The organism is Pantoea cypripedii, assembly GCF_011395035.1.
GTDB classification, from domain to species: Bacteria; Pseudomonadota; Gammaproteobacteria; order Enterobacterales; family Enterobacteriaceae; genus Pantoea; species Pantoea cypripedii_A.
This window is the reverse complement of record NZ_CP024768.1, coordinates 3,916,902-4,032,244: the sequence shown is the minus strand read 5'-3', so window position 1 is coordinate 4,032,244 and position 115,343 is coordinate 3,916,902. Positions and strand designations below refer to the sequence as shown.

The 115,343-nt window shown below is 55.4% G+C and carries 110 protein-coding genes (1 of these 110 only partly in view); 62 read left to right on the top strand and 48 right to left on the bottom strand.

Annotated elements, in window-relative coordinates; genetic code table 11:
• The 3 genes in view from CUN67_RS18865 to CUN67_RS18855 are tightly spaced (at most 20 nt apart) and all read left to right on the top strand, a layout consistent with a single transcriptional unit that may run on beyond the window.
• On the top strand, positions 1-961 hold the 3' portion of the coding sequence (locus CUN67_RS18865) for a tyramine oxidase subunit B (protein ID WP_208716799.1). It extends 179 nt beyond the left edge of the window; only the last 961 of its 1,140 coding nucleotides appear in the window; the start codon falls outside the window, past its left edge; its stop codon occupies positions 959-961.
• Between the two features lie 14 nt (positions 962-975).
• On the top strand, positions 976-1,398 hold the full coding sequence (locus CUN67_RS18860; protein ID WP_208716798.1) for a RidA family protein: 423 nt from the start codon (positions 976-978) through the stop codon (positions 1,396-1,398).
• A 20-nt stretch (positions 1,399-1,418) separates the two neighbouring features.
• Entirely contained in the window at positions 1,419-2,711 is a 1,293-nt protein-coding gene (locus tag CUN67_RS18855; protein WP_208716797.1) for an NAD(P)/FAD-dependent oxidoreductase, read from the top strand.
• 83 nt (positions 2,712-2,794) lie between these two features.
• Here CUN67_RS18855 and CUN67_RS18850 read toward each other — a convergent pair whose 3' ends face one another.
• Complete coding sequence (locus CUN67_RS18850) at positions 2,795-3,070, bottom strand: metal/formaldehyde-sensitive transcriptional repressor (protein WP_084877614.1); 276 nt, start codon at positions 3,068-3,070, stop codon at positions 2,795-2,797.
• 100 nt (positions 3,071-3,170) lie between these two features.
• On the opposite strand from CUN67_RS18850, the gene CUN67_RS18845 reads away from it, so the two are divergent.
• The 3 genes from CUN67_RS18845 (at position 3,171) to CUN67_RS18835 (ending at position 5,102) form a co-directional block, all read left to right on the top strand.
• Entirely contained in the window at positions 3,171-4,247 is a 1,077-nt protein-coding gene (locus CUN67_RS18845) for a nickel/cobalt efflux protein RcnA (RefSeq protein ID WP_208716796.1), read from the top strand.
• 61 nt (positions 4,248-4,308) lie between these two features.
• Entirely contained in the window at positions 4,309-4,659 is a 351-nt protein-coding gene (locus CUN67_RS18840; RefSeq protein WP_208716795.1) for a hypothetical protein, read from the top strand.
• A gap of 167 nt (positions 4,660-4,826) precedes the next feature.
• The gene (locus CUN67_RS18835; protein ID WP_299448254.1) at positions 4,827-5,102 is read left to right on the top strand and encodes a DUF1471 domain-containing protein; all 276 of its coding nucleotides are present in this window, start codon (positions 4,827-4,829) and stop codon (positions 5,100-5,102) included.
• A 75-nt stretch (positions 5,103-5,177) separates the two neighbouring features.
• Here the strand turns inward: CUN67_RS18835 and CUN67_RS18830 are convergent, their stop codons facing one another.
• Positions 5,178-5,669, bottom strand: coding sequence for a helix-turn-helix domain-containing protein (locus tag CUN67_RS18830; RefSeq protein ID WP_208716794.1), 492 nt, complete (start codon positions 5,667-5,669; stop codon positions 5,178-5,180).
• A gap of 243 nt (positions 5,670-5,912) precedes the next feature.
• Between CUN67_RS18830 and CUN67_RS18825 the strand changes: the two genes are divergently transcribed.
• Positions 5,913-6,935: an alpha/beta fold hydrolase gene (locus CUN67_RS18825; RefSeq protein WP_208716793.1), complete on the top strand. Its 1,023-nt coding sequence runs from the start codon at positions 5,913-5,915 to the stop codon at positions 6,933-6,935.
• 45 nt (positions 6,936-6,980) lie between these two features.
• On the opposite strand, the gene CUN67_RS18820 is transcribed toward CUN67_RS18825, so the two are convergent.
• The 8 genes from CUN67_RS18820 to CUN67_RS18785 all read right to left on the bottom strand — a co-directional run bounded on the left by CUN67_RS18820 (position 6,981) and on the right by CUN67_RS18785 (position 17,177).
• Positions 6,981-7,949: a GGDEF domain-containing protein gene (locus CUN67_RS18820; protein WP_208716792.1), complete on the bottom strand. Its 969-nt coding sequence runs from the start codon at positions 7,947-7,949 to the stop codon at positions 6,981-6,983.
• Positions 7,950-8,061: 112 nt separating this feature from the next.
• Entirely contained in the window at positions 8,062-9,039 is a 978-nt protein-coding gene (hemB, locus tag CUN67_RS18815) for a porphobilinogen synthase (protein ID WP_208716791.1), read from the bottom strand.
• Between the two features lie 121 nt (positions 9,040-9,160).
• A complete protein-coding gene (proP, locus tag CUN67_RS18810) occupies positions 9,161-10,666 on the bottom strand; it encodes a glycine betaine/L-proline transporter ProP (RefSeq protein WP_208716790.1) in 1,506 nt (501 codons plus the stop codon).
• 311 nt (positions 10,667-10,977) lie between these two features.
• Entirely contained in the window at positions 10,978-11,937 is a 960-nt protein-coding gene (locus CUN67_RS18805; protein ID WP_208716789.1) for a D-2-hydroxyacid dehydrogenase family protein, read from the bottom strand.
• On the bottom strand, positions 11,912-13,516 hold the full coding sequence (locus tag CUN67_RS18800) for an EAL domain-containing protein (protein WP_208717268.1): 1,605 nt from the start codon (positions 13,514-13,516) through the stop codon (positions 11,912-11,914). The genes CUN67_RS18805 and CUN67_RS18800 overlap by 26 nt, the downstream gene beginning before the upstream one ends.
• A 339-nt stretch (positions 13,517-13,855) precedes the next feature.
• Positions 13,856-15,508, bottom strand: coding sequence for an ABC transporter permease (locus tag CUN67_RS18795; RefSeq protein WP_208716788.1), 1,653 nt, complete (start codon positions 15,506-15,508; stop codon positions 13,856-13,858).
• Positions 15,509-15,511: 3 nt separating this feature from the next.
• A complete protein-coding gene (locus CUN67_RS18790; protein WP_208716787.1) occupies positions 15,512-16,486 on the bottom strand; it encodes an ABC transporter substrate-binding protein in 975 nt (324 codons plus the stop codon).
• Positions 16,464-17,177, bottom strand: coding sequence for an ABC transporter ATP-binding protein (locus CUN67_RS18785; RefSeq protein ID WP_208716786.1), 714 nt, complete (start codon positions 17,175-17,177; stop codon positions 16,464-16,466). Before CUN67_RS18785 ends, CUN67_RS18790 begins: the two co-directional genes overlap by 23 nt.
• 234 nt (positions 17,178-17,411) lie before the next feature.
• Here CUN67_RS18785 and CUN67_RS18780 point away from each other — a divergent pair, with 234 nt between their 5' ends.
• Positions 17,412-18,632: an MFS transporter gene (locus CUN67_RS18780; protein ID WP_208716785.1), complete on the top strand. Its 1,221-nt coding sequence runs from the start codon at positions 17,412-17,414 to the stop codon at positions 18,630-18,632.
• A 102-nt stretch (positions 18,633-18,734) separates the two neighbouring features.
• Here the strand turns inward: CUN67_RS18780 and CUN67_RS18775 are convergent, their stop codons facing one another.
• Complete coding sequence (locus tag CUN67_RS18775; RefSeq protein ID WP_208716784.1) at positions 18,735-19,550, bottom strand: TIM barrel protein; 816 nt, start codon at positions 19,548-19,550, stop codon at positions 18,735-18,737.
• 294 nt (positions 19,551-19,844) lie between these two features.
• Between CUN67_RS18775 and CUN67_RS18770 the strand changes: the two genes are divergently transcribed.
• Both CUN67_RS18770 and iolB read left to right on the top strand, forming a co-directional pair.
• Positions 19,845-21,350 carry a CoA-acylating methylmalonate-semialdehyde dehydrogenase gene (locus CUN67_RS18770; protein WP_208716783.1) on the top strand — a complete coding sequence of 502 codons (1,506 nt, stop codon included), beginning with the start codon at positions 19,845-19,847 and terminating at the stop codon, positions 21,348-21,350.
• 11 nt (positions 21,351-21,361) lie between these two features.
• Entirely contained in the window at positions 21,362-22,177 is an 816-nt protein-coding gene (gene iolB, locus CUN67_RS18765) for a 5-deoxy-glucuronate isomerase (protein WP_208716782.1), read from the top strand.
• 70 nt (positions 22,178-22,247) lie between these two features.
• Here iolB and CUN67_RS18760 read toward each other — a convergent pair whose 3' ends face one another.
• From CUN67_RS18760 to CUN67_RS18740, 5 genes are read right to left on the bottom strand one after another with little or no spacing between them, the layout of a single operon-like run.
• Positions 22,248-24,269 (bottom strand): CocE/NonD family hydrolase, encoded by a 2,022-nt coding sequence (locus CUN67_RS18760; RefSeq protein WP_208716781.1) that lies wholly within the window; start codon positions 24,267-24,269, stop codon positions 22,248-22,250.
• Positions 24,266-25,888 carry an ABC transporter ATP-binding protein gene (locus tag CUN67_RS18755; RefSeq protein WP_208716780.1) on the bottom strand — a complete coding sequence of 541 codons (1,623 nt, stop codon included), beginning with the start codon at positions 25,886-25,888 and terminating at the stop codon, positions 24,266-24,268. Before CUN67_RS18755 ends, CUN67_RS18760 begins: the two co-directional genes overlap by 4 nt.
• Positions 25,885-26,715: an ABC transporter permease gene (locus CUN67_RS18750; protein WP_208716779.1), complete on the bottom strand. Its 831-nt coding sequence runs from the start codon at positions 26,713-26,715 to the stop codon at positions 25,885-25,887. The genes CUN67_RS18755 and CUN67_RS18750 overlap by 4 nt, the downstream gene beginning before the upstream one ends.
• 3 nt (positions 26,716-26,718) lie before the next feature.
• Positions 26,719-27,666: an ABC transporter permease gene (locus tag CUN67_RS18745; RefSeq protein WP_084877555.1), complete on the bottom strand. Its 948-nt coding sequence runs from the start codon at positions 27,664-27,666 to the stop codon at positions 26,719-26,721.
• Entirely contained in the window at positions 27,666-29,255 is a 1,590-nt protein-coding gene (locus CUN67_RS18740; RefSeq protein ID WP_208716778.1) for an ABC transporter substrate-binding protein, read from the bottom strand. Before CUN67_RS18740 ends, CUN67_RS18745 begins: the two co-directional genes overlap by 1 nt.
• A 196-nt stretch (positions 29,256-29,451) precedes the next feature.
• Here CUN67_RS18740 and CUN67_RS18735 point away from each other — a divergent pair, with 196 nt between their 5' ends.
• Positions 29,452-29,733, top strand: a complete 282-nt coding sequence (locus tag CUN67_RS18735) for a CBU_0592 family membrane protein (protein ID WP_208716777.1) — start codon at positions 29,452-29,454, stop codon at positions 29,731-29,733.
• Between the two features lie 135 nt (positions 29,734-29,868).
• Here CUN67_RS18735 and CUN67_RS18730 read toward each other — a convergent pair whose 3' ends face one another.
• The 3 genes from CUN67_RS18730 to CUN67_RS18720 all read right to left on the bottom strand — a co-directional run bounded on the left by CUN67_RS18730 (position 29,869) and on the right by CUN67_RS18720 (position 33,878).
• Positions 29,869-30,780, bottom strand: a complete 912-nt coding sequence (locus tag CUN67_RS18730; protein ID WP_208716776.1) for a LysR substrate-binding domain-containing protein — start codon at positions 30,778-30,780, stop codon at positions 29,869-29,871.
• A 24-nt stretch (positions 30,781-30,804) separates the two neighbouring features.
• A complete protein-coding gene (locus CUN67_RS18725) occupies positions 30,805-31,647 on the bottom strand; it encodes a MurR/RpiR family transcriptional regulator (protein ID WP_084877544.1) in 843 nt (280 codons plus the stop codon).
• 317 nt (positions 31,648-31,964) lie between these two features.
• A complete protein-coding gene (locus CUN67_RS18720; protein ID WP_208716775.1) occupies positions 31,965-33,878 on the bottom strand; it encodes a bifunctional 5-dehydro-2-deoxygluconokinase/5-dehydro-2-deoxyphosphogluconate aldolase in 1,914 nt (637 codons plus the stop codon).
• Between the two features lie 548 nt (positions 33,879-34,426).
• On the opposite strand from CUN67_RS18720, the gene iolD reads away from it, so the two are divergent.
• From iolD to iolE, 3 genes are read left to right on the top strand one after another with little or no spacing between them, the layout of a single operon-like run.
• The gene (gene iolD, locus CUN67_RS18715) at positions 34,427-36,361 is read left to right on the top strand and encodes a 3D-(3,5/4)-trihydroxycyclohexane-1,2-dione acylhydrolase (decyclizing) (protein WP_208716774.1); all 1,935 of its coding nucleotides are present in this window, start codon (positions 34,427-34,429) and stop codon (positions 36,359-36,361) included.
• A 59-nt stretch (positions 36,362-36,420) separates the two neighbouring features.
• Positions 36,421-37,434 carry a Gfo/Idh/MocA family protein gene (locus tag CUN67_RS18710; protein WP_208716773.1) on the top strand — a complete coding sequence of 338 codons (1,014 nt, stop codon included), beginning with the start codon at positions 36,421-36,423 and terminating at the stop codon, positions 37,432-37,434.
• Between the two features lie 12 nt (positions 37,435-37,446).
• Positions 37,447-38,343 carry a myo-inosose-2 dehydratase gene (iolE, locus tag CUN67_RS18705; protein WP_208716772.1) on the top strand — a complete coding sequence of 299 codons (897 nt, stop codon included), beginning with the start codon at positions 37,447-37,449 and terminating at the stop codon, positions 38,341-38,343.
• A 94-nt stretch (positions 38,344-38,437) separates the two neighbouring features.
• Here the strand turns inward: iolE and CUN67_RS18700 are convergent, their stop codons facing one another.
• The 4 genes from CUN67_RS18700 to glpD all read right to left on the bottom strand — a co-directional run bounded on the left by CUN67_RS18700 (position 38,438) and on the right by glpD (position 42,518).
• On the bottom strand, positions 38,438-38,875 hold the full coding sequence (locus tag CUN67_RS18700; protein ID WP_208716771.1) for a DUF943 family protein: 438 nt from the start codon (positions 38,873-38,875) through the stop codon (positions 38,438-38,440).
• Positions 38,872-39,717 (bottom strand): DUF3289 family protein, encoded by an 846-nt coding sequence (locus tag CUN67_RS18695; RefSeq protein WP_208716770.1) that lies wholly within the window; start codon positions 39,715-39,717, stop codon positions 38,872-38,874. The genes CUN67_RS18700 and CUN67_RS18695 overlap by 4 nt, the downstream gene beginning before the upstream one ends.
• A 265-nt stretch (positions 39,718-39,982) precedes the next feature.
• Positions 39,983-40,822 carry a DUF817 domain-containing protein gene (locus CUN67_RS18690; protein ID WP_208716769.1) on the bottom strand — a complete coding sequence of 280 codons (840 nt, stop codon included), beginning with the start codon at positions 40,820-40,822 and terminating at the stop codon, positions 39,983-39,985.
• A 187-nt stretch (positions 40,823-41,009) separates the two neighbouring features.
• Complete coding sequence (gene glpD / locus CUN67_RS18685) at positions 41,010-42,518, bottom strand: glycerol-3-phosphate dehydrogenase (protein WP_208716768.1); 1,509 nt, start codon at positions 42,516-42,518, stop codon at positions 41,010-41,012.
• A 228-nt stretch (positions 42,519-42,746) separates the two neighbouring features.
• On the opposite strand from glpD, the gene glpE reads away from it, so the two are divergent.
• The 5 genes from glpE (at position 42,747) to malQ (ending at position 49,393) form a co-directional block, all read left to right on the top strand.
• Entirely contained in the window at positions 42,747-43,073 is a 327-nt protein-coding gene (gene glpE, locus CUN67_RS18680) for a thiosulfate sulfurtransferase GlpE (RefSeq protein WP_208716767.1), read from the top strand.
• A gap of 32 nt (positions 43,074-43,105) precedes the next feature.
• Positions 43,106-43,933, top strand: a complete 828-nt coding sequence (glpG, locus tag CUN67_RS18675; protein ID WP_208717267.1) for a rhomboid family intramembrane serine protease GlpG — start codon at positions 43,106-43,108, stop codon at positions 43,931-43,933.
• A 50-nt stretch (positions 43,934-43,983) separates the two neighbouring features.
• A complete protein-coding gene (locus tag CUN67_RS18670) occupies positions 43,984-44,742 on the top strand; it encodes a DeoR/GlpR family transcriptional regulator (RefSeq protein WP_208716766.1) in 759 nt (252 codons plus the stop codon).
• A 150-nt stretch (positions 44,743-44,892) separates the two neighbouring features.
• On the top strand, positions 44,893-47,298 hold the full coding sequence (gene malP, locus CUN67_RS18665; RefSeq protein ID WP_208716765.1) for a maltodextrin phosphorylase: 2,406 nt from the start codon (positions 44,893-44,895) through the stop codon (positions 47,296-47,298).
• A 40-nt stretch (positions 47,299-47,338) separates the two neighbouring features.
• Positions 47,339-49,393, top strand: a complete 2,055-nt coding sequence (gene malQ / locus CUN67_RS18660) for a 4-alpha-glucanotransferase (RefSeq protein ID WP_208716764.1) — start codon at positions 47,339-47,341, stop codon at positions 49,391-49,393.
• Between the two features lie 39 nt (positions 49,394-49,432).
• Here the strand turns inward: malQ and nfuA are convergent, their stop codons facing one another.
• Both nfuA and gntX read right to left on the bottom strand, forming a co-directional pair.
• Positions 49,433-50,008, bottom strand: a complete 576-nt coding sequence (nfuA, locus tag CUN67_RS18655) for a Fe-S biogenesis protein NfuA (RefSeq protein WP_084877517.1) — start codon at positions 50,006-50,008, stop codon at positions 49,433-49,435.
• A gap of 58 nt (positions 50,009-50,066) precedes the next feature.
• A complete protein-coding gene (gene gntX / locus CUN67_RS18650) occupies positions 50,067-50,744 on the bottom strand; it encodes a DNA utilization protein GntX (RefSeq protein WP_208716763.1) in 678 nt (225 codons plus the stop codon).
• Positions 50,745-50,778: 34 nt separating this feature from the next.
• Between gntX and bioH the strand changes: the two genes are divergently transcribed.
• Both bioH and CUN67_RS18640 read left to right on the top strand, forming a co-directional pair.
• Positions 50,779-51,555 (top strand): pimeloyl-ACP methyl ester esterase BioH, encoded by a 777-nt coding sequence (gene bioH / locus CUN67_RS18645; RefSeq protein ID WP_208716762.1) that lies wholly within the window; start codon positions 50,779-50,781, stop codon positions 51,553-51,555.
• A 132-nt stretch (positions 51,556-51,687) separates the two neighbouring features.
• Entirely contained in the window at positions 51,688-51,957 is a 270-nt protein-coding gene (locus tag CUN67_RS18640) for a DUF1471 domain-containing protein (RefSeq protein WP_208716761.1), read from the top strand.
• On the opposite strand, the gene CUN67_RS18635 is transcribed toward CUN67_RS18640, so the two are convergent.
• A complete protein-coding gene (locus tag CUN67_RS18635) occupies positions 51,958-53,646 on the bottom strand; it encodes an alpha-amylase family glycosyl hydrolase (protein WP_208716760.1) in 1,689 nt (562 codons plus the stop codon). It lies immediately after the preceding gene.
• A gap of 126 nt (positions 53,647-53,772) precedes the next feature.
• Positions 53,773-56,103 carry a Tex family protein gene (locus CUN67_RS18630; protein ID WP_439332283.1) on the bottom strand — a complete coding sequence of 777 codons (2,331 nt, stop codon included), beginning with the start codon at positions 56,101-56,103 and terminating at the stop codon, positions 53,773-53,775.
• Between the two features lie 208 nt (positions 56,104-56,311).
• On the opposite strand from CUN67_RS18630, the gene greB reads away from it, so the two are divergent.
• Complete coding sequence (gene greB, locus CUN67_RS18625) at positions 56,312-56,815, top strand: transcription elongation factor GreB (protein WP_208716758.1); 504 nt, start codon at positions 56,312-56,314, stop codon at positions 56,813-56,815.
• 99 nt (positions 56,816-56,914) lie between these two features.
• Here the strand turns inward: greB and yjbE are convergent, their stop codons facing one another.
• The gene (gene yjbE / locus CUN67_RS18620) at positions 56,915-57,160 is read right to left on the bottom strand and encodes an exopolysaccharide production protein YjbE (RefSeq protein ID WP_208716757.1); all 246 of its coding nucleotides are present in this window, start codon (positions 57,158-57,160) and stop codon (positions 56,915-56,917) included.
• Between the two features lie 513 nt (positions 57,161-57,673).
• Between yjbE and ompR the strand changes: the two genes are divergently transcribed.
• Together ompR and envZ are read left to right on the top strand one after the other, a co-directional pair.
• Positions 57,674-58,393 carry an osmolarity response regulator transcription factor OmpR gene (gene ompR / locus CUN67_RS18615; RefSeq protein ID WP_001157751.1) on the top strand — a complete coding sequence of 240 codons (720 nt, stop codon included), beginning with the start codon at positions 57,674-57,676 and terminating at the stop codon, positions 58,391-58,393.
• On the top strand, positions 58,390-59,748 hold the full coding sequence (envZ, locus tag CUN67_RS18610) for a two-component system sensor histidine kinase EnvZ (RefSeq protein WP_208716756.1): 1,359 nt from the start codon (positions 58,390-58,392) through the stop codon (positions 59,746-59,748). The genes ompR and envZ overlap by 4 nt, the downstream gene beginning before the upstream one ends.
• 63 nt (positions 59,749-59,811) lie before the next feature.
• Here envZ and pckA read toward each other — a convergent pair whose 3' ends face one another.
• From pckA to CUN67_RS18585, 5 genes are all read right to left on the bottom strand, one after another.
• Positions 59,812-61,434, bottom strand: a complete 1,623-nt coding sequence (pckA, locus tag CUN67_RS18605) for a phosphoenolpyruvate carboxykinase (ATP) (protein WP_208716755.1) — start codon at positions 61,432-61,434, stop codon at positions 59,812-59,814.
• 248 nt (positions 61,435-61,682) lie between these two features.
• Positions 61,683-62,549: an Hsp33 family molecular chaperone HslO gene (gene hslO, locus CUN67_RS18600; RefSeq protein WP_208716754.1), complete on the bottom strand. Its 867-nt coding sequence runs from the start codon at positions 62,547-62,549 to the stop codon at positions 61,683-61,685.
• A gap of 25 nt (positions 62,550-62,574) precedes the next feature.
• Positions 62,575-62,976, bottom strand: a complete 402-nt coding sequence (hslR, locus tag CUN67_RS18595; RefSeq protein WP_208716753.1) for a ribosome-associated heat shock protein Hsp15 — start codon at positions 62,974-62,976, stop codon at positions 62,575-62,577.
• Between the two features lie 13 nt (positions 62,977-62,989).
• Positions 62,990-63,658 (bottom strand): GMP/IMP nucleotidase, encoded by a 669-nt coding sequence (yrfG, locus tag CUN67_RS18590; protein WP_208716752.1) that lies wholly within the window; start codon positions 63,656-63,658, stop codon positions 62,990-62,992.
• A 52-nt stretch (positions 63,659-63,710) separates the two neighbouring features.
• Positions 63,711-65,852: an intracellular growth attenuator family protein gene (locus CUN67_RS18585; protein WP_208716751.1), complete on the bottom strand. Its 2,142-nt coding sequence runs from the start codon at positions 65,850-65,852 to the stop codon at positions 63,711-63,713.
• 405 nt (positions 65,853-66,257) lie between these two features.
• Here CUN67_RS18585 and nudE point away from each other — a divergent pair, with 405 nt between their 5' ends.
• Complete coding sequence (gene nudE, locus CUN67_RS18580) at positions 66,258-66,824, top strand: ADP compounds hydrolase NudE (RefSeq protein ID WP_084877477.1); 567 nt, start codon at positions 66,258-66,260, stop codon at positions 66,822-66,824.
• Between the two features lie 68 nt (positions 66,825-66,892).
• On the opposite strand, the gene CUN67_RS18575 is transcribed toward nudE, so the two are convergent.
• From CUN67_RS18575 to mrcA, 3 genes are all read right to left on the bottom strand, one after another.
• Complete coding sequence (locus CUN67_RS18575) at positions 66,893-67,249, bottom strand: helix-turn-helix domain-containing transcriptional regulator (RefSeq protein ID WP_439332265.1); 357 nt, start codon at positions 67,247-67,249, stop codon at positions 66,893-66,895.
• Positions 67,246-67,578 (bottom strand): type II toxin-antitoxin system RelE/ParE family toxin, encoded by a 333-nt coding sequence (locus tag CUN67_RS18570; RefSeq protein WP_208716750.1) that lies wholly within the window; start codon positions 67,576-67,578, stop codon positions 67,246-67,248. Before CUN67_RS18570 ends, CUN67_RS18575 begins: the two co-directional genes overlap by 4 nt.
• Before the next feature lie 152 nt (positions 67,579-67,730).
• Positions 67,731-70,280, bottom strand: coding sequence for a peptidoglycan glycosyltransferase/peptidoglycan DD-transpeptidase MrcA (gene mrcA / locus CUN67_RS18565; protein WP_208716749.1), 2,550 nt, complete (start codon positions 70,278-70,280; stop codon positions 67,731-67,733).
• Between the two features lie 222 nt (positions 70,281-70,502).
• Between mrcA and pilM the strand changes: the two genes are divergently transcribed.
• The 12 genes from pilM to trpS all read left to right on the top strand — a co-directional run bounded on the left by pilM (position 70,503) and on the right by trpS (position 80,574).
• Positions 70,503-71,297, top strand: a complete 795-nt coding sequence (gene pilM, locus CUN67_RS18560) for a type IV pilus biogenesis protein PilM (protein ID WP_208716748.1) — start codon at positions 70,503-70,505, stop codon at positions 71,295-71,297.
• Positions 71,297-71,839, top strand: a complete 543-nt coding sequence (locus tag CUN67_RS18555; RefSeq protein ID WP_208716747.1) for a PilN domain-containing protein — start codon at positions 71,297-71,299, stop codon at positions 71,837-71,839. The genes pilM and CUN67_RS18555 overlap by 1 nt, the downstream gene beginning before the upstream one ends.
• Positions 71,832-72,326 (top strand): HofO family protein, encoded by a 495-nt coding sequence (locus CUN67_RS18550; protein WP_208716746.1) that lies wholly within the window; start codon positions 71,832-71,834, stop codon positions 72,324-72,326. The genes CUN67_RS18555 and CUN67_RS18550 overlap by 8 nt, the downstream gene beginning before the upstream one ends.
• The gene (locus tag CUN67_RS18545; RefSeq protein ID WP_208716745.1) at positions 72,316-72,705 is read left to right on the top strand and encodes a HofP DNA utilization family protein; all 390 of its coding nucleotides are present in this window, start codon (positions 72,316-72,318) and stop codon (positions 72,703-72,705) included. The genes CUN67_RS18550 and CUN67_RS18545 overlap by 11 nt, the downstream gene beginning before the upstream one ends.
• A complete protein-coding gene (hofQ, locus tag CUN67_RS18540; protein WP_208717265.1) occupies positions 72,650-73,906 on the top strand; it encodes a DNA uptake porin HofQ in 1,257 nt (418 codons plus the stop codon). Before CUN67_RS18545 ends, hofQ begins: the two co-directional genes overlap by 56 nt.
• Before the next feature lie 477 nt (positions 73,907-74,383).
• Positions 74,384-74,905, top strand: coding sequence for a shikimate kinase AroK (aroK, locus tag CUN67_RS18535; protein ID WP_041525861.1), 522 nt, complete (start codon positions 74,384-74,386; stop codon positions 74,903-74,905).
• A gap of 38 nt (positions 74,906-74,943) precedes the next feature.
• Entirely contained in the window at positions 74,944-76,035 is a 1,092-nt protein-coding gene (gene aroB / locus CUN67_RS18530; protein WP_208716744.1) for a 3-dehydroquinate synthase, read from the top strand.
• A 170-nt stretch (positions 76,036-76,205) separates the two neighbouring features.
• On the top strand, positions 76,206-77,234 hold the full coding sequence (locus tag CUN67_RS18525; RefSeq protein WP_208716743.1) for an SPOR domain-containing protein: 1,029 nt from the start codon (positions 76,206-76,208) through the stop codon (positions 77,232-77,234).
• A gap of 96 nt (positions 77,235-77,330) precedes the next feature.
• Positions 77,331-78,143 carry an adenine-specific DNA-methyltransferase gene (gene dam / locus CUN67_RS18520; RefSeq protein ID WP_208716742.1) on the top strand — a complete coding sequence of 271 codons (813 nt, stop codon included), beginning with the start codon at positions 77,331-77,333 and terminating at the stop codon, positions 78,141-78,143.
• 65 nt (positions 78,144-78,208) lie between these two features.
• A complete protein-coding gene (gene rpe, locus CUN67_RS18515) occupies positions 78,209-78,892 on the top strand; it encodes a ribulose-phosphate 3-epimerase (RefSeq protein ID WP_208716741.1) in 684 nt (227 codons plus the stop codon).
• A complete protein-coding gene (locus CUN67_RS18510) occupies positions 78,876-79,553 on the top strand; it encodes a phosphoglycolate phosphatase (RefSeq protein WP_208716740.1) in 678 nt (225 codons plus the stop codon). The genes rpe and CUN67_RS18510 overlap by 17 nt, the downstream gene beginning before the upstream one ends.
• A 16-nt stretch (positions 79,554-79,569) precedes the next feature.
• The gene (gene trpS / locus CUN67_RS18505; protein WP_208716739.1) at positions 79,570-80,574 is read left to right on the top strand and encodes a tryptophan--tRNA ligase; all 1,005 of its coding nucleotides are present in this window, start codon (positions 79,570-79,572) and stop codon (positions 80,572-80,574) included.
• 54 nt (positions 80,575-80,628) lie between these two features.
• On the opposite strand, the gene cysG is transcribed toward trpS, so the two are convergent.
• The 4 genes from cysG to nirB all read right to left on the bottom strand — a co-directional run bounded on the left by cysG (position 80,629) and on the right by nirB (position 85,805).
• Entirely contained in the window at positions 80,629-81,993 is a 1,365-nt protein-coding gene (cysG, locus tag CUN67_RS18500; protein ID WP_208716738.1) for a siroheme synthase CysG, read from the bottom strand.
• A gap of 116 nt (positions 81,994-82,109) precedes the next feature.
• Positions 82,110-82,913 carry a nitrite transporter NirC gene (gene nirC, locus CUN67_RS18495; RefSeq protein ID WP_208716737.1) on the bottom strand — a complete coding sequence of 268 codons (804 nt, stop codon included), beginning with the start codon at positions 82,911-82,913 and terminating at the stop codon, positions 82,110-82,112.
• 28 nt (positions 82,914-82,941) lie between these two features.
• Positions 82,942-83,268, bottom strand: a complete 327-nt coding sequence (nirD, locus tag CUN67_RS18490; protein WP_208716736.1) for a nitrite reductase small subunit NirD — start codon at positions 83,266-83,268, stop codon at positions 82,942-82,944.
• Entirely contained in the window at positions 83,265-85,805 is a 2,541-nt protein-coding gene (gene nirB / locus CUN67_RS18485) for a nitrite reductase large subunit NirB (protein WP_208716735.1), read from the bottom strand. Before nirB ends, nirD begins: the two co-directional genes overlap by 4 nt.
• Positions 85,806-85,984: 179 nt before the next feature.
• Between nirB and CUN67_RS18480 the strand changes: the two genes are divergently transcribed.
• Positions 85,985-87,265 carry a cytosine deaminase gene (locus CUN67_RS18480; RefSeq protein WP_208716734.1) on the top strand — a complete coding sequence of 427 codons (1,281 nt, stop codon included), beginning with the start codon at positions 85,985-85,987 and terminating at the stop codon, positions 87,263-87,265.
• Positions 87,266-87,298: 33 nt separating this feature from the next.
• On the opposite strand, the gene tsgA is transcribed toward CUN67_RS18480, so the two are convergent.
• Positions 87,299-88,477, bottom strand: coding sequence for an MFS transporter TsgA (gene tsgA, locus CUN67_RS18475; protein ID WP_208716733.1), 1,179 nt, complete (start codon positions 88,475-88,477; stop codon positions 87,299-87,301).
• Positions 88,478-88,741: 264 nt separating this feature from the next.
• Here tsgA and ppiA point away from each other — a divergent pair, with 264 nt between their 5' ends.
• The 5 genes from ppiA (at position 88,742) to argD (ending at position 92,092) form a co-directional block, all read left to right on the top strand.
• Positions 88,742-89,314, top strand: coding sequence for a peptidylprolyl isomerase A (gene ppiA / locus CUN67_RS18470; RefSeq protein WP_208716732.1), 573 nt, complete (start codon positions 88,742-88,744; stop codon positions 89,312-89,314).
• Between the two features lie 99 nt (positions 89,315-89,413).
• Positions 89,414-89,584, top strand: a complete 171-nt coding sequence (locus CUN67_RS18465) for a YhfG family protein (protein WP_208716731.1) — start codon at positions 89,414-89,416, stop codon at positions 89,582-89,584.
• Positions 89,574-90,167 carry a putative adenosine monophosphate-protein transferase Fic gene (locus tag CUN67_RS18460; RefSeq protein WP_208716730.1) on the top strand — a complete coding sequence of 198 codons (594 nt, stop codon included), beginning with the start codon at positions 89,574-89,576 and terminating at the stop codon, positions 90,165-90,167. The genes CUN67_RS18465 and CUN67_RS18460 overlap by 11 nt, the downstream gene beginning before the upstream one ends.
• Before the next feature lie 41 nt (positions 90,168-90,208).
• A complete protein-coding gene (locus tag CUN67_RS18455; RefSeq protein WP_208716729.1) occupies positions 90,209-90,784 on the top strand; it encodes an aminodeoxychorismate synthase component II in 576 nt (191 codons plus the stop codon).
• An 87-nt stretch (positions 90,785-90,871) separates the two neighbouring features.
• Positions 90,872-92,092: a bifunctional acetylornithine/succinyldiaminopimelate transaminase gene (argD, locus tag CUN67_RS18450; RefSeq protein WP_208716728.1), complete on the top strand. Its 1,221-nt coding sequence runs from the start codon at positions 90,872-90,874 to the stop codon at positions 92,090-92,092.
• Between the two features lies 1 nt (position 92,093).
• Here argD and CUN67_RS18445 read toward each other — a convergent pair whose 3' ends face one another.
• On the bottom strand, positions 92,094-94,169 hold the full coding sequence (locus CUN67_RS18445) for a YccS/YhfK family putative transporter (protein ID WP_208716727.1): 2,076 nt from the start codon (positions 94,167-94,169) through the stop codon (positions 92,094-92,096).
• A 58-nt stretch (positions 94,170-94,227) separates the two neighbouring features.
• Positions 94,228-94,860, bottom strand: a complete 633-nt coding sequence (crp, locus tag CUN67_RS18440) for a cAMP-activated global transcriptional regulator CRP (RefSeq protein ID WP_013510795.1) — start codon at positions 94,858-94,860, stop codon at positions 94,228-94,230.
• A gap of 301 nt (positions 94,861-95,161) precedes the next feature.
• Here crp and CUN67_RS18435 point away from each other — a divergent pair, with 301 nt between their 5' ends.
• Positions 95,162-95,566 (top strand): OsmC family protein, encoded by a 405-nt coding sequence (locus tag CUN67_RS18435; RefSeq protein WP_208716726.1) that lies wholly within the window; start codon positions 95,162-95,164, stop codon positions 95,564-95,566.
• A 122-nt stretch (positions 95,567-95,688) separates the two neighbouring features.
• Here CUN67_RS18435 and CUN67_RS18430 read toward each other — a convergent pair whose 3' ends face one another.
• The 3 genes from CUN67_RS18430 to CUN67_RS18420 all read right to left on the bottom strand — a co-directional run bounded on the left by CUN67_RS18430 (position 95,689) and on the right by CUN67_RS18420 (position 97,857).
• Positions 95,689-96,558: a phosphoribulokinase gene (locus CUN67_RS18430; protein WP_208716725.1), complete on the bottom strand. Its 870-nt coding sequence runs from the start codon at positions 96,556-96,558 to the stop codon at positions 95,689-95,691.
• Between the two features lie 61 nt (positions 96,559-96,619).
• Positions 96,620-96,838, bottom strand: coding sequence for a YheU family protein (locus CUN67_RS18425; RefSeq protein ID WP_208716724.1), 219 nt, complete (start codon positions 96,836-96,838; stop codon positions 96,620-96,622).
• A 2-nt stretch (positions 96,839-96,840) separates the two neighbouring features.
• Positions 96,841-97,857 carry a hydrolase gene (locus CUN67_RS18420; protein ID WP_208716723.1) on the bottom strand — a complete coding sequence of 339 codons (1,017 nt, stop codon included), beginning with the start codon at positions 97,855-97,857 and terminating at the stop codon, positions 96,841-96,843.
• A gap of 60 nt (positions 97,858-97,917) precedes the next feature.
• Between CUN67_RS18420 and CUN67_RS18415 the strand changes: the two genes are divergently transcribed.
• The 5 genes from CUN67_RS18415 to tauD all read left to right on the top strand — a co-directional run bounded on the left by CUN67_RS18415 (position 97,918) and on the right by tauD (position 102,103).
• Positions 97,918-98,520: a LysE family translocator gene (locus CUN67_RS18415; RefSeq protein WP_084877391.1), complete on the top strand. Its 603-nt coding sequence runs from the start codon at positions 97,918-97,920 to the stop codon at positions 98,518-98,520.
• A gap of 160 nt (positions 98,521-98,680) precedes the next feature.
• Positions 98,681-99,661 carry a taurine ABC transporter substrate-binding protein gene (gene tauA / locus CUN67_RS18410; protein WP_439332264.1) on the top strand — a complete coding sequence of 327 codons (981 nt, stop codon included), beginning with the start codon at positions 98,681-98,683 and terminating at the stop codon, positions 99,659-99,661.
• Between the two features lie 11 nt (positions 99,662-99,672).
• Positions 99,673-100,440: a taurine ABC transporter ATP-binding subunit gene (tauB, locus tag CUN67_RS18405; protein ID WP_208716722.1), complete on the top strand. Its 768-nt coding sequence runs from the start codon at positions 99,673-99,675 to the stop codon at positions 100,438-100,440.
• Positions 100,437-101,267, top strand: coding sequence for a taurine ABC transporter permease TauC (gene tauC, locus CUN67_RS18400; protein ID WP_208716721.1), 831 nt, complete (start codon positions 100,437-100,439; stop codon positions 101,265-101,267). The genes tauB and tauC overlap by 4 nt, the downstream gene beginning before the upstream one ends.
• Positions 101,264-102,103: a taurine dioxygenase gene (gene tauD / locus CUN67_RS18395; RefSeq protein WP_208716720.1), complete on the top strand. Its 840-nt coding sequence runs from the start codon at positions 101,264-101,266 to the stop codon at positions 102,101-102,103. Before tauC ends, tauD begins: the two co-directional genes overlap by 4 nt.
• Positions 102,104-102,315: 212 nt before the next feature.
• Here the strand turns inward: tauD and CUN67_RS18390 are convergent, their stop codons facing one another.
• The gene (locus CUN67_RS18390) at positions 102,316-104,223 is read right to left on the bottom strand and encodes an ABC transporter ATP-binding protein (RefSeq protein WP_208716719.1); all 1,908 of its coding nucleotides are present in this window, start codon (positions 104,221-104,223) and stop codon (positions 102,316-102,318) included.
• A gap of 122 nt (positions 104,224-104,345) precedes the next feature.
• Between CUN67_RS18390 and kefG the strand changes: the two genes are divergently transcribed.
• From kefG to slyD, 4 genes are all read left to right on the top strand, one after another.
• The gene (gene kefG / locus CUN67_RS18385) at positions 104,346-104,897 is read left to right on the top strand and encodes a glutathione-regulated potassium-efflux system ancillary protein KefG (protein ID WP_208716718.1); all 552 of its coding nucleotides are present in this window, start codon (positions 104,346-104,348) and stop codon (positions 104,895-104,897) included.
• Entirely contained in the window at positions 104,897-106,702 is a 1,806-nt protein-coding gene (kefB, locus tag CUN67_RS18380; protein WP_208716717.1) for a glutathione-regulated potassium-efflux system protein KefB, read from the top strand. The genes kefG and kefB overlap by 1 nt, the downstream gene beginning before the upstream one ends.
• Positions 106,703-106,742: 40 nt before the next feature.
• Positions 106,743-106,937 (top strand): YheV family putative zinc ribbon protein, encoded by a 195-nt coding sequence (locus CUN67_RS18375; RefSeq protein ID WP_013510782.1) that lies wholly within the window; start codon positions 106,743-106,745, stop codon positions 106,935-106,937.
• 196 nt (positions 106,938-107,133) lie between these two features.
• Positions 107,134-107,697 (top strand): peptidylprolyl isomerase, encoded by a 564-nt coding sequence (slyD, locus tag CUN67_RS18370; protein WP_084877369.1) that lies wholly within the window; start codon positions 107,134-107,136, stop codon positions 107,695-107,697.
• Positions 107,698-107,732: 35 nt separating this feature from the next.
• Here slyD and CUN67_RS18365 read toward each other — a convergent pair whose 3' ends face one another.
• Entirely contained in the window at positions 107,733-107,951 is a 219-nt protein-coding gene (locus CUN67_RS18365; RefSeq protein WP_208716716.1) for a protein SlyX, read from the bottom strand.
• 272 nt (positions 107,952-108,223) lie between these two features.
• On the opposite strand from CUN67_RS18365, the gene fkpA reads away from it, so the two are divergent.
• The 9 genes from fkpA to CUN67_RS18320 all read left to right on the top strand — a co-directional run.
• Positions 108,224-109,054, top strand: a complete 831-nt coding sequence (gene fkpA, locus CUN67_RS18360) for an FKBP-type peptidyl-prolyl cis-trans isomerase (RefSeq protein ID WP_208716715.1) — start codon at positions 108,224-108,226, stop codon at positions 109,052-109,054.
• A 170-nt stretch (positions 109,055-109,224) separates the two neighbouring features.
• Complete coding sequence (locus CUN67_RS18355) at positions 109,225-109,947, top strand: helix-turn-helix transcriptional regulator (protein WP_084877361.1); 723 nt, start codon at positions 109,225-109,227, stop codon at positions 109,945-109,947.
• Positions 109,947-110,333 (top strand): sulfurtransferase complex subunit TusD, encoded by a 387-nt coding sequence (tusD, locus tag CUN67_RS18350; RefSeq protein ID WP_208716714.1) that lies wholly within the window; start codon positions 109,947-109,949, stop codon positions 110,331-110,333. The genes CUN67_RS18355 and tusD overlap by 1 nt, the downstream gene beginning before the upstream one ends.
• A complete protein-coding gene (gene tusC, locus CUN67_RS18345; protein WP_208716713.1) occupies positions 110,333-110,692 on the top strand; it encodes a sulfurtransferase complex subunit TusC in 360 nt (119 codons plus the stop codon). The genes tusD and tusC overlap by 1 nt, the downstream gene beginning before the upstream one ends.
• 9 nt (positions 110,693-110,701) lie before the next feature.
• Positions 110,702-110,989, top strand: coding sequence for a sulfurtransferase complex subunit TusB (tusB, locus tag CUN67_RS18340; protein WP_208716712.1), 288 nt, complete (start codon positions 110,702-110,704; stop codon positions 110,987-110,989).
• A gap of 130 nt (positions 110,990-111,119) precedes the next feature.
• The gene (rpsL, locus tag CUN67_RS18335) at positions 111,120-111,494 is read left to right on the top strand and encodes a 30S ribosomal protein S12 (protein WP_003852912.1); all 375 of its coding nucleotides are present in this window, start codon (positions 111,120-111,122) and stop codon (positions 111,492-111,494) included.
• Between the two features lie 96 nt (positions 111,495-111,590).
• Positions 111,591-112,061, top strand: coding sequence for a 30S ribosomal protein S7 (rpsG, locus tag CUN67_RS18330; RefSeq protein WP_084877349.1), 471 nt, complete (start codon positions 111,591-111,593; stop codon positions 112,059-112,061).
• Positions 112,062-112,154: 93 nt separating this feature from the next.
• Entirely contained in the window at positions 112,155-114,269 is a 2,115-nt protein-coding gene (gene fusA / locus CUN67_RS18325; RefSeq protein ID WP_208716711.1) for an elongation factor G, read from the top strand.
• A 70-nt stretch (positions 114,270-114,339) separates the two neighbouring features.
• The coding region (locus tag CUN67_RS18320; protein ID WP_208717263.1) for an elongation factor Tu at positions 114,340-115,343 on the top strand (1,004 nt) is incomplete at its 3' end.

Below are 115,343 nucleotides of genomic sequence, written 5' to 3'. Positions count from 1 at the left end.
CCCGGAAAACTCGCCGTTTCCCACCATGCCGAAACCGACCGCTGATCGCCGCCTGATGGCGATGCCTGCTTACCTCGGCGGCAGCTTTGGCACCGCAGGGGTGAAATGGTATGGCTCGAATATCGCCAATCGCGAAAAGGGGCTGCCGCGTTCGATTCTGATGTTCACCCTCAACGATGCCGATACCGGCGCACCGCTGGCGCATATGTCGGCCAACCTGCTGTCGGCTTACCGCACCGGTGCGGTGCCTGGCGTGGGTGCGCGTCATCTGGCGCGTAAAGATTCCCGTGTCATTGGCCTGCTGGGACCGGGCGTGATGGGCAAAACCGCGGTGGCAGCATTTATCGCGGTGTGCCCGCAGATTGACACCATCAAAGTGAAAGGGCGTGGTCAGCGTAGCCTGGATAACTTCATCACCTGGGTGCAGGAAACGTATCCACAAATCAAACACATCGAAATCGTCGATACGCTGGAAGCGGTAGTGCGCGATGCCGATATCGTGACCTATTGCAGCTCCGGCGAAGTGGGTGACCCCGACAGCTATCCGCTGGTGAGGCGTGAATGGGTTAAGCCGGGCACCTTCCTGGCGATGCCTGCGCTGTGCAACATCGACGCCGGTATGGAACAGGCCGACGTGCGCAAAGTGCTGGATAACACCGGCCTTTATCACGCGTGGTTTGAGGAAGTCCCCAAACCCGCACACAAAACCATCCCCGTTATCGGCGTGCGTTTTATGGACATGATTGCCGAAGGCAAGCTGGCGGCAGAACAACTGGAAGACATCGGCAAAATCGTCGCCGGTGATGCCCCCGGCCGCCAGAACGATGAAGAGATCATCATCATGTCAGTCGGCGGTATGCCGGTGGAAGACGTTGCCTGGGGCACGGTGGTGTATCGCAACGCCATCGACAAAGGCATCGGCGTGAAATTAAACCTGTGGGAAACCCCGGTACTGAGCTAATCAAGGAAACCAGCATGACCAACATTATTAAAGTGAAAACCGGTTCGAAATTTGAAGAGATGGGCAGCTATTCGCGCATTGTCGCGGTGGATAACTGGATTTATGTCTCCAACACCGCGGGCCGTCATCCGGTCAGCAAAGAAATTCCGGCGGATGTCAGCGAGCAAACGTTGCAGGTGTTCGCCAATATCGAGGCGGCACTGGCCGCGATTGATGCCTCGCTCAGAGACGTGGTGTTCTCGCGGGTGTTTATTCAGGACCCGGACGATGTGCCGACGGTGATGGGCATCATCGGCGACAAGTTTCGCGGCATCAATCCGGCGACCACGGTCACCTGTCCGCCGCTGGGTTCCACGGTGTATAAGGTGGAGCTGGAAGTCACGGCGTATCGCGGGGCCGGTCAGGCCACGGTGCAGGAAATTACCGTTGCGCTGTAAGGCGTAACAGGAGGCGCGTTATGTCACCGAAAATTACCCCTGTCACCACGTCTACTGACTTTCCCACCGCCACGACGGTGGTGATTATTGGTGGCGGCATTGTCGGGTTGACTGCCGCCCTGACGCTGGCGGAGCGCAACATCCCGGTGGTGATGCTGGAAAAAGGCCGCATCGCGGGAGAGCAATCGTCACGCAATCTGGGCTGGATCCGCAAAACCAGCCGCGCCGCCGATGATATCCCGCTGGCACAGGCTGCCGATCGCCTGTGGTCCGGGATGGCGGAACGCGTCGGCAGCGACGTGGGTTATCGTCAGGCGGGCATTATGTTTATTGGCCGCAACGAGGCGCAGATGGCTCTGCACGAAAGCTGGATGAAGGCGGTGCAGCCGCTGAATCTGGATGCGAAGCTACTCAGCCATGCGGAAATTGCCGCCCGGGTGCCAGGGGGGCAGGGCCGCTGGGCGGGGGGAATTTATACCGCCTCTGATGGCCGGGCCGAACCGACGCTGGCTGCCAGCGCCATTGCCAAAGCGGCGATCGCCAGAGGCGCAATTATCGTGGAGCAATGCGCGGTACGCACGCTGGAGACCAGCGATGGGAAGGTCAGCGGCGTGATTACCGAACGTGGTGAAATTCGCTGCGATCAGGTGCTGCTGGCAGCGGGAGCCTGGTCACGACGTTTTCTCGGCAACCTCGGCATTGCGCTGCCCACCTTGCCGCTGATTTGCTCAGTGCTACGCACAAAGCCGCTGGAAGGACCCACCAATATTGCGGTAGGTGCGCCGGATTTCTCGTTCCGTAAGCATAAAGATGGCGGGTTTATTATTACTCAGCGCGGGGCGCTGGATGCGCCGTTGACGCTCGACCATTTGCTGCTGGGGACACGTTATCTGCCGCAGTTGCGCCATGCCCGTGACAATCTGCGTATCTCGCTCGGCACGTATTTTGTCAAAGATCTGGCGCTGGCCCGACGCTGGCGTGGTGATCGCCGCACGCCGTTCGAACGTATTCGTACTCTCGATCCGGCGGCTAATCCGGCGCTGAATCAGGAGGCGATGCGTAACCTGCGCGCAGCATGGCCGGTGTTTGAGCAAGCGGAGCTGGCGCAGGCGTGGGCCGGGGTGATTGATGTGACGCCGGATTCCAATCCGGTGATCGGCCCGGTGGCGGCGATGCCAGGCCTGACGCTGGCGACAGGCTTTTCCGGCCACGGCTTTGGCACTTCACCCGCTGCCGGGCAACTGGCTGCCGATCTGGTTTCCGGCCAGACACCGTTAATCGATCCGACCCCGTATCGGTTTGAACGATTTTGATTAAAACGCGCGATAAATCGCGCCGCTACAGCCTCTGCACCTGTTTGTAGCGGCGCGATTTATCGCGCGATGTCGTAGAGACGTTATTTCATATAGCTGCGAATCACCGTAATAATTTCGTCCATATCGCTTGCGCGCTCCTGCTCGCTGGCATTCGGGTTCATCAGATGTTCACGGATATGGCCTTCCAGCAATTCACTCATCAGCCCGTTAATCGCGCCACGTACTGCGGCCACCTGCTGCAACACCTTCAGACACTCTTCTTCGGCGATCAGCGCCTTTTCCAGCGATTCAGCCTGGCCTTTGATGCGACGCACGCGCGCCAGCAATTTCTTTTGATCTTTATGGGTATGTGACATGGCGTGAAGTCCGTTGATCATTACTATACTGGGGTATAGTATATTCGGGTTGTCCGGCAATTGCATCTGCTGTGCCGTTTTTTAATCCGATGAGAACATCATGACCGATTTTGCTGCACTGCTCAGTCAGGGCACATCCAGTGCCTGGCTGTTTATTCCCAGCGCGATTTTACTCGGCGCGTTACACGGACTGGAGCCGGGCCATTCCAAAACCATGATGGCGGCGTTTATCGTGGCCATTCGCGGTACGGTGAAACAGGCGGTGATGCTGGGGCTGGCTGCCACCTTGTCGCATACGCTGATTGTCTGGCTGATCGCCCTCGGGGGCATGTACGTCAGTCGTAAACTGACCGCCGATACTGCGGAACCCTGGTTCCAGCTGATTTCTGCCATCATCATTCTGGCAACCGCGTTGTGGATGATTTGGCGCACCTGGCAAAGCGAGCAGCAACGTAAGCAGCATCAGCAGACAGAACGCCCGGATGCGCAGGTGATCGATACCGGTCACGGCCACATCGAACTGGCTCTGCATCAGGGACACTGGCAGCTGCGCACCCTGGACGGTACGGCGTGGCAGGCCAATGAAGTGAGTGTCGCTACCCGGCGGGGGATGGGGTTCTCGCAAATATTCACCTTTGCCACTCAGGATGGTGTGCTGCAATCCACGCTGGCGGTGCCGCAGCCCCATACCTTCAATGCGCGTTTGTCGCTCGGCCATCGCGGCCACTCCCATGATTATGACGTTGCGTGGCAGCAGGGGGAGGTGCAGCGTGCGCCGGGCGAGAATGATGGCAGTTTCCAGGATGCGCATGAGCGCGCCCATGCCAGTGACATCAAAAAACGTTTCGCCAGCCGTGAAGTGACCAATGGGCAGATCATTTTGTTTGGCTTAACCGGTGGGTTGATCCCCTGTCCGGCGGCAATCACTGTGCTGCTGCTGTGTATCCAGGTGAAAGCCCTTAGTCTGGGGGCTGCACTGGTACTGTGCTTCAGTATCGGATTGGCCATGACGCTGGTCGGTGTGGGCGCGGCTGCCGCGTTAAGCGTACAGAAGGCTACCCAGCGCTGGCAGGGGCTGGATACGCTGGCACGCCGCGCACCCTGGTTTTCCGGCACGCTGATTGCGCTGGTGGCTATTTATATGGGGTATCACGGGTTAAGTGGCATCCTGCGCTGAGCCGCAACGCCGCGAATCTGGTAAGATCGCGGCGTTTTTCTTCCACCTGGTAATTATCCCCATGTTAAAACTCAAGTTTCTCCTGCCGCTGCTGATCGTGATCAGTGCCTTAGTCTGGTGGTTCACCCCCCATTACAGCGATGAAGACAAAGCGTATTACATCGCCATGTTTTGTACGCTAACGCATGATGGGCGCGGCAACACGCCACAGGATATGCAGCAAATTATTGAAGGCAGCAATTCTGATTACGCGTTGCAGAAAATCCACTTCCTGCGTGGCCTGGGCGAGCATCTGCAAACGGTGTGGCAGGATCTGTCACCGGCACAGCAGCAGCAGGCGCATCAGGATCGCAACAGCTGCCTTCGTCTGATGTCAGAAAAATTGTTACCAGGCCAGGCATTGCAGAACTAATTGCCGCAGGCCAGTCGATACTGGCCTGTTATTTAAATAACGTCGCTCAATATCAGGTAAAAACGAAATATTAAGTCTGGCTGATTTAAACTCAAAATGATCAATGTTGGGTGGCGATAAATCAGACAATGGCTTCAGAAAATTACCACGACAATTGAAGAGGACAAATGATGAAAAAATTAATTCTGTCTGCGTTGCTGTTGGGTGCGAGCGTTCCGGTACTGGCTGCCAATAATATCTCTGCCCAGGAAGCTGACCATTTTAAACTGGAATCGCTGGGGAATATTAGCGTATCCGATACGGGTGGCGCGATTAGCTCTCCGATGGACCTGCACCAGCGCCTGTCAGAGATGGCTGATGCGAAAGGCGGAAAATATTATGTGGTGGAAGCCGCCCGCCAGCACGGCAATAATTTTGACGCTGTAGCCCAGGTTTATAAGTAATAAAAAATGCCCCGTAAGGGGCTTTTTTTATGGGCATATTCAGACGAAAAAAAAGCGCGATTATCGCGCTTTTTTTTATACCATTGCACAGCTAATGCGGGCGGGGAACTTGCCGGGATGCCTTGCTGGCGGGCGTATCTCCTCGACACATTCACTGGCATCAAGACCTTCCTGGCGGCACAGTGCGCAGGGATCGTCACTGGAGGCCAGTTGATTTTTTCTCTCACCGCTTAATTGCTGTTTACGGCAATAAAGTGGTGTGCAACCCATCATTTGTTTAAATGAACGTGTGAAAGACTGCTGGCTTTCAAAATGATATTTCACGGCCAGGCTGATAATCGTAGTATCACTATTTTTCAGCTCAACAACACAGGCGGCCAGTTTCTTTTTGCGAATGTAACGTGCCAGGGTTTCATTGTGGCAACGAGCGAAAAGTTTCTGCAAATACCATTTTGAATACCCAGACTTTTGCGCAATGTCATCAATGCTCAGGCGCTGATCTAAGTTTTCTTCAATCCAGTTAGTGACTGAGTAAATTACACCTTCATTGTACTTTCTCTCTTGCATTTTGCACCTCCAGTTTCAATAGGCACAGTGTAATTTAACTTATCTTTCCCTGTGCCTTGTTACGTAAAGATTTATCAGGAAATCGGTTTTTATTTTTCCGCTATCAGATCTTTCCCGTAATTCGTAAGAATTGACTGCGATATGTTGGTTATTTGTTGAGGAAAAAGATGGCACAGCACATCAATACGCTGCAACGCGTAACATGTCACACTCGCTGTTTTGTCCTGATCTGGAGATGTTCTGATGGCGTTACGTTTTCCCGTGAAATCTTCACTGGCGATATTACTCGCCTCCGTGGCGCTGATGAGCAGCGCATCGGCTCTGGCAGCGAATGTCTATGGTGAGCAACTGGAAGGCTTCCAGTATCCTTATCCATTACAGCACTTTACCTTCTCCTCCCAGCAGCAGCCGCTCAGCATGGGGTATATGGATGTCAAACCGGCGCAGCATGCCAACGGCCAGACGGTGGTGCTGATGCATGGCAAAAACTTCTGCGGTGCCACCTGGGAAGACACCATTAAGGCGCTGAGTCAGCAGGGATACCGGGTAGTGGCACCGGACCAGATTGGTTTTTGCAGTTCCAGCAAACCGGCTAATTATCAGTACAGCTTCCAGCAGCTGGCGCAGAATACCCATCAATTGCTGCAACAGCTTGGGATAGAGAAAGCGGTGATTGTCGGCCACTCCACCGGTGGCATGCTGGCGACGCGTTATGCGCTGATGTATCCGCAGCAGACGCAAAAGCTGGTGCTGGTGAACCCGATTGGCCTGGAAGACTGGAAAGCGAAAGGTGCGCCGTGGCGCTCGGTGGATCAGTGGTATCAGCGCGAGCTGAAGCTGAACGCCGCAGGTATCAAAAAGTATGAGCAGCAAACCTATTATGTCGGCCAGTGGAAGCCGGAATATGACAAATGGGTGGATATGCTGGCCGGTTTGAATAGCGGGCCCGGTCATAACCGGGTGGCGTGGAACTCGGCGTTAATCTACGACATGATTTTTACCCAGCCGGTGTACTACGAATTTAAAGATCTGCAAGTACCGACCACGTTGATGATTGGCACCTCAGATACCACTGCCATCGGCAGCGATATCGCGCCGCCAGCGGTCAAAGCGCAGCTGGGTCATTACAATGTGTTGGGGAAACAGGTGGCGAAACTGATCCCTGGTGCGCGCCTGATCGAGTTCCCGGGCATGGGGCATGCGCCACAGATGGAGGAGCCGCAGAAGTTTAATCAGACATTGATTGACGATTTGGCGCGCGGTTAACAAAGAACCGCGCGATAAATCGCGCCTCGACAAACTATGCGGGCGCTACTGCGCCTGCTTTTTCCCTTTCTTGGCGGCGTACATGCGTTCGTCGCTGCCTTCCAGCAATTGCTCCAGCGACAGCGGCTGCTGGGGGTCGAATTCCACAATACCGGATGAGAAATGCAGTTGATAGAGGCGGCTCAGATCAAGGGTCTGTCTCTGCAGCTGCCGGTCAAACCGCGCCAGCACCCCTTCGGCATCCGACTGTTGCAGGCCGTTAAACAGCACCACAAACTCATCGCCTCCCAGTCGGGCAAAGATATCCGCATGGCGGAAACTGACCTTCATGGCATCGGCAAAATCCATCAGGGCGCGATCGCCCTGGCGGTGGCCGAGGGTATCGTTGATCTCTTTGAAGCGGTCGAGGTCGAGAAACGTCAGACAGGCCGGAAGCTGTTTTACCAGGCACTCGTTCAGTGCCAGCTGTCCCAGCGTCATAAAACCACGCCGGTTGGTAATTTGCGTCAGTTCGTCAGAGGTGGCGGTTTGAAACGCAACCAATTCGGCTTCCGCCATCGCCGCCAGATCGCGCAGCGTGTGGTAGTCATCGTCATCAAACGAACGGGCATGATGATCAACGATACACAGGGTACCCACTTTGGCCCCTGCTGGCGTCCGTAATGGGCAACCCGCATAGAAGCGCACCGGGTTTTCACCGGTGACCAGCGGATTATCGTAAAAGCGATCATCTTCCAGCGCGTTCTCCACCACCATCACGTCATCCTGCAGGATGGCATGACCGCAAAAGGAGGTGTTGCGTGGTGCGGTTTCCCCGGATTTACCTGCAATGGATTTGAACCATTGGTGGTCCTCTTCCAGCAGGCTTACCAGCGCGACCGGCACACTAAACAGGCGGCGGGCGAGACGGGTCAGACGGTCAAAACGCTCTTCTGCCGGGGTATGCAGAATGTTGAGCGCACGTAACTGAGCCAGACGATTCGATTCGTCTGCGGGCAGTGCAGGTGCTTTCATCGCGTTACTCTTCTTATTAGATGCAGGTGTTACAGAACTGGTGTTGTGCCAAAAAGGATGGCGTTAACAATTATCAGCCGCCAGCAAAGACGGCTGATAAGCGTAACGGTGATCAGAGCATTTTTTGCTCGGCGAGATCAAGGGCAAAGTAACTGAAAATCAGATCGGCACCGGCGCGTTTAATCGCACCGAGGCTTTCCAGCACCACATTGCGTTCATCAATGGCACCGGCCTGCGCCGCGAATTTGATCATGGCGTATTCACCGCTGACCTGGTAGGCAGCCAATGGCAGCGTAGTGCGCTCGCGGATATCACGCAGGATATCGAGGTAGGCACCTGCCGGTTTCACCATCAGGGAATCGGCACCTTCCGCTTCGTCGATCAGCGACTCGCGAATGGCTTCACGGCGATTCATCGGGTTCATCTGATAGGTTTTACGGTCACCCTTCAGCGCGGTGCCTGCGGCTTCACGGAACGGGCCGTAGTATGAGGACGCGAACTTGGTGGAGTAAGACATAATCGCGGTATCGGTGAATCCGGCCGCATCGAGCGCCTGACGAATCGCTTTTACCTGGCCATCCATTGCGGCGGAAGGTGCGATAAAATCAGCCCCGGCCTGAGCGGCAACCACGGCCTGCTTACCGAGATTGATCAGGGTTGCGTCATTATCGACACCGTGATCGCACAGCACGCCACAATGGCCGTGGCTGGTGTATTCACAGAAACAGGTATCGGACATGACGATCATTTCCGGCACGGTGTCTTTGCAGATACGCGACATACGCGCCACCAGACCGTTTTCATTCCAGGCATCGCTGCCGGTGGCATCGGTGTGGTGCGAAATACCGAAGGTCATCACCGAACGGATACCCGCTTTGGCGATACGTTCAATTTCATACGCCAGACGCTTTTCCGGGATACGCATAACGCCCGGCATGGCGGTGATTGGTTTGTAGTCGTCCACCCCTTCTTCAACGAAAATTGGCAATGCCAGATCGCTGAGGCTCAGGCTGGTTTCCTGGAACATTTCACGCATCGCGGCGCTTTTACGCAGCCTTCTTGGACGCTGGATAAGAGAAAAATCAGACATGCTCATTCTTACTTACAGGTGAAAAAAGTAGCGACAGTTTACTCCCTTTTGCCCGGGGCGATGAAGGTTTGTGTGCTGCGGGGAAAATGAAAACTCCCACTGACGTGGGAGTTGAGGGGAATTATTCGTTGATATCCGGATGTTGCTGCACCAGATTTTTGCGCTTCGCTTCCAGCTTCGCGATCTCGGCATCGATATCTTCGATTTTCTGCTCGATGTTGTCGTGATGCTCCTGCAGGATCTCACGCGCTTCTGCGAGGTCAGAGGCCGCCGGGGTCGCACCGATCAGCGGTTTGTTGGCGGTCTCTTTCATGTACAGGCCGGTAATTAAACCAATCACCGCAATCACCATCAGATAATAAGCGGGCATATACAGATTGTTGGTGGCTTCCACCAGCCAGGCGGCAGCAGTCGGCGTCAGACCGGCAACCAGCACCGAAATGTTGAAGGCACTGGCCAGCGCGCTGTAGCGGATATGGGTCGGGAACATCGCGGGCAGCGACGAAGCCATTACGCCGGTGAAGGCATTCAGGATCACCGCCAGCAGCAGCAGGCCAGCAAAAATCAGCCCAATTACGCCGCTGTTAATCAGCATAAACGCCGGGATGGAGCAAATGAACAACGCGATGCTGCCAATAATGACAAACGGGCGACGACCAAAACGGTCACTCAGCATCCCCATTACCGGCTGCACAAACAGCATCCCGATCATAATGGCGATGATAATCAGCACACCATGGTCTTCCGAGTAGTGCAGGTTATGCGACAGGTAGCTCGGCATATAGGTCAGCAGCATGTAATAGGTGACGTTGGTGGCAATCACCAGACCAATACAGGCCAGCAGGCTTTTCCAGTGTTTGGTGGCGATCTCTTTGAACGAGATTTTCGGGCCGTCACGCAGACCTTCGCGATCGCCTTGTTCCAGCTTCTCTACGTGTTGCTGGAATGCCGGGGTTTCTTCCAGCGCGTGGCGCAGATAGAGACCAATAATCCCTAACGGCAGGGCGACGAAGAACGGCAGACGCCAGCCCCATTCGAGGAAACGGTCTTCCCCGATGATGGTGGAGATCAGTACCACCAGACCGGCACCCAGCACAAAACCGGCAATGGAGCCGAAATCCAGCCAGCTGCCCATAAAGCCACGTTTGCGGTCGGGTGAGTATTCGGCGACGAAGATCGACGCGCCGGTATATTCCCCACCCACTGAGAAGCCCTGCGCCATTTTGGCGATCAGCAGCAGCACCGGTGCCCAAATCCCAATCGAGTCATAAGAGGGTATCAGGCCGATACAGAAGGTACTGATCGACATGATGACGATGGTGATAGAAAGAATTTTCTGGCGACCGTATTTGTCACCGAGCATGCCAAAGAACAGACCGCCGAGCGGACGGATCAGGAAGGGCACGGAGAAGGTCGCCAGTGCGGCGATCATCTGGATACCGGGCGAAGCACCGGGGAAAAACACTTTACCCAGCGCATAAGCCACAAAGCCATACACACCGAAATCGAACCATTCCATCGCGTTGCCCAGAGAAGCCGCGGTGATGGCCTTACGTAAACGGGAGTCGTCGATGATAGTGACATCATCCAGCCCGATCGGTTTTACACGTTTCCTACGAATTTTCATGAGGTTACCCTGTCCTGGAATCAGAAAGTCCTCAACGGCGCGGACCGATTCACTGTTTTCAGGCCGCGGCGTTGAGAAAATTAAAGCATAGCCATAAAGATGAGATTTCTCTGGCCTGCCATAGCGATAATTACGTGGGTAATTATCGCCTCCCGCGACAGAGTATACCGTTTTTGAGTGATATTTGTCATGTTTACGCCAGTAACTGGCTATTTTGTGGCTAAAACTGTGGCATTGATTTTACCTGGTCGGCATAAATGTCGCCCCTGCAGCCGCAGGGGGCGCATTCATGCGCACCTGGAGATTGGCGTTCAGAGCAGTGAACGTAGCGGCGCGCCTGTTAGCCAACCGGCGATATCTTCCACGGCTTCGGTAAAATACGTGTGGTAGTTACTGTCGGCAACATAGCCCAGATGTGGCGTCGCCAGCACGTTCGGCAGCTGGCGTAATGGACTTCCGGCGGGCAGTGGTTCCTGTTCGAACACATCCAGACCGGCCCCGGCTAATTGCCCGGATTGTAAGGCGGCAATCATCGCCGCCTGGTCGACAAGACCCGCTCTTGAGGTATTGATCAGCAATGCGCCGGGTTTCATCTGCGCCAGGGTGGCGGCGTCGAGCAGATGATGGGTGCGCTCACTCAGCACCAGATGAAGGGATACCACATCACTCGCCTGTAATAAGTCATGGAGCGATGCCATCTTTTTTACGCCACAGGCAGCTGCGCGCTCATCGGTCAGATTCTGGCTCCAGGCACAAACCTCCATGCCAAACGCCTGCGCTACCGATGCCATCGCGCCACCAATTTTCCCCAGCCCCACCAGCCCCAGCGTTTTGCCCTGCAGCCCCATGCCCAGCGTCTGTTGCCACGGGCCATTGCTGCGCAGCGCCTGATTTTCACTGGCGATATGACGTGCCAGTCCAAGCAGCAGCCCCCATGTCAGTTCCAGCGGTGGCGCGCTGCTGCTATTGGTGCCGCAAACCGCGATATAGCGCTCACGGCAGGCGTCGAGATCAATCGAGGCATTGCGCATACCGGAGGTGACAATCAGTTTCAGCTTAGGCAGGCGACCAATCAGTTCGGCGCTGAGCGGGGTGCGTTCCCGCATCACCACCAGGATATCGGCGTGCTGAATCTGGCTGACCAGCGCATCCTGGTTATCAATATGGGTGGTCAGCGCGCGGGTGTGAACCAGCGGTTGCAGCGTGGTCCAGTCGGCAAGTTTCAGAGCGACGTTCTGGTAATCATCAAGAATGATGCAGTTCAGGCTCATGGCGTTCCTCAGCGAGTAACGGCCGCGCCCCCTGCTCGTTGAGCCACGCACGCAGCCGGTCATTATCCATTGGGTAGGCGTAATAATAGCCCTGAATAAATACCACACCACGCCGTTGCAGGTACTGGAATTGTAACGAAGTCTCCACCCCTTCACCCAGCACCTCAAGCTGTAACTTGTGGCTGAGATTGATGATGGCGTCCAGCACCGGTGTTTCGCCGTCCAGCCGCTCAATCGCGTTGATAAAGCCGCGATCAATTTTCAGATAATCAAGCGGGAAGGTTTGCAAATAGCTGAGCGAACAATGGCCGGTGCCAAAATCGTCAATCGCCACTTTCATCCCCTGTGACTGCAACAGGCGCAGCTTGCGCGCCACGTCTTCACCGTCGTGAATCAGGCTGCGCTCGGTCAGTTCCAGCGTAATCTGCAATTGTTTGTCTTTGATGCGTCGGGCGAACAGCTGAATATCATTAACAAATTCAGAGTGTTGCAGATGCTCTGCCGCCAGGTTCAGACCGATATGGAAGCCGGGTTCCACATGCCAGCTCTGAATATCCTCCGCCATCAGCTCCAGCAAATGGCGCGTCAGGGGGACGATCATGCCTTCTTCTTCCGCCGCGCTGATAAAGATGTCAGGACGAATGGTATCGCCATTCGGCAATTGCCAGCGCAGCAACGCTTCGGCACCGGCGCAGCGTTGCTGCGCTACGCTGTAGACCGGCTGATAATGAACGGAGAACTGGCGGTTGCGCATGGCCCGGCGAATTTCATCGCGCCACGAGATGCGACGGCGCAGCCAGTTGGCGGTGAGGATCATCAGCAGGATGGAGAAAATGGCCGCCATTGGCAGGAAAATAAACAGCGCCTGCCGCCAGGCTTTCAACAGCTCGCTGGGGGGGACGATAACCTCCACGCTGATGGGATAGCGGCTGGATTGTGCCGACCAGGGTTCGCTTTTCAGCCAGGTTTCCGGCAGCTGTTCGCGCGGCCCGTAGCTAATGGCGGCCCCATCATCAAACCGCAAACTCATGCGATAGCCACGCGATTCGCCAATCGCCTGCATAAAATCCATCAGATATTGGCCATCAATCACCGCCCAAAACCCTTCACCATCGGGCAACTGACGGACAAAAACCACCGCCGGGCGATTTGGCACACCCGAGGTGCCACTGATGGAAATGCTCCACCAGGCTTTGCCGGTAACCGGCGGTTGCCGCATGATCATTTCGCTCAGGGTGCCAGGATTCAGGCCATACGCAGAGGAACAGGTGACATTCTCGCCTTCCAGCTTACCAATGGAACGAAAATAGGCGTTCAGGTTGCCGGCACGTTGCAGCTTGTCTTCAATCGCCGAACAGGGTTGATAGTGGTACTGGCGCAACTGGGTAATCATATCCCAGGCGCTGTCACTCATTTTTTCGGCCTGAGCCAGCAGGGAGTTAGCGGTGCTGATTTGTTGCTGATGCACGGTATGGCGCGCTTCAATCGCCGTGCAAAGAATACCGAGCACCAGGGGCAGCAGCCCGGCACAGACGATCAACAGCCAGCCAAAATCGCGATGTTTTCTCTGCGGTGGCACCAGGCGTCCCTCGGTAGGTTTAAGCAGCAGGAAGACGGCATGCTGCGGCTTTCGCAGCATACCATTTTCCCAGGGCCGTGCATGTTAGCGTTTTGATTCGCGACAAAATTGACCAGGATCAATTATTGGCTATGGTTTGCGCTTATTGACATAGTTTTGCCATTGCTGGCATTTCCTTGCATAAAAAGCGTGACCCGGCGAAATTGTGGATGTGGTGTGCATTCTTTAACTGGAACTGTCCGGGCTAATCATCAGGCAAGAGGTGTTGCGGCGCGATTTATCGCGCGCCTTTTGGCCGGGGCTGCGTTGTGAATAGCGCGATAAACGGACCGGGTAGGTTTAAGTCGATTGCCGCCGCAGCAGACCCAGCGCCGCCAGCATCAGGCTGAGGCTGGCGAACAACGTTAGCGTCGCCATTGCCATCCCCTGTCCCACAGAACCCTGTTCAAACTGTCGCCAGATAAAAATCGCCACGGTTTGTACCCCCGCAGGAGCCAGCAGCAGGGAGGTGACCAGCTCGCGTGAGGCGACAGCGAACACCATCATCATCGCCGCCAGCAGGCTCGGGGTGACCAGCGGCAACACAATCAGCCGCAGCGCCTGCAAGCGCGAGGCACCGTGCACCCGCGCCGCCGGTTCCAGTGTTGGCCCCAGCTGACGCAGCGCGCTGCTGACATAACGCACCGGCCAGGGCAGCAGCAGACAGCTGTAGGAGAGCAGCAAAATCGCCAGCGTGTTGTAGGGAGAAACCGGCCAGAAGCCGCGATTCCACAGCAAAATCAGCCCGACGCCAATCACCACCCCCGGCATCGCCGCAGGCAGCAAAGCCAGGCCATCCATCAGCGCCAGCAAGCGCGTTTTACCCTCGGCCACGCGCCAGGCAATCAAAAATCCGAGCAAGCCGGTGAGCAACGCTGCGCCGAGCGCCAGGCCAATACTGGTGGAGAAGGCTGCCAGCGCATCACCTTGCTGACTGAACAACGCGGTGAAATGACGCAGCGTCAGGTTGCCGGGATGAATGCCGCCCGACAACGTGTTAAGCAGGCCACTCAGCGTCATCGCCCCGAGCGGCAGCGCCACCGCCAGCAGGGCGGTGAACACGAACAGCAGCAACATCGGCAGTTGCCAGCGACCGGGGCTGGCGGCTTCCTGGGCCACCGGTTTACCGCTCACCGCCGTGACATCGCTGCTCCCCGTCAGCTTGCGCTGGCAAAACCACGCCAGCAGCGCCACCAGGCTTAACATCAGCGAGAGCGAGGCGGCCCCCGGCAGATCGATCGGCCAGTCAGCCAGTTTTTGTTCAATGCCGACCGTCATCAGCGTTAACCCGGCGCGTGCGCCGAGCGCCGCAGGTACGCCGTACTCCTCAATCGCCAGCGTGAACGCCAGCAGCACGCCACCGGCCAGGGCCGGTAACGTCAGCGGCAGGGTGATCTGCGCAAAGGCGCGCCATGCCGGAGCGCCATGCACCCGCGCCACCCAGGCCAGACGCTGTCCGCTCGCCATCAGCGAGCGCGACACCGCGAAATAAACCACCGGGAAGATATTGAGCGTCATCACCAGCATCATGCCGCTGCTGCTGAACAACAGGCTATCGAAATTCAGGCCGGTGAGTTGTTCGACATAACCATTGCGTTGCAGTGCCAGCGTCCAGGCCAGCGCGACGATGTAGGGTGGCGTCAGGAAGGGGATCAGAAACAACAAATCCCACAGCGCCGCCCCCGGCAGACGAAACAAGCCACGCAGCGCACCGAGCGGCAGACCCAATAACAGGCTGCCCATCGCCACGCCGAGACCAATTTTCAGCGTGCCCAGCCACATCGGTACCAGCTGCGGATCTTCCAGCAACGCGGGCAGCGCACTGAAGGCGCCCTGCCATTGTCCCTCGCTCAGATGCGGAAACAACGCCTGTAGCACGATAAACAGCAGTGGCAGCGCCACCAGTACCAGCAGCGCCAGCAGGATCAGGCCGTTAAACAGGGCACGCGACATGGTTTATTGCCCAAACAAGGTGGCAAAGCGCTTCAGCACCGCCGCACGTTCGCTGCCGCCGTCCTGATTCACCGGCAACAGTTTGATCTCGGTGATTAACGGACGTTGCGCTTTGATATCGGTACGGGCAGGCATCAGCCAGGCTTTTGCCACCTGCTGCTGACCTTCATCCGACAGCACATAATCGATAAAGGCTTTGGCATCGGCGGCATGCTGGCTGCTTTTCAGGATCATCATCGGACGCGGGGCCACCACGGTACCGTTTTCCGGGAAAATCACCTTAACCGCTTCACCCTGGGCGATGTTGTTGTAAGTCACGTAATCCACCGCGCCAAACACCGCCGCTTTCGCCCCCTGCAACACCGGCGTCACCGCCTGCGCGTTCGGGCCGCTGATCACCATGCCATTGGCTTTCAGTTGATCAAACAGCTGCCAGGCTTTCTCGCCTTCGCCATTCTGCAAACCAATCAGCAGATCGAGCGAGGCACCCGACAGCGCCGGATCGGGGGTGGTGATTTTGTCTTTGAACGCCGGACCGGTGAGGTCCTGCCAGGTTTTCGGTTCTGGCGTGTTGCTGTTGGTGTTCCACACAATGCCGAGCGCGGAGATACCCTGTGCGACGTAAGCATCGGTTTTAAATGCTGCCGGTACGTTCGCGGCGTTCGGGCTTTGATACGGCAGCAGCCAGCCACGCTGTTGCAGGTCTTCAGCGGTGTCCCAGGAGGCAGAAATCAGCACATCCGCCTGCGGGTTAGCCTGTTCCGCTTCCAGACGCGCCATCACTTTGCCGGTGGTGGCCTGGAAGATATTCACCTTAACCCCGGTCTGTTTTTCAAACCCGGTGGCGAGGCTTTTCGCCAGTGAGCCAGGACCGGCGGTGTACACCGTCAGCGCTTCGGCATCGTTCATCATCATCATGGCGGAGGTCAAAATCATCGCGCTGATGGCTCCTGTTTTAACAGATTTGAGAGATGGCATTGGTTTCCCCTGAGAGGTCAGTCACTGAAACAATCTGGCCCTGCGCCAGATGGATAATGCGGTCGGCCAGGGTGTTGGCTTCTTCGCGGTCATGCGTTACGTAAACGGCGGTGATACCAGCAGCGCGCAGCAGCTGCGCCATGGTCTGCGCGAGGGTTTCGCGCAGATCGCGATCAAGATTGGATAAGGGTTCGTCAAACAGCAGAATCGCCGGTTTCGCCACCAGCGCGCGGGCTAACGCCACACGTTGTTGCTGACCGCCCGACAGCATGGCGGGTTTACGATCGCCAAACCCGGCGAGGCCAACCTGCTCCAGTGCGGCTTCCGCCTGTTGCCGTGCCGCCGTTTTCTTCACGCCACGCATCCGCAGAGGAAAGGCCACGTTCTGCACCACGCTCATATGCGGCCAGAGCGCGTAATCCTGGAACACCATGCCGAGGTTACGTGCTTCCGGTGCAGCGCAGTGGCGCGCCGACGCCACGCACTGGCCGCCAATCCAGATTTCGCCCGCCGAGGGTTGCAGCAGGCCCGCCAGCAGTTTCAGCAGCGTGCTTTTGCCACAGCCGGAGGGGCCGAGCAGCGCCAGCGTTTGTCCGGCGGGAATGGTCAGGGAGAGATCGTGCAGAATGGTCAGGTTACCCGCTGACCAGCAGAGACTTTTCAGTTCGATAGGTTGCGCGACACGCGTCATCGGCCACCTCCCGCCAGCAGCAGGGAGTCGGCACACGCCACGCGCACCCGATGGTTTATCAGGAGCGTCATCAGATTGTTATCCTCTTTGGGATTTCACTGGCGGCGAGTCTACGGTGGCGATGTGACGGAAAGATGACCAAATATCATCAGAGACTATGATGCGCAGCAGGCGAAAAAGCGTATAGTTACAGCTCGATTATAAAAAATTCGTCAAACACGAGCGCACTCACTCATGCCTGACCTGCCTGCTACGGAACCTGCTTTAACGCCTTTCCGCCTGAATTTACTGATCCTCTCCATCGTGATGTTCAATTTTGCCAGCTATCTCACCATCGGCTTGCCGCTGGCGGTGCTGCCGGGTTTTGTCCATGACGGACTCGGTTACAGCGCCTTCTGGGCCGGGCTGGTGATTAGCCTGCAATATCTTGCCACGCTGCTGAGCCGCCCTCATGCCGGACGTTACGCCGATCAGTGGGGACCGAAAAAAGTGGTGGTGCTCGGGCTATGCGGCTGCTTCCTCAGCGGCTTGTGCATTCTGCTGTCGGCGCTGACCGAGAGCTGGTCGATACTGAGTCTCGGGCTGCTGTGCCTGGGGCGCGTGATCCTCGGTATCGGACAGAGTTTCTCCGGCACCGGCACCTCGCTGTGGGGCGTGGCGCGCGTCGGCTCGCTGCATATTGGCCGGGTCATTTCCTGGAACGGCATCGTCACCTACGGTGCGATGGCGATTGGTGCGCCGCTCGGGGTGGTGATTTTCCGCGCTGGCGGGTTGCTGCTGCTTTCCGGCGTCATCATCGCCATTTGCGTGCTGGCAATTGCGCTGGCGCTGCCGCGTGCGCCAGTGAAAGGCAGCAAAGCCAAACCGCTGCCGTTTCGTGATGTGCTGGGAAAAATTTATGGTTTTGGCCTGATTCTGGCGATGGGATCGGCAGGGTTTGGTGTGATCGCCACCTTTATCACCCTGTTTTATCAGGATAAAGGCTGGGATGGTGCTGCGTTCGCGCTGACGCTGTTCAGTGCCGCCTTTGTCGGTACGCGCCTGCTGTTTCCCAATGCCATCAATCGCCTCGGTGGCTTACGGGTGGCCAGCATCTGTTTTGCGGTAGAAGCCGTGGGGCTGTTCCTGGTGGCAGGTTCGTTCGATCCCTGGATGGCAAAAGTCGGCGCGTTTTTTACCGGCGCGGGTTTCTCGCTGGTGTTCCCGGCGATTGGCGTGGTGGCGGTAAAAGTGGTGCCGCAGCAAAATCAGGGCAGCGCGCTGGCAACCTACACGGCGTTTATGGATTTGTCGCTGGGGATCACCGGGCCTATCGCCGGTTTTATTATGAGTTTCGCCGGGGTGCCGCTGGTCTATTTCCTCACCGCGCTGCTGGTGTGTCTGGCGCTGGTGTGTACGCTGCGGATGAGCAGACGCCAGCCTGATAGTCCACCGGTGGAAATTAAAGAGAATTAAAAAATGGCCTCCGACCGAGGCCAATCACTACAAAATTGTGTCATTGACACAGATAAGGGTCGGGCAGACGGGGGCGATGGACAGTGGCCCCCGTTTTTTCTATCAGGCTTGCAGCAATTCAATGCTGGCGCGGATTTCACGTTCGATATCGGCGGCAGACCACTTCTCCAGCTCAGACGAGAACGGTTCAAAGGCGTAGATGCCTTTGTAACCCAGCATCTCGAGGCGTTTCACCTGGGCCACACTGTTCAGCACATCGTTATTACTCAGCATGATGCGCTCTTCATCGGTGAGCTGATCCGTCGGGCGCGTATCTTCCACGCCGGACAGATGCACCAGGCCAATCTGGTTAACATCAATCTCCTGCGGGAATTCCTGCTCCGCGTTTTCGTACAGATGATGATGGAACGTATCCAGCAGCAGTTTGAACGGCACCTGCGCATCACGGATCAGTTGCTGCGTCTGCACGGCGGAGCGTAACGAGCTGACCGGGAAGCCGAGCGGTTCCACCAGCCCCTGGATACCATAATGAGCAAAGCGTGGGGCGAGGGTTTGCAGTGCCGCCAGCGTCTGTTCCGCTGGGACGGCGATGCCTTCATTCAGCGGGCACATCACCAGCGCTTTCGCGCCAATCTGCTGAGCTTCCTGCAACAGGGCTTCGGCTTTGGCCAGCAGCGCGTCGTCAGGGCGGTTGAACGGATAGAGCGCGTTGATGGTTTCGATTTCGATGTGATATTTGTCGGTCAATGCGCGCAGCTGCGCCACACTCAGATCATCCGTCACCCTGCCGCCTGGCATATCGTTACGCAGTTCCACTTTGTTTAAACCCAGACGCTGCACCAGCTGGAAAAAAGCTTCCAGCGACAGCGTCGGGGCAATTTTACGGTTAATACAGAAACGGGTTGGATCGATGGCCATGTGACGGCTCCTGTAATGGGGGGTGGGTAAGATGATGCTAAAGAGAACATTTATTTCATTGTTAGTGAATTATGAAATTTCAGATATTGGATCTTCCTCGCAAAAATTTCATATTTCGTTTTGTTTAATGTCCAGGTGTGGCGTTATGCATGGGATGCCATGGGCAGGAAAATGCGATCCAGTCCGCTAAAAGGAAATTTTCCAAAAAGAAGTATTTGAAAAATTTATTTCACTGTAATAGCTTCATACCATGCTTTTAGTTCTCGCGGGTTTACATATTAAAGAGGCAACGACATGAACATCGTAGGAAACTTTATCGGCGGCCAGATTACCCACAGCGCCAGCAATGAAACCATTCCGGTGTACGATCCGGCGACTGGCAAAGTGGTGCGTGAACTGACGCAGAGCACCTCAGATGAAGTCGCTAAAGCGATTGAAGTCGCTCATGCGGCATTCCCGGAATGGTCTAAAACCTCTCCGCTGCGTCGTGCCCGCGTGATGTTCAACTTCAAAGTGCTGATGGAACAGCACCGTGAGGAACTGGCGGCATTGATCGTCTCCGAACACGGCAAAGTATGGTCCGATGCGCTGGGTGAGCTGACGCGCGGCATTGAAGTGATCGAATTTGCCTGCGGCATTCCGCATCTGATTAAAGGCGAAAACTCGCCAAATGTGGGTGGCGGCGTGGACAGCTACTCACTGATGCAGCCGGTGGGTGTGGTAGCGGGTATCACCCCGTTTAACTTCCCGGCGATGGTGCCGCTGTGGATGTTCCCGATTGCACTGGCCTGCGGTAACACCTTTATTCTCAAGCCACCGGCGCTGGACCCCTCCGCCTCGGTGCGTATGGCGGAGCTGCTGAAAGAAGCGGGCCTGCCGGATGGCGTGTTCAACGTGGTCCACTCTTCCAACGAAGATGCCGAGCAACTGTATAAAGATCCGCGTGTGGCGGCGGTGAGCTTCGTCGGTTCTTCCGGCGTGGCAGAACATATCTACAAAACTGCCAGTGCGCATGGCAAACGCGTTCAGGCGTTTGGTGCCGCAAAAAACCACGCCATCGTGATGCCGGATGCCGATCTGGATGCCACAGTGAACGCCATCATGGGCGGTGCTTTTGGTTCTGCCGGGGAGCGTTGCATGGCGCTGCCGGTAGTGGTAGCGGTGGGTGAGGGCACTGCCGACAAACTGATCGCCCGTCTGACCCCGCTGATCAAAGCGTTGCGCGTAGGACCGGGTATCCAGAAAGGTGCAGAAGAGAATGAAATGGGGCCGGTGGTTTCTGCCGCGCACCAGAAAAAAGTGCTGGGCTACATCGATAAAGGTGAGCAGGAAGGCGCGAAACTGGTGGTCGATGGTCGTAACTATCAGGTGCCGGGCCATGCAGAAGGTTACTACGTGGGCGGCACGCTGTTCGACAACGTGACCTCTGAGATGACCATCTGGCGCGAAGAGATCTTCGGACCGGTACTGAGCATCATGCGTTCCCCGGATTTCAGCAGCGCGTTGCAACTGGTGAACAGCCATGAATTCGGCAACGGCAGCGCCATCTTTACCAGCAACGGCCACACCGCGCGTGAGTTTGTGCAGGATGTGGAAGCGGGCATGGTGGGCGTTAACGTCCCGGTTCCGGTGCCGATGGCCTTCCACAGCTTCGGTGGCTGGAAGCGTTCGGTGTTTGGTGCGCTGAACGTCCACGGGCCGGATGGCGTGCGTTTCTACACCCGTATGAAAACCGCCACTGTGCGCTGGCCGAGTGGTCAGCAGACGGTCTCTGAGTTCAGCATGCCGACGCTGGGTTAAGGAGGATGGTGATGTCACTACTTGCGAAAGCGCAGCAGCCAGACAGCAATGGCCGTATTCAGCATGTCACACCGGAAAGTGCCGGTTGGGGATACGTGGGCTTTGATGCTTATTTGCTGAAGAAAGGACAAACTCTGAAGTTGAGCAGCGCTGATAAAGAGCTGTGTCTGGTACTGGTGGCGGGCTTTGCCTCGGTGAAAACCCGTCATGCGGAGTTCCCGAATCTGGGTAAGCGTCTGTCACCCTTCGAGCGCATTCCGCCTTATTCGGTGTATGTGCCGCATAACGACGAGGTGGAGGTCTACGCTGATAGCGATCTGGAGCTGGCGGTGTGTAATGCTCCCAGCCAGGGCAACCTGCCAGCGCGCCTGATTGCGCCGGAAGATGTCGGGGTTGAGCATCGTGGTAAGGGACGTAACCAGCGTCTGGTGCATAACATTCTGCCGGACAATAAACCGGCAGATAGCCTGCTGGTGGTGGAAGTTTACACCGACGAAGGGGCGACCAGTTCTTATCCGAGCCACAAGCACGATCAGAAAGACAGCCCGGACGAAACCTATCTGGAAGAAACCTATTATCACCGTTTCGATCCGGAGCCAGGTTTTGCCATGCAGCGCGTGTACACCGACGACCGCACGCTGGATGAATGCATGGCACCGTATAACCGCGATGTGGTCACCGTGCCGCGTGGCTACCATCCGGTGGCGACACTGGCGGGATATGACAACTATTATCTCAACGTGATGGCGGGGCCGGTGCGTTTGTGGAAATTTACCTGGGAGAAAGATCACGCCTGGGTGAATAGCGATAAGTATCCGCGTACCTGATTGCGCAATAAATTGCGCCGCTACGGTCTGGTGCGGCCTGTAGCGGCGCGATTTATCGCGCGTTTTGTTATTAACGTTTAATCCGTCGGTCCCACTGCTTCGTACATACCGCTTCGCCGTTGTGCTGCACTTTCATCTCACCGCTGATGATGAAATGCGTCAGATCGCTGCGCATCTCCAGCACGATATCGGTTTCCGTCCACCAGCCTTCACGCCCGATCTTCATGCTTTGCGTTAGCAAATAATGGGCGGAAAGCGGGTCCTGGTTATGCACGGTCAGCTGACGACGCAGGCTGTGATCGACGGTGGTATCGATATCGTCGAAACGATAGACGCCCTCGCCAAACACCCCGCCGATGCCGTGGGTCACGCTTTCCCAGCTGTCATTTACCACGTCATAACGCAGCTCACGCTCGACACGCCCCGGTGACAGCAGCGTCAGCGGCGTATTGGCGGCGGTTGCCGGTTGTGGGTTCGGCCCGGCGATCGGTTCTGGCTGGCGGCATACCGGCAGATCGAGTGCGGCACTGGCCAGATTCACCTGCAACGTTGCCATTTCCGCCATCGGCCAGATCATCGGCCAGAAGGTGGTCGCCAGTGAAATACGCAGACGATGTCCGGCAGCAAAACGCCAGGCGATGCCGTCCAGCTGCACCTGCACATCCACCGTTTCACCCGGCGTCAGCGGCGCGTTTTTATCCTGCCCCTGCAAATGGCTGAGGTTGACCCAGCCGTGGGTAACGCGGGTTGAAGCACCGTCGGGCGCGACATCGGACAAACGCACATAAAGCATCGCCGCCGGTTTATCGCTGCTGAGTTTGACGCTGAACTGCGGGAATCCGTAGATGCTCAGGCTTTCATTGAGCGGCGCGCTGTCAAAGCTCTCCGCCAGGCCGTCATCCATCCGCTGGTCGCTCGGGCTTTCACCCAGCACGCCCGCGCCCATCCACTCGCCGGCAAACAGCCCGTGGTTTTGCTGGGTACAGATCACCTGCCAGCTGTCCTGCTCCAGCGGAGTCGGGGCCAGGGTGCCGGGCTGTAAATGCCAGCGTTGTGCTTTGGTCACCTCATCGGTATCCCCGTCGATGGCGATCCACTCACCAAACGCCTGCGGACGCTGCGAACCAGGGCGTTGACTGTCGTTCAGCCATGCCTGCACGCGCGGCCCTGCCAGCGCGTCATTATCGACCTGCTTCAGCCAGCGATCCCACCAGGTCACGGCTTCCTGCAGGAAACCAATCGCCGGTTCCGGCGTGCCATCCTGCGGATAGATATGCGCCCAGGGACCGATGATCGCCTTGCGCGGTACTTCAAGGTTATCCATCAGGCGGAACACCGCGTTGCTGTAGGAGTCAGCCCAGCCACCTACCGCCATCACCGGACACTGAATTGCCGACCAGTCTTCACCGACAGAGCCGTGTTTCCAGTAGGCATCTTTCAGCGGATGATCCATCCACAGCGCCGGGAAGAACGGCATATTTTCCAGCCGGTTGAGCCAGTCCTGATACCAGCTATCGCCCACCAGCTGCGGGTCCTGCGGGCGGCTTTGATAGGCCAGCATAATGCCGCCCCACCACAGGTTATCATTCAGCAGGCAGCCGCCTTTGTAGTGGATATCGTCGTTATAACGATCGTCGGTGGAGCATACGGTGATGATCGCTTTCAATGCCGGTGGGCGACGGGCAGCCAGTTGCAGGCAGTTAAACCCACCCCAGGATTTGCCCATCATGCCGACGGCGCCGCTGCACCAGCTCTGCTGGCTGATCCAGTCGATCACTTCCAGCGCATCTTCCTGCTCCTGCAACAGATATTCATCGGCCAGCAGGCCATCCGACTCACCGCTGCCGCGCATATCCACGCGCAGCACCGCGTAGCCTTGTCCGGCAAAGTAGCCGTGCATTGGCTCATCACGCGTGCGCGTCCCATCGCGCTTGCGATAAGGGATATATTCGAGAATGGCAGGCACCGGCTGCTGGCTGGCAGAAAGTGGCAACCACATACGCGCTGCCAGACGGGTGCCATCTTTCAGGGTGATCCAGATATGTTCCGTCACGCTGACGCTGTGGGGAAATTGCGTTACGAAGGTTTTCATGAGGCTCCTGCCATTGCATTTGACTGACGCTGACCCAGCACCTCATCCAGCCAGGATGTGCGCATTTCCGGCACCGAGGTCAGTAGTTTTTCGGTATAGCTGTGCATCGGGGCGCTGAACACCTGCTCGGTCGGTCCCTGCGCCACCACGTTGCCCTGATACATCACCGCCACCTGCTGGGCGATGCGTTTCACGGTGCTGAGGTCGTGGGTGATAAACAGATATGACAGGCCCAGCTGCTCCTGCAAACGGCGCAGCAGATTCAGCACCTCTTCCGCCACCAGCGGATCGAGGGCGGAAGTCGCTTCGTCGCAAATAATCAACTCAGGCTGTGCCGCCAGTGCCCGCGCGATGCAGACACGCTGTTTCTGCCCGCCAGAGAGCGCGGCGGGATAACGATCAATCAGGGTGAGCGGCAGCTCGGTCAGCCGCAGCAGTTCTTCCACCCGGGCGCGTACCTGGCGTTTATCCAGCCCAAAGTAAAAGGCGATCGGACGACCAATGGCTTCCAGAATGGTCTGGCGCGGATTGAGGGCCACATCCGGCAGCTGGTAAATCATCTGAATACGACGCAGCGTTTCTTTGTCGCGTTGCTGATAGCGGTTAGCCAGCACTTTGCCGGCAAAGCTGACGTTACCGGCGGTATCGCCCAACAGGCCGCACAGCGCACGCGCGAGGGTACTTTTGCCGCTACCCGACTCGCCAATAATCGCCAGCGTTTCGCCTTTGGCGAGGCTCATCGAGACGCCGTGCACTACGGCTTTGCCGTTGTAACCGGTGGAGAGGTTTTGCAGCGTCAGCAACTGGCCCTGGGCTACGTTTTCCGCGTGGACCGGCGTCAGCGCATGGGCGCGCTCCGAGACCAGCCGCTGGGTGTAGCTTTCCAGCGGGTTTTGCAGAATATCTGTGGTACTGCCGCTTTCCACTTCGCAGCCCTGGCGCAGCACCATGATGCGGTCGGCAATTTGCGCCACCACCGCCAAATCGTGGGTAATGTACAGCGCGGCGGTGTTGAACTCGCGTACCAGTTTGCGCAGCATCACCAGCACTTCAATCTGCGTGGTGACATCCAGTGCGGTGGTCGGTTCGTCCATCACCAGCAAATCGGGTTTGCAGGACATCGCCATGGCAGCCATCGCACGTTGCAACTGGCCACCCGACAGCTGATGCGGGTAGCGCTGGCCGATGGTGTCCGGCTCCGGCAGATCCAGCGCGCGGAACAGGGTGACTGCCCACGCCTGCGCTTCAGCGACATTCATCAGGCCATGGCGAATCGGCCCTTCACACACCTGCTTGCCAATGGTCAGCGCCGGGTTAAACGCGGCGGCGGCACTCTGTGCCACATAGGCCACGCGGCGACCGCGAATTTCGCGTTTCTCTTTGCTGGAGAGCGGCACGATATCGCGCCCGGCGATACGCACTTCGCCACCGGCAATGCGGCAGCCCGCACGGGCATAGCCCAGCGCGGCGAGGCCGATAGTGGACTTACCGGCACCGGATTCGCCAATCAGCCCTAGCACTTCGCCGGGTTTCAGGCTGAGTGAAATGTTCTGTACCAGTGGAATGCCCTGGTCGGTTTCAATGCGCAGACCGCGCATTTCCAGAATGGGTTGTGTCATCCCTCTTCCCCCAGCGAAAGGTTGTTGCGGACCAGCAGCCAGTCAACCACCAGGTTGACGCCGATGGTCAGCAGGGCGATAGCGGCAGCCGGGTAGAGTGGGGCCAGCTGGCCGAAGTTGATCGCCTGGGCGTTGTCACGCACCATGCTGCCCCAGTCGGCCCACGGTGGCTGAATGCCCAGCCCGAGGAAGCTCAAACCGGCGATAAACAGGAACGTGAAGCAGAAGCGCATGCCAAACTCCGCCAGCAGCGGTGGAATGGCGTTGGGCAGAATCTCTTTACGCACGATCCAGCCCAGCCCTTCGCCGCGCAGACGCGCCGCTTCGACATACTCCTGGCAGACAATCCCCTGCGCCACCAGACGTGCCAGGCGATAGACGCGGGTGGCATCGAGCAAGGCAATGGTGCCAACCAGTACCGGAATCGAGGTGCCAAGCACCGACAACACGATCAGCGCCAGAATCAGCACCGGAATCGACATCAGCGTATCGACGATGCGCGTCAGCACCACATCCACCCAGCGGCCATATATGGCGGCGGTGAAGCCGGTGAGAATGCCAATGACAAACGAAATGGCGGTGATTGCCAGCGCGATGGCGATAGTGGTGCGTGCGCCAAACAGAATGCGCGACAGCATATCGCGGCCGAGGCTGTCAGTGCCGAGCGGCATGGCGCTGGAGGGCAGCATCCAGATATCACCCACCTGCGCGGTTTCGCTGTGCGGTGCCAGCCAGGGCGCGAACAGCGCAGCAATCAGGTTCACGGCAATTATGGCCAGGCCGAGCATGGCGGAAATCGGCACCGTGCGGATTTTCAGTTTTTTCATCACTTACCTCGCATGGCGCAGACGTGGGTTACACCAGATCGCCAGCAAATCGGCGGCGGTGTTGAGCAGGATGTAGGTGCCGCCAAACAGCAGCCCGCAAGCCTGCACCACTGGCAGATCGCGCTTGGTTACCGCATCCACCATCAGTTGCCCAATGCCGGGATAGACAAACACCACTTCCACCAGAATCACCCCCACCACCAGATAAGCCAGGTTAAAGGCGATCACGTTGATGATCGGTGCCAGCGCGTTAGGCAGGGCGTGTCCCAGCACGATGCGCCAGCGTGACATGCCTTTCAGCAGTGCGGTTTCGATATAGCTGCTCGACATCACCGCGCCGACGGAGGCACGGGTCATACGCAGCATATGCGCCAGCACCACCAGCACCAGCGTCAGCATCGGCAAGGTGCAGGCGTACAGCCGTGCGAGCACCCCGGCATCCGGATCGACCAGCGCCAGGCTGGGGAACCACGCGAGGCGAATGGCGAAGAAAATCACCAGCACATAACCCACGAAGAATTCCGGCACTGAAATACTCAGCAGCGTCAGCGAGTTGGCTAAGCGATCGAACCACGAACCACGCCAGACCGCGGAGGCGATGCCGAGCAGCACCGCCAGCGGGATAGCAATGATGGCGGCATAACCGGCGAGGAACAGCGTATTCGCCAGACGCGGCAGCAGCTCCGCGCTGATCGGCTGGTTGTTAGCCAGCGAGTTGCCGAGATCGCCGTGCAGCACGCCACCCAGCCAGTGCAGGTAGCGCCAGATGGCCGGCTGATCCAGGCCGAGCTGCGTGCGCAGCGCGGCAATGGTTTCCGGCGTACCGTTCTGCCCGAGAATCGCGCTGGCGACATCGCCGGGCAGCAGTTCGGTGCCGACAAAAATCAGCAGCGAAACCAGCCATAGCGTGAGCAGGCCCAGCAGCAGGCGATGTAAAATCTGCTTTTTCATTACGACTCCAGCCAAACGCGTTCTGCCAGGCGCCCACCCATAAAGTTGAACATCGGATGCGGTTTCACGCCGCCGACTTTCTTGCTGGCAGCATCGAGGTAGTCACCAAACAGCGGGATCATTGCGCCACCGTCATCGCTGGCGATTTGCTGCAATTCGCCATAGATTTCGGCTCGTTTTTGCTCATCCAGCAGCGAACGTGCCTGAATCAGCAGGCTGTCGAATTTCTCGTTCTTCCAGTGGGTATCATTCCATTTGGCGGTGGATTGCCACGCGGTGGAGAACATCTGGTCTGCGGTCGGACGTCCGCCCCAGTAACCCATGCTGAACGGCGCTTTCATCCACACGTCATCCCAGTAGCTGTCGGCAGGCTGACGCTTGATGCTGACCTGAATCCCGGCCTGAGCGGCCTGGCCCTGGAACAGCGCAGCCGCATCGAGCGCACCGGCAAAGGCCGCATCGGAGGAGGAGAGTTCCACCGGCAGGCTGCTGAGTCCGGCTTTCTTCAGATAGAATTTGGCTTTATCGGCATCGTAGGCACGCTGCGGCAGCGCTTTGTTGAAGAAGCGATCGGTTTTCGGGATCGGATGGTCATTACCGAGGGTGCCGTAGCCACGCAAGACGGTTGCCAGCAGTTTTTCACGATCGATACCGTATTTGATCGCCATGCGCACATCGTTGTTATTAAACGGAGCAACGCGACAATCCATCAGGAAGGTGAAGTGCTGGCCGCCAGACGAACGCACGATGTTCAGCGCCGGGCTGCGTTTCAGGAAATCAACCGTTTTGAAGTCTACGCGGTTGATGGCATGGACCTGGCCGGAAATCAGCGCGTTGGTCCGCGCGGTGGCGTCGTTAATCACCAGCACTTCAACGGCGTCAACGAAGGCGCGGTCCGGTTTCCAGTAGTTCGGGTTGCGTTTGAAGTAGGAACGCACGCCAGGCTGATACTGGTCGAACACGAAGCCGCCGGTGCCAATCGGGTGTTTCCAGTCGGTAAAGCCGTCCGGCACCACCACCAGATGATAATCCGCCAGCAGGTAAGGCAGGTCAGCGTTGCCGCTGTCGAGTTTTAGCGTGATTTCGTTATCGCCGCTTTTCTTCAGTTCGGTGATGCTTGCCAGCTGAGTTTTGATGGCGCTGCGTGACTGGTCGCCACGGTGCAGGTTGATGGAGTAGATAATATCCTCCACCGTCATGGCCTTACCGTTATGGAAGGTGACGCCCTGACGCACTTTGAAGGTCCACTCCTGGGCGCCCGGCTGCGCGCTCCAGCTTTCCAGCAGTTCCGGGGTGGCTTTGTTGTTCTCATCGATTTCGATCAGACCGTTCATCAGCATATAAGCCTGGTTGAGCGGCACCCAGTCGCTATACAGCGTCGGGTCGAGCGAATCACTGGTGTTGCCACCGGACATGCCAAGCTTCAGTACACCGCCTTTTTTAGGCGTCGCCTCGGCGGCGAAACCGGAGAACGGGGAGAGCGATAATGCCGTGCCTGCACCAATCAGCGCGGCAGTATTGATAAACGAACGGCGGCTCAAATTTGCGCCCTGAAGATATTTGTTAAAGTTTTCCTGCTCGTCTTTCATTTATTTTTCTCCGTTGTTATTCACCCTGTTTTACTTATCTCATCCTGGGCCTTAGCGCAGTTATTTCTGATTTATATCAAAACCAATAAATTCTGATGTATGAGATTTTGGTATCAGACTATGCGAAAAACGCGCAGCAGAACACCCACAAAAAAGATAATTTCCCGATCACTGAGCAACACCAGGGAAAAGGCATGTGGAACTGCATACGATAGTTGGGCTAATTGGCGTTTTTTGTTATTTGCTGGCATACGCGCTGGTTCAGTTGCGTAAATTGGTCATTGATTCAGATGTTTATGCTTGTCTTAACATCGCGGGAGGGGTTTGCGGACTCTATTCATTAAGCCATGATTTTAATTTGGCGATGGTGATTTCCCAATCGATGTGGTTAATTTTTACGCTGGTTGGTATGCATTCTTCACATCGTCGACGTGGTGCAATTAAAAATAAACTCCCGCCTTTAGATCCCCAACAATAAACAAGGGAATTAATATCGCGGCCTGGCGTTTTTAGTTGCACCTTTAAATATAAGAAAAAGTTATGGTGAAGAGTCGAAGAGATAATTTGCCTTGCGAAGGGCGTCACAGAAATAATATTCTGTGGCGCTTTTTTATCATAATGAAATTTCTGTCTGATGTTGATGCTGTAGCCAGCTGATTACATGGCGCACAATCGGCTTGATATAGCGATCCTGCGGGGTGAGCAGAAAACATTTGCCGTTGGCTGCCAGTTTTCCGCCGTGAGCGGCCACCAGTTCGCCGCGATTGAGGTGATCCTGTACCAGACCTTCCCAGCCGAGCAGTATCCCGTCACCACGTAATGCGGACTGCACCAGAAACGGGTAGTTATTTGCCCGCCAGGTCTGACGCGGCACAAAACTCAGCACGTTCTGCGAGGCAAACCAGTCGCTCCAGCCGGTCCATTCCCGCTGCGGGTCATCCTGAATCAGCAACATCTGGTGCAGCAACGATTCGGCGGAGGCCTCCGGCTCAAGGCGTGTCAGAAACGCCGGGGAGCACATCGGATAACAGATTTCGTCAAACAACGGGCTGGCGTGAAAGCCCGGTGGCGGCTCGCGCAGATAGAAGATCGCCAGATCGAACTCCGACGAGCGCATATCCGCGAAGCTGTCGGAGATTTTCATCCTGATTTGCAGATTGGGTAATTCGCGATGCAGCTCCGAGAGACGCGGTGCCAGCCATAACGAACCCATGGCACTGGTGCAGGCGATAGTCACCTGCGGCAGACCGTTCCAGCCCATCACTTCCGCCGTGGCGTGTGATAACGCGGAAAGCTGCTGGCGTACCTGCACCGCGTAAGCCTCACCGCGTGGGGTAAGCAACACCCGGCGCTGGGTGCGGGTAAAAAGTTTGCAGCCCAGCATTTCCTCCAGCTGCAAAATCTGGCGGCTGGTGGCGCTTTGCGTCAGGTTGAGTTCTTCCGCCGCGCGCGAAATGTTGCCATAGCGCGCGACACACTCGAAGGCGATCAGCGTGTTCAGCGGCGGTAAGGGTTCGATCTGCATCAATCAAGCCTCGGTGCTTGAGGGTCAGGCTTTTTCGACGTTATTCAGCGCCAGTGAAACTGCCAGGGTTTGTGCCAGGCACAGGGAGGCCACCTGCGAGCGGAAGCCATCCACCTGCGCTTCACGCACCACAAAGCAGACATCGCTGAAGGCGGCCAGCGGGCTGACCTGGCTGTCGGTGATGGCGATCTGATGCGCACCCCGTTTGGCACCCAGCTCCACCAGTTCCACCGCTTCACGCGCATAAGGTGAGTAGCTGATGGCAATCACCACATCTTTGGGATTCACCATGCTCAGCTGCTCGGTGAACATTCCGCCGAGGCCGTCAATCAGGAACGCGCGACGTTCCAGATGGCGCAGTGCGTACACCAGATACGACGCCACGCTGAAGGAGCGGCGCAGACCAATGATGTAGATATTTTCTGCTTCATTCAGCAGCTTCACCGCTTTGTTGAGCTGCTCGGGGTTAACCTGCATCGCCAGCTGTTGCAGCGCCTGGCTATTGACCATGGTGAAGACATTCAGGATTTCGACCGGGCTTTCCGGTGAACTGGCGCTGTCGTCGGTCGCGGTCTGGCGGAACAGACGCGCGCGTTCGGTGTAGTTCACCGTTTCTTCCATCAGGTGCTGACGGAAAACCTGTTTCATTTCGTTGAAACCGCTAAAGCCAAAGGCATTGGCAAAACGGATCAGCGTGGAAGGAGGGACATCGGCCTGCTGGGCAATCGACGCGACGGTATCAAAGGCAATGCTGTTGCTGTTATCAAGAATATAACGCGCCACCTGCTTCAGGCGTTTGCTCAGCGTTTCATAACGACGACGGATGTCGTCCTGTAACAAGGTCAATTGGGTGGGGTTATTGGTCATTACTTCGGCCTGCTAATAAGAATTATGGCTGGATAATGAGCGCTATAGTACCAGATGGATGGAAAATTTCATTTGTTTGACAGCATCGTGAAGGTTATTTCATCGGTTTATGAAACGCCTCACAAAAAGCAGGGGGTTGATATTGGCATCTTTTGTAGCGGCGCAATTTATTGCGCAATTCCCAGGGCGCGGTTGGAAAAACCCCGCGCGATAAATCGCGCAGCTACGGCAGGTGCGGGGATGGGTGACGTAGCCCAATGCCGCACCGGGTTGTAGCGGCGCAATTTATTGCGCAAGTTCGTGCATTATGCCGGTATTCAGCCGCGCGCCTGACGCCAGTACTCAATCAGGCGCAGATAATTACCTTTCACCGTCTCGATCAGCGCCTGATCATCCAGCTCGCCTTGTAACCACTGGCGTGACGGCTGGCCGAAGATGGTGCGACCCACGGCAAACCCTTTGACCCACGGGGCCTTGGCGGCGGCGGCGAAACCGGCTTTCAGTTTCTCTTCCGGCGCGTCGAGGCCGAGCAGCAGAATGCCGCGGCAGTGGGGGTCCTGTTGTTCGATCAGGCTGCTTACTGCCTGCCAGGTCTCGGCGGATAATGGCGGCAGCTTCCACCAGTCCGGCTGGATACCGAGGCTGTAGAAATGGCTCAGCATATCAACGTAGTAAGACTCTTTCTTATCCGGATTGCTCTCCGGCAGAATCACTTCCAGCAGCAGCTCATGCCCGCTTTTATTACAGCCATTCCACACATCCAGAATCAGATCATCCTGTTCTTTACGCATTTCAGCGCTGTCGTGCGGATGATAAAACACCAGGCATTTCACCACGTGTTCCTGCGGCCAGCTGACCAGTTGGGAACCGATATTGCCGTGTTCGAGGCGTAACGGACGTGAGCTGGGTAGCTCAATCGGGCGACCAATCCACCAGCCTCTGCCGGTGATGGCATTCAGCGCCTTCTGACCATAGGTGGTGTCTGCCAGGATGCCGCTTTTGCTATCCAGACCCGCCTGTTGCGCCGCCTCTTCAGCTGCCTGCAACAGCAGCAGTTTCAGCTGCGGGATGCGGCTTTCATCGACACCCGCTTCACGCGCCATGTCGGCGAGCTGTTTGCGATGGTCGAAAGCGAACACGTTCAGCTCCGGCCACTGCTGGGTACGCGTGGTGACGCGATGCAGATGGTTAAGACGAGAATCCAGGTCCGGACGCTTCACCGCTTTATCACGGCTGAGGAAGTCATCCAGCTCCTCTTTGGTCGGCATCGCCGGGGCGCAGCCGTGGCGTGATACCACCAGCGCGCCGCAGGCGTTGGCATAGCGACAGGCCTGCTCCCAGCTTTCATCGTTCAGCCAGCCACGCAGCAGACCAGACATAAAGGCATCGCCAGCACCGAGCACGTTAAGCACTTCAACGCGCACGCCGCTGTGCAGTTTGGTTTGTTCCCAGCTATCCGGGATATCCCCTTCAAACACCACGCAACCCAGCGGGCCACGTTTACACACCAGCGTTGCCTGGCTGGCCTGACGCACATTTTTCAGCGCGGTCAGGGTATCGGTGCTGCCACCGGCAATATGAAACTCTTCTTCTGTTCCGACAATCAGATCGAAATAGTGCACCACTTCCTGCAACTGTTTCGTCACCTGGCTCGACTCAATGAAACGCGTTTCACCATCGCCCAGTGAGGTCAGACCCCACAGTACCGGGCGGTAATCGATATCCAGTGCGGTGCGCAGGCCGTTGCGTTTGGCGATATCCAGCGCTTTCAGTACCGCAGCACGGGTGTGCGGGTGTGACAGGTGCGTACCGGTTACCGCCACCGCGCGGGAGGAGGTAATGAAATCTTCATGGATATCTTCCGGCACCAGACCCATATCTGCGCAGTTGTCACGGTAAAAAATCAGCGGGAAGGTTTCTTCATCTTTAATCCCGAGGATCACCAGCGCGGTAAGGCGATCTTTGTCCGTAATCAGTCCATCGGTATTGCAGCCCACGTGCTGCAAGGTCTCACGCAGAAAGCGGCCATTATGCTCGTCCCCAACGCGTGCCAGCATGGCGGATTTCAGGCCCTGGATGGCCGTGCCATACGCCACGTTGCCGGAAGATCCACCCAGATATTTGGCGAAGGTGCTCATATCTTCCAGTCGTGATCCAATTTGCTGACCGTAGAGGTCGACGGCGATGCGTCCGATACAAATCACATCAAGCCGCTTCTGTTGTGTACTCATACCTATGGTTTCCTTCTGTGATAAGCAGACACTGCGGGCAGCGTGGCCCGATATCGAGCGCTGTGCTTCCGGGTTCTCAAGGTGCCTGATTGGCTATGGTCGCAGTATGGGGAATAAAAATTCCAAATACAATATGAAATGAAATATCTGTCACGATTTTGTGAACCAGGTAAAACTCTTGCCAGCGTGCTAAACAGCGGATAGATGAGCGACGAGTTTCACGGATGCTCTGGCTTGTGAGCCAGCTCGCAGGAAATCGCGGAGAAATAAAGGAAGCTACTGAAGTGAAATGAAATTTCGTTATACCCCTCGGATACTTCAAAGCTGTTCCACTTTGCCCGGTGTGTGGCCTGTCCCTGCCTCCATTTCATCGCTGAATTTGATCTCCATCGCAAAATGAAATGTTTCTTCTGTAATCGTATTTTATGGAAAAAATATTTGTTTATAATCGCCTCACGTTTCACTTATCCGCGGTCGCCATTTCCGGTGTGTTGACGTCAACCGCGTTGTACCTGGTTCGCAGGTACCAGCATGTAAAGGAAGATCATATGGGCACAATCAGATTAACCACGGCACAGGCGCTGGTGAAATTTCTCAATAACCAGTATCTGAACGTTGATGGCGTTGAAACCAGGTTCGTGAAAGGCATTTTCGCTATTTTTGGTCACGGCAATGTACTGGGGCTGGGACAGGCCCTGGAACAGGACAGCGGCGATCTGGTGGTACATCAGGGCCGTAATGAGCAGGGCATGGCGCATGCCGCCATCGGTTTTGCTAAGCAGTCGCTGCGCCGGCAGATTATCGCCTGTACCTCGTCGGTCGGACCGGGCGCAGCCAATATGATTACCGCTGCGGCCACCGCGACGGCGAACCGTATCCCTTTACTGTTGCTGCCAGGCGATGTGTTCGCGACACGCCAGCCGGACCCGGTGCTGCAACAGATCGAGCAGAGTCACGATCTCAGCATCAGCACCAACGATGCCTTCCGCGCCGTCAGCAAATACTGGGATCGCGTCAGCCGTCCGGAACAACTGATGACCGCTTGTATCAATGCCATGCGTGTGCTGACGGACCCGGCAGAAACCGGTGCCGTCACTATCGCGCTGCCGCAGGATGTGCAGGGCGAAGCCTGGGACTTCCCGGAATATTTCTTCCAGAAGCGCGTACATCGTCTTGATCGCCGCCTGCCAACTACCGCGCAGCTTGAAGAGGCACTGGCGCTGATTGCGCGTAAGCATAAGCCGCTGATCGTCTGTGGTGGTGGCGTGAAGTATTCCGGGGCTGGTGAGGCGCTGCGCCAGTTTGCCGAGCGCTTCAATATTCCGTTTGCAGAAACCCAGGCCGGTAAAGGCACCATTATCTCTGATCACCCGCTGAACGTCGGTGGCGTGGGGGAAACCGGGTGTCTGGCGGCGAACCTGCTGGCGAAAGAGGCCGACCTGGTGATTGGGATCGGCACCCGTTACACCGACTTTACCACTGCCTCGAAATGGATTTTCCAGAACCGGGACGTCAGCTACCTCAATATCAACGTCAGCAATTTCGACAGCTACAAGCTGGATGCGGTGCAGCTGCTGGCCGATGCCCGCGAAGGTCTGACCGCGCTGGAAAATGGCTTACAGGGTTTTGAAAACCACTGGGGCGGCCAAATCGATCAGGCGCAGAGCAAGTTGCTGAAAGAAACTCAGCGCGTGTATGCCGCGGTCTACAACACCGACGATTTCATCCCGGAAATCGCCGACCATATCGACCGTGAAGCGCTGTTTGCTGAATTCCAGCGCCTGACGCAGTCGGTACTGACGCAAAGCAGCGTGCTGGGCACCTTAAACGAGCAACTCCCAAAGGATGCGGTGATTGTGGCTGCCGCGGGCAGTCTGCCGGGCGACCTGCAACGCGTGTGGCGCACCAAAGATTACAACTCGTACCACGTTGAATACGGCTACTCCTGCATGGGGTACGAGGTGAATGCGGCACTGGGCGTGAAGCTGGCGCAGCCGCAACGCGAAGTCTACGCCATGGTGGGTGATGGCTCCTTTATGATGCTGCATTCCGAGCTGGTCACCTCGATTCAGGAAGGGGCGAAAATCAACGTTATCCTGCTGGATAACATGACCAACGGCTGCATCAACAACCTGCAAATGGAACACGGTATGGATAGCTTCACCACCGAGTTTCGCTTCCGCAACCCGGAAGGCGGCAAGCTGGATGGTGGCTTTGTGCCGGTGGATTTTGCCGCGATTGCGGGTGGCTACGGTTGTAAAACTTATCGCGTCACTACGCTGGAGCAGCTGAAAGAGGCGCTGATTGACGCGCAGCAGCAGACGGTGTCGACCCTTATCGACATTAAAGTGCTGCCAAAAACCATGGTGCACAAATATTTCAGCTGGTGGCATGTAGGAGTGGCGCAAGCCTCAACGTCTGAACGTACGCAAAAAGTGGCTGACAACCTTAACGCGCACATCGAACAGGCGCGTAAGTACTAATCTTCAGGCCGGTATTCTCCGGCCTTGTTTTACCCTTATCCGACTCTACAGGTGTAATTATGACGCTCAAACTCGGTGTTATCGGTACCGGTGCAATTGGTCAGGAACATATCCGCCGCTGCAACAACGTGTTGCAGGGCGCGAAGGTGGTGGCGGTTTCAGATATCAATGTTGAAGGTGCGCGTGCCGCGCTGCAACGTCTGAATATTGAGGCTGAGGTGTATCAGGATGGTCATCAGGTCATCAACTCGCCGAATGTTGACGCGGTGCTCGTGACCTCGTGGGATCCGACACATGAAGAGTTCACCCTGGCAGCTATCGCGGCGGGTAAGCCGGTATTCTGCGAAAAGCCGCTGGCGCTGAGCGCTGAAGGGTGTCGTCGTATTGTTGATGCGGAAGTGAAACACGGCAAGCGTCTGGTCCAGGTTGGTTTTATGCGCCCTTACGACGCTGGCTATCGCGCGCTGAAAAAGGTGATCACTGACGGAGAAATCGGTGAGCCGCTGATGCTGCACTGCGCGCATCGCAACCAGAGCGTGGGCGAAAACTACACCACTGACATGGCAATCACCAATACCCTGATTCACGAGCTGGATGTGCTGCGCTGGCTGACCGAAGACGATTACAAAAGCGTGCAGGTGGTATTCCCGCGCGTGACCTCGAAATCGCACGCGAAACTGAAAGACCCGCAAATCGTGCTGTTTGAAACGCAGAAAGGGATCCGCATCGACGTGGAAATCTTTGTTAACTGCGCCTACGGCTACGACATTCAATGCGAAGTGGTGGGCGAAGAGGGCATCGCGAAGCTGCCGGAGCCGTCTGCGATTCAGATGCGTAAAAATGCCCGCCTTGGCAACGCCATTCTGACTGACTGGAAAGATCGCTTTATTGATGCCTACGACGTGGAACTGCAGGCGTTTATCAACGACGTCAAAGCCGGCCAGCTAACCGGACCTTCCGCATGGGACGGCTTTGCTGCCTCCGTGGCGGCGGATGCCTGCCTGAAGGCGCAGAACAGCGGTGCTATCGAGCCGGTTGAAATGCCACCGCGCCCGACTTTCTATAACAAATAATCAGGGCTTCCCATGAACAAAGACAATGTAAAACTGGCGATTGCGCCGATCGGCTGGACCAACGATGACATGCCGGAACTCGGTAGCGAGAACACCTTCCAGCAGACTGTCAGTGAAATGGCGCTGGCGGGCTTTACCGGTAGTGAAGTGGGCAGTAAATATCCGCGCGACCCGGCGGTACTCAAGCCGATGCTGGATATTCGTGGCATACAGATCTGCAACGCCTGGTTCAGCACCTTCTTTGCCAACGGCGAAAAAGCGAAAACCATCGACGAATTTACCAACCACATGAACTTCCTGCATGCGATGGGTGCGCGCGTGATTGGTTGCTCTGAGCAGAGCAAAAGTATTCAGGGCACCACGCTGCCGGTGCTGGAACAGAAACCTATTTTCAGCGATGAAGAGTGGCGTCTGACGGCGGAAGGCTACAACGAGCTGGCGGAGATTGCTGCGCAGAAAGGGATGCGCGTCTGTCTGCACCATCATATGGGCACCGCGATCCAGACGCCAGCCGAGATCGACCGCTTTATGGAATCCACCAATGAAAACGTCGGCCTGCTGTATGACACCGGCCATATTTATTATTCCGAAGGTTCGCAGCAGGCGATGCTGGATGTGCTGACCCAGTACCTGCCGCGTATTTTCCACGTGCATCTGAAAGATGTGCGCGACAGTGTCGTAGCGGAAGTCCGTGCTGATTCATTGTCCTTCCTCGACGGCGTGAAAAAAGGCACCTTCACCGTACCAGGCGATGGCGTAATTGATTTCAAACCGGTGTTCAAAATCCTCAATGATTTTGGCTACAAAGGCTGGATGGTGGTCGAAGCGGAGCAGGATCCGGCAATCGCGAACCCATTTGAATATGCGGTGAAAGCGCGGAAATATATTCGCGAAAATACCGGGTTGTAAGATCAAATACGCGCAATAAATTGCGCCGCTACAAAATTCGTATGAACCGTAGCGGCGCGATTTATCGCGCGGGTTTAAGGATATATACGGTTGTCTATTTTTCTTTATATATATTGCCATTCACATCCTGAATGTAGATGTCATCATTGAAGATAAATTGTGTACCGCCTTCACGTTTACGCATAACAGTCATCAAAATATTCTTCTCTAAACAATTTTGGGGTGGCTTCATATCTTCAAAGCAAAGTCTATCTTGCTTATTCTCTTCTACATAACCACCACCGAAGCCATAAATCACATAATTCATTGTTTCTTGTTTGTTTCCTGGGGTAATGTGATGTCTTTTCACAATGCTATCCTTATTTTTAGTCCACCATTCAATTTTTGAATTTCTGAAGTAAGGTAAGTGATTGACAATAATGACAGCAGTGAAATCATCCTGGTGGACATCAATTACATGAACATCTTCCTGTTTGAAGAAAACATACGAGAGTATAACGATGATGGCCAAAACAGGAATGACAAATTTCATACCAGGCTTCCCTTCATATCGATTGTGGCTTCCATGTTAGTCAGGAACGGTCGAAAACCAAATTTTTGATAGCGTTGCAGGATAAACCATATTCTAAATAGCTGAAATTGTCTAAATTTTTGTTTTCTTATATCGTTCACATCAATGCCAAAATGATCTTGCCCTGTGTATCTCACACGAGCATGCCAGCTTCTCCCTTTGATCACCAGTTCCATAATGTCAATTTTTGTCGCGTGAACATCATGGACCGTTATTCCCAACCCATTGAAGTTATCCATTATCAATGAATCGAATTTTGGTAATATTTTAGTGTTTATTAATGATTTGAATTCGCCTAATCGATGTTGAGGAAATCCTCCGTTTTTATAATCAATGTTTTCATCAATCACCTGGATAATGGCTTTCCTTGTACTGTTTGCTGAAGTGTCATTGAGTATGCGCTCTTGATATGCTATATCAAGCAGCATATGCCTGAATGGTGCGCCACTGGATTGCATAAAATGGTCCAGCATCTTATTAATCAACGTTCGTTGCGGGCCTACGAACGCAAACGGCAACGAGGTTACCTGCATCTCTTCAAATAATAGTCTGGCACATTCCTGTGGGCTAAGTTTCGGGCCGGGACGGTGGTTGTAAACTCCGGCAAAGCGCGATTGTGGATTATTAAAGGTGCTAAGTCGCGTCATGCTATAAGGATCAACCCTGTTTGAGATTTGAATGAGATGGAATTCGTTCTTTAAACGTTGTTCAGTCATATCACCATAGCGCATATCATCTGCGCCATAGTCATTAAAGATATTACGGGTAGCGTAAATATTCAGTGGAAAAGTTGCCATAGCCATTCGCGTTACTCCTTGTAACTGGCGATCCATAGTTGCAACGAAAGGGGATGTGTTCTGCGTAATCAATTTAAACCGCAATTGCGGGATAAAATTGATTTAGTGAAGTGATTTTACTGAGAAACTATTTCTTGAAAAGGTAATTATGCAAAAAATAAAGCCCTGCTCACAGAGCAGGGCTGAGGCTAACAACAAAGAGTTACTGTACGCGCGATGAATCGCACCGCACCAGACCGTAGCGGCGCGATTTATCGCGCGGGTTTACGTTTTACTGAGCAATATGCACGCGTTTTTTAATATCTTTGAGAAATAGCGTGATAGTAAAGGTCATGATGACCAGCAGTGACCAGGCTCCCCACTTACCGACATGCACCGTCGCCCATGCACCAATCTGATTTGGGTATTGCCAGACACCGAAAAAAGTCCCCAGGTTTTCTGCCAGCCAGATAAAAAATCCTATCAGCACAAAGGCCAGCAACAGCGGCATACGATAAGGTCGGTCGTAAGGGGTAAAAATGACCTCCGAACGCGCGTATAGCCCTAGTGCGACCGAAGCAATATACCAGCGAAAGTCGCCAATATAGTGGTGGGTGAAAAAGTTAATGTATAGCGCCAAAGAGAGCATTACAGCCCATATTATGGGTGGATGGTGACGGATTTTTAGATCCATAAGCCGCCAGCACTGAATAATATAGCTTCCTATCGCGGCATACATAAAACCGCTGAATAATGGAACACCGCCGATTTTACTCCAGCCTGCTTCAGGATAGTGCCAGGAACCAATGGCAGATGAAGTTTTGAAGAGTTCTAAGGCAAATCCAAGGATATGAAACAGCGTAATGGCTTTGAGTTCATCCCAGCTTTCCAGCCTGGTGGTGATCATAATGAACTGGATAGCCAGCGCGATAATCAATAATACATCGTAACGGGGTAGGCCAAATAGAACGCCCCGAGGCACGCAAAAGACGGCAAGGAAAAACAATCCTGCAAATAAGCAAGCGCGTAATTCTTTAATACCGAACCAGATAAACTCTACGCCAATGCGCCTTAGCCCTTTTAGCTTCATCTCTGGCGGGTGAGTCAAAAATTGATCGATTCGATTGTACATATCTGCCTCCCTGTAGATTGAATATTCCTTTATATCGTGGCGTCATTGCGCAATAAATTGCGCAGCTACGGATTAATCACACCAAATGTGTAGCGGCGCGATTTATCGCGCATCAGGCGGGGATCATGACAAAAAAGGCTGTTATCCCTGTGCAGGATAACAGCCTTTTGTCTGGCCGAAAGCTAACTTATGACGCCAGCGACAACGTGGGCTTTTGACGGTGGGTCGCCAGCCATTCACGAATGCGCGTCTGTTCGGCATCGTTCAGCCACATGCCCTGTTTGGTGCGACGCCAGATAGCATCGTCCAGTTCATACACCCATTCGTGTTTCACCAGGTAACGCAGCTCGGCTTCATAAAACTCATGGCCGAAGTTTTCACCGAGATCGGCGAGGCTCTGTGCGCCTTCCAGCAGCACTTCAGTGTTGCTGCCATAGGTGCGGGCGAAATGACGTGCCATGCCTTCGCTGATAAACGGATAACGACGACGCAGGTTGGCAGCATAATCTTCACGTGAACCGGCGATATTGCCACCCGGCAGCACGGCGTTTTTGGTCCAGGCCGGACCGGCGTTCGGGTAATATTTCGCCAGTTTTTCCAGCGCGTGTTCCGCCAGCTTACGGTAAGTGGTCAGCTTGCCGCCAAATACCGACAGCAGCGGTGCCTGGCCATTATCGTCATGCACATCCAGCGTGTAATCACGGGTGATCGCCTGCGGTGAGTCGGACTCGTCATCACACAGCGGGCGCACGCCGGAATAGGTCCAGACGATATCTTCGCTGGTCAGCTGTTTTTTGAAATGTGCGTTGTACACCTTCAGCAGATAGCTGATCTCGTTATCATCGATTTTCACCTCTTTCGGATCGCCTTTATATTCGACGTCAGTGGTGCCGATGATGGAAAACTCGTCCATCCACGGAATAACAAATACGATGCGGTGATCTTCGTTCTGCAGAATATAAGCCTGTTTTTCACGATGTACGCGCGGCACCACAATATGGCTGCCTTTAATCAGACGGATGCCATACGGTGATTTCAGCTTCAGGCCGTCGTCGAAGAACTGTTTTACCCAAGGACCGGCCGCATTCACCAGACCTTTGGCACGCCAGGTGTAGGTTTTGCCGGTATCAATATCTTCGGCTTCAACCATCCACAGGCCGCCTTCACGCCAGGCGCGGGTCACGCGGGTACGAGTGCGGACTTCACCGCCCTGTTTCACTACTTCCTGGGCGTTGAGTACCACCATGCGCGCATCGTCCACCCAGCAGTCGGAATATTCGAATCCGCGCGTGATTTCAGACTTAAGTGCCGAATCCGCGCCAAAACGCAGGCTTTTACTGCCTGGCAGACTGGTGCGTTTGCCAAGATGGTCATACATAAACAGACCCATGCGGATCATCCACGCCGGGCGCAAATGCGGGCGGTGTGGCAGGCGGAAGCGCATCGGGAAGGCAATATGCGGTGCCATTTTCAGCAGCACTTCGCGTTCCGCCAGGGCTTCGCCCACCAGGCGAAATTCGTAGTGTTCCAGGTAGCGCAGGCCACCATGGATAAGTTTGGAACTGGCAGAGGAGGTTGCACAGGCCAAATCCCGCGCCTCCAGCATCAGCACTGACAGTCCGCGTCCTGCAGCGTCCACTGCAATGCCGGCACCGTTGATGCCGCCGCCGATAACGATCAGGTCTTTGGTTTCCACGTCATCTCCTCCGATGTTCGGAATAGTTCTTAAATGTTCGTTTTCGAGCATAATAATAATCGGAAACCAACATCGATGCCAGCGGTTAACCTAATAAAAACATCTTTGCGTGATACAGCTAACATTCCGGCAGGAAAAAAAACACAAAGCCACACTCTTTATCAGGTTATGGCGCTGACAACTCAGGGTAAACTAGGCGTCAATTGTGACGATGTGATGAGAGGCACCATGGAAAATTTCGAATGTATTAACGTCCTGCAAGCTCAGGAGCATCTGGCACAAGGTGCCCAGCTGGTGGACATCCGCGACCTGCAAAGCTTCTCTTTAGGGCATGCTGCGGGTGCGCAGCATCTGTCGAATGACAACCTTGCTGACTTCATCAGTCAGGCGAGTCTCGACCTGCCCGTTTTGGTGATGTGCTACCACGGTAATAGCAGTAAAGGTGCCGCGCAGTTCCTGTTAGGGCAGGGATTTAGTGCGGCGTACAGCATTGATGGGGGATTTGACGCCTGGCGTGCGGCGTTTCCGGCTCAGGTAGCCACTGGCTCAATCTGAGCGTAAATAAAAAGGAAGGAGAGCACCGCATGATGCGCATTACCCAGTTCAATAATCCGCGCATGGCCCAGGCGTTTGTTGATTATATGGCGTCGCGCGGCGTCAGGCTGACGATTGAGCGTGAAAGCCATTTCGTCATTATGCTGGAAGATGAAAGCAAACTGGATATGGTCGAAAACGAGCTCGCGCAGTTCGTTCGTGATCCCAACCACCCCCGTTATCAGGCCGCCAGCTGGCACACCGGCAATACCGAGAGCGGCCTGCGTTATGAGCGCAGCAACATCTGGGCCAACATTCGCGAACGCGCGGGTCCGCTCACCATGACGATGATGATTGCCTGCGTGGCGGTGTTTATCCTGATGCAGATTGTCGGTGATGAAACCGTGCTCGGCTGGTTAGGCTGGCCCGACGGCCCGGAGCAATATTTCCAGGTCTGGCGCTGGTTTAGCCATGCGCTGCTGCACTTTTCGCTGCTGCATATTCTGTTCAACCTGATGTGGTGGTGGTATCTCGGCGGGGCGGTAGAAAAGCGTCTTGGCAGCGGCAAGTTATTTGTGATTATGCTCATTTCCGCACTTCTCACCGGCTGGATGCAGGCTAAATTCAGTGGCGCATTGTTTGGTGGCCTGTCGGGTGTGGTGTACGCGCTGATGGGATATTGCTGGCTGCGTGGTGAGCGCGATCCTGAAAGTGGGATTTATCTTGAGCGCGGTTTGATGGGTTTCGCTATTGTATGGTTGATTATTGGCTGGTACGGCGCATTCGGTTTGTCGATTGCCAATGCGGCACACGTGACAGGCCTGTTGGTTGGCCTGGCGATGGCGTTTGTCGATACGCGTAAGAAATCGCTGCGCCGCTAGCAGCAAAAAATAAGAAGATCGCGGCATACAGCCGTGAACAGGAGAGAGATGTGAAGCAGACGCAACGTCATGATGCCATTATCGAACTGGTCCGGCGTCAGGGATATGTCAGCACGGAAGAGCTGGTGGATCATTTTGAGGTCAGCCCGCAAACCATCCGGCGCGATCTGAACGATCTGGCCGATCAAAACAAAATTCAGCGTCATCACGGCGGCGCAGCGTTGCCATCCAGCTCAGAAAACACCGCCTGGCAGGACCGCAAAATGATGTGGTCGGCGGAAAAGGCGCGCATTGCGGCCCGCGTCGCCAGCCAGATCCCCGATGGCGCGACCTTATTTATCGATATCGGGACTACGCCGGAAGCGGTAGCCCACGCCTTGCTGAACCATAGCAATCTGCGCGTGGTCACTAATAACCTCAACGTGGCGATGTTGCTGATGGCGAAGCCTGATTTTCGCGTCATCATCGCCGGTGGTGAAGTCCGCACCCGCGATGGCGGCATCATGGGGGAGGCCACCCTCGACTTTATCTCCCAGTTCCGTCTTGATTACGGCATCCTCGGTATCAGCGGCATTGATATGGATGGATCCCTGCTGGAGTTCGATTACCACGAAGTCCGCACCAAACGCGCCATCATCGAAAACTCACGCTGCGTGATGCTGGTGGTGGACCACTCGAAATTTGGCCGTAACGCCATGGTCAATCTGGGCAACATGAGTCTGATCGATTATTTGTATACCGACCTCATGCCGCCATCCAGCGTGATGAAAGTGATTGAGCAGCACGAAGTTCAGCTCGAACTCTGCTAAATCCTCCAGCCAGGCGGGCTTTTTTTCTCTCCCGCCTTGTTTTCCTGTCGCTTTTTTCTCCTGCCCCGTCTTTACTTATCCATTCAGGCCCTCCATGGCCCTGCGCTCCCCAATTTCGCTTAACCGTTACCGGATTCGGAAGGGATTGATATGTCGCAACAAAAATTCAATAAGGCGCGCTTTGACGCCGCACTCACTCGCCAGTGGCAATACCTTGGTCTTTCTTCAGCCCAACAAATGACGCCCCATCAATGGTGGCAGGCGCTAAGCGCCGCGCTGGCGGAGCTGCTGGCAACCCAGCCACCGCTGACGCCGCGCAAAGGCCAGCGTCACGTCAATTATTTATCGATGGAGTTTCTGATTGGTCGTCTGACGGGCAATAACCTGATGAATCTCGGCTGGTACGACGACGTTCAGGCCGCGCTGGCATCACATCAGGTTTCCCTGAGCGAGTTACTGGAAGAAGAGATCGATCCAGCGCTGGGTAATGGCGGGCTGGGGCGCTTAGCCGCCTGTTATATGGATTCCATGGCCACGGTTGGCCAGGCGGCGATGGGGCATGGCCTGAATTATCAATACGGTTTGTTCCGCCAGTCATTTGATGACGGCCAGCAAAAAGAAGCGCCGGATGACTGGCATCGTGATAGCTACCCGTGGTTCCGGCATAACGCGGCGCACGATGTGCAGGTGGGGATTGGCGGTAAAGTCGAAAAAACCGACGGCGGTGGTGTTTACTGGCAGCCCGATTTCTGGCTGAAGGGTGAAGCCTGGGATTTACCGGTGGTGGGTTATCGTAATGGTGTCACCCTGCCGCTGCGTTTGTGGAAAGCCACCAGCGAACACCCGTTTGATCTCGGTCTGTTTAACGATGGCAAATTTCTTCAGTCCGAGCTGCCGGGTATCGAGGCGGCAAAACTCACCAAGGTGCTCTATCCCAATGATAATCATCAGGAAGGTAAGCGCCTGCGTCTGATGCAGCAATATTTCCAGTGCGCCTGTGCGGTGGGCGATATTTTGCGGCGTCATCATCTGGCCGGACGTTCCGTGCATGAGTTGCCGGATTACGAAGTGATTCAGCTGAATGACACCCATCCGACTATCGCCATTCCTGAGATGCTGCGTCTGTTGCTGGACGAGCATCAGCTGAGCTGGGATGAGGCCTGGCATATCACCAGCCGCGTTTTTGCCTACACCAACCATACGCTGATGCCGGAGGCGCTGGAGCGCTGGGACGAGCGGCTGGTGCGCAGCTTGCTGCCGCGGCATATGATCATCATCCGCGAAATTAATCGTCGTCTTAAGAAGCTGGTGCAGCGGCAATGGCCGGATGATGAAGCGGTATGGAACAAGCTGGCGGTGGTGGCCGATGGTCAGGTCCGGATGGCGAACCTGTGCGTGGTGAGTGGCTTTGCCGTCAATGGTGTGGCGGCGCTGCATTCCGAGCTGGTGGTGAATGATCTGTTCCCGGAATATCACCAGCTGTGGCCGAAGAAGTTCCATAACGTCACCAACGGCATCACGCCGCGTCGCTGGCTGCAACAATGTAACCCACGCCTTTCTGCGCTGCTCGACGAGACGTTACAGGTGGAATGGGCCAACAATCTCGACGCGCTGAAGGCACTGGAACCCTTTGCGACAAAAAAAGCGTTTCGCCAGAAGTACCGCAAAATCAAGCAGGCCAACAAACAACAGCTGGCGGAATATATCCATCAGGTGACTGGTATTCAGGTCAACCCCGAGGCGTTGTTTGATGTGCAGATCAAACGTCTGCATGAATACAAGCGTCAGCACCTCAGCCTGCTGCACATTCTCCATTGCTATCGCCAGTTGCGTGACGATCCGCACAACCCGGACTTCGTGCCGCGCGTGTTTCTGTTTGGGGCCAAAGCGGCACCGGGTTATTACCTGGCGAAAAACATTATCTATGCCATCAATAAGGTGGCGGCAGTGGTCAACAATGACCCGAAAGTGGGGGATAAGCTGAAGGTGGTGTTTATCCCGGACTACCGTATTACCGCCGCTGAGCTGATGATCCCGGCGGCCGATCTCTCCGAGCAAATCTCCACCGCCGGATATGAAGCCTCCGGTACCGGTAATATGAAGCTGGCCCTGAATGGGGCGCTCACCATCGGCACGCTGGACGGGGCTAACGTGGAGATTGCGGCAGAAGTCGGCCAGGAAAATATCTTTATCTTCGGCCATACCGTGGATGAAGTGAAGGCACTGAAAGCGGAAGGGTATCACCCGAAAAAGCTGCGCAAGGCCAATAAACATCTTGATGGTCTGCTGAAAGAGCTGGAGAAAGGCAAATTCAGCGATGGTGATAAACATGCTTTTGATCTGCTGCTCGACAGCCTGACGAAAAATGGCGATCCCTGGCTGGTGCTGGCTGATTTTGATGCCTATATCGCGGCACAGCAGCAGGTGGAGGCACTGTGGAAAGATCAGGAGGCCTGGACCAAAGCGGCCATCCTCAATACCGCGCGCACCGGGATGTTCAGCTCCGACCGTTCGATTCGTGATTATCAGAAACGCATCTGGCAGGCGAAACGTTGATTGTCGCGGCGCGATTTATCGCGCGGGTTAAGGAAAAATCATGACGCTAAGCAAGCTGGACCAGGCGGCACAAGATGCCGGTATCGCGCTACGTTTTATCAACGCCAAAGGTGAACCCGCAACCATCAGCGACGACACCAAACGCGCGTTGCTTGACGTGATGGACACGCCTGCGGGCAAAACCCCGCCGCTGCCCCCGGTGCAGGTGTTTACCGGGCGGGCTAAACGCCAGCTGGTGCCACAGGGGAGCGGTGAATTCAGCTGGCAGCTGATATCCGAACAGGGAAAACAGTGGCAGGGCAGCGTGCAGGGGGGGGAGCCGCTGCTGCTGCCGTCGCGTTTGCCGCAGGGCTACCACCAGCTGACGCTGCGCAAAGGCCGCCAGCAGTGGCTGACACGTATCATCCTTGCTCCACGCCGTTGTTATCTGCCTGCTCCACTGGAGCAGGGAGAAAAACGCTGGGGGGCGCTGGTGCAGCTGTATACGCTGCGCTCCGATCATAACTGGGGGATCGGTGATTTTGGCGATCTGGAGCGGATGCTGGAACAGGTGGCTGCGCAGGGCGGTGATTTCGTCGGTCTCAATCCTTTGCATGCGCTTTATCCGGCACAGCCGGAGATGGCCAGCCCCTACAGCCCCACCTCGCGCTACTGGCTGAATGTGCTGTATATCGATGTCAACCAACTGGAGGATTTCCAGCACAGCAGCGCAGCACAGCGCTGGTGGAAAAGCGCCAAAACCCGTCGCACGCTTGAGCTTGCCCGCGCCAGTGACTGGGTGGATTACCGCGCGGTGGCGGAGCTTAAAATCCATGCGTTGCGCCTCGCCTGGCAGACGTTCCGGCAGCATGATAAGCCCGAATTTCAGCAGTTTGTTGCACAAGGTGGTGAGCATCTGCGTTATCAGGCGGCGTTTGATGGCATCCAGGCTGAGCGCGGCGCAGAGGATCAACAGACGTGGGGCTGGACTGGCTGGCCGGAAGGCTGGCGCAATGCCCATCTGCCTGAAGTGCAGCAGTGGTGCGCGCAGCATGAGGATGAGATCCAGTTCTGGAGCTGGTTACAGTGGCTGGCGCAGCAGCAGTTTGCCCGCTGCTGGCAGCGGAGTCAGCAACTGGGCATGGCGGTGGGGTTGTATCGCGATCTGGCGGTGGGCGTGGCGCAGGGCAGTGCGGAGACCTGGCAGGATCCGCAACTCTACAAACTGCGCGCGTCGGTCGGTGCACCACCGGACCGTCTTGGTCCGCTTGGGCAAAACTGGTCGTTGCCGCCGCTCGATCCTCATGTAATGCGCGCGCGCGGCTATCAGCCGTTTATCGATCTGCTGCGTGCGAATATGCGCGATTGTGGCGCGTTACGTATCGATCATGTGATGGGGCTGCTGCGTTTATGGTGGATCCCCTATGGCGAGACGGCAGATAAAGGCGCGTATGTCGCGTATCCGGTTCAGGATCTGCTGGCGATCCTCGCGCTGGAAAGTCAGCGCCATCGCTGCATGGTGATCGGCGAAGATCTCGGGACGGTGCCGAAAGAGATTGTCAGCCTGCTGCGCAACAGCGGCATTTTTTCCTGGAAGGTGCTGTGGTTTGAGCAACATCGCGATGAGAGCTACCGTTTGCCGGCAGAGTATCCGCGCCAGTCTATCGCCAGCGCCAGCACCCATGACCTGCCAACCCTGACCGGCTTCTGGCAGGCGGGTGATTTGTTGCTGGGAAACAAACTCGGGCTGTATCCCGGAGAAATCGTGCTGCAATCCCTGCAACAACAGCGGGCAAAGCAGAAGCAGGCGCTGCTGGATGCGTTACATCAGGCCGGTACGTTGCCTGCCCGTAGCGCTAAGCAGGCGACTAAACTTGCGATGTCGCCCACGCTCAATCTGGCGATTCACCGTTTCCTCGCAGCGACGGAGAGCGCGCTGCTGGGTCTGCAACCGGAGGACTGGCTGGGCATGGACTCACCGGTGAATGTACCGGGTACGGTGGAGCAATATCCCAACTGGCGACGAAAACTTGGCGTCACGCTGGAAACGATGTTTGCGGATGGGGAAGTGCAGCGGTTGCTAAAGGCAGTGAGTGCCGGGCGTCGGGGGAAATAACACGCGCGACCGCGTCGGGTCGCTGTCGCGCGCAGAGAATCAGTAGTAGGAGTGCTCGCCACGCTGATGTTCGGTGAGGTCGCGCACGCCTTTCAGTTCCGGGAAGGCTGCCAGCAGCTCTTTCTCGATACCGTCTTTCAGGGTGACGTCAATCATCGAACAACCGTTGCAGCCGCCGCCAAATTGCAGAATGGCATAACCGTCATCAGTGATTTCCATCAGCGAAACACGGCCACCGTGACCCGCCAGCTGCGGGTTAATCTGCGCCTGCAGCAGATACTCAACGCGTTCGACCATCGGCGCATCGTCAGAAACTTTACGCATTTTGGCGTTCGGTGCTTTCAGCGTCAGCTGGGAACCGAGGTTGTCGGTGACAAAATCGATTTCCGCGTCTTCCAGGTAGGGAGCACTCAGCTCGTCAACATAGGCTGACAGCTTTTCAAACTTCAGCTCGGTATCGGTCGCCTCAACGGCATCGGGTGGACAATAAGACACGCCGCACTCGGCGGTTGGCGTACCCGGGTTGATAACGAATACGCGAATCTGGGTGCCATCTTCCTGTTTTGAGAGAAGTTTTGAGAAGTGCTCTTGCGCAGTATCAGTAATACGGATCATGGCGATTGCTCAATAGTTGACTAATTTAGTTGGTTATAATACGCCCAACGCCGACGCTCTACAAGGTACGGCACAGGCATCCAATCTGTACGCTGGCAGCGCCCGCTGCCTGCAACAAGCGGCTGATTTCTGCCACTGTGCTGCCGGTGGTCACCACATCGTCGATAAGCAGGATATGGCGTCCGCGCAGCGGGATTTCAAGGCGAAATGCCCCACGCAGGTTCTTCCTGCGTGCCGATGCGCTCAAAACATGCTGTACCGCAGCCTTGCGCACCCGCCGCACGCCTTCCGCATAATCGCAACCCAGCCAGTGCGCCAGGGGTTGCGCCAGCAGCGCCGCCTGATTGTATCCACGCTGCCAATGACGGCGCGGGTGCAGGGGGACGCTGAGAATGATATCCGGGTAAGGCAACGCATAACGCCGCCGCATGGTTAACCACTTTAGCAAAAGCAGCCGCGCCAGCATCACCCTGAGTGCGGTAGCGCGGGAAAACTTCAGCTGCTGTACCCAGTGGCTGAGCGGGGGCTGATAGTCGCTGACGCAAATCAGGTACTGCCACGGGGGAGGACGTTGCAGGCAACGGCCACAGGGCTGATGGGCACGCGCGGCCAGGCCACAGCATGGACAGAGTTCAGGCAAGGCAGGCAACTGGCGTAAACAGCTGCTGCACAGGCCATGTTGTGCCAGCCGTAGCGGCAGACGACATAGCCAACACAGGGCAGGGATTGATAGCATAGCGACCTCCTTTTCACTTTCAGGATAGTAACCGATGAGTTCGCTTTACTGGCACACCACAGGCACGGGAGATCGTGATCTTGTGCTGCTGCACGGCTGGGGATTGAATGCCGAAGTGTGGCAAAACATCATTCCGCGACTCAGCCCGCATTTCCGTTTGCATCTGGTCGATCTGCCAGGGTTTGGCCGCAGCCAGGATTTTGGCGCACTGACGCTGCCCGCCATGGCGCAACAACTGGTGGCACATCTGCCTGAGCGTAGCCTGTTGCTGGGTTGGTCGCTGGGGGGATTGGTCGCCAGCCAGCTGGCACTCACGCAGCCGGAACGCGTAACCGGGTTGATTAGCGTCGCTTCCTCGCCCTGTTTTACCGCCAGCGAAGCATGGCCGGGTATCAAACCCGAAACCCTGCAGGGTTTTCAGCAGCAGTTAAGTAACGATTTCCAGCGCACCGTAGAACGTTTTCTGGCATTGCAGACGCTGGGTACTGAAAGCGCCCGCCAGGATGCGCGTCAGTTGAAAGAAATCGTCCTGTCGCAGCCGATGCCCTCGGTGGCGGTGCTGGAAGGGGGGCTGGAAATTCTGCGCCACGCTGATTTGCGTACTGCACTGGATGCGCTCGGGCTGCCGTTTCTGCGCCTGTATGGTTATCTGGATGGGCTGGTGCCACGCCGTATCGCGGCGGAGCTGGATGCCCGCTGGCCGCACTCACCCTCAGTGGTGATGGAGAAAGCGGCTCACGCGCCATTTATTTCCCATCCCGACGCATTTTGTCAGCATATTCTTAGCTTTAGCGACCACCTGCCGCGCTAACTGGCAATTCTCCCGGAAAGGTCAATACTTTCCGGGTGAGTCGTATCGTTTACCTCTGCAACTAAACCCTGGGAACCTGGTTCCTGATGCGCTCACATCCTGGAAAAGCCAATAATAAGTGAGGGTAATTTAATGAAAATCATCAATACGGTTTTGGCGGCAGTGGTGATGGGTGCAGTCTCATTTTCAGCCCTGGCGGCCAAAGAGGTCACCAAAGAGCAAGTGAAGGAAATGAAACTGGAAAAAATTGGTACGGTACATACCACGGCGGAAACCACTTCACCGATGGATGCCAAAGCCGCGTTGTCGAAAATGGCGGATGAAAAAGGCGGGAAATATTTTCTGGTGATTGCTGGCCGTGAACATGGGAAGTTTAGCGGCATCGCGGATGTCTACAAATAGTCAGCCACGTAACCACATAAATTGCCAGGCGGCCAGTCTGATCGGCTGGCCGCCATCAATCTTCTCACCGCTGATCAAATCGTGAAAGTGTCGCGCCTGCGGCAATGTCGTTTCAACCTCGCGACTGCTGAGATTAAACACGCAAAGTAAACCTTCCTGGCTGTCAGGCTTATGACGGCGCAGCACCAGCAAGGCGTTATCGCTATCGAACAGCGTCATCGGGTTGTCCGGATGGAAGGCTGGCTGGCGTATGCGCAATTGAATCAGCGCGCTGAGGCGTTCAAACACCTGCTGGCGCAGCGCATTGCCGCCACTCAGGAACTGCTCCATCTCACGTAAGCTGTATTTCTCACGATTAATGGCGCGGTTGTGCCCGGCAGCGCGCACCCCTTCGTTGTCGTTACGCGAGCCGAGGATACTTTGAATGTAGATAGCGGGCACCCCGGGAAAGACCAGCAGGATGGCATGGGCCAGCAGAAAACGGCGCAGTCGCGTGTGGTCATCGTCATCCTGGAGATTCAGCGCATCAAGATAGGTGACGTTGATTTCATACGGGCTGGTGGTGCCGTCCGGATTGTTTTTGTAGGACACCAGCGCCCCCTCCAGCGCCAAATCGCGCACCAGCGCCACAATTTCCACTTCAGATAAAATACCGCGTGCCGGATTGAGGCCAATGCCGTCATGCGACGCCAGAAAGTTAAAAAAGGTGGTGTCAGTGCTGCTGAGATCCAGCGAGCTGGCCCACTGGCGCAGTGCGCGCCCGGAGCCGGAATGAATGGCGTGCAGCACCAGCGGCGGTAGCGAAAACTGGTACACCATCTGCGCCTCGTCGTGGCCATTGCCGAAGTAGCCGATGTTATCTTTATGCGGCACGTTGGTTTCGGTGACGATGACTGTCCCGGGCGCGACCACATTGGCAATGGCGCGGAACAATTTCACCAGTTGATGCGTTTTAGGCAGGTGAATACAGTTCGTTCCCGGCGTTTTCCACATATAACCCACCGCATCCAGCCGGACATAGTCGGCTCCTTTCTTCAGATAATCGAGCAGCACGTTAACCATGCGGATCAGCACTTCCGGATTGGCGAAGTTGAGGTCGATTTGATCGGCGCTGAAGGTGGTCCAGATAAAACGCGTTGCACCATCGGCCATTGTGAACGGCGTCAGCAGTGGTGATGTGCGTGGGCGCGTCACGGCGCTGAGATCGGTCGCGGGCGGCATACTGATAAAAAAGTCATCCCAGCCGGGGTCCTGCGCCAGAAAGTGGCGGAACCAGGCGCTGTGCGCGGACATGTGGTTACAGACGAAATCGAACATCAGCCGGGTGTGGGTATGCAGCGCGGCCACATCCTGCCAGTCGCCACAAATCGGGTTGACCTGATGATAGTCGATGACCGAAAAACCATCGTCCGATGAGTAGGGAAAAAATGGCAGCAGATGGACCAGTGAAAAGGTGCCTTGCAGATGCTGCTGATAAAAACGGGAGAAGGTGGCGAGCGTGGGCACTTCCGGTTCGCGAAACTGATCGGCATAGGTGATCAGCACCACATCTTTTTCATCCCAGTGCGGTTTACGCGGGATTTTGACGGTATCGCGTGCGGCACGAATATGGGAAAGCAGACGCTCACGGGCCGCCACGGGGAAGGTGCCTGCATAAATCTCATCAAGTAAGGCGTTGATAATATCCATCAGATCGCTGTGCCACGCGGAAGGTCATTTTTTCACACGGATTTTTTCAGCGTAGCTGGATGAGGAGATTTATCAACCTGATGTGCGCGGTGACCAGGCAGCCACCGCGCCTTTCAGGGCAGGATGTTAGCGTTTTTTACCGAAGGCAGCGGCCAGCGCATCGCCCATCGCGCTATTACCGGCAGGCAGGCTGGCAGGTTTTGCCCGGCCTTTGTTCGCCTGTGACGGACGCGCCGACTCTTTGCCCGTACTGCGGTTGCCACCGCCGCGCACGTTGTTCTCACCCGGTTGCTCATCCAGACGCATGGTGAGTGCGATGCGCTTACGTTGCAGATCGACTTCCATCACTTTGACTTTGACGATATCCCCGGCTTTCACCACCTGATGTGGATCTTCGACAAACTTATCCGACAGCGATGAAATGTGCACCAGGCCATCCTGATGCACGCCGATATCGACAAAGGCACCAAAGTTGGTGACGTTGGTGACCGCACCTTCCAGCACCATACCTGGCAGCAGATCGTTGAGCGTCTCCACGCCTTCGGCAAACTGCGCGGTTTTGAACTCAGGACGCGGGTCGCGGCCCGGTTTTTCCAGCTCTTTGATGATGTCGGTGACGGTGGGCAGGCCAAAACGCTCATCGGTGAAATCACGCGCACTGAGGTTACGCAGGCTGCCAGGATTGCCCATCAACTCATTCAGCGCCTGCTCGGTGGCGGCCAGAATGCGTTCAACCACGGGATAGGCTTCCGGGTGTACGGTGGAAGCATCCAGCGGGTTATCACCGTGGTTGATGCGCAGGAAGCCCGCACACTGTTCAAAGGCTTTGGGGCCAAGACGACTGACTTTCAGCAACTGCTGGCGGTTCTGGAAACGGCCATTTTCGTCGCGCCAGCTGACAATGTTCTGCGCCATCATGCGGGTCAGGCCCGCGACGCGCGTCAGCAGAGCAACCGAGGCGGTATTGAGATCGACACCCACGGCGTTCACGCAATCTTCCACTACCGCGTCCAGTTTCTTCGCCAGCTGGCTCTGGCTGACGTCGTGCTGGTACTGGCCCACACCGATGGATTTCGGATCGATCTTCACCAGTTCGGCGAGTGGGTCCTGCAAACGACGGGCAATCGACACCGCGCCACGCAGCGACACATCCAGATCCGGGAACTCCAGCGCGGCCAGCTCCGAAGCGGAATAAACCGAAGCACCGGCTTCGCTGACAATCACTTTCTGCGCTTTGATTTGCGGATACTGCTTCTGCACATCAAGGAAAAAGCGTTCGGTCTCGCGCGATGCGGTGCCATTACCAATTGCCACCAGTTCAACCTGATGTTTGGCGCAAAGCGCGGCGACAGCGGTTGCCGCTTTGGCTGCCTGGCCGGTGTGCGGGTAGATGGTGTCGGTTGCTACCAGTTTGCCCGTGGCATCAACCACCGCCACTTTCACACCGGTACGCAGGCCAGGATCGAGACCCATCGTCGAACGCATGCCCGCAGGCGCGGCCATCAGCAGATCATGCAGGTTACGGGCAAACACGTTGATGGCTTCATCTTCGGCGCGCTCGCGTACCGTACCCATCAGCTCGGTTTCCAGATGCAGCAACACCTTGATGCGCCATGTCCAGCTCACCACGGCTTTGCGCCAGCTGTCTGCCGGGGCGTTGTTCAGACGCAGGTTCAGGTGGCTGGCGATGAGGGTTTCACCGTGGCTCTCACGCGGGGCTTCTTCGAATTGCGGATCGGCATTCAGCGACAGTTGCAGCACGCCTTCGTTGCGGCCACGGAACATCGCCAGCGCACGGTGTGAAGGCACGGTGCTGAGTGCTTCGTGATGATCGAAGTAGTCGCGGAATTTCGCGCCTTCATCCTCTTTGCCTTCCACGACGCGGGCAACCAGGTGGGCATTTTTCCACAGGTAATCACGCACTTTGGCCAGCAGGGTGGCGTCTTCAGCAAAGCGCTCCATCAGGATATAACGTGCGCCATCCAGCGCTGCACGGACATCGGCAACGCCTTTGTCGGCATCGACATAGCCCGCAGCCAGCTGCTCAGGGTCGTGCGACGGATCCTGCCAGAGCGTGTCGGCCAGGGGTTCCAGACCGGCTTCAATGGCAATCTGACCACGGGTGCGGCGTTTCGGTTTATAGGGCAGGTAGAGGTCTTCCAGCTCAGTTTTACTGAGGGTGCCATTAATGGCGCTGGCGAGGTCGGCGGTGAGTTTGCCCTGTTCGTCGATGGATTTCAGAATCGACTGGCGGCGCTCCTCCAGCTCACGCAGGTAGCCGAGGCGGCTCTCCAGCTGGCGTAGCTGGGTATCGTCCAGCCCGCCGGTCACTTCCTTACGGTAGCGTGCGATAAACGGCACGGTGTTCCCTTCGTCAAGCAGGCGGATGGCGGCGTCAACCTGTTCGTCACGCGCCTTCAGCTCACTTGCGATAATCTGGCTCAGCGAATCTTTCATCATCAGTTACTGTCTTGCTTACACGGGGTTAAGAAACAGGGGACAGTTATACGGGCTGAGGGTGAAAATTGCCAGACGGTGGCAGGTGAATCCGTCATTTTCTGAATGCGTTTCGCACATTGCAGGGTCGACCTTGCTGATGTCCGGCTGGTCGCATATTGTTAGCCTCCACTATGCTAAATAAGACCTGCTACGACGAGTTGACGCGATGAAAACCCAACTGATTACCCGCGAGGGCTATAACAAATTGCGTGCTGAGCACGATCATTTGTGGAATGAAAAGCGTCCGGAAATCACCAAAATTGTCTCCTGGGCTGCCAGCCTGGGCGATCGTTCGGAAAATGCCGATTACACCTACAATAAACGCCTGCTGCGGCAAATCGACCGCCGCGTGCGTTATCTGCGTAAATGCCTGGCGGAGCTGAAGATCGTTGATTATGCACCGCAGCAGGAAGGGAAAGTTTTCTTTGGGGCCTGGGTTGAGGTGGAAAACGAACAGGGAGATGTGAAACGTTTTCGCATTGTCGGCCCGGATGAAATCTACGGTGACGTGAAAGATTACATCTCGATTGATTCCCCGATGGCGCGTGCGCTGATCAAAAAAGAAGTCGATGACGAAGTGCTGGTGACGACGCCGGAAGGGCAGAAACTCTGGCTGGTGAATCGCATTGAATACGTGAAAGACGCAGAAGAAAAAAGGGGCGGAGAATAATAGCTTTTGTAAGAAAGCCGGGGGTAAAAATTATTCTCCGCTGGCGAAAGGGCTGGTAAAACACGCAAGGCGCCGCGTTCCTGCCGCGCCTTAAATCCGTTATTTAGCGGGATGGGTCATGGTGGTGGTTGAGGTTGATGTCGAGGTGCCGTTATCGTTGCCACCTGCGGTAGCTAACGCCACCCCCAGCAATGCAGCTACGGCACCAATGCCGACGGCTTCCGATGTGCCTTTCGCGTTTGAAGATGCCTGAGCACCAGCGGCGTCTCCCATGGTGGCAGCCGCATGGACCTGGGTGCTGCTGGTCAGCACCAGTACGCTCAGCAGAAACAGACTTTTTTTCATTTTCTTTCTCTCCACATGAACTCATTTTCACCAGGTACGAAAGCAGTGTCTGAGATCATGTCGTGAGAAGGAAGTGGGTGTTATTGATTGATTTTTATTGCTTTATTGAGTAATGGTCCTGATTTCGTCAGGACCAGAGATTCATCCGAGAGAAGTTGCGGGGTGTAATAAAAAAACGCCACATTTTATGCGCCCAACAGGGATTTGATGGGATATTCTGCAGTGGAATCGTCAGAAAAATAGCGAAGCGGGTGACTTCGCTTCATGCCGCTATCGGCAGAACCAGTGACAAAAAGAAAAGGGCGTGATTTTTCAGAGATCCCTCAAACATATTGATCGAACGAGCAAAAAGCGAGAAATGCGCCACAATTAAGCGGTGAAATTAAAGATAAGCTGCTGTTTAATATGCTTTGTAACAATTTCGGCTAGAATATAAACCATTAATGACTGTCACTGTAAGGCATCTTTTTTTAACAATATTGGCTCAGGCAATGGCGCCTTTGGGAGTTGAACATGCAAGAGAACTACAAAATTCTGGTCGTCGATGATGATATGCGTTTGCGCGCGTTGCTCGAACGCTATCTCACCGAACAGGGCTTTCAGGTGCGCAGCGTTGCCAACGCCGAGCAAATGGATCGTCTGTTAACCCGCGAATCTTTCCACCTGATGGTGCTCGACCTGATGTTGCCGGGCGAAGATGGTCTGTCAATTTGCCGCCGTCTGCGCAGCCAAAGCAATCCGATGCCGATCATTATGGTTACCGCCAAAGGCGAAGAAGTGGACCGTATTGTCGGGCTGGAAATTGGTGCCGACGACTATATTCCGAAGCCTTTCAACCCGCGTGAGCTACTGGCGCGTATCCGTGCTGTGCTGCGCCGTCAGGCGAATGAACTGCCAGGCGCACCGTCGCAGGAAGAGGCCGTTATCGCTTTTGGTAAATTCAAGCTGAACCTGGGTACGCGTGAGATGTTCCGTGAAGATGAGCCTATGCCGCTCACCAGCGGGGAATTTGCCGTGCTGAAAGCGCTGGTCAGCCACCCGCGTGAACCGCTGTCGCGCGATAAGCTGATGAACCTGGCGCGTGGTCGTGAGTACAGTGCGATGGAACGTTCTATCGATGTGCAGATTTCCCGCCTGCGTCGCATGGTGGAAGAAGATCCCGCACATCCGCGCTACATTCAGACCGTGTGGGGTCTTGGTTACGTATTCGTTCCGGACGGCAGTAAAGCATGAGGCGATTGCGCTTCTCACCTCGCAGTTCGTTTGCCCGCACCCTGTTATTGATCGTTACCTTGCTGTTCGTCAGCCTGGTAACGACCTATCTGGTGGTGTTGAATTTCGCCATTCTTCCCAGCCTGCAGCAGTTCAACAAAGTTCTCGCTTACGAAGTCCGTATGCTGATGACCGACCGTCTGCAACTGGAAGATGGCACGCAGCTGGAAGTGCCACCGGCCTTCCGGCGTGAAATCTATCGTGAGCTGGGTATCTCGCTGTATACCAATGCCGCAGCGGAAGAGAGTGGGTTGCGCTGGGCGCAGCACTACGAGTTTCTGAGCGAGCAGATGGCACAGCAGCTTGGCGGGCCAACCGATGTACGGGTAGAAGTGAATAAAAACTCCCCCGTGGTGTGGCTGAAAACCTGGCTGTCGCCGGATATCTGGGTGCGTGTGCCGCTGACCGAAATCCATCAGGGGGACTTCTCTCCACTGTTCCGCTACACGCTGGCGATTATGCTGCTGGCGATAGGCGGTGCATGGCTGTTTATCCGCATTCAGAACCGACCTTTGGTCGATCTTGAACATGCCGCCTTACAGGTGGGGAAAGGCATTATTCCGCCGCCGCTGCGTGAATATGGCGCATCGGAAGTGCGTTCGGTGACGCGCGCCTTTAACCAGATGGCGGCAGGCGTGAAGCAACTGGCGGATGACCGCACCCTGCTGATGGCGGGTGTCAGCCATGATCTGCGCACCCCGCTGACGCGTATTCGCCTCGCCACCGAGATGATGAGCGAGGAAGACGGCTATCTGGCTGAGTCGATAAACAAAGATATCGAAGAGTGCAACGCGATTATCGAACAGTTTATCGACTATCTGCGTACCGGCCAGGAGATGCAGACCGAGCGTGCCGATCTGAATAGCGTGCTGGGTGAAGTCGTGGCTGCCGAGAGTGGTTACGAGCGCGAGATTGAGAATGCAGTGATGCCAGAGGAGTTGATGCTGGACATCAACCCGCTGTCGATTAAGCGCGCGGTGGCGAACCTGGTGGTGAATGCCGCGCGTTATGGCAACGGCTGGATTAAGGTCAGCAGTGGGCAGGAGCTGAATCGCGCCTGGTTCCAGGTGGAAGATGACGGTCCGGGGATTAAACCGGAGCAGTTGCAGCATCTGTTCCAGCCTTTTGTGCGTGGTGATAGCGCGCGTAGTACCAGTGGTACGGGCCTGGGGCTGGCGATTGTGCAGCGTATTATCGATGCACACGCAGGGTCACTGGAGATTGGCGTCAGTGAACACGGTGGCTTGCGTATTCGTGCCTGGCTGCCGGTGCCGGAAACCGGTACGGCGCTGGTCAACAGCAACCATAATGCCTGACGTATTCCGGTCGGCATAAATGCCGACCCTACGGCGTAGGGTGCGCATTTATGCGCACCAGGATTAAGGCACTTGCGGTCCGGCTTTTACCAATGCAGCTCCAGCGGCGTTATCGGTGTATTTGGTAAAGTTGTCGATAAAACGTTGCGCCAGATCGTTTGCGGCTTCCTGCCATGCCGCAGAGCTGGGCCAGCTGGTGCGCGGATCAAGTATCGCACCACTCACCTGTGCCAGCCGTCCAGGGATTTGCAGGTTAAATACCGGCAGCGTTTGCGTCTCCACCTCATCTAGTTCGCCCGCCAGAATCGCGTTGATAATCGCGCGGGTTTCTTTCAGCGAAATGCGTTTACCACTCCCGTTCCAGCCGGTATTGACCAGATAAGCCTGTGCCCCCGCCGCGGCCATGCGTTTTACCAGCACATCCGCGTACTGCGTGGGGTGCAGGGTCAGAAACGCGGCACCAAAACACGCGGAGAAGGTGGGTGTCGGCTGGGTGACACCGCGCTCAGTGCCAGCCAGTTTGGCGGTAAAGCCAGACAGGAAATGGTATTGCGTCTGCTCTGGCGTTAAGCGTGCAACCGGCGGCAGCACGCCGAAGGCATCGGCAGTGAGGAAAATGACGCGCCGGGCATGACCGGCTTTGGATACCGGACGCACAATGTTTTCGATGTGTTCAATCGGGTAGGAGACACGGGTGTTCTCGGTTTTGCTGGCGTCGGCATAATCGACACTGCCATCAGCATTGACCACCACGTTTTCCAGCAGTGCATCGCGGCGAATCGCGTTATAGATTTCCGGTTCAGCCTGCGCCGAGAGATTGATGGTTTTGGCGTAGCAACCCCCCTCAAAATTGAAGACCCCATCATCGTCCCAGCCGTGCTCATCATCACCAATCAACTGACGATCGGGATCGGTCGACAGTGTGGTTTTGCCGGTGCCGGAAAGACCAAAGAACACTGCGACATCGCCCGCTTTACCGACGTTGGCCGAGCAGTGCATCGACGCGATACCCTTCAGCGGCAGCAGATAATTCATGATGGCAAACAGGCCCTTCTTCATCTCGCCGCCGTACCAGGTGCCGCCAATCAGCTGCATACGTTCTGTCAGGTTAAAGGCAACGAAATTCTCTGAATGCAATCCCTGCGCTTGCCAGTTGGGATTGGTACAACGCGCTGCGTTCATCACCACGAAATCCGGGGTGAACTGTGCCAGTTCTTCCTCCGTCGGACGGATGAACATGTTTTTGACGAAGTGTGCCTGCCAGGCAACTTCCATCACGAAGCGCACGCTGAGGCGTGTATCCGGGTTGGCACCGCAGAACGCATCGACCACAAACAGGCGCTTACCGGATAACTGCCGGGTGACGCACTGCTTCAGCGACTGCCAGGTTTCGGGTGTCAGGGGCTGGTTATCATTCTTACCTTCCCCCACGTCATTCCACCACAGGGTGTCGCGTGTGGTGTCATCGCGCACGATGTATTTATCTTTCGGTGAGCGACCGGTGAAAATGCCGGTATCAACCGCGATAGCACCGCTTTGCGTCAGGACGCCCCGTGCGTAGCCTTCCAGCTCAGGGCGAGTTTCTTCCTGAAACAGTGTGTCGAAGTCCGGGTTGTACACCACTTCCGTCGTGTCATTGATGCCTAAAGTGGCGAGATCTTGCGATGTCAGGCCGTTAACGCGCATGTGAATGCTCCTTTAATCGGTGTCTGTTTTTATTATTAATTATGAGAGGTGATCTCGCGGGCTGTCCCGGTTGTGGGCAGGGCATGATCGCGCGCAGTGTACTCCACCGGGCAGGCGGGAAAAGGTTTGTTAGTCAGAAATGCGACCCATGACGCATTAGCTGACGAATCAATTAGTTATGAAACTAATGTCAGAGAAAAGAAGGTAATTTAGGTAAGAATTAAGGGCGGCGGCCGCCGCCCAGACCATCAGTGCAGCTGATCGCTGCTACCGGTTGGTGTATTACGAATCGCCGCGATATCGACCGCATCGTAAACATAATGCGCGCCGCAATAATCGCAGTGCATGTCGATTTCACCATCTTCTTCGAGGATCTCATCAACTTCTTCCACCGGCAGCGTTTTTAGCACTTCGCCACAGCGCTCACGCGAACAGGTGCATTTGAACATCACCGGCGTAGGATCGTACACCGTCGCTTCTTCCTGATGATACAAACGCCATAAGACATCAGTGGCGGGCAGTTCGATCAACTCTTCAGCTTTGACGGTTTCGGTCAGTGTCGCCAGGTGATTGAAATCATCGAGGTTTGGCTCCTGAGCAGGCAGTACCTGCAACAGAATTCCGGCAGCACCTTTTTCACTGGTACGAATGAACAGGCGGGTTGGCAGCTGCTCAGAACGCATAAAGTAATCTTCCAGGCAACCTGCCAGCGTGTCTGCTTCCAGACCGACCACACCCTGATAGCGTTCGCCTTTTTCCGGAGAAATGGTGATCACCAGATAACCGTTTCCGACCATCTGCTTCAGGCTACTCCCTGGCGCGATCTCTTCTTTCACACGCGCGACACCACGCAGCTCCTGACGGTTATTACCGTTGATCACCGCCAGCGACAGCGGGCCATCGCCCTGCAACTGCACGGTGATGTCACCATCAAACTTCAGTGTGGCCGTCAGCAGGCTGGTGGCAACCAGTAACTCGCCCAGCAGGTTTTTTACCGGCTCAGCGTAGTCGTGGTTTTCCACGATCTCACTCCAGGTTTTTGAGACATTCACCAGTTCGCCGCGCACGGCCGCATTTTCAAACAGGTAACGGTGCAGTTGATCTTGAACAGACATAGATTTTCTCTCGTTGGGGCGCGAGTTATTCATCGCCCGACAATTTAAATTTCATCAGATCGCGGCGCTCCTTCTTATCAGGGCGGCGATCGGGGTGCGGCATACTCAGGGCGTTCATTTTGCGCGCCAGTGCCAGCTTTTCCCGTTTCTCAATGCTGGCGGCGGTTTCAGCGTACAGCGCCTGGGCCTCGGTGGCCGGGCGACGCTGATCGCTGATGGCAGTGATGATCACCGTGCGTTCATCATTGCCCTGACGAAGCGTCAACTCCGCTTCCAGCTCCACCAGTTTGCTCGGCTTACTGCGCTGGCGGTTGTAATGCACTTTGCCGCCTTCAATCATTTCGCGTGCGATGGCGCGAGTTTTATAGAAGCGCGCCGCCCACAGCCATTTGTCGAGGCGCACGCCTTCGCTGTCTTTCTCTTTCATTGCGGCTCCTGATTTAACTCAGTGTCACCAGCAACTCACGGTAATCCCGCACTGCCGGATGGCGACTGAAGGATTGATCCGGGCGACCGGAATCCGGATTACTCACGCCTAAGCACCAGCGGATACCCCAGCGCGTTGCGGCATCAAGAATCGGTTCGCTGTCATCAATGAACAATGTGCGTGCATTGTTGAAACCGGTTTGCTGCTGCACCGCCTGCCAGAGACGCTGGTCTTCTTTCGGATACCCAAAGGTATGGGTAGAAAGTAATAAATCAAGGTGGGCAGACAATCCGGTCTGCGCCAGTTTGACGTCCCGATTGTATGGATGGGCATTGGTCAGCAAAATGGTGCGTTTACCTGCCGCTCGCAGCGCCTGCAAAAACGGTAGCGTGTCCTCACGCAGGGCAGCGCGTTCACGCTGGGCAAAGGTCATGGCGCGGATATCTAACGCCAGCTCTTGCGACCAATAATCCAGACAGTACCAGTTTAGCGTATGCGCCACGGCATGATACTTTTCCCGAATCAATTGATGGGCTTCGTTCAGCGTGATGGCTCGCTCACGACTCAGGGTTTCTGGTACATGTTCCAGCCAGAAGTGGCGATCAAAGGCGAGATCGAGCAGGGTGCCGTCCATGTCCAGCAGCACGGTGTCGATCCCGGTCCAGTTAAGCGTAGCCTGCATGTTTTTTCCCGCCCTGAAAACAGGGCGACAGGGTAGCACAGAAGGGAAAGGCTCAGAACAGCGAGCGCACGCTCTGCATAGTGCTGAGATTGTGGTTAAAACATTTGTCGTAATACTGCTGAATCTCTGCCATGCGGCGGCGGTTGCGGTGCACGCGGCGTAACGCCAGCAGGCCGTTAATCAATGCGCAGGCAATCAACACCATCATCAGTAACGCGGTGCCGAGATAACGCCACTGCGCCATCACATCGGGTTCATTATGTAACGCGACATGACGGGTGCCGTTGGCATCGGTCGTGATGCTGGTAATGATGCCGCTGGCGGAGAAGGGCGTATGCAGCAGCATCGCGGACATGCGTTGCAGTTCGCGCCACTGCGAGGGCGCATCGAGGTCAAACAACGGTACAGCCGGTTGCGGTTGGTTCACCAGTTGACGGCCTTCATCGCTGATAATCAGAAAACCACCCGGTGGTGGGCTGTTAAGATTTTCCGCTGCCCGGCGGGTTTCGCGTGAGAAGAAGGTCGAGGTCGCGGTGTTAACCAGATTTTCCAGCGCCTCGGCGCTCACCGGACGCAGCAGCACGTTCATTCCGTTAAGACGCCCTGAATCCGCGCGATGGATCAGCGTGTCCCAATCTTTGGCATTTCCGAGGTTAACCAGCGCGTTTTTCAGCCGCACACAATCCTGCTGCTGGCTGCATAAATCCTGAGTTTTCAGCACCAGATCGGAGAAGTCATCCAGCAAAATCATACCCGATTTCTGAATCGCTGAAGCGAGTTGCGGGTTGAGTTTAGGATCGGTGTTGGTTTCAGGGTGCAACTGGCGTGTGGTGGTGTCGAGCAGCGCGGCAGCTTTATCGATAATATCCGATTGTGGCTGCGGCAGCGGTGTGGCGTTATTCCAGTAGATAGCTGAACAATCGAATGGCATAAAAGTGTAGCTGCGATTGCTCTGGTAGTTACCCGGCACAGAACACATGCCCGTGCCACTGACCTTCAGGCTATCACCAATACGCAACGGCATGGCATTCAGCTTATCGACGCTATTCACTTCGAGGCTTTCGGTGCCTTTCACCCAGGCAAGACTGAGTTTGATTGGCATGCTGAGCGGGATCCAGCTCACCAGCATGACCAGCACCAGCAGCGAACCACAGGCCAGCACCAGATTTTTGCGCCAGCGCTGCACCGGGAAGTTGCGCACTTCATCCTGCAATGACAGGAACCGTCCCTGGCGTACCACCTGGCGATTCAGGTAAATCTCTACATCGGTCACCTGGCCCAGATCGTGCGCCACGTAGGGCTGCCAGTGTGGCGGATACACTAAATCGATAATACCGAGGGAGATGTTGCTTTGTTCCTGATTTGACTCACCAAACAGGCCCCAGCGTTTTGGTGCGCCGCGCAGGCAATGCACGTCACGCAAATCTTTTTCACCGGGGAAACGGTAAAGAAACCACAGGCTGACGGCGATCATCGCGCCACCGAGCAGGGCAATCCACACCATCATGCTGCCCGGTAGCACCAGGCTCAGGAAGAACAGCAGGAAAGCAAAACAGATCGTGGCCGCTTCACGCGTACCATCGGTGCGGGACAGTGCATACTCTTCCGGCGTCTCTTTACGTACCTGCAGCAGCTCGACATTTTCACTCTCTTCTTTGCGAATCGAGGCATTGGTCGACATCGAGCGCACCAGCGGCGGCAACGCAGGCTGCTCAACGGCGTAGTCCACCAGTGAATGGCCATTCAGCGAAATCACCAGCGGCAGTGTTTGGGTACGAATCAGTTCAACGTAATTTTCATCGGCGATGTACTGTTCCCACAGTGGCGGCAGATGCACTTCGACAGCATCCAGATAGTAACGCCATTTCTGCGGGGCATCGGTCGATAGACCATAACGGGTAATCGCTCGGGTGATGGGATAGACATTGTTGCTTTGCGCGGTCAGCGTTAATCCTTCCGGTTCCCGCTGCTTCTTGCTGGCGCGCATGTCTTGCTGTTGATGCTGTTTCGCCAGCGAGGCAATGTACTTTTCAACGGCAGCGCGTTCTTCGTCAGTGAGTTTACGGCAGGGCGGATTAATGAACGGCAGAGGTTTCGCCAACGGCGGACGATGCCGCATAGCGTACCAATAACCTATGCCTGCCAGCATTGAGCAAGCCATCACGATGGCCAGAATAATGATAATTGTGCTCATGCTATGCTCAGTTCAGCCAAAAAACTGCCTTCACGTTAACGATCTGCTCCCGGTGAATGATCAATACAGGTCAATTTTGGCGAGCTGATGTCATTCTGACAAGTGAAATGTCAGATAAAATAACGCGCAAAATCATTAAATTAGAAATTATTAGATTATTCCTTATCGGAATGGTATCGGGACCGTACTCAATTAAAAATCGGTATTTTCTGAATTTACCTTCTCCCGGTTGACTAATTATGAGAATTTTAAATCAGAAATAACAATATGTTGTTAGTACCGGTTAGTAAATATATGACATCTTAGTTTACCTGCGCTGTTTGTCGCACATTTATTCGGGCTTCGGTATGCTGTGCCGATGCTGGCATTATCGCATCACAAGGTCGTGTAAAGTTTGAGGTTGATATGAAAACTCCACAGAAAAAACCTGACATCCTCAACGTGGCAGCGGTGGCCCGCTCCCGATTATTTACCATCGAAGCTGTCGATCTCGCGTTCAGTAATGGCGCACGGCGGGTTTACGAGCGCATGAAACCTTCCGATCGGGAAGCGGTGATGATTGTACCGATCCTCGGTGACGATGTGATTCTGATTCAGGAATATGCCGTCGGGCTGGAAAGTTACGAGCTGGGTTTCCCAAAAGGACTCATCGATCCGGGCGAAAGTGCCTTCGAAGCGGCGGACCGTGAGCTAAAAGAAGAGGTTGGTTTCGGTGCGACCAAACTGGAAACATTGGGCAAACTCACCATGGCTCCCTCTTATTTTTCCAGCAAGATGAACATTGTGGTCGCGGAAGGGCTGTATGAGGAAAAGCTGGAGGGGGATGAACCAGAACCCCTGATTGTCCGCCGCTGGCCACTCAATAACCTGCTGGCCTTGCTGGAGGAGCCTGATTTTCGTGAAGCACGTAACGTGAGTGCGTTGTTTTTAGTGCGGGAATGGCTGGTGAAACAGGGGCGGTTGAGTTACTGAGGCATGAGGTTGTCGCGGCGTGATGTAAAAAAGAGTCGGCGAATTACCGACTCCAGACCGTCTGTTGTTTAAGCGTGGTACGGTGCTAAGCGCACACCGGCTGCGCGAGTAATCTCGGTCAGCGTTTTGATAGTTGGATTACCGTCAGCAGATAGCGCCCGATAGATATTTTGACGGGCCAGCCCCGAGCGTTTAGATATTTCACCAACGCCGCCCCGGGCCTCAATAACACGCCGCAGAGCGGTGAGAAATGCAGGCACACCGCCGTCTTCGTAGATGTCTTCTAACGCAGTTTGTAAGTAGATCTCTGCGTATGCAGGATCAGCACGAAGTTCTTCTATCAGTTGAGTATCGCGATCTACGGCAGAGGGAAAGTTCTGAGTGACATCCATTGAGTTAGCCTGAGTTTTTTTAATCACTGTCATCTCTTAAATCTCGCTTTGTAGTCTTGTAAGTAACTGACTGCTCTATTTAAATCACTATCCTGAGAGTTTTTACTGCCACCAACTAAGAGCAGAATGATCTCCTCATTCTCAACCGAGTAATATACCCGGTATCCGGGACCATAATGGATGCGCATTTCCCATACGCCGTCCCGCTCGAATTTATGATCACCGAAATTTCCCGCTTCTGCCCGGTCAATGCTGTTATCAACTTTGGATAAGGCGCGCAGGTCTTTCTTTTTGAGTTTTTCCCGCCATTCATTGAAAGGTTGCTTCCCATTCGCATCCTGATAGTACTGAGATCGATACATTGTTTTCCCTCATTCCCTGAGCTTATATGAATGTAACTTATAAGTGACATGCTATGCAATGTCCGACTTTATGATTTCAAATCAGCGCTAACGACGATAAAAAAAACCCAGAAAGATGACCTTTCTGGGTTCGTTAGTTCTTTGAGACTTAATCAGAACAATTCGTGGCTTTGCCCGTTGTCCATAATGGTGGTGCCGACATCATGGACCGAATATTCGGTCGGCTGTGTACCGTTGATAAAGAACTCCTGACGTGTATTACCGCCGCCATTCGCCAGCTTGCCGGTGCCGCGATCGATGGTTACCGTGACTACGCCGTCTGGCGGCGTCAGTGGCTGAACCGGGACGCCATCCAGTGCGGATTTCATATAATCATCCCACGCCGGTTGTGCACTCTTCGCGCCGCCTTCATAGCCGGAGATTTGATCCGGAATAGCACCCGAAACCGTGGTGCGGCCCAGTGCACGGGAATCATCGAAGCCGATCCACACCGACGTCACCACGCCAGGACCGTAGCCGGAGAACCATGCATCTTTCGAGCTGTTGGTGGTACCGGTTTTACCGCCGATGTCGTTACGTTTCAGATCACGACCCGCGCGCCAGCCGGTACCCATCCAGCCCGGTTCACCGAAGACGTTACTGTTGAGGGCACTTTTAATCAGGAACGACAGTGGCGTGTTGATCACATGCGGAGCATACTGCTGGTCGCCCGCCGGTTGCGGCTGAGCAGGCACCTGTTCCAGTTCCGGCTGTGGCACCGTCTGATTCTGTGCCTGGCTGGAGACGGCGACGTTTTCGACGCTCTCTTCATTTAACGCGACGGATTTTTGCGTATCACCATAAATCACCGGCAAATTACACTGCGGGCAGGCGATTTTTGGTTTGGCTTCGAATACCGTGCCACCCTGTTCGTTCTCAATCTTCGTAATGAAATACGGATCGATCAGGAAGCCACCGTTCGCCATTACCGAGTAACCACGTACCACCTGCATCGGGGTGAATGACGCGGCACCCAACGCCAGCGATTCGGTATGAATGATGTTCTGTGCCGGGAAGCCGAAACGTTGCAGATACTGCGCTGCGTAATCGACGCCCATAGCACGCATGGCGCGTACCATGACCACGTTTTTCGACTGACCTAAGCCCTGACGCAAACGAATAGGGCCGTCATAGGTCGGCGGGGAGTTTTTCGGTCGCCAGTCGGCACCGGCACCCGCATCCCAACGTGAAATCGGCACGTCATTCAGAATTGAAGCCAGCGTCAGTCCGCGGTCCATCGCGGCGGTGTACAGGAAGGGCTTAATGTTGGAGCCGACCTGACGCAACGCCTGGGTGGCGCGGTTGAACATGCTCTGGTTGAAGTCAAAACCACCCACCAGCGCGCGTACCGCACCATCTTCAGGATTGAGTGACACCAGAGCCGAGTTCACCAGCGGAACCTGACCCAGCCACCAGTCATTATCAACCTTACGGACCCAAATCTGCTGACCTGCCTGCAATACCTGAGACACGCTATGCGGCGTGGGGCCTTGCAGGATGTCGGATTTGTAGGCTCTGGCCCAGCGGACGCCGGCCATTGTCAGCGATACGCTGCTGCCATCTTTCATCATGGCAGTAGCACCGTCATTACTGACACTGGTGACCACCGCCGGATTAAGCGGACCATACAGCGGCAGGTCTTTCAGCGCGTTCTGGATACGGGTTTGATCCCAGCTGGTTTCACCCGCTTTCCACAACACGTTAGTCGGGCCACGATAGCCGTGACGCATATCATAAGCGATCACGTTGTTGCGCACGGCTTGCTGTGCAGCTTCCTGCAAACGACGGGTCACGGTGGTGTACACCTTGTAACCATCCTCGTAGGCACTGTCACCGTAGCGTTTCACCATCTCCTGGCGCACCATTTCGCTCAGATAGGGGGCGGAGAAGGCGATCTCCGGGCCATGATAACTGGCGACCAGCGGTGTGTTGCGAGCATCATCGTACTGCTGCTGGGTGATGTAATTCTGATCCAGCATGCGTGACAGCACCACGTTGCGGCGCGTCAGCGCACGCTGATGCGAATAAAGCGGGTTGAAGGTTGACGGCGCTTTCGGCAAGCCCGCAATCATCGCCATTTCACTCAGCGACAGCTGATCGACTGATTTACCAAAATAGACCTGTGCTGCAGCACCCACACCATAGGCGCGGTAACCGAGGTAAATCTTATTGAGGTACAGCTCAAGAATTTCATCTTTGGTCAGCAGCTGTTCGATACGGATCGCCAGGAACGCTTCCTTAATTTTACGCATCAGAGTGCGTTCCGGGCTGAGGAAGAAGTTACGCGCGAGCTGCTGGGTAATGGTACTGGCACCCTGCGAAGCGTGGCCGGAAACCAGCGCAATGCTGGCAGCACGGAAAATACCAACCGGATCAACACCATGATGCTCGTAGAAACGGCTATCTTCGGTGGCAATAAACGCTTTGATCAGCTCAGGCGGCATCTGTTGCAGGGTAAGCGGCACACGACGTTTTTCGCCGTATTGGGCGATAAGCTCGCCATCCGCGCTATAAACCTGCATGGGGGTTTGCAGGCGCACATCTTTTAATGTGTTTACGTCGGGTAACTGCGGCTCTATGTACTTGTACAAGCCATAAATCGAACCGGCTCCCAGCAAGATGCAACACACTGCAAGGATCAATAAATACTTTACGAACTTCACCTGAGATTTCCCATCTGTTGTCGTTTGGGCAGTTTATAAACAATCGCGCGGTAGTATAAAGGCAAGCCTGACGCTTTGATATACCCGGCAACCTTCAAGTTACCGGAGCGTTCGCCATCTGCATTCTCCCAGGCCATTAACCTGAGGATTTATGCACCGGCTGCCATCCTGCAACGCAGGATATTCAGGATTTTTACCTCTAAGGATAAGGAGAACGCGCGCATGGCTTTTCAGCGCTGGCAAATTGGGTTGGATATTCAAAATGGACAGTTTTGTGCGGTGGCTATCCAGCGCCGTCGTCATGGCTGGCAACTCAGGCACTGGCAGCAGCAGACACTGCCGCAGGATACGTTAAGAAACGGTGTTCTGCAGTCATCACCCGCACTGCTGGCGCTTTTGCAGCAGTGGCGACGCCAGCTGCCCGGGCGCTATTCATTGCGTGTCGGGCTGCCGTCGCAACTGGTGTTGCAACGTGCGTTGCCTCTGCCGGACACCACGCTGCGTGAACCGGCACTTCACCGTTATGTGCAGGCGTCTGCGCAACGGTTATTTCCCGTGGAACCCGCGACATTAGCGCTGGATTATCGCGCATCTTCCTTATCACAGTTGTGTATCACTGCGGCACGGCGCGAAGTGATTGCACAATGGCTTACCCCCTTAAAGCAGGCTGGTTTACAGCCTGAGGTGTTTGAGCTGAGCAGCCTGGCACTGGCGCAGGTTGCGCTACGTTTGCGGCTCAACCCGCAACAATTGCTGATTCATCCGCTGAGTGATCACTGGCTGTGGTATCTGGGCGGTTCAGAGATTGTCTCCGGGTCGAGTACCGAATCACTGTCGTTGGCGCATTTACAGGAGACGTTTCCCCAGGCAGAGACGATGTTATGTACGGCACCTGTCGACGGGCTTACCGCCATCAAACCCTTTTCGCTCCTGCGTTATTTACAGCTACCGCAGCCGGAAAACGATGGCGCTTTTGCGCTGGCCCTCGGCCTGGCATTACGTCCGGAGGATGTCTGATGCTGACGGTAAATCTGCTGCCCTGGCGCATCCAGCAGTGGCAACGTCAGCGTCAGCGCAGCCTCATGATACTGGCGAGCGCACCGGTTACCGCTCTGCTGGTGGTGTTGTCAGGCGGCTGGCAGGGGTATCACGCAGAGCAGCAGCAGCGTGCTGAGCAACACGCCGTCTCTCAACGGCTTAGCGTGCTGGAGCAACACCTTCACGCCCGTCAGGCCTTACTGCAACAGCGTGATCTCCTGGCGCAGGCGCAACGCAGGCAACAGACCCGACAGTGGCAGCATCTGGCCTGGCAGCAATTCTGGCAGCAATTGCCGCAGCTGATGCCGGAAACGCTCTGGCTCAGCCGCATTGAACGCAGGCAGGGGCAATTGCTGTTGGAAGGGGTAGCATCCGGGATGGCAGCGGTGAGTGATTTTCGCGACCAACTGGCAACGTTGCCGCTATTCCCAATAATTCGTCAGGGGAATGTGCAACGCCAGCCAGATGGACACTATCGGTTCACTCTACGTGCCCAGGTCCAGGAGGTGAGCGGTGAATGAATGGTTGCAACGCTGGCGACAACTGACTTTACCGTGGCGAGCAGCCTGGCTGCTGGCGCTGTCATTACCCATATTGGCGGCGGGTTGGCTGATCATGCTGTTGCCCCAGCAACAGGCGCGGGCTGAGCGGGACCGGCAGCTGATACAGCAGACCCAGCTGGAACAACAGCGTCAGCAACAGCTGGCTTTGTGGCCCGCAGCGGATGAACTGATTGCTGAAATCAGCCGGTTACAGCAGCCGCTGGTGATGGATGACTCGCCACAGCGGCTGGAGTCCATCCTGGCCGCGCGAGGCACGCAACTGGACGCATGGCAGCCAGAAAGCCAGCCGCAACAGGTGGTATTAAGGCTGAACTGGCAACAGTTCACTCCGTTGTTTGCCGAGCTGGCGCACACGACATTGCCCGTCCCCGAACGCTTTCAGTTGCAGTCGGAACAGGGCACCCTGATGGCGCAGCTTTGGCTGGAGAAGAGCGATGCGCAGTAGCGTTTTCCTGCTGTTGGCGCTGTACAACTCCCTTGCGCTGGCCCGTGACCCTTTCCAGCCCGTTGCGCCAGCCGTTTGTCATACCGCCGTTACCTCAGTTGAAGGATGGCGGTTGCAGGGCATCGTGGGCACTCCCCAGCGTTATGTCGCCTGGCTGCGTTCGCCACAGGGAAAAAGTATCAGGCTGACTGAGCAGATGTTTTTACCCCTTTCGAGCTGGCGTGTGCAGCAGGTCACGTCACGAACGCTGCACCTGTATGCGGACCAGAGCTGTTCATCACAGCAGATCACACTACAAATAAAAGGAGGTTTTTATGCCACGGATGAAGGCATGGATGCTGTTGCTGCTGTGGCTGACCGCGCCGCTGCACGCGACTGAACAACGATTGAGCCTGATATTCGACGATGCGCCAGTTGAGCGCATTTTGCAGGCGCTGGCGGATTATCAGCAAACTAACCTGTTGATTGCGCCTGGCGTTGAAGGGCGGCTCTCGCTGCGGCTGGAAGATGTTGACTGGCAGCGGGCGCTGACGCTGGTATCCCGGCTGGCACGGCTGAGTGTGGTGCACGAAGAGGGGGTATTGCTGGTTTATCCGGAAAGCTGGCAGCAATGGCAGACGCAAAAAGCCCAAGCGGAGCGGGAAGAACAGCAGCAGCAAATCGCGCTGGCACAACAAACCGTGACCTTTCATTACGCCAATGCTGGCGATGTCTGGCGCAGTTTGCAGGCGGAACGCTCGCTGCTGACACCACGCGGCAGCGCCACGGTGGATAGTCGCACCAACAGCTTGCTGTTACGTGATACGCCACAGGCATTAAAGGAGGCGGTTCGCTGGCTTGGCGCGCTGGATTTACCGCTGGAACAGGTCGAGCTGTCGGCCCATATCGTGACCATCAGCGAGGAGCATTTGCGCGAACTGGGGGTGAATTGGGGGATGTCGCCGGCAGAAGACGTGATGCAGGCCCTGCGAAATCCACAGCTGGAGATCCCACTGGCGGTGAGTAATCCGGCCTTTCGCATGGGAGTGACACTCGGGCAGGTGGGGGGAGAGTTACTCAACCTTGAGCTGAGTGCGCTGGAGCAGGAAAGTCAGATTGAAATCATTGCCAGTCCACGGCTTTTTACGTCACATCAGCAAACCGCCACTATTAAACAGGGGACAGAAATTCCCTATGAGGTGAAATCCGGCAACAGTGGCGCGACGGCGATTGAATTTAAAGAAGCGGTGCTGGGGATGGAGGTGACACCTGTGGTATTGGGAAATGGACGCATTCAGTTAAAGCTGCGGCTGAGCCAGAACATGCCGGGGCGCACGATCAACACCGGCGAACATCAGGCGTTAAGTATCGATAAACAGGAAATCGACACGCAGGTAACGCTGCGCGATGGCGAAACTTTAGCGCTGGGCGGGATTTTCCAGCAGCAGCGTTCTCAGGGTGAGCATCGTGTGCCCTGGCTGGGGGCGTTGCCGGTGCTGGGAAATCTGTTTCGCCATCAAACGGATGAGCATAAAAAAAAGGAGCTGGTGATTTTCATCACACCCAGACTGGTCAGGGAAGCAGCGCTTACGTCCGGATAATGAGGAAAATTCGCTCAATGATGCCAACTGCGTTGACGCAGGACAGGAATTAGCTTACAAGGTTTAGCGATTTTTAAACGGTGTAACGGAACGCGACAAAAAACCTCCCGGTGGGCGACAGTCACAAGCGATACTGGCGTCAGAAGAATGTACACCCCAAATAATGTGTGTTGCAGGAAGGCAACAAGGGAGCGAATCCCCCGGAGCAGTAGGTGATTGGGGATAATTGTTCGCAACCAGTATACCTGTAACCTGAAGTATTAAAGGGGTAGCGGAGGTGCGTTACCGTCTCGCGAACCACAGACCGGTCCTGTTAAGAGGTCGCCGGGGGCAATTTATTCGGTTGCCAAACGGCCATGAGTGTTGAGATAATTTTTCGTCTGACTCTTGCTAACGCTCATGAGGTCTCAGTTCCTGTCCCGCCAGCAAAAGCTGAACGCGGGGTATCATCAACGAATTCTTAGTAATACCGACAAAATGGCAGAGAAACGCAATATCTTTCTGGTTGGGCCGATGGGTGCCGGCAAAAGCACTATTGGTCGTCAGTTAGCTCAGCAACTCAATATGGAATTTTTCGATTCCGATCAGGAAATTGAGCGACGTACCGGAGCGGATGTGGGCTGGGTGTTTGACGTTGAAGGCGAAGCGGGTTTCCGCGATCGTGAAGAGAAAATTATCAACGAGCTAACCGAAAAGCAGGGCATCGTGCTGGCGACCGGTGGCGGTTCCGTCAAATCCCGGGAAACCCGTAATCGTCTCTCCGCCCGCGGTGTGGTCGTCTACCTCGAAACCACCATCGAAAAGCAACTTGCCCGCACCCAGCGTGATAAAAAGCGCCCGCTGCTGCAGGTTGATTCTCCGCCGCGCGAAGTACTGGAAGCACTGGCTGGCGAACGTAATCCGCTTTATGAAGAGATCGCTGATGTCACTATCCGCACTGACGATCAGAGCGCGAAAGTAGTGGCTAATCAGATCATCAACATGCTGGAAAAAAGTTGATCCAGCGCCTGAGGGCTAAGTAATAGGTATCGGTCATCATGGAGAAGATCACTGTTTCACTGGGGGAGCGCAGTTACCCCATCACCATAGCTGCCGGGCTTTTTAACGATCCGGCTTCTTTTTGGCCGCTGAAAGCAGGTGACAATGCCATGCTGGTTACCAACCAGACGCTGGCAACCCTCTACCTGCATAAACTGTCGGCACTGTTGAGTGCTGCCGGGGTGAAAGTGGATCAGGTGATCCTGCCCGATGGTGAACAGTACAAAACGCTGGCCGTGATGGATGATGTGTTTACGGCATTGCTGCAAAAACCGCATGGCCGTGATACCACGCTGATTGCCCTTGGCGGCGGTGTGATTGGTGACCTGACCGGTTTTGCTGCGGCCAGCTACCAGCGCGGCGTGCGCTTTATTCAGGTGCCGACGACGCTGCTTTCTCAGGTTGACTCCTCCGTTGGTGGCAAAACCGCCGTTAATCACCCCCTCGGCAAAAACATGATTGGCGCGTTTTATCAGCCAGCATCTGTGGTGGTGGATACCGATTGTCTGGCAACCCTGCCGCCGCGTGAGCTGGCGTCGGGTCTGGCTGAAGTCATCAAATACGGCATCATTCTGGATGGTGATTTTTTCCAGTGGCTGGAGCAAAATCTTGATGCTCTGCTGGCACTGGATGAAAAAGCCATGGCTTACTGTATTCGCCGCTGCTGCGAGCTGAAAGCCGAAGTGGTCGCTGCCGATGAACGTGAAACCGGTGTGCGTGCGCTGCTCAATCTCGGCCATACTTTTGGTCATGCCATTGAGGCCCACATGGGCTATGGCAATTGGCTGCATGGTGAAGCGGTTGCGGCTGGCATGGTGATGGCCGCGCGTACCGCTGAGCGTCTTGGTCAGTTCAGCACGGCTGATACCGATCGCATTATTGCGCTGCTGTTGCGTGCCGGTTTACCGGTGCATGGCCCGGCGAGCATGGCTGCGGAAGAGTATCTGCCGCATATGATGCGTGATAAAAAAGTGCTGGCGGGTGAATTGCGTCTGGTGCTGCCTCTCGCTATTGGCCGCTCTGAAGTGCGTGCTGGCGTGGCACATGATATGGTGCTGGCTGCAATTAACGATTGTCAGAAGTCATTATAATACCCTGAATCATTCGAGCCGCAGGAACGCGGCTGGTGGGCGAATCCCAGGGAACGGCTATCTATCGTCCCTGATCGCTGCCAACGCAGCTGCGACGCAAAATATGATGGGTAAAAAAGAGAGTGGTGATGCGGTACGTCGGATGCGTGCCGTTTTACGGAGGAGGCTAAATGGATGAGTTTAAACCGGAAGACGAGTTAAAACCTGATGCCAGTGACCGTCGTCCCACGCGGCCCCGCAAATCGTCGTCTGCGCCGAAAGTAAAAGTGCCGGTTTCCCGTCAGCATATGATGATGGGGATAGGGATTTTGGTTCTGTTGCTGTTGGTGCTGGGTATCGGCTCTGCGCTAAATGGCGGCGATGAAAGCAAGAAGCCAGCGAATACGGCAGGTAACACTGGCAATAACAGCGCGGCTCCTGCGACTGGCGGTTCGGAAAAGAATATTGATCTCTCCGGCTCGACTTCCATGAGCGGCCAGCAGAGTGCAATGCCTTCCACTGAAGGTGGTGCGACGCCAAATACCAGCAATCCGCAGACGGACGCGAACGGTTCTCAATCCATTTCTATGCCTTCCGTGTCATCTACCCCTACTCAGGCTGCACCGGTTGAAACCCCACCGAACCAGCAGCGTGTCACCTTGCCGGGCGATCTCAATAGCGCGCTGAATAATCAGCAGGGGCAGGTTGATAACGCCGCGCAGGGCGCACAGGGTAGCAGCTCGCTGCCGACAGCACCTGCGACCGTCAGCGGCAGCGGTAAAGCCATCACTCCGCCGGTTGCACGTGAAGAGAAACCGCGTGCCGCCAGCAGCCAGCGCGAAACGCACCCAGGTACGCACAAAGCGCCAGCGGCCAGTAAGCCAGCGGTAAGAGAGAGCAAACCACAGTCGACAGTGGCCCATAGTGCCGCGCCAGTCAGCAGTGGTGCCAGCAAATCTCTGCCTTCAGGCAACTATACGCTGCAACTGAGCGGGGCATCGAAGGCAGAGAGCCTGAATGCCTGGGCGAAGAAACAGAATCTCAGTGGCTACCACGTGTATAAAACCAGCCGTAATGGTCAACCGTGGTATGTGCTGGTCAGCGGCTCTTATGCCACACCGGCTGATGCTAAACGCGCGGTTTCTTCTCTGCCGGCTGAAGTCCGGGCGCAGAATCCCTGGGTGAAACCCCTGAGCCAGGTTAAAAAAGAGAGCGAATAATCATTGTGGGGCCGCGTTAATGTGGCCCCGTTTTAAGCGCAGATCTGCTGTCGGTTCCGCCACAGCCAATAATTAAGATGTAATAACCACGACAGCATGAAAAAAAATCGCGCTTTCCTGAAATGGGCTGGAGGGAAATACCCGCTCCTTGACGATATTCGTCGTCATTTGCCACCAGGCGACTGCCTGATCGAGCCTTTTGTCGGTGCTGGTTCTGTGTTTCTTAACACGGACTACGAGCGCTATCATCTGGCCGATATCAACAGTGACCTGATTAATCTGTACAACATTGTCAAAACGCGCACTGCGGAATTTATTGACGATGCCGGTAAGCTATTCACACCGGAAACTAACTGTGCGGAGTTTTACTACGCGCAGCGCATCGCTTTCAATGCCAGCCGTGATATCTATCATCGTGCCGTGCTGTTTCTGTATCTCAACCGTCATGGTTACAACGGTTTGTGCCGCTACAACCTGCGTGGCGAGTTCAATGTGCCCTTTGGTCGTTATCGCAAACCCTACTTCCCGGAAGCGGAACTGTTATGGTTTGCTGAGCGATCGCAAAAAGCGACTTTTGTCTGCGAATCTTACGATGTTACTCTGAACCGCGCGCATCAAGGCTCGGTGGTGTATTGCGATCCGCCATACGCCCCCCTGACAGCGACGGCTAATTTTACCGCCTACCACACCAACAGTTTCAGCCTGCGTGAGCAGCAGCATCTGGCGGAGCTGGCGGCAATGCTGGCGGAAGAGAGCAGGATCCCGGTATTGATTTCCAACCACGATACTAAGCTGACGCGTGAGTGGTACCGGAATGCGGTACTACACGTTGTCAAAGCCCGGCGTTCCATCAGCCGAAGCATAAGTGGTCGCACTCACGTAGACGAACTGCTGGCGCTTTTCCGCTAGCCTGTTTCGTCCGCGACCAACGCATTACGCCAGCGCATGCTGGCGCACAAAATTGGGAGAATCGGATGAAACAATTTTTACTGGCCCCTTCAATCCTCTCTGCTGACTTTGCCCGTCTGGGTGAGGACACCGCCAGGGCGCTGGCGGCAGGTGGTGACGTGGTGCATTTCGATGTGATGGATAACCACTATGTTCCCAATCTGACCATGGGGCCGATGGTGCTGAAAGCGCTGCGCGATTATGGCATCACGGCACCTATTGATGTTCATCTGATGGTAAAACCGGTTGATGAACTCATCCCGGCCTTTGCCAAAGCGGGTGCCAGCTACATCACCTTCCATCCGGAAGCCAGCCAGCATGTTGACCGTACCCTGCAACTGATTAAAGAACACGGTTGTAAAGCGGGTCTGGTGTTCAACCCGGCAACCCCGCTCAGCTATCTTGATTACGTCATGGATAAACTGGATATCATCCTGCTGATGTCAGTGAATCCTGGTTTTGGCGGTCAATCCTTTATTCCCGGTACGCTGGATAAGCTGCGTCAGGCGCGTCGCCTTATCGACCAAAGCGGCTACGATATCCGTCTGGAAGTGGACGGTGGGGTGAAAATCGACAATATCGCTCAGATCGCTGCCGCCGGTGCGGACATGTTTGTTGCCGGTTCTGCCATCTTTGGTCACCCCGATTACAAAAAAGTGATCGATGATATGCGCGGCGAACTGGAGAAAGTTAATGGCTCATTTCACTGATATTCACGCGCTGGCGTTTGATCTCGATGGCACGCTGGTGGACAGCGCGCCAGGTCTGGCACAGGCTATCGATCATGCTCTGGCCGATCTGCAATTGCCACCCGCTGGCGTGGCGCGTGCTTCGACTTGGATTGGCAACGGGGCTGATGTGATGATGACCAGGGCACTGACCTGGGCGCTGGGCCGCGAACCACAAGACAATGAACAGCGTGATGCACGGACGCTGTTTGATAAGTATTACGCGGAAACGGTGGAAGCGGGCAGTACGCTATTTCCTCAGGTGAAAGCCACGCTGGCAAAACTGGCTGAAAAAGGGTTGCCACTGGCGATTGTGACCAACAAACCCACGCCGTTTGTTGCCCCTTTACTGGCTTCGCTGGGGATTGCCGAATACTTTTCACTGATCATCGGCGGTGATGATGTGGTAGTGAAAAAGCCGCATCCAGCGGCGATCTTCCTCGTACTGGGACGATTTGGCGTGCTGCCACAGCAATTGCTGTTTGTTGGCGATTCACGCAATGATATTCTCGCTGCCCAGGCGGCAGGTGTACCGAACATCGGCATGACCTTTGGCTACAACTACGGCGAACCTATCGCCAGCAGCCAACCCGATTTAACTCTCGATTCTTTTGACGAACTTCTGCCCGCTCTCGGGCTGTGATTATCAGGACATAAGCATGAGCAAACCCATCGTTTTCAGCGGCGCCCAGCCTTCCGGTGAACTGACCATTGGCAACTATATGGGTGCGCTGCGTCAGTGGGTGCAGATGCAGGATGATTTCCACTGCATTTACTGCATCGTCGATCTGCACGCCATTACCGTCCGCCAGGATCCCGTCGCGCTGCGTAAGGCCACGCTGGATACGCTGGCGTTGTATCTTGCCTGTGGTATCGATCCGAACAAAAGCACCATTTTTGTTCAGTCGCATGTACCGGAGCACGCCCAACTGAGCTGGGTCCTCAACTGCTACGCCTACTTCGGCGAGTTGAGCCGCATGACGCAGTTCAAAGATAAATCCGCTCGCTACGAAGAGAACATCAATGCCGGTCTGTTTGATTATCCGGTGCTGATGGCTGCCGATATTCTGCTGTATCAGACCAACCAGGTTCCGGTAGGGGAAGATCAGAAGCAGCATCTGGAACTGAGTCGCGATCTCGCACAACGTTTCAACGCGTTGTATGGCGATATCTTTAAGGTGCCGGAGCCGTTCATCCCGAAATCAGGGGCGCGCGTGATGTCGCTGCTGGAGCCGACCAAAAAGATGTCGAAATCAGACGACAATCGCAACAACGTGATTGGTCTGCTGGAAGATCCGAAATCCGTGGTGAAGAAGATCAAGCGTGCGGTGACAGATTCCGAAGAGCCGCCAGTGGTGCGCTACGACATCAAAGAGAAAGCCGGGGTATCGAACCTGCTGGATATTCTCTCGGGTGTGACGGGGAAAACCATCGCCGAGCTGGAACAGGAATTCGAAGGCAAAATGTACGGCCATCTGAAAGGTGCGGTCGCGGATGCGGTTTCCGGCATGCTGGTCGAGTTGCAGGAGCGTTATAATCGCTATCGCAATGACGAAGCTTTCCTTAACCAGGTGATGCGTGATGGCGCGGCCAAAGCCCGTGCACATGCGCAGGAAACGCTGAAGAAAGTCTACGAAGCGGTGGGTTTTGTTGCCCAGCCGTAAGCGGCAGCGCAGGTAAATCAGCGCGGCGGGCCATCATGGTCCGCCGTTTTTTTATCAGAACCAGCGCAACTGTGAACGCAGGCCGACCACCCGTCCCACAATAATCAGCGCCGGGCTGGCAAATTGGTGAGCCAGCGTCGCCAGCTCGCCCAGGGTCCCTGTTGCCACACGTTGTTGCGGCGTGGTGCCGTTTTGTACCAGCGCGACCGGCATCTCCGCTTCCATGCCATGCAACATCAGCTGCCGCTGAATCTCCGGTGCCTGCGTCAGGCCCATATAAAACACCAGCGTCTGCTGTTCCGCAGCCAGCTTTTGCCATTCAATTTTGCCATGCTGTTGCAAATGGCCTGTGACAAAACGCACGCTCTGCGCATGATCGCGGTGAGTCAGCGGAATGCCGCTGTAGGCCGCACAGCCCGATGCTGCCGTAATGCCGGGCACCACGCTGAAAGGAATATTATGCTGCGCCAGCACTTCCAGCTCCTCACCACCGCGACCAAAAATAAAGGGATCGCCGCCTTTGAGCCGCACCACGCGTTTGCCGCGCTGTGCCTGCTCCAGCAGCAATTGATTGATCTCCGCTTGCGGGACGCAGTGGTGTCCGGCGCGTTTACCCACGAAGATACGTTCCGCATCCCGGCGCACCAGATTAAGTATCGGGTCTGATACCAGCCGGTCATATACCACCACATCGGCCTGCTGAATATGTTGTAAGCCCTTCAGCGTCAGCAAGCCTGCATCCCCTGGCCCGGCACCGACCAGCACTACTTCACCCTGCTGCGACAGCGGGGCATCGAACAAGGTATCGACCAGGGCATCCGCGCGAGGTTGGTCACCATTGGCAAGGGTTTGTGCCAGACGGTCGCTGGCGAAGAAGCGTTCCCAGAAATGACGGCGCTGCGCCATGCTGTTAAACCGCTTTTTCACCCGCTCGCGCAGTGAACCGGCCAGAGTCGCCAGTTGCCCGAGATGCTGCGGCAGCATGGCTTCCAGTTTTTCGCGCAACAGCCGTGCCAGTACTGGTGCGCGACCACCAGAAGAGACGGCGATCATCAGCGGTGAGCGGTCAACAATCGAAGGCATGATGGCGCTGGCCTGTTCCGGCGCATCCACCAGGTTACAAAAAATCCGGCGTGCTTCTGCGGCTGCGCCCACCTGTTGATTCACTGCATCATCATCGGTGGCGGCAATCACCAGCCAGCAGTCATCCAGCCAGGCTTCAGTGAAAGCGCCACTGAGTAGCACCACTTTCCCTTGTTGTGCCCATTGCTGAAAAGCAGGGGAGAAATCCAGCGCACCGACGTGCAGGTCTGCACCGGCGTCCAGTAACAGGCGTGCTTTACGCTCTGCGACATCACCACCGCCCACCAGCAAACAGCGTTTGCTGTGAAGGCGACAAAACAGGGGAAAGTAATCCATAGCTGATCCTAAAAACTGCGAGGGCGTAGTATTAAACTTCCGTAGCGGCGCAATTTATTGCGCTATTTTCAGGAAAAACCCGCGCGATAAATCGCGCCGCTACGGAATGTGGTGCGTTATGCCGATTTGAGCGCACTGGCGGACGATGCAGCCTGTGGCCGTTGTGCCTGCGGTGTGGCGTACCAGTAACCGAGGCCCATCAGCACCATGCCAGAGAACATATTGCCCAGCGTCACCCACAGCAAATTATGGCCAATGCCTTGCAAAGTCAGGTCTGCATTATGCTGACCAAACCATGACAGCGCAAAGAGCGTCATATTGGCAACCGAGTGTTCGAAACCAGAGGCGATAAACGCCAGCAGGCACCACCAGATAGCAAGAAACTTCGCCGCGCCTTCAGTACGAACCGCCATCCAGATCGCCAGACATACCAGCCAGTTACACAGCGCCCCTTTAAAGAACAGCGCCATCGCGGTCTGGCTGGTTTTGGCCAGTGCCACGCTATGAATCAGGGAACCGGCATTGGGCAGCAACGCACCTGCTGCATAGTAATAAAACAGCGCCACCAGCACCGAACCCAGCAGGTTGCCCAGCCAGGTTTGCGGCAGTATGCACCACATCTGACTATGACGAATCGCGCCTGCTTTGACGCCAATGGTCAGGAACATGGTATGACCGGTGAACAGCTCGGATCCGGCGATAAGAACCAGCGTTAATGCGATGCCGAAGGTCGAACCCATAATCAGCGGACGGTAAGCCGGGTCGGCGAGGTTACCAAGGGTGAAGATCAGGATAATGGCCAGCCCGACATACGCGCCTGCCATTGCCGAGCCGATCCAGAATGCCAGCGGACTTTGTTGCGCGGTGCGCGCGATTCGCGCCGCGTTAGCAGCGCATTTTTCCAGGGTATCAGTAAACATAAAAATTTCTCAAAAAGTAAAAAATCAGTCAGACGCACACTTCTACGCGGCCATTGCTGACGCGCACCGGGTAGCTCGCTACCGAACGTGATGCATCCTCAAGGCAGAGACCGTCGCTCAGACGGAAGCGTTGTTTTTTCAGCGGGCTGGCCACCCATAATGCCTGCTGATGTTCGGCGATAATGCCGCGTGACAGCACGCTGGCCTCGGCGAAGGGGTCGATATTGCTCAGGGCGTACAGTTGCTGATCCTGTGTGGGACGAAAGATGGCAATTTGCTGTCCCTGAACCAGGGCGCATACGCCGGTGGCGGGCAGAATCTGGCTCAGTTCGCAGACGGCATTCCACTGGCTCATGCGTTGGTCTCCTCAATCTGGGTGACGTCAATGCGCTCAGCGGGACGCGCCGGGCGATGCTGATCGCGGACGTTGATATTCTGTATCAGCGGGTCACGCTGTGGACTGTTGATAAAGGTGGCGAAATGGCTCTGCTGTTGGGGATCGTTGACGGTGGCTGCCCATTCGCACTCTGCCAGGTCACGCAGGCGTGCCAGTTCGCTCTCCAGCTGGCTGTTCAGACCGAGTTTGTCATCCACAATCACCTTGCGCAGGTAATCAATGCCGCCATCCATACTTTCCAGCCAGACGGAGGTGCGTTGCAGGCGGTCACCGGTGCGGATGTAGAACATCATAAAACGGTCGAGATAGTGCAGCAGGGTGTCGTGATCGAGGTCGGCGGCCAGCAGGTCGGCATGACGTGGCTTCATCCCGCCGTTGCCGCAGACATACAGATTCCAGCCTTTTTCGGTGGCGATCACGCCAACGTCTTTGCCCTGGGCTTCGGCGCATTCACGGGTACAGCCAGAGACACCAAACTTCATCTTGTGCGGGGTACGGATGCCTTTGTAGCGGTTTTCCAGTTCGATGCCGAAACCGAGACTGTCGCCGACACCGTAGCGGCACCAGGTGCTGCCGACGCAGGTTTTCGCCATACGCAACGCTTTGGCATAGGCCTGGCCAGTTTCAAAGCCAGCGGCAATCAGCTGTGACCAGATGGCGGGCAAGTCGTCGCGTTGTGCACCAAATAGGCCGATACGCTGTGAACCGGTGATTTTGGTGTAGAGATTATACTGGCGCGCCACTGCGCCGATGGCCATCAGCCCTTCGGGGGTAATTTCACCGCCCGCAGAGCGCGGGATCACCGAATAGGTGCCATCTTTCTGGATATTGCCGAGGAACAGATCGTTGCTGTCCTGCAATGGCGTATGCTGAGGCTTGAGGATGTGTTCGTTCCAGCAGGAAGCCAGCAGCGAACCAACGGTGGGTTTACACACCTCGCAACCGTAACCCTGGCCGTATTTCGCCAGCAGAGCATCGAACGATTTAATCTCTTCGACCCGAATCAGGTGATATAGCTCCTGACGCGAATAAGGGAAGTGGGCGCACAGATGGTTGTTCACCTCGATACCCTGACGGCTGAGTTCCGCATTCAGCACCTGCGTAATCAACGGAATACAACCACCACAGCCCGTACCCGCGCGGGTTTCAGCTTTCAGTGCCGCAACGGTGTGGCAGCCATTCTTCACGGCATTGACGATATCGCCCTTGCTGACGTCGAAGCAGGAGCAGATTTGTGCGCTTTCCGGCAACGCATCAACGCCAATCGACGGCTTCTCGCCGCTGCCTGCGGGCAGGATCAGCCGCTCCGGGTGTTCCGGCAGGGTGATGCTATTCAGCGTCAGCTGCAGCAGGTTGCCATAGTCACTGGTGTCGCCCACCAGCACCGCGCCGAGCAGCGTTTTGTTGTCTTCACTGACAATCAGACGTTTGTAAATGGAGCGTTGTTCATCAAGCCAGACATAGCTACGTGCGCCAGGCGTCCGTCCGTGGGCATCACCAATGCCGCCCACATCCACACCCAGCAGTTTTAACTTCGCACTCATGTCCGCACCGGCAAAGAGGTTATCGCGGCCGACTAAGGTATCACTGGCAACCTGCGCCATTTTGTAACCGGGAGCCACCAGGCCAAAAGTCCGGTTCTGCCAGGCGGCACACTCACCAATGGCGAAAATGGCCGGATCGCTGGTTTGGCAGCGGTCATCAATCGCAATTCCCCCGCGCGGGCCGAGTGGCAGGCCGCATTGCTTCGCCAGCTGGTCCTGCGGGCGAATACCGGTGGAGAACACGATAAAATCGACATCCAGCGTGCTGTCATCGGCGAATTGCAGCGTTTTACCGCCTTTGCTGTGATGGACAATCTGCCGGGTATTTTTGCCGGTATGGACCTGCACGCCCATCTGCTCAATTTTGCGACGCAGTTGTACGCCCCCCTGGGCGTCGAGCTGCTCCGCCATCAGCACCGGCGCGAACTCGATCACATGGGTTTCAATGCCGAGATTTTTCAGCGCCCCTGCGGCTTCCAGTCCGAGCAGACCGCCGCCTATGACCGCGCCGCGTTTGCTGCGACGCGCACAGGCCTCAATGGCGTTAAGGTCTTCAATGGTGCGATAAACAAAACAGTCGCTGCCTTCCGAACCCTGAATCGGTGGGATCCACGGATAAGAGCCGGTAGCGAAAATCAGCGTGTCGTAATGTACCGCCCGGCCGGTATTGGAGTGAATCAGCTTTTCATCACGATTGATGGTGATGGCGCGTTCACCCAGCAGCAGATTGACCTGATGTTTCTCATAGTAACCCTCACGTACCAGCGAGAGTTCTTCTGCGGTGTGATGGGAAAAATAGGCGGACAGGTGGACGCGGTCGTAAGCGACCCGTGGCTCTTCACAAAAAACGGTGATCGCAAACTGGCCTGCTTCAGCCTTGTCGATCAGTTCTTCAATAAAGCGGTGGCCAACCATGCCGTTGCCAATAATGACGACGTTGTGTTTGCTCATGCTTGCCTCAAAATTAAAATATCTATGGCTACCTTAACGCGCACGTCTTGCGGCTTATTGATGCATGTCAAATGCGCCTTTATATACCTATTTTGAGGTATGTCACTGATTCTGAACACATTCGTAGCAACGTCAGGTTCGTGCTAGCTTAAGACGTTGTGTTTCAACGGGAGAAAGGCATGGCGACGTCACTGAAGTGGATCAACAACCTGCGCTTAGCGGGGCGGGATGGGCTGTGGCAAATCGAAATCGAACAGGGAAAAATTACCCGCGTGGTGCCCCAGTCGGCAGCCTGTAGCGTGCAGGAAGGCGTGCTTGATGCGGAAGGTGGGCTGGCAAGCGCGCCTTTTATTGAACCGCATATTCATCTTGATACCACGCAAACTGCCGGAGAACCGGCATGGAATCAGTCCGGTACGCTGTTTGAAGGCATTGAGCGCTGGGCTGAGCGTAAAGCGTTACTCAGCCATGAAGATGTTAAACAGCGTGCGAAACAGACGCTGAAGTGGCAGATCGCCAACGGTATCCAGCATGTTCGTACCCATGTGGATGTCTCCGACCCCACGCTCACCGCGCTGAAAGCCATGCTGGAAGTGAAGGCGGAGATGGCTCCGTGGATTGATATCCAGATTGTCGCCTTTCCGCAGGAAGGCATCCTGTCGTATCCCAACGGGGAAGCATTGCTGGAAGAAGCGCTGCGGCTCGGCGCGGATTTGGTTGGCGCGATCCCGCATTACGAATTTACCCGCGAGTATGGCGTCGAATCATTACATATTGCCTTTGCGCTGGCGAATCGTTACGACCGGCTGGTGGATGTGCACTGTGATGAAATTGATGATGAGCAGTCGCGCTTTGTGGAAACCGTCGCGGCACTGGCCCATCGTGAGGGCATGGGTGAACGCGTGACCGCCAGCCATACCACGGCGATGCATTCGTATAACAATGCCTACACCTCGCGTTTGTTCCGCCTGCTGCGCCTGTCGAAGATTAACTTTGTCGCTAACCCGCTGGTGAATATTCATTTGCAGGGCCGCTTTGACAGCTATCCCAAACGACGCGGCATCACCCGGGTGAAGGAGATGCTGGAGGCCAACATCAACGTCTGCTTCGGCCACGATGACGTGTTTGATCCCTGGTATCCATTAGGCACGGCCAGCATGTTGCAGGTACTGCATATGGGGCTGCACGTTTGTCAGTTGATGGGGTATGAACAGATTGATGCAGGATTGCAGCTGATCACCACCAATAGCGCCAAAACCATGCAACTCAAGCATTACGGTATCGAGCCGGGCAATGATGCCAGCCTGATTATTCTGCCCGCAGACAGCGGTTTTGATGCGGTGCGGCGTCAGGTGCCGGTGCGTTATTCGTTGCGTAAAGGGGAACTGGTGGCGGCAACGGAGCCAGCGAGAAGTGAGATCTTTTTGCATGAGACGGAAGCGGTCACCTTCCGGCGTTAAGTCGCAGGGCGGACTGACGTCCGCCCATCAATCTTAGTGGGTGATATGGCCATGCTGGCGATGTTTAGTGACAAAGCCGAGCAGTACACACATTACGAACACCACGGCATACAAGCCGTTGGCGGTTGCCAGCGCGGCATGCGCGCCACCGCTCGCCACAATCGGGCCAGTGACCACAAAGGTCAGCATGGTGCCGACGGTACCGCAGGTCAGGATAAAGTTGACCAGCTTCGGTGAGGACGCTTTGGTTTGCAGCGAACCGAGGGTGATGATGGTGGTGTAGATGGCGCTGGAGCTGAAGCCGAGCGTCATGATGATCCAGTGCAGCATATTGGCGTCACTGGTGCTGACAAACCAGTACATCAGGACGGTGGCAATGGCCGCCAGCACCATCAGGATACGTTGCAGATCAAAGAAGCGCAGCAGGAAGCTGAACACCCACATCCCCACCATATACGCTGTCCAGAAATTCCCCACCAGCTGGCCCGCCGCGGCAATATCCATACCCATGGTTTTGGTGGCGTATTCCGGCACCCAGGAGATAAAACCGAGCTGACCGAGGATGTAGCACAGTGCGGCAATCGACAGGAATAGCACGCCGATGCCCCATTTTTCTTTCTCCGCCGCCTGGGTTTCGGTGTTGTTTTTCAGCACCGGGAATTCCACGCACAGCGCCAGCACGAAGATGGCGATGTAAATCACGCCAATGCAGGCATAGACCCAGTACCACGGCAGAGCACGCGCCAGCAAAATACCCGCAATGATGGGAAACACCGTCCCGGCCATACTGAAGAAGGAGTCAGTAAACAGCAGACGTGAGCCACGCTGACGGCCATCATACAGATGGGTAATCAGGAAGGTGCCGATCGACATGGTAATCCCGCTCACCACGCCAAGCACAAACATGCACAGCGAGAACACGGACAGGTTGTGGCTGGTCATCAGACCCAATACCGCCAGTACCATCAGCACAAAACCAAATATCAGCTGACGTTTTAACGGCACAATGACCATCAGCCAGGCGTTCAAAAAGACTGCCACCAGAATACCGGTATTGAGGAAGGTAAAGGTGTTGCTCATTTCTGAGATGGGTAACTGGAAATATTGCGCGATATTGTCCAGCACCATCCCGGTCACAATCACCAATGCGCCAGTGAGCGCATATGAGAAAAAGCTAATCCAGGTAAGGCCAATGCGATTACGGTTTGTCATGTTGGGAACCTGTTTTGAGCACCGAAGTTGGCAAAAAGTGTCATGAATTGTAAATGCAACTGTGACCTTAATAAACAAAGAGTGAAATATGGTTATCAGATTTCATTAATAGTGTGATTCAAGTCACGCAAATGATTGCGTGGCGCGGGATTGGGGCCATTTACCGTCGCCGCGTAAATATAAGTAAAACGCTGGCTCTTGTATTACATGCTCTTTACAATCAATCTCGTTTTTGAGCTGGCTCTCCATGGTAAGGAATCTTTCATGTTTAAACGTACTTTGACAGCGGCCGTAGCCCTGTTAGCGCTCTCATCTATTTCCGCTTCCGCCCTGGCGGCGAAAGGCGATCCCCATGTTCTGCTCACCACCTCTGCGGGCAATATCGAACTCGAATTGAATGCACAGAAAGCCCCGGTTTCGGTGAAAAATTTTGTCGACTACGTCAATAATGGTTTCTATAACAACACGATTTTCCATCGCGTGATCCCTGGCTTTATGGTGCAGGGCGGTGGCTTCACCACCGATATGCAGCAGAAGCAAACCAACGCACCGATTAAAAACGAGGCGGACAACGGCCTGCGTAACCTGCGTGGCACCATTGCGATGGCGCGCACCGCAGAAAAAGACAGCGCGACCAGCCAGTTCTTTATTAACGTCACTGATAATGCCTTCCTCGATCACGGTCAGCGTGATTTCGGCTACGCGGTATTTGGTAAAGTTGTGAAAGGAATGGATGTGGCCGATAAGATGGCCCAGGTGCCGACCAAAGATGTAGGTCCGTACCAGAATGTGCCGTCAAAACCGATCGTTATCCTCTCGGCGAAAGTTCTCCCCTGATTTATCGGCGCGTCATTTCATGATGGCGCGTCCTGCCGCTCTCCGGCAAAGCGAATATTTGCTGCTTATACTTAGGGCAAATTGCTTGCCGGAGGCTCTATGACCAGCAAACTGACCGATAAACAGAAAGCCACCCTGTGGCAACAACGTCGCGCTGCCAGCTACCAGGCCAGCTGTCGTCTGGCGGGTTATACGCTGAACGAACCGGCAATCACACCTGAACAGGCCTCAGCCCGGCTGACCTCGTTAAGGAGGCAATATGGCGGATAATTCTCTGGCGGTACGCGACCCTTATCTGTGGCACAACGATAATGTGCTGAAAAACCGTCTGGATATTCACGATAGCGCACAGCTACGCAAAGCTGAGCTGGCGTTCAGTGCCGCGCGGCTCGCGACGCTGGAGCTGGGACCAGTGCAAAGGGGTATGCCGTGGCTTTGCCATATTCATCGCACGTTGTTCCAGGACCTTTACACCTGGGCCGGGGAGTTGCGGACCGTGGATATCTGGCGTGACGAGACCCCCTATTGTCACTGCGCATATATCGAGAAAGAGGGCAATAATCTGATGAGCGCGCTGGCAGATGAGGAGGTACTGACTCATCTGCCGCAGGATGAGTTCGTCGCGCGTCTGGCGCATTACTATTGTGAGATCTATGTGCTGCACCCATTCCGGGCGGGTAATGGTCGGACCCAGCGTATCTTCTTCGAGCAACTGGCGTTGCATGCCGGCTATCTGCTGACCTGGGATAAACTGAACCACGATAGCTGGCGAGCGACGATTCGCGATGCCGTCGAGGGCGATTTAACCGCGCTCAGCGCGCAATTTGCAAAAGTGGTAAGTCCCGCCCGTTAAAATGCGTAGAATGGCGGCGGTTTTACCGGCCTGAGGGCGCTATGCTGCTGCTAATTGATAATTACGACTCCTTCACCTGGAATCTCTACCAGTATTTCTGCCAACTGGGCGCTGATGTCAGGGTGGTGCGCAATGATGCCATCACCCTGGACGAGATGGATGCGCTTCCTCTGAGCCATCTGGTGATTTCACCTGGCCCCTGTACGCCGGACCAGTCCGGTATCTCACTGGCGGCCATCCGCCACTTTGCCGGTCGTCTGCCGATCCTCGGTGTGTGTCTGGGCCATCAGGCGATTGCCCAGGCCTATGGTGCCCAGGTGGTGCGTGCGCGTCAGGTAATGCATGGCAAAACCTCGGCGATTCGCCATAACGATAGCGGTGTGTTTCGCGGGCTGAACAATCCCCTCACTGTGACCCGTTACCATTCGCTGATTGTGGCGCGGGATTCGCTGCCCGACGCGTTTGAGGTGACGGCCTGGAGCCTGCGCGAGGGGGAGCCTGATGAAATAATGGGGTTCCGTCATAAAACGCTGCCACTGGAAGGGGTACAGTTCCATCCGGAAAGCATTCTCAGTGAACAGGGACATCAGCTGCTGGCAAATTTCCTGCGGCCTTAAGTTGTGTTTGCCTTTATGTGATTTTTTATGCATATTTTGTGATTATAATTTCACGTCAACTCAACAAATAACCCGATGAGGTCGGCAATGGCAGCAGAAAAACTAGCGGTAACCCGGGAAACGTTCGATAACGTAATTTTGCCTGTTTATGCACCTGCGCAGTTTGTGCCGGTTAAAGGCAAGGGTAGCCGAGTCTGGGATCAGCAGGGCAAAGAATATATCGATTTTTCCGGCGGCATCGCAGTGACTGCGCTCGGCCATTGCCATCCGGCGCTGGTGGAAACGCTGAAAACCCAGGGTGAAACCCTGTGGCACACCAGCAACGTATTTACCAATGAACCGGCGCTGCGCCTGGCAAGCAAACTGATTGCGGCCACCTTTGCCGAACGCGTGTTCTTTGGCAACTCCGGGGCAGAAGCCAACGAAGCGGCGTTCAAACTGGCGCGTTATTACGCCTGCAAAAAACACAGTCCGTTCAAAAGCAAAATCATCGCTTTCCACAATGCGTTTCATGGGCGCACGCTGTTTACCGTCTCGGTTGGCGGCCAGCCGAAATATTCCGATGGTTTTGGTCCGAAACCGGCGGATATCGTGCATGTGCCTTTCAACGATCTGGCGGCGGTGAAAGCGGTGATTGATGATCACACCTGTGCCATCGTGGTCGAGCCGATCCAGGGCGAAGGCGGTGTGATGCCGGCTACCCCGGAATTTATGCAGGGTCTGCGTGCCTTATGTGATGAATACCAGGCGCTGCTGGTGCTGGATGAAGTGCAGAGCGGCATGGGGCGTAGTGGCAAGCTGTTCGCTTATGAACACTACGGTATCACCCCGGATATCATCACTACGGCGAAAGCGCTGGGCGGTGGTTTCCCGGTGAGCGCCATGCTGACCACCCATGAAATCGCTTCAGTGATGGCGCCTGGCGTGCATGGCACCACTTATGGCGGCAACCCGCTGGCCTGTGCGATTGCTGAAACGGCGCTGGATATCATCAACACGCCAGAAGTGCTGGAGGGTGTCGAAGCACGTCGTCAGCAGTTCGTGGCGGCGCTGAAAGCGCTGGATAGCAAGTTTGACCTGTTCAGTGACATCCGTGGCAAAGGGCTGCTGATTGGTGCCGCGCTGAAGCCGCAGCACGCCAGCAAAGCACGCGATATCCTGCATGCGGCGGCGGCGGAAGGTTTGATGATCCTTACCGCCGGGACCGATGTGATCCGTTTTGTCCCGTCGCTGGTGATTGAACCGACCGATATTGAAGAAGGGATGGCGCGGTTTGCCGTGGCGGTTGAAAAGGTGCTGGCAGCATAAACTAATTTTTTACCCGCAGTCCCATCAGCCAGCGACCATGATGCGGTCGCTGGCTCCACGCCAGTGAAGAGATGGTATGCATCACGTTAAGGTGTTGCAGAATCCGCTTCACATGCTGCTCAACAATGGTTACCGCTCCCTCATTGATATTTTCCGGCGCTTCCAGCACGTTGCTGTCGTTGCCCGGTCCGTCATATTCCAGCCGCTGCTGACAGCGCTGCAACGCGATTTCACAGGATTGCAGATACTTCTCCGCCAGTTTCGGCGTCAACATAGTGTGCTCACGCGCCAGAATGGTCATGGCGTTGATATGTTCGACAATAAACTGGCTGTGCGTCACCCATAGCCGCATATCTTTCAGATACTGCGAGTTAAAACCGGGTTCGGTCATCGCCTGATTAAGTGAGTTAAACATGGCGTTGTGCGCCTGATTAACCTTAACGCGCTGATACGCCAGTTTCTCCGGCGACTGCTCCGGCCCGAGCAGCAGCTGCAAGGCTTCCTGGTCCGCTTCCAGCGCATCGTGTGCGTTCTTGCGTAGTAAGCCGCTCTGCCACTGTGGCCACAGCCAAATCATGCCGCCGAAGGCAATCAGGCATCCCATCAGCGTGTCCATCATGCGCGGCAGCAGAAACTGCGCGCCATTCAGCGATAGCAGCTGGAGCGAATACACCGCCGTCACCGTAAAGCCAATCATCGACCAGCCGTAATATTTACGCGTCACCAGATAGCTGGCGAGGGTGATCGCCAGCATGAATAGCAGCGTGAGCGATTCCGGCACGGCGAAACGCAGCGAGGCGGCGGCAATTAATAGTCCGGCAAAGGTACCGAGTGCACGGTGCTGGATACGCACCCGCGTGGCGCTGTAGCCATTCTGGCTGACGAACATGGTGGTCATCAGAATCCAGTAGGGTTTAGGGATGTTGAAGAACAACGCCAGCGCGCTGCCAAACATCAGCATCACGGCAAACCGTGCCGCGGTGCGCAACGCGGGGGACTTTAGCGACAGGTAGCTGCGTAGCGCCGGAAAAAACGGCAAACGCCGCTGGCGGTCGGCCATCAGGTCACGGGTATAAAGGGGTTTCTGGGTGCGCAGAACGCGGGCTATCCGACTGAAATGGTACAGGCAAAAATTACCGACCGGATTATCCGGGTGCTGGCGCGCGATCTTTTCCAGCGCTCCGAGCTGCTTCTCCATATGAAAGCGCTCAGGCAGCTGGTGATACAGGATGGCATCGGCCAGTAGCCGCAGCCGCGCCGAGATGGTCTTCGCGTTCCAGCGGATCACCGCTTCAGCGTGGCTTTGCTCCACCAGTTTTTGTACTTCTTCGGGCTGATGGAGGCTGACCGAGATATGTTCCTGTAAATCGAGCGCCACCTGGAAGGCACGCGTCAGACGTTTATGGCTGTTGTTACGGCTGGCAGACAGCATATGCATCTGCTGATAACAGGTGGTGATCAGATCGACGGCTTTTTGCTGCCGGGCCAGCAGCGGAGGCAGCGCTTTTTCCGGATCGGTCAGCTGCGTCAGCAGGGTATATTTGGCATCGCAATAATCCGCCAGTTCGCGATACAGCAGGCTGAGGGTTTCACGCATTGGCTGTTCTTTCCACAGCCAGAACCAGAACCAGTTAAACAGCCCGTACCAAAGCGTACCGCCGATATACAGCAGCGGCGTCACCCAGATCGGCATACGTCCCGCCAGGCTCAGGGTGAAGATGGCAGCGATAAGCGTGCCCGGCAGCAAGCGGCCATGTAACGGGCTGATCTCACCCGTGACGCCAACCAGCAGTGGCAGGGCCAGCATAATCAGCGGCAAAGGAACGTGGTAATCCGTCAGCCATTGAATCAGAAAGCTGCCGGTGGCAAACAGGGAGCCGCCCACAATCAGGCGTTTAAAGAAGCGCTTATGCGGCGTATCAAGACCCGCGATATTGCAGCAGGCGGGAACGAGGGAGAACAGCAAACCTTTTTGCAGGTCACCAAACAGCCAGCCGAGAGCCACGGGCAGGCAAAGCACCAGCGTTTGCCGCAGGGCGTAATTAACTTCGGGATGATAGATGATTCGACGCCACATCAGCTCATCGCAGACAAAAACGGCGCGATGTTGCCATCACGCCGTGGGTGAGAAGGAATTAGCGGGTGCCGTAAACGACGATGGTTTTACCATGTGCGGAGATCAGGTTTTGATCTTCCAGCATTTTCAGAATACGGCCAACTGTCTCGCGTGAGCAGCCGACGATCTGACCAATTTCCTGACGGGTGATTTTGATCTGCATCCCGTCCGGGTGGGTCATGGCATCAGGCTGTTTGGCCAGATTAAGCAGCGTCTGCGCAATGCGGCCAGTCACATCAAGGAAGGCAAGGTTGCCGACTTTTTCTGATGTCACCTGCAGGCGACGTGCCATCTGCGCCGAAAGACGCATTAAAATATCCGGGTTTACCTGAATCAGCTGACGGAATTTTTTGTAGGAAATTTCAGCCACTTCGCAGGCAGTTTTTGCTCGTACCCAGGCACTACGTTCCTGACCTTCTTCAAACAGGCCAAGCTCGCCGATGAAATCCCCCTGATTGAGGTAGGAGAGAATCATCTCTTTGCCTTCTTCATCTTTGATCAGCACCGCAACGGCACCTTTCACGATGTAGTAGAGCGTTTCCGCTTTTTCACCCTGATGAATCAGGGTGCTTTTGGATGGATATTTGTGAATATGGCAATGGGACAGGAACCATTCGAGTGTAGGGTCTGTTTGCGGTTTGCCGAGAACCATTCGCTATTATCCTCTGTTGTAATCGTGCCCAAAACACAGGGGGCAATTTTCCCTGTCAGGCGGTGAAATCGTAGAGCGCTTCCGGTAAAGGAAATTATTCGGGTGGACTCTTAAGCCAGGCTTCTGATTCTTCCCGCCTTCGTCTATTGCGACGAAAATATTTTCAGCACTGTTTGTAGCACAGCTTTTGCTAGCTGTCTTCTGTTGTCTCGCTTCAGCAAAAGGGCGATTAGTCTGGATTGCTGTTTCTCAGGTGAAAGCGTACTCTGGCGGCAAATCAGCCTATTCAGGAGAAAGAATAATGCAGGCACGAGTCAAATGGGTGGAAGGGCTTACCTTTCTCGGAGAATCCTCATCTGGCCATCAGATATTAATGGATGGTAACTCGGGTGATAAAGCGCCGAGTCCGATGGAGATGGTGCTGATGGCGGCGGGTGGATGCAGCGCGATTGACGTGGTGTCTATCCTGCAAAAAGGACGCAATGAGGTTGCCGATTGCGAAGTAAAACTCACCTCTGAACGTCGTGAAGAAGCGCCACGTATTTTCACACACATCAACCTGCATTTTATTGTCAGCGGCAAGGATTTGGGTGATAAAGCGGTAGCCCGCGCGGTGGATCTTTCGGCAGAGAAATATTGCTCGGTGGCGATCATGCTCGGCAAAGGCGTCGACATCACCCACAGCTACGAGGTTATCGAGCTATAGCACGAACGTAGCGGCGCGATTTATCGCGCGGATTTTTCGTGCAGCATGCACGGTCATGCGATTAATCGCGCGGATTTTTCCCGCATCCTGCACGGGATCGCGCGATAAATCGCGCCGCTACATTATTCAATCCGTTTACCTTCAATCAGCCGTTGCACCAGCGGTGTCATAATCAATTCCATCGCCAGCCCCATTTTGCCGCCCGGTACCACCAGGGTGTTCATATGCGAAATAAAGGAATTCTGAATCATCGCCAGCAGGTAGGGAAAGGCAATGCCTTCCAGCCCACGAAAATGGATCACCACGAAGCTTTCATCCAGCGACGGAATTTCACGCGCCGCAAACGGATTGGAGGTATCGACGGTCGGCACGCGCTGGAAGTTGATATGGGTGCGCGAGAATTGTGGCGTGATGAAGTTGATGTAATCTTCCATAGAACGTACCACTGAATCCATCACCGCTTCGCGTGAATGGCCGCGTTCGCTGGTATCACGCACCAACTTCTGAATCCATTCCAGGTTTACGATCGGCACCACGCCGACCAGCAAATCCACGTGTTCGGCCACATTGTGTTGTTGCGTGACGACGCCGCCGTGCAGCCCCTCATAAAACAGCACATCGGTGTTTTCCGGCAACGGCTGCCACGGCGTAAAGGTGCCAGGCACCTGGTTCCACGGTACGGCTTCGTCGTAGGTATGCAGATATTTGCGCGACTGCCCGAGGCCGGATTGGCCATATTGTCTGAAGGTTTGTTCCAGCAGGCCAAAATCGTTGGCCTCCGGTCCGAAGTAGCTGATGTGACGGCCCAGATCGCGCGCTTTGCGGATCGCCATGTCCATCTCCGGACGCGTATAGCGATGGAAACTGTCGCCTTCCACTTCTGCGGCATGCAGATCCAGCTGCTGGAAAATTTTCCGGAAGGCAAGGCTGGTGGTGGTGGTTCCGGCTCCGCTGGAACCGGTAACGGCAATAACTGGATGCCTGGCTGACATAACAAAGCTCCCTGTGAAGTCCGGCGATGAGCATTGTTAGCACGAAATGCCGGGATGTGCATTAGCCGCGAAATTCACCGCGCGCCATGATATTGACGGTTTCGTGCAGTTCCGACCACACCAGTACCGCGTCGCCACGCTCCAGCTGGCGGCGCACATCGGCGACTTTCTGCGCCAGACTGCGCTCCTGTTCACCGTAGTCGGTGCCTTCGCGTAATACAAAGGCTTCAATCAGGTTTTCCAGCGTTTCGGGGGCAATTTGTTGCCATGGAATAATCACGATCACATATCCAGATAAGTTGATAACCACTGTGGCACGCGCTGCTCCAGCCACATTTGCGGGCGCAGCAATGTCCCGCCAACAAAGCCAACGTGGCCACCTTGCTGCGTCAATTGGTATTCAATTGATGGGGACAGCTGCTCCGGCTGCGGGATTACCGCATCGGTCATAAAGGGATCGTCTTTGGCATGGATGATCAGCAGCGGTTTACGTACCCCGATTAAATGCGGCATGGCGCTGGCGCGGTGATAATAATCTCCCGCATCGATAAAACCGTGTGCCCGTGAGGTGACGGCATCGTCAAAATCGCGCAGACGCCGCAGGGTCCGCAGCTGGCGTAAATCTACCGGTAACGTACCGGGCCAGGCGCGCAGCTTGCGCTTCGCATTTTTTTTCAACTGCGTCAGCAAATAGTGCTGATAAAAGCGTGAGAAACCGTTCTCCAGTTTCTGGCTGCACGGCTCCAGCAGCAGGGGGGCTGAGATGGCGACAGCGGCATCGAAGGGCGCATCACCGCCCTCCATTCCGGCGAGGCACGCCAGCATATTCGCACCCAGCGAGACACCCACCGCCGTGGTGGGCACCGTGCCCCATTCGCGCCTTAACCAGCGCAGGAAGTAGCTCGCGTCTTCCGTTTCACCGGAATGGTAAATGCGATGCAGACGATTGGGTTCGCCGCTGCAACCGCGAAAGTGCATCACCACCGCCAGCCAGCCCCGCGCCTGGCACGCCTGCATCAGCCCGTGGGCATAAGGGCTGTGGAAACTCCCTTCTAAGCCATGAAACAGGACCATGCGCGGTTTATGTGCGGCCTGCGCTGGATCTTCACTCCACGCGAGATCGACGAAATCACCATCCGGCAAATCAAGACGCTGCCAGTGCGGACGCAGGGTGACGCGCCGCCGCAGCAGGCGCGGAAGCAGGGTTTGCAGATGCGGATTGCGAAAGCCACTCAGCGGGACAAAGGTCTCGCCGGGCGGAGAATCAAAATTACTGTGGTAAACGCTTGTCTGATGCATATCTCGCTGATAGTTTCGATGAGTTTTTGGCTTTCCTGGGTGAGGAGCACCCGAATCAACATGGAACTAAGTCTGTTTTTATCAATGCTGGGCTTTCTCTGGGTCGCTGCGATCACGCCAGGGCCTAATAATATGTTACTTACCGCCTCCGCTGCCAACTTTGGCTTTCTGCGTACCTTCTCGTTGTTAATCGGCATCATGATCGGTATGCAGGTGATGCTGCTGATGGTGGCCTTTGGCGTGGGTGGTCTCATCCTACTCTATCCTTCCCTTCATCTGGTTCTTAAAATTGCCGGTAGCCTGTATCTGCTCTGGCTGGCGTGGAAAATTGCCACCGCCGAATATGAGAAACTGGATACGGATGCGGCACCTCCGGTACCCACGCCGTTCTGGCAGGGAGGGTTGCTGCAACTGATTAACCCGAAGGCCTGGCTGATGGCGCTGGGTGCGGTTGCCAGCTTTAGTCTGGCCGGTGCCGCCTATCTGCATTCCGTGGTGGCAATCAGCATCGGTATGGCGCTGGTCAACGTGGTTTCCGGGGTGATTTGGATGGGGTTTGGTTCGATCATCGGCCGTCTGCTGCGCAGCCCACGGGCGTGGAAAATCTTTAACCTGGCAATGGGGATTCTCACCGCCGCCTGTGTGCTGTTGATTTGGCACTGAATAAACCCGAGGCGCGGCAACGCGCCTTTTTGCTCTTTGCGCATAGCCTTGCCCGATGTTGATCTAAGAACCGATTTTCATTAGGGATAATTTTTAATTCCTTTATGAAACCATTGCTGCTGGCGACACTGCACCCAACATAAAAATATTGGGGTGCAAGATGATGGCAGTGAAGAAAACCATAACCACGTTAGCCGCAGCGCTGGCGTTGCTGACCTTCCAGGCCGAGGCGGTTAACGTCACGGTGGCTTATCAAACCTCGGCGGAACCGGCCAAGGTGGCACAGGCCGATAACACCTTTGCCAAAGAGAGCGGAGCCAGCGTTGACTGGCGCAAGTTCGATAGCGGGGCCAGTGTGTTGCGCGCCCTGGCCTCCGGTGATGTGCAGATTGGCAATATCGGCTCCAGCCCGCTGGCGGTAGCCGCCACGCAACAACTGCCGATTGAAGCCTTCCTGTTAGCGTCGCAGCTCGGTAATTCCGAGGCGTTGGTGGTGAAGAAATCCATCAGCACCCCCAAAGATCTGATCGGCAAACGTATTGCCGTCCCCTTTATCTCCACCACCCACTACAGCCTGCTGGCCGCGCTGAAGCACTGGGGCATCAAACCGACTGACGTGCAACTGGTTAACCTGCAACCGCCAGCGATTATTGCGGCCTGGCAGCGTGGCGATATTGACGGGGCTTACGTCTGGGCACCGGCGGTTAATGAACTGGAAAAGGATGGCAAGGTGCTGACTGACTCCTCTCAGGTCGGCAAATGGGGAGCGCCGACGCTGGATGTGTGGGTGGTACGTAAAGACTTTGCGCAGCAGCACCCGGAAATCGTCACGGCGTTTGCCCGTAGCGCGCTGGATGCGCAGAAAGCCTATATCGATAACCCGCAACAGTGGCTGAAACAGCCCGATAACCTCAGCAAACTGGCTCGTTTGAGTGGCGTGCCGGAAGCGCAGGTGCCGGGATTGGTTGAGGGCAACACCTATCTGACCGCACAGCAGCAGCTGGAGCAACTCGGCAAACCGGTGAATAAGGCGATTGTTGATACCGCACACTTCCTGAAAGAGCAGGGCAAGGTGCCGGATGCGGCCAGTGATTACAGCAGTTACGTGACCACCCGCTTCGTTGCCCCCTTAGTGAAATAACCGGAGGTCGTATGCTCAGCATCACCCATCTTAACGCGCGTTACGCCGGACAGCCTGCGTTGCAGGACATCAACCTGCAACTGGATCAGCGTGAACTGCTGGTGGTGCTGGGACCCTCCGGGTGTGGCAAAACTACGTTGCTGAATTTGATCGCCGGTTTTCTGCCGCTGGAATCCGGCAGCATCACGCTGGACGGTAAACAGGTCAATGGGCCGGGAGCTGAGCGTGGCGTGGTGTTTCAGAACGAAGGGTTGCTGCCGTGGCGCAACGTGATCGATAACGTCGCCTTTGGTTTGCAGCTGGCGGGGATGGCAAAAGCGGAACGCCATGCCATTGCCCGTCGCCTGATCCGTAAAGTCGGATTGGAAGGCGCGGAAAAGCGTTTTATCTGGCAGCTCTCTGGGGGTCAACGTCAGCGTGTGGGTATTGCCCGTGCGCTGGCAGCTGACCCTCAGCTGCTGCTGTTAGATGAACCCTTTGGTGCACTGGATGCCTTTACCCGCGAGCAGATGCAAACCCTGTTATTGACGCTGTGGCGCGATACCGGCAAGCAGATCCTGTTGATTACTCACGATATCGAAGAAGCGGTGTTTCTCGCCAGTGAACTGGTGCTGCTGTCGCCGGGGCCGGGGCGGGTGGTAGAACGTCTGAAACTCGATTTTGGCCAGCGTTTTGCCGACGGTGAACCCTGCCGCAGCATCAAATCCGATCCGGCGTTTATTGAACGGCGCGAATACGTGCTGAATCAGGTATTTGCTCAGCGGGAGGCGTTCGTATGAGTGCGTTAATTGATGATAAAGCGCGTGCGGCGCGTCCGCGTCGTCTGCGCTGGCCGTTGTCGCGTCAGCTGTCCCTGAGCCTGTTAAGCGTGGCGGTGTTGTTGCTGGTGTGGTGGGGGGTGACGGCACTGGGCTTGATTGCGCCGCTGTTTCTGCCACCACCGCAGCAGGTGTTGAAAAAGCTGCTGCTGATTGCCAGTCCACAGGGCTTTATGGACGCTACGTTATGGCAGCATCTCGGTGCCAGCCTGGCACGTATGCTGGTGGCGCTGTTCTTCGCTGCATTAATTGGCATTCCGGTAGGGATTGCTATGGGGCTGAGTCCGGCGATGCGTGGCCTGCTCGATCCGCTGATTGAACTTTATCGTCCGGTGCCGCCGCTGGCTTATTTACCGCTGATGGTGATTTGGTTTGGCATCGGCGAAACCTCAAAAATCTTACTGATTTATCTGGCGATTTTCGCTCCTGTCACCTTATCGACACTGGCGGGCGTGAAGAACGCCCAGCAGGTACGTATCCGCGCCGCGCTGGCGCTCGGTGCCACGCGCTGGCAGCTGTTGCGCTGGGTGATTTTGCCCGGCGCGCTCCCGGAAATCCTTACGGGCTTGCGTATTGGCCTCGGCGTCGGCTGGTCAACGCTGGTGGCGGCCGAACTGATCGCCGCCACGCGTGGACTGGGCTTTATGGTGCAGTCGGCGGGAGAGTTCCTGGCAACGGATGTGGTGCTGGCAGGCATCGCGGTGATTGCGTTGATCGCTTTTAGTTTAGAACTGGGTCTGCGCGCCTTGCAGCGCCGCCTGACGCCCTGGAATGGAGAACAGCAATGAACGAACGTGTGACTTTTACCGCGCTGGGGCCGTATATCGGTGCCCAGGTGAGCGAAGTCGATCTCAGCCGCCCGCTGAGCGATGCGCAATTTGAACAGCTTTATCATGGCCTGCTGCGTCATCAGGTGTTGTTCCTGCGTAATCAGGCGATTACGCCCGAGCAACAGCGTGCGCTGGCGGTGCGCTTCGGTGATTTACATATCCATCCGGTCTATCCTCATGCCGCCGGGGTGGAGGAAATCATCGTGCTGGATGCGCATCAGGACAACCCGCCCGATAACGATAGCTGGCACACCGATGTGACCTTTATCGAGACCCCTCCGGCGATCGCCATTCTGGCGGCTAAACTGTTGCCGGAAAGTGGCGGCGATACGCTGTGGGCCAGCGGCATTGCGGCTTATGAGGCGTTATCTGAACCGTTTAAAACCTTGCTGGCAGGATTGCAGGCGGAGCATGACTTTAAAAAGGCGTTCCAGGAGTTTAAATATCGCAAAACCGCTGAGGAACATCAGCGCTGGCAGCAGGCGGTGGCGAAGCACCCGCCGGTGCTGCATCCGGTGATCCGTACCCATCCGGTCAGCGGTCGCAAGGCGTTGTTCGTCAATGAAGGATTTACCACGCGCCTGGTCGGGGTGAGTGAGAAGGAGAGTGCCGCGCTGCTGGGCTTCCTGTTTGCACATAGCACCAAACCGGAGTTTCAGGTGCGCTGGCGCTGGCAGGAGCATGATGTGGCGATCTGGGATAACCGCGTGACGCAGCATTATGCCAATGCGGATTATTATCCGGCGCGCCGGGTGATGCATCGGGCAACGGTGTTAGGGGACAAACCGGTTTAAAACGCCCGTAGCGGGCTGCGACTGCGTTGCTGCGACGCGCCATGATACTCACATACTTTTGTATGCTCCGTTCATGGCGTGTCTGGCGCCTTGTCTCGCTCCGCTACGAACGTTTTAGCGACTCTGAGTCGTAGCGGCGCGATTTATCGCGCTCTTTTGACCTTTAAGGGGCAAAATACGCACGATAAATCGTGCCGCTACGGCATGTGCTGTCAGGGCGCAGCCAGCAGCTGCTCCAGCTGCTCCTGGGCATCCAGCCACGCCATTTCTGCTTCTTCCAGCGCCGATTTACTCTCGGCCTGACGTTGCAGCGCGGCGGTCAGATCCGCTTTGCGGCTTTGGTCGTAAATGGCGCTGTCGGACAGCAGCTGCTCGGCTTCGCTCAGCTGGCTCTGCCATTTCGCCATCTGCTTTTCGAGCTTCTCAATTTCTTTGCGCAGCGGCTGGGTTTGTACGCGTAACTCCGCCTCACGACGCTTCTGATCTTTGCGCGCCTGAGCGCTGTTGCCGCTTTCCTGCTTTGGTGCGGCATCCTGCTGTGCCTGCTGTTTTTGCAGGTCGCTCAGCCACTGCTGATAATCCTCAAGATCCCCTTCGAAGATATCCACTTTGCGATCATGTACCAGGTACAGATCGTCAGTGGTGGCGCGCAGCAAATGGCGGTCATGCGAGACCACCACCAGCGCGCCTTCAAAATCAATCAACGCTTCGGTCAGGGCCTGACGCATATCCAGATCGAGGTGGTTGGTCGGTTCATCGAGCAGCAGCAGGTTAGGGCGCTGCCAGACGATCAACGCCAGCACCAGGCGCGCCTTCTCGCCACCGGAGAAACGTTCGGTCACTTCGCTGACTTTATCGCCCTGGAAGCCAAAGCCGCCAAGGTAATCGCGCAGTTGCTGCTCCAGCGTTTTCGGCGCGATGCGCGCCAGGTGCTGCAACGGCGATTCGTCGGCACGCAGAAATTCCAGCTGGTGCTGGGCGAAGTAACCCAGCTTGATACCTTTCGCCAGCCCAATTTCACCCGCCAGCGGGGTTAACTCGCCTGCCAGCAGTTTGATTAACGTGGATTTACCTGCACCGTTACGCCCCAGCAGGCCAATACGTGAACCCGGTACCAGGTTAAGTTTGATGGCATCGAGAATGATGCGGTCGCCATAGCCTGCGGTGATCTTCTCCATTTTCAGTAATGGATTAGGCAGGCTTTCTGGTGCGCGGAAGCTGAAGCTGAACGGGTTATCAACGTGCGCAGGCGCAATCAGTTCCATGCGCTCCAGCATTTTGATACGGCTCTGTGCCTGTTTCGCTTTGGTCGCCTGGGCGCGGAAACGATCGATATAGCTTTGCAGATGCGCCACTTTCTCCTGCTGGCTTTGATACAGCGCCTGTTGCTGCGCCAGTTTGGCGACGCGCTGACGCTCAAACGAACTGTAGTTGCCGGTGTATTCAAACATCGTCTGTTGTTCGATGTGAATGATCTTATCCACCACCGGATCGAGGAAATCGCGGTCATGCGAAATCAGGATCAACGTACCTTCGTAGCTTTTTAACCACCGCTCCAGCCAGATCACCGCATCAAGATCGAGGTGGTTGGTTGGTTCATCGAGCAGCAGCAAATCAGAACGACACACCAGCGCCTGTGCGAGGTTGAGGCGCATACGCCAGCCGCCGGAGAAGTCGCTGACCGGGCGCTGGAGCTGTTCCTGGGAGAAACCGAGACCATGCAGCAGGCTGGAGGCGCGTGCCGGGATACTCCAGGCCTGGATCGCATCCAGCTTGCCGTGCAGCAGCGCGATGGCGTTGCCATCGTTACGCGCGTTAGCATCGGCTAATTCAGATTCCAGCTGACGATATTCGCGGTCGCCGTCGATAACATATTCCAGCGCAGCTTTACTGAGCGCCGGGGTTTCCTGATTGACCCAGGCCAGCGCCCAGTTGCCAGGGAAGGTCGCGCTACCGGCATCGCTGCTCATCTCACCTTTGAGCAGTGACAGCAGCGTGGATTTGCCGCAGCCGTTTTTACCCACCAGGCCAACTTTCTGCCCGGGGTTGATGGTTGCGGTAGCGTTATCCAGCAGCACGTTGGTGCCGCGACGAATTTGTAACGAGGAAAAGACAATCATAAGCGCCGTATCGTCAGAATATGTTAATTTACTGGCAACATAATTAGATGAACTGTTTAGTTGCGTCGAGCATGGTAGCGGAATTCCTGCGCTGTGACGATGCTTTGCTTTGGAGGGGAACGATGTCGCAGCCACCCAAAATCCTGCTGCTTTACGCCCATCCGGAATCTCAGGATTCGATTGCCAATCGGGTTTTGCTGCAGTCGGCTATGGAACTGGACCACGTCACGGTACACGATTTATACGCCCACTATCCGGATTTCTTTATTGATATTCACTACGAGCAACAACTGCTGCGCGAACATCAAATCGTGGTTTTCCAGCATCCGTTATATACCTACAGCTGCCCGGCATTGCTGAAAGAGTGGCTGGATCGGGTGCTGTCACGCGGCTTCGCCAGTGGCGTGGATGGCAATGCGCTGGAGGGCAAATACTGGCGCAGCGTCGTCACCACCGGCGAGCCGGAAACCGCTTATCACCATCATGGCCTCAACCGTTATCCGATGAGCGACATCATGCGCCCGTTTGAGCTGACGGCGCAGATGTGCCGAATGCACTGGATGACGCCGATGGTGATTTACTGGGCGCGGCGTCAGACGCCGGAAGTATTGCGTAATTTTGCCCAAGCCTACAGCGACTGGCTCTCGTCACCGCTACCGCAGGGAGGTGTGTAATGGAAGGACAAACGTTGCTTACCGCCGGTGTTATCTATCTGGTGGCGGCGGTGCTGATCGTACCGATTGCAGCACGACTGGGCATCGGCGCGGTGCTGGGCTACCTGCTGGCAGGTATTGCCATCGGGCCGTGGGGATTGGGTTTTATCAGCGACGTGGACGAGATTCTGCACTTCTCTGAACTCGGCGTAGTATTCCTGATGTTTATCATCGGCCTGGAACTGAACCCGGCGAAACTCTGGGCGCTGCGGCGTTCGATTTTTGGTGTGGGTGCGGCCCAGGTGCTGATCTCTGCCGCAATTCTCGGGGTGCTGTTGTGGCTGACTGATTTCTCCTGGCAGGCGGCAGTGATTGGCGGCATCGGTCTGGCAATGTCCTCGACGGCGATGGCGCTGCAATTGATGCGTGATAAAGGCATGAATCGCAGCGAAGCCGGGCAGCTTGGTTTCTCGGTGCTGCTGTTCCAGGATTTAGCGGTGATCCCGGCGCTGGCGCTGGTGCCGCTGCTGGCGGGAGGTGGTGACAGCGGTCATGTGGACTGGCTGAAAGTCGGCATGAAAGTGCTGGCATTTGCCGGGATGCTGATTGGTGGTCGCTTTTTGCTGCGGCCGATTTTCCGCTTTATTGCCGCATCAGGTGTGCGTGAAGTCTTTACTGCGGCTTCACTGCTGCTGGTGCTTGGCTCGGCGTTATTTATGGATGCGCTCGGCCTGTCGATGGCGCTGGGGACCTTTATCGCCGGTATCCTGCTGGCGGAAAGTGAGTATCGCCATGAGCTGGAAGTGGCCATCGAACCCTTTAAGGGGCTGCTGCTGGGGCTGTTCTTTATCTCCGTCGGCATGGCGCTTAATCTCGGTGTGCTCTACACCCATATCCTGGAAATCGTGCTTGGCGTGGTGATTCTGGTGGCGGTGAAAACGCTGGTGCTGTATGTGCTGGCGCGGGTGTATGGTCTGCGCAGCTCGGAGCGTCAGCAGTTTGCCGGGGTGCTCAGCCAGGGCGGAGAGTTTGCCTTCGTGCTGTTCTCGGCCGCAGCGTCGGCAAAGCTGTTTAGTGGTGATCAACTGCCGCTGTTGCTGGTGACCGTCACGTTGTCAATGATGACTACGCCACTGCTGATGCAGGGGATTGATCGTCTGCTGGCACGTCGCTTTAATGAACCGGAAGAAGATAGTGAGAAGCCCTTTGTCGAAGATGATCAACCCCAGGTGATTGTGGTGGGCTTTGGTCGTTTCGGTCAGGTGGTGGGCCGTCTGCTGATGGCAAATAACAAGCGTATCACGGTGCTGGAACGCGATATCTCAGCAGTTAGCCTGATGCGTAAATATGGCTACAAGGTTTACTATGGTGATGCGACCGAGCTGGAGCTGTTGCGCGCTGCGGGTGCGGCTACGGCGCAATCCATCGTCATTACCTGTAATGAACCGGAAGACGCCATGACGATTGTGCATCTCTGCCAGCAGCATTTCCCACAGTTGCAGATCCTCGCACGGGCCCGTGGCCGTGTGGAAGCCCATGAACTGATCCAGGCGGGCGTGACGCTGTTCTCGCGTGAAACGTTCTCCAGTGCGCTGGAGCTGGGACGCAAAGCGCTGATCTCACTGGGTATGCACCCCCATCAGGCGCAACGTGCTCAGCATCATTTCCGTCGTCTGGATATGCGTATGCTGCGGGAGTTGGTGCCCAACCAGACGGACAGCGCAACGGTTTCACGCGTGCGTGAGGCGCGTCGCGAGCTGGAGGATATCTTCCAGCGCGAAATGCAGCATGAAAAGCGTCAGTTTGATGGCTGGGATGATGAGTAACTACACTTACCTTATCCGTTGATGACGGGCAGGAAATAGTATGCGTAAACGTTTTATTGCCGGTGCGGTATGCCCGCACTGTCAGCAGAAAGACACGCTGGCCATGTGGCGTGAAAACAATGTGGATGTGGTGGAGTGCGTGAAGTGCGGCCATCAGATGCGTGAAGCCGATAAGCAGGTGCGCGATCAGGTTCGCAGTCAGGAACAGGTGATCGGCATTTTTCATCCCGAGTAGCGCAATGACCTGGCTTTTTTTAAGCTTAAACTTACAGCGGGATTGAATTCCGCTACAATCGGCGCCATTAACGCTGAGCAGAATGCGGCATTGCGTTGTCAGCATCCTCAGTCTTGAACCTTTCTGGTTGGTGTTTTTGCTCGCAAAAATGGACCAATGAGACGGGATTCGCAGTTCTCAACGGTTAGGAGATATCATGAAAGTAGCAAAAGACCTGGTGGTGAGCCTGGCGTATCAGGTTCGTACCGAAGACGGTGTGTTGGTTGACGAGTCACCGGTGAGTGCACCGTTGGACTATCTGCACGGCCATGGTTCCCTGATTTCTGGTCTGGAAAAAGCACTGGAAAATCATGCAGTAGGTGACAAGTTTGACGTGCATATCCCGGCAAACGACGCTTACGGTCAGTATGATGACAACCTGGTGCAGCGTGTACCGAAAGACGTATTTATGGGCGTTGACGAACTGCAGGTTGGCATGCGCTTCCTGGCAGAAACCGATCAGGGTCCGGTGCCGGTGGAAATCACCGAAGTGGAAGACGAGCACGTGGTGGTTGATGGTAACCACATGCTGGCGGGTCAGAACCTGAACTTCAACGTAGAAGTGGTTGCGATTCGTGAAGCAACACCGGAAGAACTGGCCCACGGCCACGTTCACGGTGAGCACGGTCACGACCATGATCACGACCACGACCATGACCACGGTCATGAACATGGCAAAGGCGGCTGCGGCGGCCACGGTGGTTGTGGCTGCAACCACTAAGTACTTGAAAGGCCACCCTCGCGGTGGCCTTTTCTTTAGTAGTGCGGCGGCGGGGTCTCTTCCGATTGCGACGCAATCATGGATGGCGCGGCAGCCTTAACCTTATCGATCAGCAGACGGACATGCTCACGCAGTTTGCTCATCTCCAGTTCATGCTGAACCACCGTCTGATTGAGTTGATCAATGGTATGTTCCTGAAAAGCCAGTTTGCTCTCCAGTGCCTCAAGGCGTTGTTCCCATTCTGATTGTTGCATCACCACTCCTCGTATCACGGTGCTTCCCGGTTGTTGGCCGCGATTCTAAGGCTTTTGCTCCAGAATCACCCGATTTTTCACCAGAATTAGCCAGGATGCTTGAATAGGGACATTATGTCACCATCTCTGATGAAACTTCCTGATGCAAAAAAGGTCAGAGGTTGACCGGATTATTATGTTGTGGGAGTGTTCGCCGCTGCCACGTAAAGTTATAGTGTGGGCCACAGTCCGCAATGATTCCCGGGGCGAGAGGCTTCGGTTTTGGAGAAAGGATGAAATCACTGTTTAAAGTCACATTGTTAGCTACCACTATGGCCGTCGTGCTGAACGCTCCGCTGGCAATGGCAGCAGAAGCTACCACTGCACCGGCTGATGCTGCTCAGGCAGCGCCGCAGGCACCGAAAAATGCTGCCTTCAAAAATGAAGATCAGCAATCAGCGTATGCGCTGGGCGCCTCCCTGGGTCGCTACATGGACAACTCTCTGAAGGAACAAGAGAAACTGGGTATCAAACTGGACAAACAACAGTTGATTGCTGGCGTTCAGGACGCATTTGGCGGTAAGAGCAAACTCTCTGATGAAGAGATCGAGCAAACCCTGCAGGCGTTTGAGGGCCGTGTGAAAGGCGCTGCCCAGGCGAAGATGGAAAAAGACGCAAAAGAGAACGCCGATAAAGGTGCCGCTTTTGCTGACAAATTCGCCAAAGAAAAAGGTGTGAAGAAAACTGAATCTGGCCTGCTCTATCAGGTTGAGAAAGAAGGCACCGGTGACGCGCCGAAAGACAGCGACACTGTGGTTGTGAACTACAAAGGTACGCTGATCGATGGTACCGAGTTCGACAACTCCTACACCCGTGGCGAGCCGCTGTCATTCCGTCTGGATGGTGTCATCCCAGGCTGGACTGAAGGCCTCAAGCACGTGAAGAAAGGCGGTAAGATCAAGCTGGTCATCCCACCGCAACTGGCTTACGGTAAAAACGGCGTGCCGGGTATTCCGGCTAACTCTACGCTGGTGTTTGATGTCGAGCTGCTTGATATCAAACCGGCGCCGAAAGCCGATGAGAAAGCACAGGCTCCGGCCGCTGCTGATAAGAAAGCGCAGTAATCTGCCAGCCGCCGCCCTCAGGGGCGGCGGTTTCATTTCCGCCGTATGACAAAGCTCTGGCATAAGCACTCGACATTTGCCAGACTAACGCCTGCACAACTACTACTATCAAAAAATGAGTCTGCCCCAGAGCTGCCGACAGGCTCCAGCCATTTAGGGTGATGTCTTCGATGTCTAATCCATTCAATCCCGGTGAACTGACTGACTTCGATTTACTGGAGCAACGTCCGTTTGAGCAAGCAGACTACGATATTCTGAAATCTTACGAAGCCGTGGTCGATGGCCTGGCGATGCTGATAGGTTCGCACTGTGAAATCGTGCTGCACTCGCTGGAAGATTTAAAATGCTCCGCGGTACGCATCGCTAATGGCGAGCACACCGGACGTAAAGTCGGATCGCCGATAACCGACCTGGCACTGCGCATGCTGCACGATATGCACGGTGCAGACAGCAATGTCTCAAAAGCCTACTTTACCCGCGCCAAAAGTGGCGTGCTGATGAAGTCGGTCACGATTGCGATTCGCAATCGCCAGCAGCGGGTGATTGGCCTGCTGTGTATCAATATGAACCTCGATGTGCCGTTTTCGCAGATTATGTCGACTTTTATGCCGCCAGAAATGCAGCAGGTCGATTCCAATGTGAACTTTGCCAGTTCGGTTGAAGACCTGGTGACGCAGACGCTGGAGTTCACGATTGAGGAAGTGAGTGCGGATCGCAACGTATCGAACAACGCCAAGAATCGTCAGGTTGTCCTCAATCTGTATGAGAAGGGGATTTTCGATATTAAAGATGCGATTAACCAGGTTGCCGATCGCCTCAATATTTCTAAGCACACGGTGTATCTCTATATTCGTCAGTTCAAGAGTGGCGACTTTCAGGGCCAGGATCGTTAATGCGCTATACCTTGCTGGTCACCGGTCCGGCTTATGGAACACAACATGCCAGCAGCGCGTTACTGTTTGCACGGGCGTTGCTACAGGCCGGGCATCAGCTGGAAAGCGTGTTTTTCTATCGTGAAGGAGTACTCAACGCGAATCAGCTTACCGCTCCGGCCAGTGATGAAGTGGACCTGGTGCGTGAGTGGCAGCAGCTGCATCAGCTACATGGCGTGGCGTTGAATATCTGTGTGGCGGCGGCCTTGCGGCGTGGCGTCACTGACGCTCAGGAAGCGGCACGATTGCAGCTGGCGGGCAGTAACCTGCAAGCTGGCTTTGTTTTAAGCGGGCTGGGCGCATTGGCGGAAGCCGCTCTAACCTGTGACCGTCTGGTGCAATTCTGATGAATTCTGTCGCTTTTCTCTTTACCCAACCTCCCCATGGCAGCAGTGCTGGCAGGGAAGGGCTGGATGCCGTGCTGGCTACGGCAGCCCTCAGTGAGGACATTGCATTGTTTTTTATTGGCGATGGAGTGCTGCAACTGAATTGCCATCAGCAACCTGAGCCGATTCTGGCACGCAACTATATCGCCACTTTTGGCGTGCTGGCGCTGTACGATATCGATCAGTGTTTTGTCTGCGAAGAGTCGCTGCTGGCGCGAGGGCTGGATGCGACGTCACCGCGTGTGATGCCGGTTGCGGTGCTGGACGCGTCAACCCTGCGCCAGAAACTGGCGACTTATCACCGTATTATTCGTTTCTGAGACTTCATTATGCTGTACACGCTCATGCATTCACCCTGGCAATGCGATATCGACACCTTACTGATGCTGTTGCAGAAGGAAGACGATCTGTTGCTGCTACAGGATGGAGTCACGGCAGCTTTGTCAGGCAGTGCCATGCTTAAAAAGCTTCTTAACTCCCCGGCGACGGTGTGGGTACTACGGGAAGACGTGGCGGCACGCGGCCTGACTGCGCAAATTTCGACCAGTCTACCCTGTGTGGACTATACTGAATTCGTTGCTTTAACGGCGAAGCACCAACAGCAAATAACCTGGTAATGCGCTTAAACCTGGTTATTTCTTGACACCCTTTTGACACAGCCCTAAAATTCTGCCTCCTCGTAGTAATACGAGGCGATTTATTACGTGTTTACGAAGCAAAAGCTAAAGCAAATCCAGGAGCTATTTAATGGCAACAGTTAACCAGCTGGTTCGCAAACCACGCGTCCGCAAAGTTGCAAAGAGCAACGTGCCGGCGCTGGAAGCTTGCCCGCAAAAACGTGGTGTTTGTACTCGTGTGTACACCACCACCCCGAAAAAACCTAACTCAGCGCTGCGTAAAGTATGCCGTGTGCGTCTGACCAACGGTTTCGAAGTGACTTCCTACATCGGTGGTGAAGGTCACAACCTGCAGGAGCACTCCGTGATCCTGATCCGTGGCGGTCGTGTTAAAGACCTGCCAGGTGTGCGTTACCACACCGTTCGTGGCGCGCTGGACTGCTCAGGTGTTAAAGACCGTAAGCAGGCTCGCTCCAAGTATGGTGTGAAGAAGCCAAAGGCTTAATGGTTCTCCGTTAAGTAAGGCCAAACGTTTTAACTTAAATGTCAAACTAAACTCGTAGAGTTTTGGACAATCCTGAATTAACAACGGAGTATTTCCATGCCACGTCGTCGCGTCATTGGTCAGCGTAAAATTCTGCCGGATCCTAAGTTCGGATCAGAGCTGCTGGCTAAATTTGTAAATATCCTGATGGTTGATGGTAAAAAATCAACTGCAGAATCAATCGTTTATACCGCTCTTGAGACCCTGGCTCAACGTTCTGGTAAAAACGCCCTGGAAGCTTTTGATGTTGCCCTCGAAAACGTGCGCCCGACTGTAGAAGTTAAGTCTCGCCGTGTTGGTGGTTCAACTTATCAGGTTCCAGTTGAAGTCCGTCCGGTCCGTCGTAATGCTCTGGCAATGCGTTGGATCGTAGATGCTGCTCGTAAACGCGGTGATAAATCTATGGCTCTGCGCCTGGCGAACGAACTTTCTGACGCTGCAGAAAACAAAGGTACTGCAGTTAAGAAACGTGAAGACGTTCACCGTATGGCAGAAGCCAACAAGGCGTTCGCACACTACCGCTGGTAATAACCACGTAGTTGTTGTTAAACCAGCGGGCGCTCGAATAGCCAACCCGCTGGGGTCGACTAACTTTGAACGTCCGAGAATCAGAGGAATCAAATGGCTCGTACAACACCCATTGCGCGCTACCGTAACATCGGTATCAGCGCACACATTGACGCCGGTAAAACTACCACTACCGAGCGTATCCTGTTCTACACCGGTGTTAACCACAAAATCGGTGAAGTGCATGATGGCGCAGCGACCATGGACTGGATGGCCCAGGAGCAGGAGCGTGGTATTACTATCACCTCTGCAGCGACTACCGCGTTCTGGTCTGGTATGGCTAAGCAGTTTGAGCCGCACCGCATCAACATCATTGACACCCCGGGACACGTTGACTTCACCATCGAAGTAGAACGTTCCATGCGTGTGCTCGACGGCGCAGTAATGGTTTACTGTGCAGTAGGTGGCGTGCAGCCGCAGTCTGAAACCGTATGGCGTCAGGCTAACAAATATAAAGTTCCACGCATTGCGTTCGTTAACAAAATGGACCGCATGGGTGCAAACTTCCTGAAAGTTGTAGGCCAGATTGAAAGCCGTCTGGGCGCGACTCCGGTACCTCTGCAGCTGGCTATCGGCGCAGAAGAGAACTTCACCGGTGTTGTTGACCTGATCAAAATGAAAGCCATCAACTGGAACGATGAAGATCAGGGCGTTACCTTCGTTTACGAAGATATCCCGGCTAACATGCAGGAACTGGCTGAAGAATGGCGCCAGAAACTGATCGAGTCTGCTGCTGAAGCTTCTGACGAGCTGATGGAGAAATTCTTTGGTGGCGAAGAGCTGTCTGAAGAAGAGATCAAATCTGCTCTGCGTAAGCGCGTTCTGAACAACGAAATCATCCTGGTTACCTGTGGTTCTGCATTTAAGAACAAAGGTGTTCAGGCGATGCTGGATGCAGTTGTTGAGTACCTGCCGGCTCCGACCGACGTACCTGCAATCAACGGCATGCTGGACGATGGCAAAGACACCCCGGCTGAGCGTCACGCAAGTGATGACGAGCCGTTCTCTGCTCTGGCGTTCAAAATCGCAACTGACCCGTTTGTAGGTAACCTGACGTTCTTCCGCGTGTACTCTGGCGTGGTTAACTCCGGTGACACCGTACTGAACTCAGTGAAATCTGCACGTGAGCGTTTTGGTCGTATCGTTCAGATGCACGCCAACAAACGTGAAGAGATCAGCGAAGTTCGTGCAGGTGACATCGCCGCTGCTATCGGTCTGAAAGACGTTATCACCGGTGACACTCTGTGTGATCCGAACAATGTGATCATTCTGGAGCGTATGGAGTTCCCTGAGCCGGTAATCTCTATCGCTGTTGAGCCGAAAACCAAAGCTGACCAGGAAAAAATGGGTCTGGCTCTGGGTCGTCTGGCGAAAGAAGACCCGTCATTCCGCGTATGGACTGACGAAGAGTCTAACCAGACCATCATCGCTGGTATGGGTGAGCTGCACCTCGACATCATCGTTGACCGCATGAAGCGTGAATTCAACGTTGAAGCGAACGTAGGTAAACCTCAGGTTGCTTACCGTGAAGCGATCCGCGCGAAAGTTACCGATGTTGAAGGTAAACACGCGAAACAGTCTGGTGGTCGTGGTCAGTACGGTCACGTTGTGATCGACATGTACCCGCTGGAGCCAGGTTCGAACCCGAAAGGTTACGAATTCATCAACGACATTAAAGGTGGTGTGATTCCTGGTGAATACATCCCTGCCGTTGATAAAGGTATCCAGGAGCAGCTGAAATCTGGTCCGCTGGCTGGTTATCCGGTAGTAGACCTGGGTGTGCGTCTGCACTTCGGTTCTTACCATGATGTCGACTCCTCAGAGCTGGCATTTAAACTGGCTGCTTCTATCGCCTTTAAACAAGGCTTTAAGCAAGCGAAACCTGTTCTGCTTGAGCCGATCATGAAGGTTGAAGTAGAGACTCCGGAAGAGCACACCGGTGACGTTATCGGTGACCTGAGCAGACGTCGTGGTATGCTTAAAGGGCAGGAATCTAACGCTACTGGCGTTGAGATTCACGCTGAGGTTCCGCTGTCTGAAATGTTCGGATACGCAACCCAGCTGCGTTCTCTGACCAAAGGCCGTGCTTCTTACTCCATGGAGTTCCTGAAGTACGATGATGCGCCGAACAACGTCGCTCAGGCCGTTATTGAAGCTCGTGGCAAATAAGGCTACGGTTTAAAAATTGTGAACAGATGCCTCTATCCTTGATAGAGGCATAACAGTAAGGATTATCGCCATGGCGAAAGAGCAATTTCAACGTAACAAACTGCACGTAAACGTGGGCACCATCGGTCACGTTGACCACGGTAAAACCACTCTGACTGCTGCGATCACCACCGTTCTGGCTAAAACCTACGGCGGCCAGGCTCGTGCATTTGACCAGATCGACAACGCGCCGGAAGAGAAGGCTCGTGGTATCACCATCAACACTTCACACGTTGAGTACGAAACCCCGACTCGCCACTACGCGCACGTTGACTGCCCGGGCCACGCCGACTACGTGAAAAACATGATCACCGGTGCTGCTCAGATGGACGGCGCTCCGTACATCATCGTGTTCCTGAACAAGTGTGACATGGTTGATGACGAAGAGCTGCTGGAACTGGTTGAGATGGAAGTTCGTGACCTGCTGTCACAGTACGACTTCCCGGGCGACGACACGCCGATCGTTCGTGGTTCAGCTCTGAAAGCGCTGGAAGGCGAAGCAGAGTGGGAAGCGAAAATCGTTGAGCTGGCTGGNCACCTGGATACTTACATCCCGGATCCGGTTCGTGCTATCGACCTGCCGTTCCTGCTGCCGATCGAAGACGTATTCTCAATCTCTGGCCGTGGTACCGTTGTTACCGGTCGTGTTGAGCGCGGCATCGTGAAAGTNGGCGANGAAGTTGAAATCGTTGGTATCAAAGCGACTGCNAAATCAACCTGTACTGGCGTTGAAATGTTCCGCAAACTGCTGGATCAGGGTCAGGCTGGTGAAAACTGTGGTGTTCTGCTGCGCGGTATCAAGCGTGAAGACATCCAGCGTGGTCAGGTACTGGCTAAGCCGGGTACCATCAAGCCGCACACTCAGTTCGAGTCAGAAGTTTACGTTCTGTCTAAAGACGAAGGCGGCCGTCATACTCCGTTCTTCAAAGGCTACCGTCCTCAGTTCTACTTCCGTACAACTGACGTAACCGGTTCAGTAGAACTGCCGGAAGGCGTAGAGATGGTAATGCCGGGCGACAACATCAAAATGGTTGT

Coding starts and splice junctions, on each gene's coding strand:
- CUN67_RS18860 (WP_208716798.1), top strand. CDS start 976: ATGACCAACATTATTAAAGTGAAAACCGGTTCGAAATTTGAAGAGATG.
- CUN67_RS18855 (WP_208716797.1), top strand. CDS start 1,419: ATGTCACCGAAAATTACCCCTGTCACCACGTCTACTGACTTTCCCACC.
- CUN67_RS18850 (WP_084877614.1), bottom strand. CDS start 3,070: ATGTCACATACCCATAAAGATCAAAAGAAATTGCTGGCGCGCGTGCGT.
- CUN67_RS18845 (WP_208716796.1), top strand. CDS start 3,171: ATGACCGATTTTGCTGCACTGCTCAGTCAGGGCACATCCAGTGCCTGG.
- CUN67_RS18840 (WP_208716795.1), top strand. CDS start 4,309: ATGTTAAAACTCAAGTTTCTCCTGCCGCTGCTGATCGTGATCAGTGCC.
- CUN67_RS18835 (WP_299448254.1), top strand. CDS start 4,827: ATGATGAAAAAATTAATTCTGTCTGCGTTGCTGTTGGGTGCGAGCGTT.
- CUN67_RS18830 (WP_208716794.1), bottom strand. CDS start 5,669: ATGCAAGAGAGAAAGTACAATGAAGGTGTAATTTACTCAGTCACTAAC.
- CUN67_RS18825 (WP_208716793.1), top strand. CDS start 5,913: ATGGCGTTACGTTTTCCCGTGAAATCTTCACTGGCGATATTACTCGCC.
- CUN67_RS18820 (WP_208716792.1), bottom strand. CDS start 7,949: ATGAAAGCACCTGCACTGCCCGCAGACGAATCGAATCGTCTGGCTCAG.
- hemB (WP_208716791.1), bottom strand. CDS start 9,039: ATGTCTGATTTTTCTCTTATCCAGCGTCCAAGAAGGCTGCGTAAAAGC.
- proP (WP_208716790.1), bottom strand. CDS start 10,666: ATGAAAATTCGTAGGAAACGTGTAAAACCGATCGGGCTGGATGATGTC.
- CUN67_RS18805 (WP_208716789.1), bottom strand. CDS start 11,937: ATGAGCCTGAACTGCATCATTCTTGATGATTACCAGAACGTCGCTCTG.
- CUN67_RS18795 (WP_208716788.1), bottom strand. CDS start 15,508: ATGTCGCGTGCCCTGTTTAACGGCCTGATCCTGCTGGCGCTGCTGGTA.
- CUN67_RS18790 (WP_208716787.1), bottom strand. CDS start 16,486: ATGCCATCTCTCAAATCTGTTAAAACAGGAGCCATCAGCGCGATGATT.
- CUN67_RS18785 (WP_208716786.1), bottom strand. CDS start 17,177: ATGACGCGTGTCGCGCAACCTATCGAACTGAAAAGTCTCTGCTGGTCA.
- CUN67_RS18780 (WP_208716785.1), top strand. CDS start 17,412: ATGCCTGACCTGCCTGCTACGGAACCTGCTTTAACGCCTTTCCGCCTG.
- CUN67_RS18775 (WP_208716784.1), bottom strand. CDS start 19,550: ATGGCCATCGATCCAACCCGTTTCTGTATTAACCGTAAAATTGCCCCG.
- CUN67_RS18770 (WP_208716783.1), top strand. CDS start 19,845: ATGAACATCGTAGGAAACTTTATCGGCGGCCAGATTACCCACAGCGCC.
- iolB (WP_208716782.1), top strand. CDS start 21,362: ATGTCACTACTTGCGAAAGCGCAGCAGCCAGACAGCAATGGCCGTATT.
- CUN67_RS18760 (WP_208716781.1), bottom strand. CDS start 24,269: ATGAAAACCTTCGTAACGCAATTTCCCCACAGCGTCAGCGTGACGGAA.
- CUN67_RS18755 (WP_208716780.1), bottom strand. CDS start 25,888: ATGACACAACCCATTCTGGAAATGCGCGGTCTGCGCATTGAAACCGAC.
- CUN67_RS18750 (WP_208716779.1), bottom strand. CDS start 26,715: ATGAAAAAACTGAAAATCCGCACGGTGCCGATTTCCGCCATGCTCGGC.
- CUN67_RS18745 (WP_084877555.1), bottom strand. CDS start 27,666: ATGAAAAAGCAGATTTTACATCGCCTGCTGCTGGGCCTGCTCACGCTA.
- CUN67_RS18740 (WP_208716778.1), bottom strand. CDS start 29,255: ATGAAAGACGAGCAGGAAAACTTTAACAAATATCTTCAGGGCGCAAAT.
- CUN67_RS18730 (WP_208716776.1), bottom strand. CDS start 30,780: ATGCAGATCGAACCCTTACCGCCGCTGAACACGCTGATCGCCTTCGAG.
- CUN67_RS18725 (WP_084877544.1), bottom strand. CDS start 31,647: ATGACCAATAACCCCACCCAATTGACCTTGTTACAGGACGACATCCGT.
- CUN67_RS18720 (WP_208716775.1), bottom strand. CDS start 33,878: ATGAGTACACAACAGAAGCGGCTTGATGTGATTTGTATCGGACGCATC.
- iolD (WP_208716774.1), top strand. CDS start 34,427: ATGGGCACAATCAGATTAACCACGGCACAGGCGCTGGTGAAATTTCTC.
- CUN67_RS18710 (WP_208716773.1), top strand. CDS start 36,421: ATGACGCTCAAACTCGGTGTTATCGGTACCGGTGCAATTGGTCAGGAA.
- iolE (WP_208716772.1), top strand. CDS start 37,447: ATGAACAAAGACAATGTAAAACTGGCGATTGCGCCGATCGGCTGGACC.
- CUN67_RS18700 (WP_208716771.1), bottom strand. CDS start 38,875: ATGAAATTTGTCATTCCTGTTTTGGCCATCATCGTTATACTCTCGTAT.
- CUN67_RS18695 (WP_208716770.1), bottom strand. CDS start 39,717: ATGGCTATGGCAACTTTTCCACTGAATATTTACGCTACCCGTAATATC.
- CUN67_RS18690 (WP_208716769.1), bottom strand. CDS start 40,822: ATGTACAATCGAATCGATCAATTTTTGACTCACCCGCCAGAGATGAAG.
- glpE (WP_208716767.1), top strand. CDS start 42,747: ATGGAAAATTTCGAATGTATTAACGTCCTGCAAGCTCAGGAGCATCTG.
- glpG (WP_208717267.1), top strand. CDS start 43,106: ATGCGCATTACCCAGTTCAATAATCCGCGCATGGCCCAGGCGTTTGTT.
- malP (WP_208716765.1), top strand. CDS start 44,893: ATGTCGCAACAAAAATTCAATAAGGCGCGCTTTGACGCCGCACTCACT.
- malQ (WP_208716764.1), top strand. CDS start 47,339: ATGACGCTAAGCAAGCTGGACCAGGCGGCACAAGATGCCGGTATCGCG.
- nfuA (WP_084877517.1), bottom strand. CDS start 50,008: ATGATCCGTATTACTGATACTGCGCAAGAGCACTTCTCAAAACTTCTC.
- gntX (WP_208716763.1), bottom strand. CDS start 50,744: ATGCTATCAATCCCTGCCCTGTGTTGGCTATGTCGTCTGCCGCTACGG.
- bioH (WP_208716762.1), top strand. CDS start 50,779: ATGAGTTCGCTTTACTGGCACACCACAGGCACGGGAGATCGTGATCTT.
- CUN67_RS18640 (WP_208716761.1), top strand. CDS start 51,688: ATGAAAATCATCAATACGGTTTTGGCGGCAGTGGTGATGGGTGCAGTC.
- CUN67_RS18635 (WP_208716760.1), bottom strand. CDS start 53,646: ATGGATATTATCAACGCCTTACTTGATGAGATTTATGCAGGCACCTTC.
- CUN67_RS18630 (WP_439332283.1), bottom strand. CDS start 56,103: ATGAAAGATTCGCTGAGCCAGATTATCGCAAGTGAGCTGAAGGCGCGT.
- greB (WP_208716758.1), top strand. CDS start 56,312: ATGAAAACCCAACTGATTACCCGCGAGGGCTATAACAAATTGCGTGCT.
- yjbE (WP_208716757.1), bottom strand. CDS start 57,160: ATGAAAAAAAGTCTGTTTCTGCTGAGCGTACTGGTGCTGACCAGCAGC.
- ompR (WP_001157751.1), top strand. CDS start 57,674: ATGCAAGAGAACTACAAAATTCTGGTCGTCGATGATGATATGCGTTTG.
- envZ (WP_208716756.1), top strand. CDS start 58,390: ATGAGGCGATTGCGCTTCTCACCTCGCAGTTCGTTTGCCCGCACCCTG.
- pckA (WP_208716755.1), bottom strand. CDS start 61,434: ATGCGCGTTAACGGCCTGACATCGCAAGATCTCGCCACTTTAGGCATC.
- hslO (WP_208716754.1), bottom strand. CDS start 62,549: ATGTCTGTTCAAGATCAACTGCACCGTTACCTGTTTGAAAATGCGGCC.
- hslR (WP_208716753.1), bottom strand. CDS start 62,976: ATGAAAGAGAAAGACAGCGAAGGCGTGCGCCTCGACAAATGGCTGTGG.
- yrfG (WP_208716752.1), bottom strand. CDS start 63,658: ATGCAGGCTACGCTTAACTGGACCGGGATCGACACCGTGCTGCTGGAC.
- CUN67_RS18585 (WP_208716751.1), bottom strand. CDS start 65,852: ATGAGCACAATTATCATTATTCTGGCCATCGTGATGGCTTGCTCAATG.
- nudE (WP_084877477.1), top strand. CDS start 66,258: ATGAAAACTCCACAGAAAAAACCTGACATCCTCAACGTGGCAGCGGTG.
- CUN67_RS18575 (WP_439332265.1), bottom strand. CDS start 67,249: ATGACAGTGATTAAAAAAACTCAGGCTAACTCAATGGATGTCACTCAG.
- CUN67_RS18570 (WP_208716750.1), bottom strand. CDS start 67,578: ATGTATCGATCTCAGTACTATCAGGATGCGAATGGGAAGCAACCTTTC.
- pilM (WP_208716748.1), top strand. CDS start 70,503: ATGGCTTTTCAGCGCTGGCAAATTGGGTTGGATATTCAAAATGGACAG.
- CUN67_RS18555 (WP_208716747.1), top strand. CDS start 71,297: ATGCTGACGGTAAATCTGCTGCCCTGGCGCATCCAGCAGTGGCAACGT.
- CUN67_RS18545 (WP_208716745.1), top strand. CDS start 72,316: ATGCGCAGTAGCGTTTTCCTGCTGTTGGCGCTGTACAACTCCCTTGCG.
- hofQ (WP_208717265.1), top strand. CDS start 72,650: ATGAAGGCATGGATGCTGTTGCTGCTGTGGCTGACCGCGCCGCTGCAC.
- aroK (WP_041525861.1), top strand. CDS start 74,384: ATGGCAGAGAAACGCAATATCTTTCTGGTTGGGCCGATGGGTGCCGGC.
- aroB (WP_208716744.1), top strand. CDS start 74,944: ATGGAGAAGATCACTGTTTCACTGGGGGAGCGCAGTTACCCCATCACC.
- CUN67_RS18525 (WP_208716743.1), top strand. CDS start 76,206: ATGGATGAGTTTAAACCGGAAGACGAGTTAAAACCTGATGCCAGTGAC.
- dam (WP_208716742.1), top strand. CDS start 77,331: ATGAAAAAAAATCGCGCTTTCCTGAAATGGGCTGGAGGGAAATACCCG.
- rpe (WP_208716741.1), top strand. CDS start 78,209: ATGAAACAATTTTTACTGGCCCCTTCAATCCTCTCTGCTGACTTTGCC.
- CUN67_RS18510 (WP_208716740.1), top strand. CDS start 78,876: ATGGCTCATTTCACTGATATTCACGCGCTGGCGTTTGATCTCGATGGC.
- trpS (WP_208716739.1), top strand. CDS start 79,570: ATGAGCAAACCCATCGTTTTCAGCGGCGCCCAGCCTTCCGGTGAACTG.
- cysG (WP_208716738.1), bottom strand. CDS start 81,993: ATGGATTACTTTCCCCTGTTTTGTCGCCTTCACAGCAAACGCTGTTTG.
- nirC (WP_208716737.1), bottom strand. CDS start 82,913: ATGTTTACTGATACCCTGGAAAAATGCGCTGCTAACGCGGCGCGAATC.
- nirD (WP_208716736.1), bottom strand. CDS start 83,268: ATGAGCCAGTGGAATGCCGTCTGCGAACTGAGCCAGATTCTGCCCGCC.
- nirB (WP_208716735.1), bottom strand. CDS start 85,805: ATGAGCAAACACAACGTCGTCATTATTGGCAACGGCATGGTTGGCCAC.
- CUN67_RS18480 (WP_208716734.1), top strand. CDS start 85,985: ATGGCGACGTCACTGAAGTGGATCAACAACCTGCGCTTAGCGGGGCGG.
- tsgA (WP_208716733.1), bottom strand. CDS start 88,477: ATGACAAACCGTAATCGCATTGGCCTTACCTGGATTAGCTTTTTCTCA.
- ppiA (WP_208716732.1), top strand. CDS start 88,742: ATGTTTAAACGTACTTTGACAGCGGCCGTAGCCCTGTTAGCGCTCTCA.
- CUN67_RS18465 (WP_208716731.1), top strand. CDS start 89,414: ATGACCAGCAAACTGACCGATAAACAGAAAGCCACCCTGTGGCAACAA.
- CUN67_RS18460 (WP_208716730.1), top strand. CDS start 89,574: ATGGCGGATAATTCTCTGGCGGTACGCGACCCTTATCTGTGGCACAAC.
- CUN67_RS18455 (WP_208716729.1), top strand. CDS start 90,209: ATGCTGCTGCTAATTGATAATTACGACTCCTTCACCTGGAATCTCTAC.
- argD (WP_208716728.1), top strand. CDS start 90,872: ATGGCAGCAGAAAAACTAGCGGTAACCCGGGAAACGTTCGATAACGTA.
- CUN67_RS18445 (WP_208716727.1), bottom strand. CDS start 94,169: ATGTGGCGTCGAATCATCTATCATCCCGAAGTTAATTACGCCCTGCGG.
- crp (WP_013510795.1), bottom strand. CDS start 94,860: ATGGTTCTCGGCAAACCGCAAACAGACCCTACACTCGAATGGTTCCTG.
- CUN67_RS18435 (WP_208716726.1), top strand. CDS start 95,162: ATGCAGGCACGAGTCAAATGGGTGGAAGGGCTTACCTTTCTCGGAGAA.
- CUN67_RS18430 (WP_208716725.1), bottom strand. CDS start 96,558: ATGTCAGCCAGGCATCCAGTTATTGCCGTTACCGGTTCCAGCGGAGCC.
- CUN67_RS18420 (WP_208716723.1), bottom strand. CDS start 97,857: ATGCATCAGACAAGCGTTTACCACAGTAATTTTGATTCTCCGCCCGGC.
- CUN67_RS18415 (WP_084877391.1), top strand. CDS start 97,918: ATGGAACTAAGTCTGTTTTTATCAATGCTGGGCTTTCTCTGGGTCGCT.
- tauA (WP_439332264.1), top strand. CDS start 98,681: ATGATGGCAGTGAAGAAAACCATAACCACGTTAGCCGCAGCGCTGGCG.
- tauB (WP_208716722.1), top strand. CDS start 99,673: ATGCTCAGCATCACCCATCTTAACGCGCGTTACGCCGGACAGCCTGCG.
- tauC (WP_208716721.1), top strand. CDS start 100,437: ATGAGTGCGTTAATTGATGATAAAGCGCGTGCGGCGCGTCCGCGTCGT.
- tauD (WP_208716720.1), top strand. CDS start 101,264: ATGAACGAACGTGTGACTTTTACCGCGCTGGGGCCGTATATCGGTGCC.
- CUN67_RS18390 (WP_208716719.1), bottom strand. CDS start 104,223: ATGATTGTCTTTTCCTCGTTACAAATTCGTCGCGGCACCAACGTGCTG.
- kefG (WP_208716718.1), top strand. CDS start 104,346: ATGTCGCAGCCACCCAAAATCCTGCTGCTTTACGCCCATCCGGAATCT.
- kefB (WP_208716717.1), top strand. CDS start 104,897: ATGGAAGGACAAACGTTGCTTACCGCCGGTGTTATCTATCTGGTGGCG.
- CUN67_RS18375 (WP_013510782.1), top strand. CDS start 106,743: ATGCGTAAACGTTTTATTGCCGGTGCGGTATGCCCGCACTGTCAGCAG.
- slyD (WP_084877369.1), top strand. CDS start 107,134: ATGAAAGTAGCAAAAGACCTGGTGGTGAGCCTGGCGTATCAGGTTCGT.
- CUN67_RS18365 (WP_208716716.1), bottom strand. CDS start 107,951: ATGCAACAATCAGAATGGGAACAACGCCTTGAGGCACTGGAGAGCAAA.
- fkpA (WP_208716715.1), top strand. CDS start 108,224: ATGAAATCACTGTTTAAAGTCACATTGTTAGCTACCACTATGGCCGTC.
- CUN67_RS18355 (WP_084877361.1), top strand. CDS start 109,225: ATGTCTAATCCATTCAATCCCGGTGAACTGACTGACTTCGATTTACTG.
- tusD (WP_208716714.1), top strand. CDS start 109,947: ATGCGCTATACCTTGCTGGTCACCGGTCCGGCTTATGGAACACAACAT.
- tusC (WP_208716713.1), top strand. CDS start 110,333: ATGAATTCTGTCGCTTTTCTCTTTACCCAACCTCCCCATGGCAGCAGT.
- tusB (WP_208716712.1), top strand. CDS start 110,702: ATGCTGTACACGCTCATGCATTCACCCTGGCAATGCGATATCGACACC.
- rpsL (WP_003852912.1), top strand. CDS start 111,120: ATGGCAACAGTTAACCAGCTGGTTCGCAAACCACGCGTCCGCAAAGTT.
- rpsG (WP_084877349.1), top strand. CDS start 111,591: ATGCCACGTCGTCGCGTCATTGGTCAGCGTAAAATTCTGCCGGATCCT.
- fusA (WP_208716711.1), top strand. CDS start 112,155: ATGGCTCGTACAACACCCATTGCGCGCTACCGTAACATCGGTATCAGC.